This window comes from Synechococcus sp. MU1625 (genome assembly GCF_020514205.1).
GTDB lineage: Bacteria > Cyanobacteriota > Cyanobacteriia > PCC-6307 > Cyanobiaceae > Parasynechococcus.
In genome coordinates this window covers 57,123-153,439 of sequence record NZ_VTLA01000004.1, presented here as the reverse complement: position 1 = coordinate 153,439, position 96,317 = coordinate 57,123, and the positions used below count along the sequence as shown (strand labels likewise).

The window sequence follows — 96,317 nt, the reverse complement described above, 5'->3', positions numbered from 1 at the left end:
TGATCTTGTAAGTCGCCTCAGACACATCAAGGCTTTCGCCTTCAGCGCTTCGGCTTGCGCGCTCGCCTCTCGGCTCCCGCGCAAGACAAAACCATAACACCACAGCTCCACCTCTCGCAACAGGCACGTCGTATTCAGATCTGAAGAGTTGCTTCCACTGGCGAAACCCATTGCCAGAACTACGTTTCAGATGGAGGTCACCGCGATGCCAACGCGCTTCACTGAACAGAGCCAGCGTTTCCGCCCCAATTCGAACGAATACCAGGTGCTGCAAAAAGCACGTGAACACTTCGAGGCCACGCTGATCGGGGTACAAGGGGAACTCGCCGGCAGCGTTGCGGCGATGGAACATCGCCGTTCTGACGAAGCTCTCAACTACGGAGAAATCTTCCTACGGGACAACGTTCCCGTGATGATCTATCTGATGCTGGAAGGCCGCTTCGCCATCGTGAAGCAGTTTCTAAGCGTCAGCCTTCACCTGCAAAGCACCAGTGTTCAAACGCGCGGTGTCTTTCCCACCAGTTTCGTTGAAGAGGAAGGGGAACTCGTTGCGGACTACGGCCAACGCTCAATCGGTCGCATCACCTCAGTGGATGCAAGCCTGTGGTGGCCGATTCTTTGCTGGATCTACGTCAAGCGAAGTGGAGACACGGATTTCGGTCGAAGTCCTGAGGTGCAGCGTGGTTTGCAACTGCTGCTCGATCTCGTTCTTCACCCAAGTTTCGAGGGAACACCGGTGCTGTTCGTTCCGGACTGCGCCTTCATGATTGACCGCCCCATGGACGTATGGGGTGCTCCATTGGAGGTGGAAGTGTTGCTCTTTGCTGCACTCCGCAGCTGCGTGGGACTGATGGAGCTGTGCCAACGCCAGGAGAACAGTGTTCTTTTAGGAGAACGGCTGCGCTTAAGCCGGCAATGGACCCATGACTTGCGGCAGTTCCTGCTGAAGCACTACTGGGTGACCAGTAAAACCATGCAAGTGCTTCGACGACGTCCGACGGAGCAGTACGGAGAAAACCAGCATCAGAACGAGTTCAACGTTCAACCGCAGGTCATCCCGGACTGGTTGCAGGACTGGCTCGAAAACCGAGGCGGTTACATGATCGGGAACATGCGAACCGGACGACCGGATTTCCGCTTCTATTCCCTGGGAAACTCCCTGGCATCCCTGTTCGGGCTGCTGACCGCGCCGCAGCAACGGGCCATGTTCCGATTGGTTCTGCACAACCGGGATCACCTCATGGCCCAGATGCCGATGCGCATCTGTCATCCACCCATGGAAGGGGTGGAGTGGGAGAACAAGACAGGGTCCGATCCCAAAAACTGGCCATGGAGTTATCACAATGGCGGCCACTGGCCGAGCCTGCTCTGGTTTTTCGGAGCGTCCATCCTTCTCCATGAACGCCTGAACCCCCAAGCCGACGTGTTGCTGATGGGGCAAATGAAAACCCTGTTGGACGAGTGCTATTGGAGCCATCTCAACCAACTGCCCCGTCAGCAGTGGGCCGAATACTTCGACGGACCGACAGGGACATGGGTTGGACAGCAGTCACGTACCTATCAGACCTGGACCATCGTTGGTTTTCTGCTGATGCACCACTTCCTCCACGTCAACCCAGACGACGTCTTGATGCTGAATCTGGACGAATCCATGGGTCACTAAACAAGCTCCAATCCATCAGCACAAAAAAACCCCGACTCATGGAGTCGGGGTAAGAAATCTGAAATCTTGCGATTGATCAGAAAAGTCCGAGGGTGAGGGACTTGTCGATAGGGAGTGCAGCGCCGATACCCAGGTAGATCGTGGTGACAGTTCCGAACAGGAACACAGTCATTGCAACGGGACGACGGAACGGATTCTGGAACTTGTTGAAGCTCTCAATGAAAGGAACAAGCATCAGACCGAGGGGAACCAGAGTCTGGAGTGCAATGCCCAGAAGTTTGTTCGGAACAACCCGCAGGATTTGGAAGACCGGATAGAGGTACCACTCGGGAAGAATTTCCAGGGGTGTCGCGAAGGGATCAGCCTTGTCGGCGAGCATCGCGGGATCCAGAACAGCCAGACCCACCACACAAGCGATGGTGCCGAGGATCACCACCGGAAAGATGTAGAGCAGATCGTTGGGCCAGGCGGGCTCGCCGTAATAGTTGTGACCCATACCCTTAGCGAGCTTGGCCCGCATCTTGGGATCGGAGAGATCAGGCTTCTTGAGAATGTGCATCGGTTAGTCCAGGTGTTGAGGGAACAGTAGGAACGCAGATCACAAAGGACCGGAAATGCCCTGCTTCCGAATCATCAGGAAGTGCATGAGCATGAACACAGCCAGCAGCCAAGGCATCACGAAAGTGTGCAGGCTGTAAAAGCGCGTAAGGGTGGCCTGACCAACGCTCTCACCACCGCGAAGCAGTTCAACCATGAAGTCTCCAACCACTGGAATGGCTGCGGGAACTCCGGAGACGATTTTCACAGCCCAATAACCGACCTGATCCCAAGGGAGGGAGTATCCGGTCACTCCGAAGGACACCGTGATGACAGCCATGGTGACGCCAGTGACCCAGGTGAGCTCACGGGGGCGTTTAAAGCCACCGGTGAGATAGACGCGGAACACATGGAGGATCAGCATCAGCACCATCATTGAGGCGCTCCAGCGGTGCACGGAGCGGATCAACCAGCCGAAGCTGACATCGGTCATTAGGTACTCGACCGACTTGTAGGCCTCAGCGACAGTGGGCTTGTAATAGAAGGTCATCGCGAACCCGGTCGCGAACTGGATCAGGAAGCACACCAACGTGATGCCACCCAAGCAATAAAAGATGTTGACGTGGGGAGGCACGTACTTGGAGCCGATGTCGTCTGCAATGTCCTGGATTTCCAGACGTTCCTGGAACCAGTCGTAAACCGGTGATGAGTTCGCCATGCACAAGCGGGCTCGAGTTGCGAAAGTCTACTGAGCACGCTTCTGCCATCGAGGCGAACCCCCCGCGATGTATCCAACTGTTAACGATCTTTCAGACTGGCTGCGGCGCAGAGGGTTTCGAGCGCTGCGCCAACTGATCACAGCTGCTCTTTGCTGCTTTTTGGTGCTGGGGAACGTGTGCACAGCCGTTGCACTCAGCGATACACAACAGCTCGTGGTGGACAGCTGGCGCCTCGTGAACCAGGGATTTTGGAACCCCGAGCAACTCGATGAGGTCCGCTGGCGACGTCAACGCCAGAAGGCCATGGAACGCAGCATCGAGAGTAGTGACGATGCCTACGCGGCCATCGAAACCATGCTCGCTCAGCTGGGAGACCCTTACACCCGGCTGCTCCGTCCGGAGGACTACGCAGCTCTGAAAAACAGCACCAGCGGAAATCTCAGCGGTGTGGGATTGCAACTGGGACCGGACGAAGGCGGCAATGGCGTTGTGGTGATTTCAGCCCTAGAAGGCTCGCCAGCTGGAGAGGCAGACATCACCAGTGGAACCCAGCTGCTGTCCGTTGATGGCAAAGCGGTGGTGGATTTAGGTCTCGAGGGAACGGTGGCAGCGTTGAGGGGAGACGTGGGCTCGCAGGTGGTTCTGACTCTGGGAAACAGCAATGGCGAGTCGAATGAACTGACCCTTGAACGCCGCAGCGTGGATCTCAGGCCGGTGCGTACACGCCGCTTGCGCAACGGCAGCCACACCCTCGGCTACCTGCGAATCACCCAATTCAGTGAAGGCGTACCAGAACAGGTAAAAGAAGCTCTCACCCATCTTGGAAACAAGGACATCGAAGGATTGGTTCTCGATCTACGCAACAACTCAGGTGGCTTGGTGAGTGCTGGATTGGCAGTCGCAGACGAGTTTCTTTCAGGTGGCGCCATCGTCGAAACCCGCAACCGCGACGGAATCAATGACACCATCCAGGCGAGTCTCCAGACGGTCTTCGACGGACCAATGGTCACCCTCGTGAATGGGGGAACTGCCAGCGCCAGTGAAATCCTGGCAGGAGCACTTCAGGACAATGAAAGAGCCACCTTGCTCGGAGGCCAGACGTTTGGGAAAGGTCTGATTCAAACGCTGACCAACCTGAGTGACGGCAGCGGACTTGCAGTGACTGTCGCGGGGTATGTGACACCCAGCGGACGGGATATTCAGGGACAGGGGATCGCACCCGATCGTGCGCTGTCCGATCCGGAGCCGCTGAATCCCGGCGGTGATGGCGACCGCTGGCTCTCCGAAGCGCAGCAATGGATGGAAGCACTGCTTGAACAATCCGCAGACGACATCGAGGCATGAGCCAGCGCACCTATCACGACCCTCTGCATCGGGGCATCGGTCTTGACCGACAAGCCCCAGCAGAAGGGATGGTGATGGACCTTGTGGATACGACACCTTTTCAGCGCCTGCGGCGTATTCGGCAGCTGGGACCGGCGTACCTCACCTTCCACAGCGCCGAATCCAGTCGGTTCACCCACTCGCTGGGCGTCTTTCATCTGGCGCGACGTGCGTTTGAGCGAATGCTGCCGTTGGCGCCGGATCTGGAGCAGCACCGCGGGTTGCTCTATGGCGCTGCTTTGCTCCATGACATCGGCCATGGCCCCTTGAGCCATACCGGCGAGGAAATGTTCGGCCTGCGCCACGAACAATGGTCAGCACGGGTGATCCGGCATCACCCAAAAATCCGTGCATGTCTGGAGAGCCATCAATCCGGTACAGCAGATGCGGTGGCAGATCTTCTTGAGCATGGCCTCAGCCCACACCCATTGGTCAAACACCTGGTCAGCAGCTAACTGGATTGCGACCGTCTGGACTATCTCCTGCGCGACAGCTACAGCACTGGAACCCGCTACGGGCAGCTGGATCTCGACCGAATTCTCGGAGCACTGACCCTTGCCCCTGATGGTGAGATGGCCATTCACCCCAAAGGTCTGATGGCTGTTGAGCACTACTTGGTGGTGAGGAATCTGATGTACAGGAGCGTCTACAACCACCGGCTGAATGTGGTGTGCAATTGGCTGCTGGAAAAACTGATCCTGACCGCACGACAGCTTGGTCCTAAGCAGGTGTGGGCTGATGAAGTGATGGCCAGCTGGCTCTGGCAACCGAACATGATCAGCCTTGAGGACTTCCTCGCCAACGACGACCAACGCACCGGCTACCACCTTCAGCGATGGCAATCTGAAGCCCCAGCGCCCCTCGCTGAACTCAGCGGTCGTTTTTTAGATCGACGCCTACTCAAAGCTACGGCCGTCGAACATCTCCCCCGGGCTGATCAACTGCAACTGCTCGCGACAGCCAGGCGTTTGGCCGATCGTCATGGCCATGACCCGGAACTGTGCTGCGGATTGCGTCATCAACAACTCCGTGGGTACCACCCCTATAGAGGCGGCTTGCGCCTGTGGGATGGACGTCAGCTCCAGGCTCTGGAACAGGCATCGCCACTTGTTGCCAGTTTGGCCACACCTGCGGCGACGTCCTGGTTGATTCACCCCCGTGACATCAGTTCCGAGCTCAGGGAAGAAATGGACGTTGAATGGCCCCGATCAGCAAAGGTGAAGCAGCCATGACACTGAAGCTTCCCGACCAGCGCCTTGATCACTGGAGGGATCGATTGCCTGATCTCTTGAACAGTTGCTCCGAAACGATCGTTGATCTCGATTGCGAAGACTGGATCCTGAGCTGCACCGATCTGACGGACCTATGTGCCTTGGTTGCCGATGCAGGCCATCAACTCGGAAGGATCACAAGCCGAGCGCTGGAAACCGTCGTAAGTGCCTCAGCGCTTGGCCTGGACGCAAGCCCTGAGCACGCATCTTTTAAACATAAAGCCCAGACGAATTCGATCCCAGCGGGCCCTACAGAGCTTTTGTTCCACCAGGGCACACTCCGCTCCGGCGATCATCTCCAGAGTGACCGAAGCATCCTCCTCTGCGGCGATGTGAATCCCGGAGCACGGATCAGCTCAGCTGCTGATGTTCTGATTTGGGGGCGCCTGCGAGGTGTAGCCCACGCTGGATGCGAGGGGTCGACGACCGCGAAAATCGTTGCCCTGCAGCTGCGACCACTGCAACTTCGGATTGCCGACGTGGTAGCGCGAGGCCCCGAGGATCTGCCCCAGGCTGGTTTAGCCGAACAAGCGGAACTCAAGGATGGCGTGATCGCCATTGAACCTGCCGTCATCCAAAGCTTTCAAAAACGCTGACGCCGTTGTCAGAGCGTGAAGCCAGATTATTCTGGCCGCACCAAAGCAGAACCCTGGTGTCGACGACCCGAACCATCCTGATCTGTTCTGGCAAGGGCGGTGTCGGAAAAACAACGACCACAGCGAACCTCGGCATCGCTCTTGCTCGCCAAGGAGCCAAAACCGTGGTTCTTGACGCGGACTTCGGACTGAGAAACCTCGATCTGCTCCTGGGTCTGGAAAACCGCATTGTTTATACCGCTCAGGAGGTGCTGGCAGAGACCTGCCGACTTGAGCAAGCCCTTGTGAAACACAAGCAGGAGCCCAATCTGGCTCTGCTGCCTGCGGGAAACCCCCGGATGCTGGAGTGGCTGACCCCCAAGGACATGCAGGCCATCGTTTCGCTGCTGGAGCGCCAGTTCGACTACGTGCTGATCGACTGTCCGGCCGGGATTGAAGACGGATTCAAGAATGCGGCGGCTGCAGCCCGCGAAGCTGTCGTGATCACAACGCCGGAAGTAGCAGCCGTTCGGGACGCTGATCGCGTGATCGGACTGCTGAATACCCAGGGGGTGCAGCCAGTGCAACTTGTACTCAACAGAGTCCGCCCGAAAATGATGTCGAACCAGGAAATGCTCTCGGTTGATGACGTCACCGACATCCTGGCGCTGCCTCTCCTGGGTCTTGTTTTTGAAGATGAGCAGGTGATTGTGAGCACCAACCGCGGTGAACCCTTGACGCTGACCGACTCGTCATCACCCGCGGCACAGGCTTACAGCAACATCGCCCAACGGCTTCAGGGCGAAGACATTCCCCTGATGGATCCATCCCAGGCCCGCCGCGGCCTACGCGCCAGGATGCGCAAGCTGATGCAAACCCGGATTTTCTGAGGCGATGACACTCAAAGAATTCATCGACAAACTCCTGGGCCGTCAGCCCGCCAGTGCTGAAACAGCAAGGGAGCGTCTCCAGCTGGTGCTCGCCCACGACCGCAGTGACCTCAATCCGGAGCTGCTTGAGCAGATGCGGCGCGAGATCCTGGAAGTGGTTGCCCGCTACGTGGAGATCGACCTTGAGGAAGGAGATGTGAGCCTGGAGACGGAAGACCGCGTCACTGCCCTGGTGGCCAACCTTCCCATCCGTCGCCCGATCACCCAACCATCAAAGGGTGGAACCCTCTGAGCAGCGACCTGTTCAAGCTTGACTCTTAGCCCTTTAAATCACCTCACTCCTGCTGAAAAGCGGGTAGTGCTCTTGTTGCTTGAAGGCCTCGAGAACCGAGCCATCGCCCACCGATTGGTGATTAGTCACCGCACTGTTGAGTGCCACATCAGCCGGGCACTCTCCAAGAGCGGTTGTCGAAACCGACTCGAGCTGGCGCTTTGGCTGATCAGGAATGGAGACCCTGCATTGGATCGCCAACGACGCGAAGGTACGATGCCCCCCATGCCGGCTTAGCTCAGTGGTAGAGCAGCGCTTTTGTAAAGCGAAGGCCATCGGTTCAAATCCGTTAGCCGGCTTGATCTGGATCAGGGAAATGGCCTGCGATCCGTTTCACCCGCAAAGATCCAGATGAGGATCAATCCCAGCAGCCAGGGAAGAAGATTCAGTTGAAGCGTCCAGGTGAAGAGGGCTTCAAGGGGCTCCAACACCCAATGAAGCAATGTCATCACCAGCAGGCAGAGTCCGACCAGTGGGATCACTCGAACACCTCAAGCCCTGAAGGAATCACAGCACCCCGTCGCGCCAAGCGCCAGCGTCCGACCTCAACCCAGACCAACACCGTGCTGGCCTGACCTGAGGGTTGGGACCACGGCTGGGGCCCCAGTTGAGCGACATCAGGGAAATACCGCGACGCATCTGCTGAGGTCATGCTCGCCGGTTCTCCGGAGCGGTTGGCACTGGTGGTGGCCAACGGCCCGCTGATCTGAAGCAACTCACGGGTCTGCTCGCAGGCAGGGATGCGGCAGCCGAGGGTTCTGCCCCCTGGGTTGAGATGACAAGCAGCACCACCATCACAGGCAGGTAGTACCAGCGTGAGCGCTCCAGGCCAATAGTGCTCAGCCAACGCTTCAACCTCCCGATGACACGAGACATCGACCTCCTGGAGCAAATCATCAACCGTTGCCCCCATGAGGATCAGGGGTTTATCAGCAGGTCGACGTTTCAAGTGCCAGAGGGTCTGAGCTTGATCGGGCATCACCGCGAGCCCGGGCAGGGTATCGGTTGGGATGATGGCGGCTTCACCAGCACGAAGACGCTGCACCAATGCGGTGGCTTCAAGGATCGGAGGGGGTTTGAATCGTTCCTTCATCAGGACGCTGCAGCACGGTTTCGGGCAAGAGCGAAGCGACGCGTCCCCTCAAGATCAGCAGCCGCGCTGACCTCCACCAAACCCGCATCACGCATCAGCTGCATGACCAGAGCGCTCTGATCATGGTGGTGCTCGAGCAGAAGCCAACCCCCAGGAGCCAGACCCTTCGGCGCTCCGTCCACCACAGCGCGAATCGCGTCAAGCCCATCCTCTCCTCCACTCAGCGCCAAATGTGGTTCATGGTCTCGAACAACGGACTCGAGACCATGAACAACTGAAATCGGGATGTAGGGAGGGTTGCTGATCACCAGATCCAGGGTTCCCCACCAGTTCTTGAGTGGTATCCACCACGACCCGAGGTGAAGCGAGCAGTTGTGGTTCGGGGCACAACGCTTGAAATTGCGTGCCGCCAAACGCAGAGCATCGCAACTGAGATCGACTGCATGCCCCAATGCCGTCGGCCAGGCGAGGGCCAAACTCACAGCGATGGCCCCCGAGCCGGTGCCGAGGTCAGCCCAGCGGCCGGGAGGGGCCGCCTTCAAGTGGCTCAGGGCAAGATCCACCAGCAGTTCAGTTTCCTGACGGGGAATCAGCGCAGCGGGGGACGACTCGAGCAGAAGGTCCCGCCATGGACAAAGCCCAACCAAATGCTGCAGGGGAACGTTCTCCTGAAGATGGCGCTGCCAAAGTTGAGTGAGCACATCGAGGGACTGCACCATGGCAATGGTGCGTGATGGATCCAGGAGCAGCCTTTGCAAGCTTGCCCAGGGGATACCACCTGCCAGATCAATCAACCAATCGAGATCCGCCGCGGTCCCACCTCGGGCGAGTTGTCTGCGCCGCCACTGCAAAAGTTCAGTGCCAGTCAGCGTGCTGCAGTCTCTCAAGGCCGACGCTTGCGCCAGTGCAGTCCAGACTCACATAGCAATTCGCCCTGGCACTCGAGAGCCAGCAGCTGAGGGGCCAGCTCAGCAGGGGAACACTGCAAGCGATGCACCAGCTGATCCAAAGAAGCCCCGGTTCCGATAGCCCCCAACAGCTTGCGGCTCATGAGGCGAGAATCATCCGACTTCAACGGACCATCACCCAGACACCGCAGGAGATCCTCGGGATGAATCAGAGCTGTCGCTCGATCCCGAAGCAGTGCATTGCTGCCCCGACAGGACCAACGGCGGGCATCACCAGGGACGACCCATAGAGGGCAATCCATCTGACTCGCCCAGCCTGCCGAAATCAAGGCTCCGCTTCGTTGCGGACACTCCACCACCACAAGGGCTTTCGCAAAGGTCACCAGCCAACGATTCCGAGCCGCGAAGTGCCCTGGATGAACCCGACAGCCAGACCGGGTTGTGCTCAGCAGCAGCCCTTGCTCACCGACCTGCTGTTGCAGGGATCGATGGTGGGTCGGATAAACACGATCCAACGGCGTCCCTAAGACAGCGATGGGTACTCCGTTCCTGGCCAGACAGCCGCGGTGCGCTGCAGCATCGATCCCTTCCGCAAGCCCACTAAGCACAGGCCAGCCGGCTTCGGCGAGAGCGCGACCCAGCTCTTCCGCCATTGCAAGGCCATGCTCAGAGGCAGAACGCGTGCCAACCACCGCAATCGCTTCGCGGGCATTCAGATGCCGGAGCAGCGATCGAGCCCCCTGGACAAACAGTCCAGCCGGAGGGGGGTCCGCCTCGTCCAAACAGCTTGGCCAGGCAGGATCACCGGGCAGAAGAACACAGTTGGGGACCTCAAGATCGGGCGCAGCCCCCTGCTCACATCTGTATCGATGGACGTCGCACTGACAGTGCGACGGCCAGCCCAGCGCTTGGCAAAGACGCTCTGTGGGCCAGCCCCAGAGCTGATCTGGCCCAATGGATCGGTCGCGGCAGAACGCGCGCAGATCCGCCATGCGTGAATTCCCCAGGCCCGGACAACAACTCCATCGCCACCACCAACCCCGCACCGGCTCGCCGCAAGTACTTTTGTACTAGCACAATTGCGCTTCGCCCTGGGCCCGGCTCACAAGCCGAGTCTCACAAGCTTTTGCATCACCAACTGCAACTCAGATGGCACGCGCCTCAGCACGCGACCCTGACGCAACATCACCAGCTGCACCTTCGCCTCGGCAACCACCGTGTCTCCACGGATAAAGCAAGAGGCCCATGGCCAACGCACACCCTTTTGTGCTGAACACCGACTTTCCACGCAGACCTCATCTCCGTGCCGGAGGGGATGGCGGTACTCCAGCTGTAGAGACACCACTGGCATGTCAACACCCATCGTGGTCATTGCGGCGTAACCCAGACCAGCAGCCTGCAAGGCCTCAACTCTGGCTTCCTCCAGCCACTGCACATAGGCTCCATGCCACATCACACCGGCGTAATCGGTGTGCTGCGGGAGCACACGCTTGGTCAAGGTCCACATGGTCTGCGTAACGCTGTGCCATCAGCTTGTCGCTACGTAGGAATCCTCCCCATAGGCTTCCGCAGAGACTGCTTCATACCCCTGTGTTCAGGAACCTTCTGATTGCCGACTCGGGCAAGGGTCACGTCGAGGAAATGATCCGCATGCTCCAGGACATTCCAAGCCTGAAGTCCGCGAAAATCAATCTCCTGCATGTGGTCTCTGAGCAGAGCAAATCGCAATCCGATGGCCATCGCGATGAAGCAGAAAACCTGTTGAGCAGTGCAGTGACACGCATGGGGCTCAACGCCTCGAGCGTGAGCACATTGATTCGGGAGGGCGACACCAAGCAGACCGTTCTCAAGGTTGCCGATGAAGTTCAGGCCGACCTGATCGTGATGGGGTCCCGAGGCCTCGGACGCCTTCAATCCATTCTGGCCAACAGCACCAGCCAGTACGTCTTCCAACTCTCAACGCGCCCAATGCTGCTGGTCCGTGACGACCTCTACGTGAAGCATGTCAATCGCGTGATGGTGACGGTCGACGGAACAGGGGTCGGGGACGACGCCCTGCGCACAGCCTGCGAACTGGTTCGAGAAATCCCCGGCGGAACCCTGACCGGCGTTCATGTCGTTCGCCAGGAGTCAGCACCGTCCAGGGGAGGCCGCACCAAAGCAGACGAAGTGCTCGACGCTGCTGTTCAGCGTGCGAGGGGATTCGGTGTTGACATGAAAGCCATTCACACCGAAGGGAAAGACATCGGTCGCAGCGTTTGCATGGCCGCATCTGAGTGCAACGCCGACCTTGTGGTCATCGCATCTCAAGACCGACGACCTCTTGTTGCCAGAGGGCTGGTGGACCTCGACAAGCTGCTGGGCGGATCGGTCAGCGATTACATCCGCGTTCACGCACCAGCGCCTGTGCTGCTGGTGCGTGAACCGGAACAGGGCTGAGCTCAGGCCTCTTTGTTCTGCGTGCCGATGTAGAGCACGATCAGGAAGATCGCCGGAACCAGAATGAACAGGAGGCTGGCGACGAATCCGAGATCGTTGGTTTCCATGGCCGTTGGAGGGATCAAGGCGAAGGTATCACCGACAAGAGGCCTAGGGAGCGTCTCCCTTAGCCCTCGTCACCGGCGGTAGCAGCCCTGGCATCCGTGCCGTCGCCATCGATCGCATCCTGATCCTCGTCATCGAGCTCACTGACCGGTGGCGCAGGCCATGCGGTGGGCCCGGCGGGGAGCGGTGCCTGTCGAGCCGCGGCCAACCTCGAGTCCGCATTAGCGAGCCGCACCTGAGGACGGGTGAGCACCATGACGGATTTCTCCACAAGGGCCTGACAGGCCAAGCGCCACTCCTGGGGACGGCGACGCAGCTTGTTTTCTTCCACTGCAGTTCGAGCTGTCAAGGCATCAACAGAGTTCTCGTCGACGACCGAAACAAAGCAAGTGATGCACTGGCCACAACCACCGCAGTTGCCCAACTGCCCCTTCAATCCGTAGAGCTCGATGCCCTCACGCCGGGCCACCTCCCTCAGGTTTTCACCCGGATAACACTCCACATCACGCCCTTCACGAACAAACCGGATAACGGGCATGAGTCCCCAAGCAACCAACCTCCATCATGGGCTCAAGCATTTCGATTTGTGAACAGCTTCTGCTCAACTTTCATGTCACTGACCGTTGCGAGGACATCCCTTTTCTCCCGCCCGTCGAGCAGAAGCCCTTACGATCGCCCATGTCTGACTGCACTAGCAGTCTTGTCCCCCGAACCTGACCCATGGGATTGCCCTGGTATCGGGTGCACACCGTCGTCATTAATGACCCGGGCCGCCTTCTGGCTGTGCACCTCATGCATACAGCCCTCGTAGCCGGCTGGGCCGGCTCCATGGCTCTCTATGAGCTGGCCATCTTTGACCCGTCCGATCCTGTCCTGAACCCAATGTGGCGTCAGGGCATGTTCGTCATGCCTTTCATGTCCCGCCTGGGCGTGACTGGTAGCTGGGGTGGATGGAGCATCACCGGCGAAACGGGTGTTGATCCCGGTTTCTGGAGTTTCGAGGGCGTCGCTGCCGCTCACATCATTTTTTCTGGCCTGCTGATGCTGGCTGCCATCTGGCATTGGACTTACTGGGATCTCGAGATCTGGCAAGACCCTCGTACAGGTGAACCTGCACTTGACCTGCCGAAGATCTTCGGCATCCACCTGCTTCTGGCTGGTCTTGGTTGCTTCGGATTTGGCGCTTTCCACCTCACTGGTGTCTTTGGACCAGGCATGTGGGTCTCTGACCCGTATGCATTGACCGGTCATCTAGAAGCGGTGCAACCGTCGTGGGGTCCTGAAGGATTCAACCCCTTCAATCCCGGTGGAATCGTTGCCCACCACATCGCCGCTGGAATCGTTGGCATCATTGCCGGCATCTTCCACATCACCACACGTCCGCCAGAGCGTCTTTACAAGGCTCTGCGGATGGGCAACATCGAAACAGTCCTGGCGAGTGCCATTGCGGCAGTGTTCTTCGCCGCATTCATCGTTGCTGGAACGATGTGGTACGGAGCAGCAGCCACCCCTGTTGAGCTGTTTGGCCCCACTCGTTATCAGTGGGATCAGAACTACTTCAAGACAGAGATCAACCGTCGCGTCCAAACCGCCATGGACGATGGCGCGACTCGTGAAGAAGCTTTTGAGGCAGTCCCTGAAAAGCTTGCTTTCTACGACTACGTCGGCAACAGCCCTGCTAAGGGCGGCCTCTTCAGGGTTGGTCCGATGGTCAATGGCGATGGCTTAGCAACCTCCTGGATTGGTCACATCGTCTTTACTGATAAGACCGGCGAAGAGCTGGAAGTAAGGCGACTTCCGAACTTCTTCGAGAACTTCCCGGTTGTTCTCCAAGACGCCCAGGGCAATGTCCGTGCGGACATCCCCTACCGACGAGCCGAAGCCAAGTACTCCTTCGAACAGCAGGGCGTCACTGCTCAAGTCTTCGGTGGAGCGCTTGATGGTCAGACCTTCACTGACCCTGCCGATGTGAAGCGTCTTGCACGCAAAGCACAACTGGGTGAAGCGTTCGACTTCGATCGCGAGACCTACAACTCCGACGGCACGTTCCGCAGTTCACCGCGAGGCTGGTTCACATTCGGCCACGCCACCTTCGCGCTGCTGTTCTTCTTCGGTCACATCTGGCACGGTGCTCGCACCCTCTACCGCGATGTGTTTGCAGGTATTGATCCCGACCTCGGTGATCAGGTTGAGTTTGGCCTCTTTGCCAAGCTGGGTGACAAAACCACCCGTCGCCTGCCCGAGGGCTACGTTCCCCCAGCCGGAACCCCCCTCAACTGATCGCCCTTCAGGAACAACACGATGGAAAGCTTCGCTTACGTCCTCATCCTTACCCTCGCGATTGCCACACTCTTTTTTGCAATCGCATTCCGCGATCCGCCGAAGATCGGTAAGTGATTTAAACCTTCAAAACCCCGCTCCGGCGGGGTTTTTTCATGCCTTGGCACGCCGGTCGTCGCAAGATGGTCTCGCCCACCAGAACAGACCAAAGCAGTCTCAAGTCACTGACAGCCGTCGAACGAATCCGCAAATGAGACTGATGTCCTACAGGCCCTTCTCAAGTCTCAAATCACTGTCTACAGTTGGTGCAACTTATTAACTCCTTCGGGGATGCAGTGCCCCTCCTGCCAAAACACAGATAGTCGCGTTCTTGAATCAAGGGCAGCCGATGGCGGACGCAGCGTTAGACGACGTCGCGAATGCCTGAACTGTGAATTTCGCTTCACCACCTACGAGCGGGTGGAAACCGTGCCGATCACGGTGATCAAACGCAACGGCAACAGGGAAATCTTCAGTCGCAGCAAGTTGCTGCATGGCTTGAATCGAGCTTGCGAGAAAACTGGCCTCGATACAACACGCCTGGAATCCCTGGTTGAAGAACTCGAATTGAAGCTTCAGCAACGCTCCGGCAAGGAAGTCAGCAGCGTTGAGATCGGTGAGTTCGTGCTTCGAGATCTCAAGCAAATCAGCGAGGTGGCCTACATCCGATTCGCATCCGTCTACCGCCAGTTCCGTGGCATTGACGACTTCGTCTCGACGCTGGAGACGCTCAACGCCGATCAGGAACAGAACCATCTGGCCAGCGTGCGCTGAATCGGGAGGCAGATTCAGTCCCTCAGGTCTGTAAAGTCATTGATTCTCCGTGGAACGTCGGCGGGCGTTTTACGAGAATTTTTCGTACTACCCACCTGAGGTAGACCGCCAGCCCCCCATGTCTGCGACTCCGACAGAAGAACAGATCCAGGATCAAGTTCAAGAGGCGAACGCTACGGAAGCCTCACCAGAAGACTCCGCCGTTGAACAGGCGTTTGAGGGTGAGGACTTAAGCATTCCTGAGGACGTCCCCACAGCGGATGATCCCAGCAGCCGAGCCACCAGCCGCAACCTGGACGACGCCGGCTTCACCATTGATGAGTTCGCGGCTCTACTCAGCAAGTACGACTACAACTTCAAGCCAGGCGACATCGTCAATGGCACGGTCTTCGCCTTGGAATCGAAAGGCGCGATGATCGACATCGGCGCCAAGACGGCTGCCTTCATGCCTCTTCAAGAGGTGTCGATCAACCGGGTCGAGGGTCTAAGCGACGTGCTGCAGCCCGGCGAGATCCGTGAGTTCTTCATCATGAGTGAGGAGAACGAGGACGGTCAGCTGGCGCTGTCGATCCGTCGGATCGAATACCAGCGGGCATGGGAGCGGGTTCGCCAGCTCCAGAAGGAAGATGCCACCATCTATTCCGAGGTGTTTGCCACCAACCGTGGTGGTGCCCTGGTGCGCGTGGAAGGCCTGCGGGGATTCATCCCCGGCTCCCACATCAGCACCCGCAAGCCGAAGGAAGAACTGGTCGCCGACTTCCTGCCTCTGAAATTCCTCGAGGTGGACGAAGAGCGCAATCGTCTGGTGCTTAGCCACCGCCGCGCCCTGGTGGAGCGGAAGATGAACCGCCTGGAAGTGGGCGAAGTCGTGGTCGGCACCGTCCGCGGCATCAAGCCCTATGGCGCTTTTATCGACATCGGTGGTGTCAGCGGTCTGCTGCACATTTCCGAGATCAGCCACGAGCACATCGAGACCCCCCACTCGGTGCTGAACGTGAATGATCAGATGAAAGTGATGATCATTGATCTCGATGCCGAGCGCGGCCGGATCTCTCTTTCCACCAAGGCCCTGGAGCCGGAACCCGGTGACATGCTCACCGATCCTCAGAAAGTGTTTGAGAAGGCCGAAGAGATGGCCGCGCGCTACAAGCAAATGCTGCTCGAGCAGGCTGAGGAAGGCGAAGACCCGATCAACTCCATGATGATCTGAGCCTGAATGGCCACACTTCTGCTGAAGGGAACACCCATCAGCTCAATTGACGGGGTGCTGTTCGATAAGGACGGCACCCTTTCCCATAGTGAGCCTCATCTGCTGGCATTGGCAGAGGAACGCATCAACAGAGCTATTGAAATCGGGCAAGACCAGGCCCCACCACTCGAAGCCTTTGCGCTGAGAGACACCTTGCGCAGAGCGTTCGGTGTGAGCAACGGCATGCTCCATCCAGGCGGAACCCTTGCTGTTGCCTCCAGACAGGACAACATCGCCTCAACAGCGACGGTGTTTTGCCTCCTTGGCTGCTCATGGCCCCAGGCCCTGGCCATGGCCCACGCCTGCTTCGACGAGGTTGACCAGAGCGGCCTGATCAAGGCGACCCCCAGCCCCTTGCTCAACGGTGCAGAAGGACTCCTAAGGGCCCTGAATCAGCTGAATGTGACCACTGCTGTCATCAGCAATGACACCCGATCCGGCATTGATGACTTCCTGGATCACCATGAGCTCAGTGCATGCATTGATGGCATCTGGAGTGCTGACGACCATCCGCGAAAACCCGATCCGCAAGCCGTTCTGGAGCTGTGCGACGGCCTGGGCCTTCCACCCCAGCGTTGTGCATTGATCGGGGATGCTGAAACCGACCTTCAAATGGCTCTTCAGGCTGGAATTGGCTGCGTGATCGGATTCACCGGTGGTTGGAGTCGTTCCCCCGAACTGCACTCAGCCCAGCATCTGCTCCACAACTGGCACGACCTCGCCCTCAGCCCAGCCGCGTAAAGTCGCGCCATCTGGAGCCTCGAATGAGCCGTTACGTCTTTACGTCCGAGTCCGTTACGGAAGGGCATCCCGACAAAATCTGCGATCAGGTCAGCGACGCCGTTCTCGATGCTCTGCTGGCCCAGGATCCCTCCAGCCGCGTGGCCTGCGAGACCGTCGTGAACACCGGTCTCTGCATGATCACCGGTGAGGTGACATCAAAAGCACAAGTGGATTTCATCCACTTGGTTCGCAATGTGATCAAGGAGATCGGTTACAGCGGCGCCCGGGCCGGTGGATTCGATGCCAACAGCTGCGCGGTGCTGGTGGCTCTCGACCAGCAATCCCCCGACATCGCCCAGGGAGTCAACGAAGCCGACGACCACGCTGGCGATCCGCTTGATCTGGTGGGAGCAGGCGACCAGGGAATCATGTTCGGCTACGCCTGCAACGAGACACCTGAGCTGATGCCGTTGCCGATCAGCCTCGCCCACCGGCTGTCGCGTCGCCTTGCCGAAGTGCGCCACAACGGGACCCTGGATTACCTGCTTCCTGATGGCAAGACACAGGTGAGCGTTGTCTACGAAAACGACAAGCCCGTTTCGATCGACACGATCCTGATCTCCACCCAGCACACGGCGGAAGTGGATGGGATCAGCGATGAACAGGGCATCCGGGAACGCATCACCGAAGACCTCTGGACCCATGTCGTGGAGCCGGCAACAGCCGACCTGGCGCTCAAGCCCTCCCGTGAAGCAACCAAGTATCTGGTGAACCCAACCGGCAAGTTCGTGGTGGGCGGCCCTCAGGGAGATGCCGGCCTCACCGGCCGCAAGATCATCGTGGACACCTACGGCGGCTATGCCCGCCACGGCGGTGGCGCTTTCTCCGGCAAAGACCCCACCAAGGTGGACCGCTCGGCCGCCTATGCCGCGCGCTACGTGGCCAAGTGCCTTGTGGCCGCAGGGCTCGCCGAACGTGCCGAAGTGCAGCTGAGCTACGCCATCGGCGTCGCCAAGCCTGTGTCGATCCTCGTGGAATCCTTCGGCACCAGCCAACTGGACAACGACGCGCTGACCGCCCTCGTTCAGGAGCATTTCGATCTGCGCCCCGGCGCCATCATCGAGATATTCGGCCTACGCAACCTCCCCCAACAACGCGGCGGTCGCTTCTATCAGGACACAGCCGCCTACGGCCATTTCGGACGTAACGACTTGCAGGCGCCCTGGGAAGACGTCAGTGCAAAAAGCGAGGAACTTCGCCAAGCGAAGGTTGCACAGGGTGTAGCTGCGTAGGTCATGACACAACTACCACTGGTGCTAGGCATCGACCTGGGCACCAGTGGTGTTCGCATTGCTGTGCTGGGCATGGATGGTGTGTTGCACCACACCCAGGCCAGCAACTACCACGGTTCGTTTTGCGACCCCGAGTCTTGGCGTGAGGCCTGTCGCGAGCTGCTTCAAGCCATCCCCAACCGCCTTAAATCTCGGCTCAGGGCGCTTGCAGTTGATGGCACATCAGGCACCCTCCTGGCCTGCGACTCCCATGGTCTCCCCCTCGGGGAAGCCTTGCCTTACTCCCTGGCCTGTCCGGAGGTAGCTCCCCTTCTGCAAGAGCTGGTGGGCACAGGAAACCTTGCGCAAAGCAGCAGCAGCAGCAGCAGCCTGGCGAGGGCACTTCGGCTGATAGCCAGATACGGCAACGAGATCCTGTTGCGTCATCAAGCGGACTGGATCAGCGGATGGCTGCTGAACAACTGGAGCTGGGGGGAAGAAGGCAACAATCTCCGACTGGGCTGGGATCTCATCACCAACAGCTGGCCATCCAGCTTTGCCACACAACCCTGGAAGCAAACACTGCCCGACATCCGTCGCAGCGGCAGCATCCTGGGAACGATCGCCCCAAACCAGGCCAAAGCCTTGGGCTTGGCTGACGATCTGATCATTGTGGCCGGGACAACGGATTCCAATGCCGCTGTGTTGGCCGCCCATCCCCAACCGGGAGACGGGGTCACCGTGCTGGGCACCACGTTGGTGATGAAGTGCTTCACAGAAACGCCCTTGGAAGCCCCCGGCGTCACCAGTCATCGCGTTGGTGAGCGATGGCTCTGTGGAGGCGCCTCCAACGCAGGGGCAGGCGTGCTGCGGCGCTTCTACAGCGACGACCAGCTCGCAGAGCTCAGCCGCCAAATCGACCCTTATACCAATAGCGGCCTCTCACTGCGCCCCCTGCCAGGCCCGGGCGAACGCTTCCCTGTCGATGATCCTGAGCTGCTGCCGGTGCTGGAACCTCGCCCGGTGAGTGATGCCCTCTACCTGCATGGACTGCTCGAAGGCCTCGCCGAGATCGAAGCGCAGGGTTGGCAACGCCTCCAGGCTCTGGGTGCCGCCGCGCCCCAACGGATCATCAGCATCGGCGGAGGAGCGCGCAATCCCCAATGGAGACGGCTTCGGGAACGCCGTCTTGGCTGTCCTGTGACCAGTTGTCAAACACCCCCAGCTGCAGGTGTGGCGCGACTGGCCCAACAGGCCCTAGTCGGGTGAGAATTCGGGCAACAAGCCAGCCAGCCATGCCCTCCAATCTCCGCGAAATTCTGGCGATGGGGCTCTTCGTCGTGTTGGCCTGTTATGTGGGATTCAGCGGCATCCGCCTCGGCCTTCTGCTGATCGAGCGCTTCGCCTGAACCAATCACTGCAAAGATTGCATTCTCCTCGTTTCATACCGATGCCTGCAGACGCCCTCACTGATGCCGTCAGCACACGGATCTGCAAACACATGAACGACGACCATGCGGAAGCGGTGCTGGCCTACGCCAAGCACTACGGCGGCGTCAGCAATCCCGCCGCCGCACGCATGGTGTCTGTCAAAGCAGAGACCATGGAACTAGAGGTGGATGGCGCGAGCATCAGCATCGCTTTCGATCACACCCTCACCGACAGCGAAGACGCCCATCGCACGTTGGTGGCCATGCTTCGGGCGATGCCCAAGGAGAACGGCTAAGCCAGGAACAATCTGATTCAGGAGTGGAACGCTCGATGCACCGAGCTTCCCGCTGTGCATCGAGCGTTCCTGGCCTTCGCCCAGACCCTGCTGATCGAGCCCCGTTGCCCGATCTGTGATGGACCTTGGCAAGAGCCACAGGCACCGACATCTCCCTGCGGACACTGCCGAGACGCACTGCAGCTTCCGCCTGAGGGCATCAAGGGCCTGGAGCCCTTGCGATGGTGCGCTCTTGGGCCCTATGAGGGCGCCCTGCGCCAGCTGCTACTGAAGGTGCGTCAGCCAACCAAACAGAAAGTACTTTCGGTGTTGGTTCAGATGCTGTCTGACAGCTTGAGCTTGCCTTCCGCAGCGGTGTTGGTGCCGATTCCAAGCTGGAAACGGCAGCGCACCAACCCCCTGCCTCAGCGCATTGCCATGGGCTTGGACCGACCAACAGCAGACCTGCTGCAACGACCCCGTGTCGGGCTGAGCCAACACCATCTGAACAGAAGCCAACGCCTGACGAACCTGATCGGCGCGTTCCGGGCCAGGCCCCACAACCCAGCAACCGCCCTCACCTCGGTCTGGCTCGTGGATGACATCCTCACGACAGGGGCAACCGCTTTAGCGGCTGGCCAGGCGCTGGAAGAGGCCGGCCATGGGGTGGCTGGATTGATCTGCCTGGGACGCACACCCGCAAGACAGCGCAGGCGGTGATTTAAGATTCCCAGGTCGCTTAGGCGACGCGCCGGGATAGCTCAGTTGGTAGAGCAGGCGACTGAAAATCGCCGTGTCCCCAGTTCAAATCTGGGTCCTGGCATCACATCGATGCCAAAACTGCCGTGTCATTCATCTCTCCAGATGCAGGCACAGACCGTGTGTTTGACAACGCAGACAGCTTCGCCATGGTGTTCGATCGCACCTGGAAACAACTGCGAGCCAGCAACAGCGGCGAGGTCGGCCAAGAGCAGCACCTGGAAGCCGTGTTTGAGGCGATGGCAGACCACCCGTTTCTGATCAGTTCCCCCGACATGGCACGACAGGTGGCCGCCTTCCGGATTCGTCTGCTTGAGCTGACCTGATCAGGCAGACAGCAGATCGATCTGAGGATCATCCACATATTCCGTGTCAGCGCTGATGGCGTCGTCACTGAGCGCCTCGTCCTCGACACGGTCGACGACCTCCATCTCAACCTCAGGGGTCTCTGAAACCTCTTGATCGTCAGCTGCTGGAGCATCCTCGGCATGAAGAGCCACGACCTCGCCTGGGGTCAGACGATCCCGAAGCATCCGCACTTTCTCTTCGCTGGCCAGGAGCAGTTCGCCGGCGTCATCGCTGACCGCGGCGATTTCCGCATCAGCCACCTGCTGGCCCTCAACGTCGGCCAACCGCATCTCCAGCTCCATCAAACGATCAGCCAGTGTTTCCACCACCTCACTGAGACTGAACAGATGGGTGCACAGCTGTTGCTCGAACGCGGTGCGCGGAGAGGAGGTGGTCACCGGACAGGCCTCGGGTCGAGAGATTTCGCCGATGGTATCGATGCTGAGCTTCGTGTCCACGGCCCTGGGACAAGCCGCGACTGGCCTACATTCCCCAGGGCTTTCGAGCGATTGAGGAGAGGAGATGTCAAGGCTGAAGACAGGGCTGAAGGTCAGCGCCTGGGTCGCCGTCTTCATTGTTGCCGTCGTTTATCTGCAGCGTTACGGCATCGCGCCGCTGCAGAGCGCTGTGAATGACATGGGCATCTGGGCCCCACTCGGTCTTTTTCTGCTGCGGGGGGTGAGCATCATCCTGCCGGCGCTGCCGAGTTCCGTTTATTCCTTACTGGCCGGCTCTCTGCTGGGGTTCAAGGTCGGCTACCTCACGATCATCCTCTCGGACCTGGTGTTCTGCAGTGCGGCGTTTTTCATCGCCCGCCGCTGGGGACGCGGCCCGGTCAGCCGTCTGGTGGGGGCCAGCGCGATGAAACGGATCGATGGCTTCAGCAAAAACCAACTGGAAGGCAACTTCTTTTTGATGACGGGTCTGCTGATGACCGGACTGTTTGATTTCCTTAGCTATGCCATCGGGATCAGCCGCACCCACTGGCGCATCTTTGCCCCTGCTCTGGTGATCAGCGTGCTGATCAGCGATTCGATCCTGGTGGCCGTCGGCGCAGGCGTGGCTCAGGGCGCAAGCCTCACCCTGGGCTTGGCTCTGCTAGCGATGTTTGCCCTGGCCACTGTCACGGGCCTGCTGAAAAAGAACTCCTCAGCGGTGCCCTCAGACGACACCCCCTGACGCGAAACCTCAGGGATCACTGCTGGTGCATGTCGATTCCCACGAACCGATCACCTGCACGGGGAAATTCCAGGACACTGGTTAAATTCATGTTGAGCGGCGTTTCTTGATGAGCGCACTGGCAGATCCGAGAATTGTTGTCCTTCAGGACCAGGCCGGCAGCAGCGGTGAGCTGGATCTACCAGTAGGAGATGGCTGTTTTCGGATCAATCTTCGCGATGAAAACATCGAGCTCTGGCAAGAGACGTTTGATCAACACACCTCGCCAGCCAATCTTCTGCTGGCTTGCGAAGAAAGCAGCGGCGATCTGAAAGACACGCGACTGACGTGGGTGGTCGGATCAGCCATCCGCACAGCGACGGCCTCCAATCCAGACGCCGTGGCTGTGCTGTTGTCGCAATTGGGCATACCGGCAGAACTCAGCGAAGCTGCAATCACCCGTTGCCCTGGGCTTGGCCAAGACTTGGTGTGGGCCTTTTACTTGGAACGCCACGGCTGGCTCATCGCCACACCAGTGGCCACCGTCAACGATTGAACCTCCAGAACATCGATTTCAAGACCCTGGTGCAGGGTGCGCAAGTTCAGGGCCTGAGCAAAAGCGAGGCACTGCCCCAGGCCACGCGCGCCATCCTCGAGCGTGCCGACCAGGGGCAAAGACTGCTCACACCCGATGAACTGGCCAGCATCTGCCAGTCGTCAGGAGTGGATTGCACGCTCCCCGACAACCTGACGAACAGGACAAATGACTTGGTGAATCAGGCGAGGGGCCACCTGCTTGAAACCCAGCCAGAGCTCGTGGAGCCGGGCGGGGCTCTCCACCCGCAGGACAGAGCAGAGGCCTGCTGGCGCGACTGCTGGAACTTTCTGCGCGTCATCATCTATGCGGTGGCATGCAACCAAAGCCGCTTTACAAATCCCAACGGGATGGCGGCCCTGCGGGAGCTCTACAGGCGGATGAATGTCCCCATCGAGGGGATGAATATCGCCCTCGACCAGCTGAGACAGCAGGCCTTGAAAGAGATCTCGCGACCAAGCGACCGGCAGTTGATCAACGACTGCTTCCAGCACCTCAGTGCGGAGCTCAACAAATCTGCAGTTAAGAGCTGATAAGCCCAGCCACCTCACACCCAATTATCAAGAGAAGATCACACCCAAGTATTTCTACTCACGGGGCACGCCATGGCCATCCCGCTTCTTGGGTATCCGCTCAACACACAGAACGGTCGCGTCAGCAATCTTGCCGGTGACAGCAGCACCATCAAGCCTCAGATGTATGCCTCCTGTGCTGCAGGCGATGACACATCCAGAGTCGAGATCGACAGTTTGATTGAGCAGGCCTACCGGCAGGTGTTCTTCCATGCGATGCGCAGTGATCGCGAACCGTTCCTTGAATCACAGCTGCGCAGCGGAAACATCACGGTTCGGGATTTCATCCGTGGCCTGCTCCTGTCAGAACGCTTCCAGCAGGGTTACTACCAGTGCAGCTCGAACTACCGCATGGTGGACCAGGTCGTCGGCCGAGTACTCGGCCGCCCGACCCATGGCGACGCTGAACGCCGTGCCTGGTCCATCGTGATCGGCGAAAAGGGTTTCACATCCTTTGTCGACGCCCTGCTGGACAGCCCCGAATACATGAACTGCTTCGGGTATGACCTTGTTCCGCAGCAAAGGTCCCGCGTTTTGCCCGGACGGGGTCTCGGAGAAATCCCCATCTACCAACAATTCCCGCGCTACGGAACCGACTGGCGCGACGCGCTTCAAGATCGAGCGCCCAGCCAGCAAGGCGCCGAGGCACAACGACTGAACGTCGCCGCCACATGGGTGAACGACGAACCGCCTGCCTTCGCACTGAAGCTCTGGCTCGGTCTGTTTGCCGTCGGTGGATTCGAGATCGTGCGGGTGCTCCTTACGATCGTTGTTGCCATGCTCCGCAACTGAGATGTCGATGCCCAAATCTGGGGCTCTTAATCTGCGTGAATGGGCGGCACCGGAACAGTGCGGAGCAACCAGCTCCGCTAACAGTCCAGTCGATGCTCGAGGAGCCGACTGGAGTGGTCAAGACTTAGGACAACTCGACCTGAGAGACGCCAAACTCTGTCGATGTGATCTACGCGGCACGAATCTCAGCAAGTGCCAACTCGAAGGAGCTGACTTACGCCTAGCCCGTTACGACCAGACAACTTTGGTACCGGAAGACTTCGCACTCAACACGAGCGGAGCCGTTGGCCCAGGGGCCAAGCTGAATGGGGCTTTTCTCAACAGCACAGATTTGCGGGGAATGGACCTCAGAGGCAGCGTGCTGATGGGTGCCTATTTGAGTGGCTCAGACTTGAGTGGAGCTCTGCTGGATGGAGTTTCCTTAGCTGGCGCGGACCTGCGATCAGCCACATTTCGCGGAGCCATGTGCCGGGGGACCCGATTCGGAACCTGCGAGATGGACATGGCCGATCTGCGCGGCGCCAACCTTGAGGGGGCGGCTCTCGACACGGTCACGTCGATTCGCGGAGCAGACTTTTCCCTGTGCACCGGGCTGGAGGATCAAATTGCCACGCTTTTGAGCCGATCAGTCGAAGAACTCGACTGCTGGAATCCGATCACCCGCTCCACGACAAGAGGAAGCCTTGAATCCCTGATCAATGGGAAAGACGCCTAAGGCGAACGTTCCGAATCAAAACTTTTCCTGCGAAAACCGCCGAGATCGCAGTCACGGGCCAGGAATCACTGTGTGACGCAACAGTTGGACACAATGGATTGAGGTTTATAAAGAATCCTCTTCACACGAAGGCTTCTGGACGACTATTAGTCGAAGCCATGCGAGTAATTCATGCCTTTCGGTCCAGCCTCGCTTCTCGGGGTCGAACGCTTCTCTGAGGAGAGCGAAGCCCCCCTCGAGCTGATCCCAGGCGATGAGGACGCCAAGAAAGAACAGATCATCCGAGCCGTTTACAAGCAAGTGCTTGGCAACGCTTACGTGATGGACAGCGAGCGGCAGATCGTCGAAGAATCCCAGTTCAAGCTTGGTGAAATCAGCGTCAGAGAGCTGGTGGGTCGCATTGCCAAAAGCGACCTGTATCGCAGCCGCTTCTTTGATAACTGCGCGCGTTACCGTTACATCGAGCTTGCGTTCCGCCACCTTCTAGGCCGCGCACCTGCTGACTACGCGGAAATGCGTGAGCACGCCGATCGCCTGGATAGCAAGGGATATGAAGCTGATATCGACAGCTTTCTGAATAGTGAGGACTATCAGAACGCCTTCGGCGAATGGACGGTCCCGTATCAGCGGGGCTGGAAGACCGAAAGCTGCGCCACCTTGCAGGAATTCACCTGGAGCTTCCAGTTGCTGCGCGGCAACAGCAGCAGCAGTCTTAAAGGTGATCTTGCAGGCAACAGCAGCAAGCTAGGAGGTTCGGCTTATCTGAACCGAGCCATCGCAGTGGTTCCCCCTTCCTCGAAAGACACCGCTGGCTGGAGTTTCCGTCCGTCCCCCAACCTTCAGGACGCACCAACGCGCCTCGGAGCTGGCGCAAGCGATCAAGGCCTCACGTATCGGGTCGAGGTCACGGCCTACAAAGCCAACAATGTCAGGCGGATTTCCCGCTACACCCGCGGCAACCGGGTCTTCTACGTGCCGTTTGACAAGCTCTCCGAGCAGTTCAAACGCATCCATAACGAAGGCGGCAAAATTGCCAGCATTACGCCGGTGACCTAAACGCTTCATCCGCACTCATCTCGACGCACACGACCCCATCTCCCCTCACAAAACAATGGCCAGCACACAATCTTCTCTTGGCTTCGGCACAACCACCAAGTGGAGTGATCCCGTTCGCTTCCAGCGCAAGGGAGTAGCCCAAACCGCTGCCCTCACCATTGGTGAGTTCCTGAAGCAGTCGTGTGATCAGATGGCGATTGGGGTTGGTCCACGCACTCACGAGGACTGCCCCCATCGCGTCACGAGCGAGTGCTACAGCCCAGAAGATGTGGCGTCACTGGCAACGGTGATCAGTGCTTCATATCGACAGGTTTTTGGCAACGCCCATGTGATGGATTTCGAGCGTTGCTCGGAATTGGAAGCTCAGCTTCGGGACGGTCGTTTGACCGTGCGTGAATTCGTTCGTGGTCTGGCCAAGTCCAGCTTCTACAAGGACCGTTTCTTCAGAAGCGTTGCCCCACAGCGGGGTGTCGAGCTGACGTTCAAGCACCTGTTGGGTCGCGCACCTGAAACACAGGCCGAGATCTCAGCGAAAATCGCCCTACAGGCAGAACACGGTCACGACGGCTTTGTCGACAGCATCGTTGACTCCGCGGAGTACCTCGAAGTCTTCGGTAGCGACGTTGTGCCCTATGCCCGCTCATGGAGTTCACCCGCTGATCTGTCAACAGCAGCCTTCCCACTGCTGGCTGCTCTTCAAAAGAGCTTTGCTGGCAGTGATAGTGCCCGCGGTGGAAGTCCTGCGCTGACCCGCAGCCTCGCCAACGGCGTTGCGCCACGGATCAGTCTCCCAAGTCAGCCTGTCGGCCTGCGTCCATCGTCCGGAAGCTACACCTCCACCCAATTCAGCAGCAAGTCACCTGGCATTACCTCAGGCAAAGACTCCGGACCAATGCGGGGCGATGCATACGTCACCTTCGGTCTTGGCCAGCGGGAGCAAGAAACCTATCAACGTTGCCCTGGTGACGGCCCGGATCAACTTGCTTCATTGATTCGCTCCACCTACAAGCAAGTGATGGGCAATCCCCATCTGATGGAGTTCGAACGCGTGATTTCCGCGGAGAGCAAATTCATCGAGGGCATCCTCAGTACGCGTGAATTCGTCCGCGCTGTTGGTCTTTCGGCCGAATACAAGCGTCGTTTTTTCGAAACCAGCGCCCCGTATCGGTTCATCGAACTGAACTTCAAACATTTCTTGGGAAGAGCTCCTCAATCCCAGGCTGAAATCAGCGAACACACCAAGATCCTTGCCGAAGGCGGCTACGAAGCTGAAATCGCTAGCTACGTCGACAGTGAGGAATACCAAAGCACCTTTGGTGAAGACACTGTTCCCTTCGCCCGGATCCTTACAGAAAGCGGCCGCTCTCAGGTTGCTTTCAACCGTCATCTGAGCCTGGCAGAAGGTTTCGCTGCAAGTGACACCGTTGTGAGCAGCTCTGCCTTGGTGGGTTCTGTCGCCACGGGGATGGTTCCCAGTGGATGGAGCAACACCACCAGCCGGGCGAACCGCACCGGTACACAGTCCGGTGCGCCCGATCCCACCAAGAAGCGTTTCCGGATTGTGGTTTCTGCTCAGACCGCGCGTTCTCGTCAACGCACGGCTGGCAACACCTACGTGGTGTCCGGCAAAGACATGAGCAGCCAGATGAAATACATCCATGCCCGCGGAGGCAAGATCACGTCCATCACTGAGGTGATGTAAAGGCAAATCAATTGCCGCTACTGGGAGCTACTTCATGAAGCAGCTCCCTCAAATCACCTTCTAATCACATCATCATGACTGAGCCAACAACTCTTTCCTCGGCTGCCAACGTCGACACAACACATGCTTCGGATGTGATTCGACAAGCGTACCGCCAGGTTTTTGGGAATCGACACCTGATGGAACTCGACGTGAACGCCTCGATCGAGGCATTGTTCATGAATGGAGATCTGACAGTCCAAGGATTGGTAACGGCTCTCGCGCAGTCAGAAACATACAAAAAGCTGTTTTTAGAAACCAACAGCCCATACCGCTTTGTTGAACTGAACTTCAAGCATCTCCTTGGCCGTCCACCCCGTGACCAAGCAGAATTGATGAGTCATGTCCGCCTCCTGCAAGAAGAAGGATATGAAGCAGAGATCGCTAGTTACACCTACAGCGATGAATATCTTGCGGCCTTTGGCATCGACCAAGTCCCTTACAACCGGGCCACACAGAGCGTCGTTGGCGGAAGCACGCTCTTTTTCACACGGGCAAGAGCTTTGGATGCCGGTTATGCCGGATACGACAACGCGGAAACAGATTCAAAACTCTTGAACAGTCTCTGCACTGACAGTTCACCAGAGGCACAAGATCGTAGAGGTGTTGGCAATGCCGGCACATTGACCATCAACTGGACATCCCCCCGACAGGTTGGTGCCAATCGCAGAGCGGTGCAGAAATCAGTGGTGAACCAAACGTCCATGTCGGCAACCATCAAAACAATCTTGTCTCAGGGAGGCAAGATCCTTTCTATTGCGAAGGTTAACTCCTTTTGATTTTCGTAGAATTATCGCCGGCTCATCAGTGATGATGGCAAGATAATCAAAGATCAGTCAAAGCAGCCGTCCGGCCGCCAACTACAGGAGCAACAACCTTTCTAAACATGCCTATTCTGCGCCCACCATCAAGTGAACACCCAAGCAGGAACACAACATTCCTGCAATCTGTAGCGTCGACCCCCATGGCCATGTCCATGATGGTCGATTCAATGGTTAACATGATGCAGATAAACCGTCCTTCACTGGATGAGCTCAACCCAGAAAGCAACACAACCTCGCATGACGATTGAGCAATTTGTTGCTCAAAGTTCAGGCAAGTGGCGCTCAATGCGATCAGGACACTCTCTAGCTTTTCAACAGTTTGAAGAAGTTCTTAGCGAAGTCACAATAGAAGAGATCGATAAAGAAAACACCGCGGTACAACAGCTACTTGAATCATCAATTATCACAAACCAAGATGACCACTTGGTTACATCTCCATTCAGAATGGAGTGGTGCGCAGAAAGCGATTGGGAACCCGAAGATCCGTCAGAAGTGTCATCAGGATCTTGCATTATTGTTCCTCTAACAAAAGACAATTGCTCAGGAAAATTAATCAGAAGCGTTGGATACGCAGAATCTGAGGCCGCAATATCTGAATATCACTTTTTGGATGATGGTACGTTTACCCTAACAACTCAATATGAGCAATCAATTGCGGAAGAAAGAATCTGGTTTGTTTCAGAAAATGTTCGCTGTAGATCCTCCGTCTTGAGAACATCTGCCGGATCAGGGATACTACAAACTTCGTTTGCATCCGAAGTCAGACGCATTAACGCGTAGAGACACAAGATGAAGATGAATTTAGCCATTGCCGAATTCGCGAAGACTCTCGCTGGTGTTTACGACAACATCGAGCAGTCACAACAGAATCCAAAGGATTTTGCTCGAATCAATATCTTTTTTCGACCCTTACCGTGGCACGTCTTCCAAGGGCCTGGCTTTTATTCTGAACAATGTTACGACTATGCACCATGGGATCCCTATAGACAGGGAATTCATCGTTTAACTGCAAGCAAAGAATCATTCATAGTAGAGAACTACGGATTCTCTAACCCGAGAAGATTGGCTGGAGCAGGTCGTGATGCCGAACTCATGAAAGACATCAACACTGCGACCTTAAAAAAACGCTGTGGATGTGCAATGCATTTCCAACAAGAAAAAGCAGGTCATTACATCGGAAAAGTTGAACCGGGAAAAAACTGCTTAGTTCCACGAGACGGAAAACTAACTTATCTTGTTAGCGAAGTTGAAGTGGATCAAGAAAATTGGATCAGCCGTGATCGAGGATTTGACCCCAAGACAGATGAACAGATCTGGGGATCCGAGCATGGCCTTCTAAAATTCAAGAGAATTAAAAGTTTCTCCGAAGAAATCACTGATAAGTGGCTAAATAGCAAAGCCTGAGATGCAGGATACACAAAAACAAATGAAAGCATGGATACGTTCTCAGCATCTAATATGCGTTGGAACAGACTTTATCTTCGAAACTGTTGATCAAACACAGCTAGAAAAGTTTGATAGTTGCATACAAGCAATTGGCGGAAGAATTAGAAGAGTTAAAGCTATCGGGAATTGGCCAATGGGACCAAGGCGATCATTCAAAATACTACAAGCTACCGCAAGTGTACCTAGACCAGGAGGAGAAGAACTTGTCACGTATTGGGCCAAAAAAGGCAGCAAATCAACAAGATATTCAGAAATCAATTCTTGAGGGAATTCTTACTCTTCAAACCATCCCATCCACGTATCCTGAGTAAAGTCAGTATGTTTGCTCCACTTTCTCAAAATTGCAGAAGAATCGATTTCAAAACCATTAGCGGCAGCGATATCGATAACTTGATCTTGATTAAGAGCGGCTTTAATTTGAGCTTTTAGGTCAGGATTTTGGCGAACCAAAGCAATAAAAGCTTCTAAAGTACTGTCTTGATTTGCGCTAAGGGCAGAATTGGGCATTTAGAGCCTCTGAAATGATAGGAATGAGTCTAGACGGAACGACTGCAAACAGACAGTACAACTAGGCACCATCCATCAACATGGCTCTCCAAGGAGCAACCCTACGGAAAGCCCATGACCAATGATCGTTCGTAATGGTTTGAATGGCTAAGACTTCAGATTCAGACAAGACAACTGCATCTGATTCGACATACTGAAGCCAAGCTGAAATTGAAAACACATAATCACGGGAGGCTGCATAATCAACAATATCCTGATCAGTCTCGCAGGCCTTCAATCCAGTGGCCATGGCATGGTCGTACACAACCAGGTTAATAAACTGCTCAATAACAGAATTCGACATCGTTAACAGCTTTCAATCCAAAGCGCAAAATTAACCTTTTCACAAATCATCTGCAGAACCAAAGGACCTCCAGGGCATCGCAACAAACGCCAAGGAATATTTTTCTCCAACACACCAGAATCAATAGTAATTTTAGGGGGACTCGTTGCCTGCTCGTAAGGAATCAGTGCTGCACCAGTGAGTGTTGGTTCAACCTGTTTAACAATGTCTGTCAATTGAGCCAACTCAACAACCAAGTTAAGTTGATTTTGAACCTCTATAGAACTCTGAACAGCTTGCACGAACCTTGGAAGTGCTTGCTCAAGCTCAGGCGAAACAGGCATGGTGTCAAACTTCTCTTCACTACAATAACAGAAGGGAAGGATGCGTTAAAGCTGAAACCAGAAGAACGGCGATATACATTAATCATGAATCAATTACCTCTAAGCCGGATATATCGATGCTATGGTCAAAAGGACAATGGAACTCCTAAGCCGCTGCAGACTCAGACATGATCAAGCTCAATTTGGAGCTCCACTAGCAGCTGGCAACGAAATCCAGGTTTTTCTTTAACGACCCCTGAGACATGGCCGAAAGATTCGACAACTTGGTTGAAGGCTTGACAGAGGAGCAGGCTATGGCTGTCATCTTGGCTGATCCAGACACACTTGAGAGGCCGGTTGATAAATACATGGCCGCGACAAGACTCGGCGCGAGCAACACTGAAGAATCCCTCGAAGTGCTGATTAAAGCTTCAGAGTTAGATCCGGAACATCTCTATAATCGCATCACCCGACGCAAGGCAATCGACGCCCTTGGCAGAAGAAAAAGCACAAAAGCTCTGCCCTCTCTTTTTCGCGCATTGACCTGTAGTGACGAAGCAGCAGTCATCAATTCAGTAGAGGCGATTACAAAAATAGGAGCCCCACTAACTGAAACAGACCAAGAACAATTACTGGGTGCACTCGAAGGAGAAGATATTCAGAAAAGAGCTGTCATTCAGGCCTTCTGTCGATTGGGTGTCTCCGGAGTCATCGACAGCATCAGACCACTTGCTGAAGACTGCAATCCACTGGTGGCTGGTGCAGCAAGAGCATACTTATCAAAAGTTACCCTGCAATCCAAAGGGCTGGATGTACTCATTCCTCAATTGGTCGATCCAATCGCAGGGAGAAGGCGTTCTGCCGTTATCGATCTCGGTGATGCTGGCGATGTATCAAGACTAGAGGCTCTCGTAACCGCACCTGTCTCGATGTCGTTGCGCGCTAGGAGTGCATTTCAGTTGGTCGACCCAGACAAGAAATGTCAAATTCCCGATAGGTATACCGAGTTGATCACACAACTCCTACAAGACAACCCCCAACAACTGAAACTTAGGCAGGAGTGGATTTGCGCCGTCGAACCGACGGAGATCGAAAACAACCTCCAGCATCGCGATGAAGCACGTCAGTACGGAGGAGCCTCAAGCTTGATGGCCATGGCCATGCCAGAAAGACTGGTCTTGATTGACGACATCAAAGAAAAACTATGGAGCGATTATGTAACGCACTATTACCTAACAGCCGTTGTAAGCCTTCAGGGTTTGGGAGAGCGAAGCGAACTCATCAGGCTTGCCTTGGCTGAAACGATTCCTCAATACACAAAATCGCGAATTGCGGCGGCCTGGGGATGCCTCCGCTTGGGCCTTGTGGACCAGAAGCCTCTGCTGGAGGAGCTTTCGGCGAATGCCTTCTGGCTACCACTGAAATGGAGCTGCCAACAAGTCCTTAAACAGATGTCATAAAGCGGGGCACAAAGAGATGAATAGTCAAAGGATGGTTGGCGGAAAAACTTCACTAATTTTTCCTTTGTCAACTTGTGTGTCCTGACGACGGTGTTCAGGAAGTCGGTCTGGAAAGCAGGGGTATGTTCATTCGTGATGCGGAATGCATCTCCCCAAACAACGTATTCCACAACCCCATGCTCGACGCATTCTCCCGGGCTGCTGTCTCGGCCGATTCCAGCGGCTCCTTCATTGGTGGCGGCGAACTTGCCTCTCTGAAGTCGTTCATTGCTGATGGCAACAAGCGCCTTGACGCTGTGAACGCCATCACTTCCAACGCCAGCTGCATCGTGTCAGACGCCGTCGCCGGCATCTGCTGCGAGAACACCGGCCTGACAGCCCCTAACGGTGGTGTTTACACCAACCGCAAAATGGCTGCTTGCCTGCGCGACGGCGAGATCGTTCTGCGCTACGTCTCCTACGCACTGCTCGCCGGTGACGCTTCTGTGCTGCAGGACCGCTGCCTGAACGGTCTCCGCGAGACCTATGCAGCTCTGGGCGTTCCTACCGGATCCGCCGCTCGCGCTGTTGCCATCATGAAGGCAGCCGCCAGTGCTCTGATCACCAACACCAACAGCCAGCCCAAGAAGATGGCTCTGACTTCTGGTGATTGCGCCAGCCTGTCTGGTGAAGCTGCTAGCTACTTCGACATGGTGATCAGCGCCATCAGCTGAGCCAGAGATTGATTTTCTGCACACCTGAACAACCTTCTTCTTAATCATGAAGTCCGTCATCACCACCGTCGTCGGCGCAGCCGACAGCGCTTCCCGCTTCCCCACCGCCTCCGACATGGAGTCCGTCCAGGGCTCCATCCAGCGTGCTTCTGCTCGTCTGGAAGCTGCTGAGAAACTCGCCAGCAACTACGACCAGGTCGCTCAGGAAGCTGTCGACGCTGTCTACAGCCAGTACCCCAACGGTGCCACCGGCCGTCAGCCCCGTAAGTGCGCCACCGAAGGCAAAGAGAAGTGCAAGCGTGACTTCGTTCACTACCTGCGTCTGATCAACTACTGCCTGGTCACCGGCGGCACCGGCCCTCTGGATGAGCTGGCCATCAATGGTCAGAAAGAGGTCTACAAGGCTCTCAGCATCGATGCTGGTACCTACGTGGCTGGTTTCTCCCACATCCGTTCCCGTGGTTGCGCCCCTCGCGACATGAGCGCTCAGGCTCTGACCGCTTACAACCAGCTGCTCGACTACGTGATCAACTCCCTGGGCTGATCATCAGTTCAAGCTGAGTGATTTTTTGATCTGACTGAGGGGGTGGGCCAAAAGCCCACCCCTTTTTATTTTCAAGATCAAAAATCTGACATTAACAAGTCAGAAATACTCAGTCAATAACACCAAAAGGCCACAAAAGCCAAGATACTAATAGCCAATCAGGCAGTAGTGAGAACATTCATCGACGAAATGATTACTCAAGGTGACCTCAAGTGAAAGGTCTTCATTTAATCCTAGATGAAACATCACTGAATTTAAGTTTCCAGCTCGCTTGCAAGTAACGACAAATTCGTGAGCTTCTAAGCACGTTGGAAAAGGTCACTGTTATTAATCTATTCACTATTTTCCCCCATGCTAAGCACACAAACTAGTCCAGCAGGTATGGCTGCAGCAAGCCGCACCAAACCAGCGTCTTACTCCATGCCCAGCAAGGCTGGAAAAAACACAGTTCATCGGACTGTTGCTGGAGCCATTGCTGAGTTCAAACGCAACACCTGTTCCCAGATGGGCCTTGGCATTGGTCCTCGGCTTCATAGCGAATGTCCCTTTGCGGTGACTTTCGACGAGTATCACCCAAGCAGCAATGAAGCACTCGAGCGCACGATCATTGCAGCCTACAGGCAGGTATACGGAAACCTGCCTCCCACTGAAAACGAGCGTTGCACTTCCCTTGAGGTGCGCTTGATGAACGGAGAAATTACAGTCCGCGACTTTGTTAACGGCCTGGCAAAATCTCCTTTCTACAAGGAAAATTATTTCCATAGTGTCGCCCCCCAACGTGGGATTGAACTGAACTTCAAACACCTGCTAGGACGGGCACCCCTCACTCAAGAGGAAGTTCAAAACAGCATCAAACTTCAAGCAGAAGAGGGATTTGATGCTCTGATTGACAGCCTCACAGATTGCGCAGAATATGCCGAGGTGTTTGGATCAGACATCGTTCCTTACATGCGAGCAGGCGATTCCTACGCAGGAATGATGACCAGCTCCTTCAGCATGATGCGCGAGCTTGCCGGCACAAAGGTTGCCGTTAGTGACAACGCACAAGGACGTCGGAGTCGCACCACGACGCAACTGGCTGCGGCTGCGATCAGCATGATGAAGCCGATCTTTAAGGGCGCACCAACGCTGCCCCAACAAAAGTACGGCGGACATCAGCCTCCCAGGAGAACCGGCGCTGCCCCCTTCCGTCCCTTCGGCGTTAAGCCATTGCCATATTGATGAACATGAATTAGGCACCGAAATGCCATCACTTCTGCCCCCTTTCCAGGAAGGGGGCATTTTTGTGCCCACGCGGCGACACTGCAAAGCCCCACAAGCCGGTAGGTGCCTGATCAGAGTCGCTTAGATTGCGACTCAACGAAGTTGGACGTCCACCGTGCTCCAGGATTTCAGCGATATCTCATCAATCAGCGAAAGCCAACTCACGGAAGAAGAAGCACAGCAGCTTGCTGATGAGCTCAGCACACAGTTAGGTGAAGGTGAAATCCCTCAATCAGATTCAGAGTCACTCGAGCGAATGGTCGCCGGTCTCGGAGATGCGAGAGGAGCTCTGCGACTCACCTTTGCAAAAAGTCTTGGCGCAGTAGGAGACAAAGCTCTACCCATTCTCTGTAAAGCACTTCGAAGTCACCAGAATGTCATCGTCAGGAGAGCATCAGCAAAAACGCTCAATTTAATTGGCAACAAGGAAGCGTTACCTTATCTGCTTGAAGCCTTTTTAGAAGATAGTGATCCAGTTGTACTCGGATCTTCTGCTGGAGCAATGGCCACCATTGGCCCCGACGCCATGGATTCCTTACTAGGAATCCTGAAAAATCCAGACTGCACACCATTTCAGGTTGGCTTGATCAACCTGGCGCTAAGTTTCATCGGTGCCAAAGCACCCGAGGCATTGCTAGAGGCTGCAGATTCAGACGTGGCTGAAGTTCGAGTTGCTGCAATTTCAGCTTTAGGAGATCAAATACAAAAGAGTGATGATCCTCGGGCGCAAATCAGAGTGTTCAAAGCACTAGATGACATCTCACCGGAGGTGAGAGCAGAAGCAGTTACACTGATTGGAAAATCATGCGATGCAGAAGATGTTGAACATATACTGTGCAAAAAGTTGATCGACGAAGACAATCAGGTACGCAAGAACACTGCGATGGCACTGATGAAATTAGAAGCATATAATTCAGTCGAAAGAATAGAAACAGCAAAGTCAGCAGAAACAGATGAGTCAGTACAAGCAGTATTCAATGTCGCAATCAACATACTAAGTAGAGATTCATAAGAACACAGGAGTAAATACGAATAAGAGGGCTAAAGCATTAAAAAGATGCCCTAAGCAGCTCAACCTCCACTCCGCCTAACACAAACAGAAGGAATTCAAGCAAATCTGATAAGAATCGGATAGCAGAAAGTGAAAATTTAATCTTCAAGAAAAACATCAAGCTTCGTACAAATGAGCCCCAAAAACCATAGAGTAGAAAAATTAAGCTGAAAGGTCTTGCGAAGAAAACGATCGCGAAATTATGTTTTTTGCGATACGCTCGAAATGGAAGAGTTTTGCAAGGCACATTTTGAGGAATATCATTCAACCTCCAGCTTCGGCTGCAATGTAACTCAGTTAAGCACCGGAATTCTAGAAACGCAGACCACTTGCTCACCAATTCAAGATGTCCATCTTGAAATTTTCAAATCCAACCAAACACTTCTCTACGAGGAAGAAGCCAATACAAAATCAGTATCGTTCTGCTGGCTAGATAGTTTAGCGACAAAAAATAAGGAGGTACTTACAACGATAAGCGGCCACCAGATGACGAGAAATAGTATTGCCGGATTCAATCGGATCAACAAAACAGGAGGAAATATCTGGGACATTGTGGGAGCAAATGAAGAGCTTTGCTGCATGAGTTTAAAATGGAATAAATTACAAGAAAGAATAAATAAATTGAATGCCTTTAATGCCTATGCAAGGCTTGAAGAATGCATTGGAATTGACTCGGATGATCATGCCAGCACTCAACTCAAAAAATTATTCCATGATCATTTCAATGGCCAGCCATCAAAGAAACCAAATTCCTTTTACGATCTAGCAATCATATTTCTTGACAACGAAGATAATGAATCAACATTTGATGCACATCGGTGTGAGTCAACAGACCTCATAGAAGACATGGTCAAACTGATTCACGAAGATCGTGCAGGAATGCCGCCAATCACACTCGAAGAAATTACTGAATACCTCAATTCAAACAGAGACTCTCTAAATACTACATGTCGAAGAATTTTCAATATGGATGTAATTGAGCTTGTCAGAAGAATACGTTTGGAGCAGACGCGCAAGGCATTTTTAACTCCCCATTCCTCAACCGGACTCAAAGAATTTACAAAGAAAAGAACAGCACTTTACTATGGTTTCAAAAACTGGAAAAAGTTTGAGCACTCCTACTCTTCGTATTATGGAGAAACTCCCAGTCAAACGATAGATCGATCAAACAGGAATATATATTCATTCAGTGCTTGGAAGGGAGAATAAAACATGAAAACAACTTTTGAATTTCGAGATCCACTAGAGATTTCTGAAGAGCTTGCAAAACTTGGTCAACTTACAAAAATAACGCAGCTAGATGGTGGCAATGGTATCTATACGATGCAAGCAGCAACTGCCAATAAAGTATCACTTGCAGAAATATCTGCCAACAAAACCTTGCTGTACGAGGGATGGGGCAATGGTGTTACCATCGACTTCAATTGGATTACTCCAAAAACAGACATTCAAGATGCCTTTGGATATTGTGATGGATTTAAAATGGCCAAAAATAGCCTAGCTGGGTTTGGAACCATCAACTCAGTACCAGGGAATGCATGGGGAAAATATTCCAGTGAATGCTCTAGTACTGGTTGCATGATTGATAAAAAACTACTCCTTGAATTGCTTAAAAACTGCAAAGCATACGATGGACTCGAAAGACTCACGAGTGATCAGGGAGTTTATTCCAATAATAATGCCCTAGGCCAACTCAAAAGATTAGCGAGAAAAGAGGTATCGTCAGGAATTCAGACGCCAGAAAAATACTTTGACCTAGTAATAGCATGCCTCGAAGAACCAATGAGTGAACAAAATAGTCAAGGACAAAAGAACATCGGTCAATTAAGAGAAATCATCAACCTTGCCCACAGCCAAAAGTCTATGGAATCTCCTCTATCGTTGCTTGAAGTGTGCAAACATATCAACACAAGCCAGGCATCATTATATCGTGTCTGTCAGGAATTCTTTGGCATGGGAATCATTGAGCTGATGACACATATTAGGCTAGAAGAATCCAGAAGAATGATGCTCAACAAGGAAGCTCGTCAGAAATTAAAACTATACTCAATTCGCGATATTGCGATTAAATATGGGTTTAAACATCAAGGAAGATATGCGCGACGTTACTACACTGCCTTTGGTGAACTTCCAAGTCAAACCATAGAAAAGTCGAGGCGGTACAAGTTGCCTTTCTAAACAACTAATCAAAACAATAAAAGATCAACCCTCTACAACTTGCGTAAAACCTCTGCACATGTCCATCGAAGAGGTTCCCAACTAGACATCATAAATAGATTTTCAATCTCACTGCGACATTCGGATAAACCTAAGTTTAAACATCCCCAAGTGGCTGCAATTTTTGATTTTGCATACTGTGGAGCTGGCTCTGATAATGATTCCTTGGTAATGAAAGATAATTCTGTTAATCCAAGTTGAGAGATCAAACAGTTGACTTGATAGTGAACGCCATAGTCAGAGCCATGATTCTCCCAAATAGAGTTGATTGCCTCCGCTAGACCAGCAACCGGCCAAGTAAACAAGGTTTTTGCACCCGAATACTGGCGTTCTTCGTCTCTATGCCTAAGTAAGTCGCAGACTTCTTTTAAATCAACAGGTACATCAACACTTTGCGTGAAACAGAGATGACGAGAATCATCCTGCAACATTTGATTGATCAGGCTTCTTTGGGATTCAGTTTTAATCTTCGGAGTTATCTTGAACGCACTTTTAGCTCTTAAGGGCATTGAAACGGCTACTTTTGCAATATTCGACAAAAGAGACGGCTCACCAGCATCACCAATATCAATAACCGACGATCTCCGATAAATAACATTGGTATTTTCGAGGTGATCTGTAAGAGTCTGCAACTTGCTCTTATCACCTTCAACTCTTATTGAATAAGCGATAGATGCGCCATTAACCAATATATTTGGATTGCTCTGTTGCTTAGAGATTATCCCATTACTGTCATGCATCTCCAAACGACTAAAGCACTGAATTGCAACACGCTTAAGTACATCTGAGCCATCTTGAATGATCTTTAAAAGAGATGATTTAAACTGAGAATCAAGTGGAACGCCAAAATTAATCAACGTATCAACCGCATTAACAATCGTCTGCTCATCGCTACTAGACATAGCATCATAAATGGTAGGCAATGTACTGAGATCACGTCGACGTCCTAGTGCTTCAATAGATTTGCGGCGTGTAATAGAGTCAAAAATATTTTCTCTGTCCCCAGTGGCAGCTAAAACTAACGCGTCAAGAGAGTCTCGCGAAGAACAAGCTCCCAGCCTTGTCGCTGCAATATACTTAATGCCAGGATTATCGAGAGTACTAATATTTTGTGAAAGCAATCCAATGGCCTGCTGTTCATCCATCCACGAAAATAAAGTATCAAATCTCTGCGAGTTAGGCACGATGCGAAACGCGTATATTTATTTCTAACAGCGGAATTTATCTATAACGATGAATTGGTAAGAATTGACCCATGCACCTGCAAAATTGATAATTAATGGATATCTAGCTTAAGAAGAATCAAGCGAAGCAAGTGATTAGAGCGCGATGAGGATTTCATCCATTGCATAGGCACCAAGCAGCAACAAGCCAATCTCAAAATCAAGCTTGATTAAATACTTTGCTTTTTGCACAGAAGCCTGAAAACGCGGACGGGGCCCTTACATCCAAGGAGAATGAAAAGCCCACTGGACCCTCCATAAGCAAAACAACTCTGATAAGAAGCGGATACATGCTGGTAAAATATGGATAAGCAACTAGATTCTCTATGTCGCGTGCTGAATTCATACGCTTTCTTGAAGTTCTAGAAGAAGATTTGCCATTCAGAGCTCTTTTCCAGGAAGCTGAGCCCGAGGAAATCCTCAAGCTCGCAGATCAACATGGATTTATCTTTTCGGATGAAATAAAGGGTCGTTTCCTGAATCGATGGGCAGGTGTGTATTTCTGCCCATTTGCCAATGATGTAGGCAGGTTATGTCCAAAAATGGTACCCGAAGGATTTAGCACACTCCTACATTATTCACAGACAACATGTGCCAAAGAGGATAAAGTAGAACGTTTCGATTTTCGTGCGGGAGGCTATTATGAAGGAGTAAAAACAGTAACTGGATAAAGGAAAAGATATTAACTTCTGGAATTTAATAGGTTCTGAAGTCGTGCCAATGCAGACTGAGCTGCTTCCTGAATCAATGGATCATCATTATTTTCTTGAAGTTTATGTAAAGCATCTTCAGCCATAGGATTCGGGATATCGGCAAGAGCCTGAGATGCACTAAAGATCAAAGCCACATTTTCACTGCTGAGAGACCTTGCCAGAAGTCTTATTGCCTCTTCAGACTTAAATTGTTGCTTACCAATCTGACCGAGACACATCAAGGCACCTTGTACGACCACCATATCTGTATCATCAATCCCTTGTTCCAGCATCTCCATCACTGAATCAGGAAAAGGCTGATCAGGAAAGTTCTTGAACAATTGTACGAATGCCTTAGGACAACAACGCCTTGCAGTTTGATTCTCAGTTGTTGCATAAAGTTCGATCAAAGGATCGAATGCAGAACTCCCAAAGAAACCAATTCCTTTAACAGCCGCTCTATATACTTTGGGATCATGATGACAGAAAAGTTCTAATAATTTTGGCATCGCCTCTTTCTGATAGTGCTCAGAAAGAATCAAACAGGCTTCTTCCTGAATCCTAGGATTGGGATGCATTAGATCCTCAAATAATGCCTCAATTGAAGGAATAATCGAATCGTCGCTCACTTAATAGACTAATCATTGAGTTTTCCATATTAGCATTGGATGTCTCGGGTCATAAGAAATTGGAATTTGGTTCTCAACTAACCAATAACTGCCTGTGCTTTCAGACGCAGCAAACTGTCGACATCAGATTCGACAAGCTGTTGTAGCTGACGTTGATATCGAATTTGCAGACGATCTGTCTGATCAGCTTGGATTAAGAGGAGGCCTGCATAACACATGTCCCAACCAGGCTTATTTTCTAGAGAAAAACAATTGTCCAGAATACAATCGTATTGACCAGGAAACAATTTAGCGAATGATAACAAAGCCGCTGATGGTGATTTTCTAAATTGTGGGCGCTTATCTATAATCGCATCCGAGAGGATTTTATATATTCGAACAAGGGCTTCATCACTCCAACCTGCCTTCAGTCCAAACAAACGCATCAAAAAATAGTGCGCACCGTAGTCATTATGGGCTTTTTCTCGCCAGCAATTGTCAACAGCAATCCAAGTCTCTTTAGCATCGCAGTTTAAGAGCGCCTGCATCGCAAGATAACAACGACTGAAATCTGGGTGAAACAAGCCCTCTACCAAAAGCTGTGTAGGCATAGATTCAGCATAATGATGAAGAACAGTTATCAACCGAGGATCATCAAAAAAAAGTTGATCAACTGCTGTTATTGCGTGATCGTTTGAGAGTTTTTTTACAGGGTTATCAAATAAAGCTCGAACAGCTCGCATCCGAAATGCAGGGGAAATTGGTGCCTGGAGTAAATCAGATAAAAGCTCAACAGCATTCGCGTCGATCACATCTTGTACAGCCGACTGTCGATCCATTTGATTGGAACTGTACAAATGATCTGAAAGATCAGCCAGATGTGAATGATCTCCAGATAGCTGAATCATGGCGGCGATGGCTGCACCGCGCACCGAAGGCTTTTCATGAGCTGTAAGAGCCGAAATCGTTGAAATTGCTGATTTAACAGAAAGCTTCGATAAACTTTGAATTAAGACTCTTTGATTTTGACAAGTGTCATCCACCAAATGAATCATGCGTTGATGCACTTCAGGGTCTTGACAATTCAGACGAGCCAAAGCCCAAGCAGCATTCTCAACCATATAAATATCAGAGCTATCTAAAAAATTCGCAATTTTAGGTTTGGCCTCTGTCACCCCTAATCGCGCAAGAACTTCTACAGCTTTTCGTTGTGCAAGACCTATAGGTGTAACTGTAGACGGCCTATCGAGAAAAATTAATAATGCTTGGCTTGTTATTGGGTCAGGAAAATTGATCAGGTGGGAAACGGCCATATAATAATCACTTTCACTCTCTAAATCATCAACTCTTTTAGATAAGATATTAACGGCCTCGCTTTGATCAAGACCGGCATGAATATTATCAAAAACACCGGACATCAGAAATGACCAACTTCTCAATGATTCTACATGCTGTAGATGATTGAATGCTTCACGTCAAGATAAGAAAGTATTAGCAAGCTTGCCAATAGACGACACAAGGGGCAAAATTTCCTTTATCCACTTTAAAAAATCATGGGACCGTTTCCAGGACGATTGATTCAGGTTTCGACAGGAGTGATGGACGGCTGTAGGCCCTCAACGCCACACACAGTTGGTGTTGACACCCGATTCATGGCGCAATGGATGCAAGCTTTTAGAAGTTGCAAAACATCGATCACATGTGTCGGGTGGAGCAAAGCTGAGCATCGTCCATTGATAGCAACACCTAAAACAAAAGAATCGACTTCAAAGGTACGGCAACTAGTTGAGAAATTGACATCGACGTCAGAGTCTTCTTCTAGCAAGAAAAATTCAGACAAGATAGAAGAAAGTAAAGAGACCAAAAAAAGCTCTGGTCGTCGCAAAAATCGCCGAAAGCAGTCTTAAGGACTGCTTATAGCGATGCTGAGGAAACCTGAAAAATGGAATCTTCTGGACGCCCAGATTTAAGAACATCCCAATTGATCGCCTGAAGAAAAGCAACTTCATCGGTTGTTTCAACTAAGTCAACACCCCAATATCCCTCCTGGAGTGGAGCTCCAGGAGAAGCTTGGGAATCCTTCCTTCCACCGAGTGCCAAGACAACGTGGTTCATCTCATGCCCAAGTTGTCGACGGTATTGAGACCAAGTCTGAACTAGGTCAGCAGCCAGTTCTTGCGGCGACAAATCAGATGATATTGAGAGTTTCCAATGAGGATGATCGAGAACTGCAGTTGATGAAATATTTTCTGAAAGAGATTTAAGTGATTGTGCAAGCTCCTCAAAATTTAATGCAGGCACGTGGTCTGATTGAACTTGTAAGTTATGAGATAGAACAAATGTTGTCATCAAAAAACAGTTTCTTTGAGAAATCTAATGGAATTTAAGCTTGTCTGTGATGGGTGATTCAAGGTCTTCCATCTGACGGACACAAAAAAGGGGGGAGCAAAGTGCCCCCCCTCCAGCTAGAACCTTGAGCGGATCAAGAAAGAGCGTTGATCGCGTAATCAAGGTAGCTCTTGAACTCGTTCAGAGCCTGGGGGCTCATATCACGAGGTGCACAACCGCGGTTGCGGGTGTAGGTGAGAGCTTCAATGTATGCATTGGTGGGAAGACCCAAGGTGCGATACACCTCACGTGCTCCAGCAATGCCCCACTCATCGAGAGGGCCGGTACCACCAACGATGAGGCAGTAGTTGATCAAGCGCAGGTAGTGGCCGAGATCGCGGTAGCACTTGTCGACCTTCACCTGGCTATCACCGGCTTCACCGGGTTGCCGCAGGTAGGCGTACTTGTTGAAGCAAGCATCACCAGCTTCGCGGGTGACGTTGTCCAGACCGGCGGCCAGCTTTTCAGCAGCCTCCAGACGAGCAGCAGCTCGCTGAATATTGCCCTGAACAGCCTCAAGGTCGTTCTGAGAGGGGAAGCGACCGGCTGCATCAGCAGCGGTCACAACAGTGGTGACGACGGATTTCATTTGAGATCCTTAGGTAAAAGGTGCTGAGAAGGTAAAAAGAGAAGACTTGTTCGTCCGCAGATCAGCTGATAGCGCCAATCACACGATCGAAGTAGGAACCTGCTTCAGACACCAGTGCAGAGCAGTCGCCCTGAGTGGTTTCCATCTTGCGGTACTTAGCACCACCGCTTGCAGGGGTATTGGTCTGACCAATCAGAGCCGTAGCAGCGGATTTCATGATCGCAACTGCGCGGGCGGCAGACTGAGTAGGAACACCTAAAGCGATGTAGGTTTCCTTGAGGCCGTTAAGGCAACGGTCGTCCAGCACGGAAGCGTCACCAGCCAGCAAGGCATAGCTGATGTAGCGAAGCACGATCTCACCATCGCGAAGGCAAGCAGCCATGCGACGCGTGGGGTAGCAGTTGCCGCCGGCCTGGATGAGACCTGTGTTTTCGCAGATCATTCCGGTTACCGCATCGGAGACGATGCAATAAGCGTTGGAGGTAATGGCATTGACAGCGTCCAGACGCTTGTTGCCATCTTGCACATAGGAGCGGAGGCTAGCGAGGTCGCTACCACCAACAGGTGCAGTTTTGGCGTCAGCGCTGACGACTGTGCGGGAGAATGCGTCGAGCATTGGGGGCCAGACAGTTTGGGGGATGCAGTGCTTCGGGGACCGAAGGGTGAGCAGGCCTTAAAGACCTGGTAGCCCAAGGGTGGTGGAAGCGCTGACCAAGGCTAAACTCAGTTGTCAGCTGGCTTTGCAAACAGACCCCTTTACGCAAAAGTTTGTCACCTTGCGGCAATAGCAAGGAGTTCCTCCAGCTGAACAGGGCTCTTTCAACAGCACTCTTTCCTTTGTTTGAGCAATGCTGAGCGAAGGTTCACAAAAGCCTTAAGCAGGCGAGTTGGAGGCTTAGTATCGCTGGGGTCAACATGTGAAATGCATGGACAACGCAGCGTCCGATTTACCCAGCCTCAAAGAATTGCAAGAGTCTATTGAGGAATTAGCTGCCTACCGAGAAAGACTTTTTCAAGATGTAATTGGTCTAGGCAAAAAACTGCGCCTTTCACAGAAAAAAATCGACGCCACGGTAGCGGCACATCCAGAGCTACGACGGCTCGACGAAGTCATGTCACAACTCGTCGCCCAGAAGAATGCGCAGCAGGCACAATCTTGATCCGCTTAGGCAATAATTCGTTCGTCGACTTGAATTAATTTATTCCACAGGTTCAAGCCAATGGTCCAAACACTTTCCCCGCCGATGACGATGGCGGATTTTTTTCAAGCCAGCCGCGGAACTTGGTTGAACAGACGCGCTGTTCATCACCTCGACCACCAAGATGATGAAGCGGCAGACTCGAATCTAATCATTGAACCTTTCAACTCAGATGACCCAGTCGTATCCAAAATCTGCGATTCTTTGAACATTAAGACCGAAGACAGTTCTGGTGGAGCTCGGTTTTGGTGGGAAAGCAACATCAAGAAGGGCGTCCGCAACGATGACTATGCGGCAGTCGTGATCGACGTCCCCTCCCACGATGATTCCCGCAAGGGTTTTCTTCTGAGAGATGTAGGCTACGTCGAGAAACAATCCGTACTGAGCACATACACCTTTGCGGACGACGGAGTGGTAACAATCACGACGCGATACGACACCAATGTTGGTATTGAACGGTGTTGGTTTGTGACAGATCAGATCAGAATGAGAGTAAGTTCTGTTCAGTGTTTAGACGGCGTTGCAATGACCACATATTGCACTGAGTTTCGATGCCCTACCGATGCTGAAATCGCCGGCATTTGCGAGCGTTCACAGAACCTGGCCATGGCGACCTCTACCAGCAAAGACTGAACATCATGTTTGATCCATTTCTTGATGAATTGCATTCAGGGATCAAAGCCCGGGGCGCAGTGCCAATTGAGGTTCCCCCTGGTCTGGAGCACAATCAATCATCCAAGCGCTCCAGCACGATCCAAAGCTGGCTTTGGGACGTTCCTGGATTTCGTCGTTGGCGCGTTACAAGATTGGATGCTGGCGACAGCCTCCAGGTGCTGAATTCAGTTGCCTATCCGGATTACGCCTACGACCATCCTCTGATGGGAGTTGATCTTCTCTGGTTCGGAGCCAAGCAGAAGTTAGTGGCAGTTCTAGATTTCCAGCCCCTCGTTCAAGACAAGGATTACTTAGAACGGTACTTCGATGGTCTGAAGTCTCTCAATGCTCAATTCCCGGATCTCAACGGAGAAGAGACAATGCGGTCTTTCGACCCAAATCAGTATTTCTCCTCCTGGTTGCTTTTCTGCCGTGGCGGCTCGGAACAGGCCACAACATCACTGCCTCCTGCCTTTAGCGCTTTCCTAAAAGCTTATTGGAACTTGCACGACGAAGCAGTTAAAAACTCATCGTTCATCAATCCCGAAAAAGTAGAGCAGCTTCAAAAAAACTACGATATCTACAGCGCCGAGAGAGATCCTGCGCACGGCCTTTTCAGCAGTCATTTTGGCAGTGATTGGTCTGATCGTTTCCTGCACGAATTTCTTTTCCCTGAATCTGCTCAACCATGACTCTCCCGCGCGCTAACAGCTCTGATCCGCTCGCAATACCGGGCTGGGCATGGCAGCCTTTTCTTGATGATGCGGTTGCGGCACTCCAGACATTTGAGCCGCAGCCCTACCCAATTGAACAAGATTTTTTATTCAAGCAGGGACACATTGGCTCACGGGCGAAGCCAGTCACCGTGACCACAGCCACATGGGCTTGCCGCACTGAAAAATTTCGGCAAGTTCGTGCCGCTTGTGTCAACGGGGGTGACGCAGCATCAGTGCTTAATTTCGTCATCAATCCATCCTCCAAGTACGACTTGCCCTTTTTTGGAGGTGATCTCGTCACCCTGCCCGGCGGTCATCTGCTTGCACTCGACCTTCAGCCCGCCGATAAAAGCGATGAGCAACACACGCGACCGGTTTGGGATCAGTTGATGCCAATTTTTGAGCGGTGGCGCGAAAAATTACCCGACGGTGGGCCGATCCCCGAAGAAGCCCAGCCATTCTTTTCTCCTGGCTTTCTCTGGACCCGTCTTCCTCTCGGGGAAGAAGGGGAGCACTTAATCGAAACCGTGGTGCGACCTGCTTTCAATGAGTACTTGTCTCTTTATCTGCGGCTTGCGGCCACGGCTGAACCTGTCTCTGACCAGCGCTCTGAGGTTCTCTTCGCTGGTCAACGTCGTTACACCGACTATCGCGCCGAAAAAGACCCGGCCCGAGGAATGTTGACCCGCTTTCACGGCAGTGAGTGGACAGAGGCATACATCCACGAGGTACTTTTCGATCTTTGAGAAAAGCCTCACCACTTCCTTGTTATAGCAAGGGAGTTAAGCATTATGAACAGCTTTCGGGAGGCTCCCGAGCTGTTGGTCAGAATCGCAGGCGACGGGATGGAGGCAATAGCCTCAGTTCATCCCTTTCATGTCTGAGATTCCCCCTCCAGACGTAGTTCACAGGAACAACAACCATGTTCGACGCCTTCACCAAGGTTGTCGCCCAGGCCGATGCCCGGGGACAATTCATCAGCACCAGCGAGATCGATGCTCTCGCAGCCATGGTTTCCGACAGCAACAAGCGTCTGGATGCCGTTAACCGCATTTCCAGCAACGCTTCCAGCATTGTTGCTTCGGCTGCACGCCAGCTGTTTGCTCAGCAGCCCTCTTTGATTTCACCAGGCGGTAACGCTTACACCTCCCGTCGCATGGCAGCTTGCCTGCGTGACATGGAGATCATCCTGCGTTATGTCACCTACTCCGCTTTCACCGGCGACGCTTCCGTGATGGAAGACCGCTGCCTGAATGGCCTGCGTGAGACCTATCTGGCCCTTGGTACCCCTGGTGCTTCGGTTGCAGCCGGCGTCAACCTGATGAAGGAGGCTGCCCTCTCCATCGTCAACGACAAGGCAGGTATTTCCAATGGCGACTGCGCCTCGTTGAGTAGCGAGATCGGCACCTACTTCGATAAGGCCGCAGCATCCGTCGCCTGATCGACGCGTTAATCCGACGTCTTTCACTTCTCCCATCAACCAATGAAAACCCCTCTTACCGAAGCTGTTGCAGCAGCTGATTCCCAGGGTCGTTTCCTGAGCAACACCGAAGTTCAGGCTGCCTCCGGCCGTTTCAATCGCGCCAAAGCCAGTCTCGAAGCGGCCAAAGCCCTCACGAGTAAGGCCGATTCCTTGGTGAACGGCGCAGCTCAAGCTGTGTACACCAAGTTCCCCTACACCACTCAGATGGCGGGGCCCAATTACTCAGCAACTCCCGAAGGCAAGGCCAAGTGTTCCCGTGACGTGGGCTACTACCTGCGCATGATCACCTACTGCCTGGTCGCTGGTGGTACTGGCCCCATGGACGACTACCTGATTGCCGGTCTGGCCGAAATCAACCGTACTTTTGAGCTCTCCCCTTCCTGGTACGTGGAAGCTCTGAAGCACATCAAGTCCAACCACGGCCTCTCTGGCGACGCCGCCACTGAAGCCAACAGCTACATCGACTACGCCATCAATGCTCTGACCTGATCGGTTAGACCACAGATGTGACAGCCCTCCTCGTGGAGGGCTTTTTTTTGTTCAAACAGCTTGGGCCAGGATTCTAAAAATGACCCCAACAGAGCAGAACTTTCTCAGCTTGCTTTGCGGCGAATACAGCAATCAGCAACAAGCATTGGATAACCCTCCTTTCTTTGCACATATTTTCCTGAGATACCGACCTTTAGAGCATCTCCAACCAGGGTCTATTTTGTTAGAGCAAAGCTATGCAGTTGACCCAAAGAATCCTTACCGATTACGCATGATCAGAGCTGAGGAACAATCACCTGGAATTATTAAGTTGTGGAACCATACCTTCCGCGAGCCATCAAGATTTGCCAAAGCAACCTTTGACAAAGAATGTCGGCAGACCATTCAAGACAGCGACCTGATCTGCCTTGACCAATGTCACTACCAAGTTGAACACAAGAGCGACGGATATCATGGATCGATCGAACCAGGCTGTCGGTGTATGGTTACCCGAAATGGGCAAGAGACAGTACTGGTAAGCACTTTTCACCTCAAAGAGGACTCATTAAAAACTCTTGACCGTGGTCATGACCCAAAAACGAATGCAAGACTTTGGGGTGCCATTGCAGGTGAATTTCAATTCAAACGAACAAAATCATGGGAAGCAAAGTGGGAACAAGACATTCATTCATGAGCATGGATACAAAGACCATTTTTTAAGCACATGAGACAGTGGGGCAAGCCTATAGAATGCAAAGCAAGTTTTGTTAAACAAAACTACCTTGATTCCAATTGACTCAGTCACAGCCGCTCTTGAAGCCCTCGACCACCAAGATGCGGGTGTTCGGTATCACGGTGCTTGGTGGCTCGGGAAAAACAGGTCGATTGAGGGAGTACCACGATTGGTGGAATGCCTTCTAGACGAAAGGGACAAAACATGTACAGGTGGATACCCCCTAAGAAGGCAAGCAGCAAGATCACTGGGAATGATCAAAGACTCACGCTGTTTACCAGAGCTTCTTAAAACACTAGAAACAGATGACGTGCAATTGCATGAAGCAACACTTAGAGCCCTAATTGAAATCAAGAGTGATCAATGCTCAAGCTCACTCATTAACTACCTTGACCGAGATATTCCCAACAAACCAATAGAAGCACTTATAGAAGCTTTAACAGAGCAAAGACTGTGGGATATTTCAGAAAAGATACAACCCTTTCTTAACGACAAATCAGAAAGGATCGCCGGCTCTGCAGCAGCTTTTTTCTACAGCTACACAGGTGAGATGACCTATTTAAACAAAGTCATCTCACTTCTTGATCACCAGAATCGCTTCATCAGGCAATCCGCTGCATTCGACCTAGCCCGTATCGGAACAATCAAAGCAACAGATCCAATCCTGACTGCCAAGATCCCCAACAACGTCAAGATGTTTGCCATAAAAGCCATACTCAATAAATCACTCAGCCGAAGCTATCAAGCAGATTCTATTCCAGATACCGACCTCGCATCAATCCATTCCTCTCTCTTCAAAGCACTTGACAATCTCGCCAGAGACAACTTTTCGGGGAACCTATTGATTGAGCAAGACAACCAAATTCCAGAAACCCATCCAGGAGACGAATCAACAGAAAGCGATCTACTTTCAGATGCATTCGACAACCTAAGGTCACCATCCTTGACGAGCAGAAAATCAGGCATAAAACAACTCGTCCGTGGTGCTGATCATTTCAAAATCGATCTTCTTGATCTGTACTTCTCAGAATCAGACCAAGACATCACAATGGGGCTGATCAAGGCCATGGCTGAACTCAAAAATCCCCATTACGCAAACGCACTTATTGATGCTATTGGGGTCGAAATTGGCAATCATTGCCAAGGAAACATTCGACGCGTCGCAGCGTGCGCCCTTGGTGACATCAATTGGAACGCAAAGATTTCGTCGCAATCCCTGCATGCCGTTTTCAACAAACTTGAATGGACACTTCATTCACCTGAAGACTGGGGTTTGCGCTACAGCGCATGCTTGGCGCTGGAAGGAATTGGCAATGCCAATTCAATTGAACTCTTAAATGAAGCCAAAGCAAAAGAAACAGACCCAGTCCTCTCTGCACGCCTTGACAAGGCAATACTAAAATCAAAAAACAAGACTTCTATCCATCACATCGAAAACAAAAAAGTTCCCTAAACCTAATGATAAAAGTATTGTTCGTCTGCCTTGGCAATATCTGCCGCTCTCCAGCAGCCGAAGGCGTGTTTCTGCATCTGCTGCAGGAACGTGGTCTCAGCGATCAGTTCGTGGTGGATTCCGCCGGAACAGGCGGATGGCATGTGGGCAATCCGGCGGACCGACGGATGCAGGGAGCGGCCAACCGCCGCGGCATTCAGCTGCCCAGCCGCGCACGACAGATCAGCCTCGACGATTTCTCGAGTTTCGATCTGGTGCTGACCATGGACGACGACAATCTCACCGCCGTGCAAGGACTGGCCAGGGAAGCTGGCCCAAGGGCGACAGCCACCATCAAACCGATGCTCAGCTACGCCCGCAGCTTCTCTGAAACAGAGGTCCCCGATCCCTATTACGGAGGCGACGCGGGCTTCGAGCATGTGCTCGACCTTCTCGAGGATGCCTGTTCCAACCTGCTCGACGAGCTCAGCCCGCCGGCGTAGGCCAGGCTTCTTCGGCCACTCGAGACCGGAACTCCGTCACCAGGGCGTCGATCACAGCCGCAATGCTCATGCCATCGGTGACGAGCTCCACGGCATCCTCTGCCTGCACCAAGGGGGCTTCCTCGCGGGTGCTATCGAGATGGTCCCGTTCGGCGATCTGTGCCTCGAGCTCAGATCGCTCAGGCACCGGGAAACCCCGCTGCTCGAGATCAAGGGCTCGACGCCTGGCGCGCTCGCCCACCGTGGCCGTCAGAAACACCTTCAGATCAGCATCCGGGAAAACAGCCGTGCCGATGTCGCGACCTTCCGCCACCAAGCCACCCTTGGCACCCATTGCCTTCTGCTGTGCCGTCAGCGCTTGCCTCACGCAGCGGTGAGCCGCCACCGCCGAGACCGACGCTGTGACTTCAGGGGAGCGAATCGCGTCGCTCACGTCCTGCCCGTTCACCAAGACCTGCTGGCCGCCACCGTGCAGCGACCGCAGCTGAAGATCCAAGGCGTTCAAGAGAGCCTCAATGGACGTCGCATCCTGGGGGTCCACACCGTTTTGTTGCACCAACCAGGTGACCGACCGGTACATGGCGCCGGTATCGAGATAGACCAGCCCCAACCGCTCAGCAAAAGCCCGGGTAACGGTGCTTTTCCCGGCACCGGCCGGGCCATCAATGGCAACGAGAGGCTGGCGAGTCATCAGGAAGACATGATCGATCAAACGGGTCGTCCCGCAGCGCACCGCCGCGGCCAGCAGCGAGATGGCGGTTTCAGACCCACAGGGCTGAAGACTGAGGGGATCGACCCTCTCTACATACTCCACCTCAAGCCCCGCATCACACAGGCTCCTGCGGACTGAATCCTTGGGATCGTTCTGATCAGCACGGCGCAAAGCTGCTGGCAGAGCAGCAGCCCGCTCACGATCCGCAGCAGAGAGGTACTGGTTGCGGGAACTCAATGCCAGGCCATCCGCTTCACGAAGCGTGGGAACCCCCTGCACCGCCAGGTTCAAATCCAGATCAGCGACCAGCCGGCGCAGGATCACGAGCTGCTGCCAATCCTTTTCACCCAGCCAAAGACATGAGGGCTTCACCAGCTGCAGGAGACGGGCCACGACTGTGACCACACCATCAAAGTGACCTGGACGGGATGCGCCGCAGAGATGGGACTGGAGGGCGGCCGGCGCTGACCGGGACACAACTGAATTGAGTCCACCGGGGTAGACCGTGTCGACAGTCGGAGCCCAGAGGGCGTTGGCGCCACTGCCTTGGGCTAAAACCCGATCCGCCTCGAGCGTGCGGGGGTAGCGGTCAAAATCTTCGGTAGGACCGAATTGGAGTGGGTTGACGAACACACTCACAAGAACAGGGCCTTGTTGGGCAGCTCGGCGAATCAGCTGGCCGTGACCTTCATGCAAACCACCCATGGTGGGCACGAATTGAAGCGGTCCACGGAGGCCAGTCCGGAAGATCTCCAGCTCGGCTTGCGTGGAGAGAACAACAAGGCTCAGCGCAGCACCTCAAGCTTGACTTGGGCAATTCCAGAGGCGGTCAGCCCAAGATCGGAGGCGGCGCCGTGGCCAAGGTCGATCACACGGTGATAAACGAAGGGCCCACGATCATTGATGCGAATGACAGCGCTTCGCCCGTTCCAAAGATTGGTCACACGAACCTTGGTGCCGAAGGGAAGCGTGCGATGGGCCGCCGTCATCGTGCCGGGCTGATAGACCTCGCCATTCGCTGTTCGGTTGCCATAAAAACCGGGGCCGTACCAACTGGCTTCTCCGGTGATGACTTTGACGACGTCAGGGACGACCCTCAGCTTGGGCTTAGGGAGCTCCGCTGCAGGGGGTGCATCGACTTGCTTGACCTCTGCAGGAGAGAGCGTTGCCTGCAACTCAGACACCTGTGGCTCGACGACCAGATCGAGGGGATCCAGGCGTTCTGCACCATCAACAGCAAGAAAATCGCTTGCCACCACGGGCAAGAGTGCAGCACTACCTGAAATCGCTCCGGAGAGCGTGGCCACCGTCAGAAGGACTCGCATGCAGAGCGGCTTGACCAACGAAGCGGAACTGAAGTCGCAGTTCTCGAGCGTTGACTGGCCTAATCAAACAGTTGCTTGAGAACCTAAAAAAACCGCTCCCGAAAGAAAATGGGGCCCCATCGCCATGACCGTCACAACAACCCAAGCCCGACTGCACCGGCAATCCCTGCACTGACTGGCAGATCAACGCCCAAAAGCAAGCCCCCACGCATAAGCCGGGAACAAAGGGACGATAAGCAGATCGAATCAGAAGCTGTGCCGGCAGCTCAAGCCGCACAGGTGCCCCGGCATTGCAGGATCATTGCAACGGATTCATTCCATGGATTACAAGAGCGCTGGAGTTGACGTTGAAGCCGGACGTGCGTTCGTGCAGCGCATCAAGGCGTCTGTGGAAGCCACCCACCGACCCGAGGTCATCGGAGGCCTTGGGGGATTTGGGGGGCTGATGCGCCTCCCCAGCGGCCTGCGAAAGCCCCTGCTGGTGTCGGGCACCGATGGCGTCGGAACCAAATTGGAGCTTGCCCAAGAGCATGGCAGCCATCACGGCGTGGGCATCGACCTGGTGGCGATGTGCGTCAACGATGTGATCACCTCAGGAGCAGCGCCTCTCTTTTTTCTGGATTACATGGCCACTGGCGCGCTGGCGCCGTCGGCGATGGCTGAGGTCGTGGAGGGAATCGCCGATGGATGCAGGCAAAGCGGCTGTGCCTTGCTCGGTGGAGAAACCGCGGAGATGCCGGGGTTCTATCCCAAGGGGCGCTACGACCTCGCCGGCTTTTGCGTGGCCGTCGTCGAAGAAGACCAACTCATTGACGGCCAGCGCATCCAGCCTGGCGACAGCGTGATCGGTGTGGCCAGCAGCGGCGTGCACAGCAATGGCTTCAGCCTGGTGCGCAAGGTGCTGCAACGCGCCAATGCTGATGCGAGCACCGTTTATGGCGATGACCAGCGGCCTCTGATCAGCGACCTACTGGCAGCCACAACCCTGTATGCCGACCTCGTGCAACATCTGCTGCAGGGCGGATGTGAGCTGCACGGAATGGCCCACATCACAGGCGGGGGACTACCGGAAAACCTGCCGCGGTGCCTGCCAGAAGGCTTATCTGCTCGCATCGACGCCACCAGCTGGACCAGGCCTCCACTCTTCCGCTGGCTTCAGGACGCAGGAGACATTCCCGAACGGGACCTCTGGCACACGTTCAACCTCGGCATCGGTTTCTGTCTGGTTGTGCCGGCAGGGAGCGAAGGCACTGTCATCGATTACTGCCGCGTCAAACAACATCAGGCCTGGGTGATTGGCGACGTGTCGTCCAAGTCCAACGCCCCGGGCAACACAACGGCTCTGGAGGGGGTGCCCGCCTGATTGCGTCAATTTCAGACGGGTTCAATGCAGCTGAGCACCAGAACGGAAAGGATCGAATAGGGTGCTGCCAAGCACATCGGAATCTTTTCCGATAGCAACGTCAATACATTTATTTGTCAATGCCTTTTGATAAGCCCCAGCGCATCACGCGACGTCGATCGTCTGCAGGACCGGTTCCACCAAGACGCCCATTAGCTTCCGGACAAGACAGGCAACAGGGCTACAGGCAGGGTGCAAGGCCTACATTTCTCACACTGCGAGATCACGGCAAGGTCTTCGTGGCCGACATGCCATACCTCTCAGATGGGCAGTTAGCCCACATCGGGAAAGAAGCCGAAGAGGTTTTGGAAAGCCTTGAAAGGCGGATTCAAGACATGGAGCAGGAGCTCAGTCACGGCCCTCAGGAGCGCGACACCCTGATCAAGGCGTGCACCAAACGCGACGTCACCCGACGATTCATCCGCGCCATTCAGGACGAGCAGGAGAACCGTCAGAACAACCCTGCTTTAAAGAGCGCTGCAAGCGAATCCCTACCTCGCACATTTCTGGAGGTCGCCCGACATCGACTGCCCGGGGCAACCTTCGATTCACTCCTGCAAGAAGCGCTAACCGCCTGCGCTCAACAGCAGGAGGCCTCCCCCGCTCCCACTCCCCGGGAACCCTCCGAAGACAAGGTCATTCCGATTCGCACCAACGGAGACAGCCTCCCAGTCGTGGTGAGTCCAGCCCCCGAATCCGCCTCGGAGGCCTGAGCATCTCGCTTAGCGACTCTGGAATGGATTAGCGGGCATCCGCTCGCTGCAACTGCAGCGGGCAGCATCCAAACGCTGGCATTCCTGCGTCGACAAGGACCACTGCAGTGCACCGGCAACATCCCTTGCTTGGTTCGGAGTTCGTAGCCCAGGAATCGGCGTCGTACCCATTGCTCTGCACCAGTTCAAGGCGACTTGCACCATCGTTGCCCCATGCTCGATCGCGATGGCATGCATCACCCTGCGCAGCTCAAAACTTGCGGGGAGGAGTCGCCGGAACAGACGACGTCTCAACCAGGTTGCGGGAAGCGTCTGCTCAGCCCCGGGAGGACATCCAAGGACGCCGAAGGCCAGAGGGCTGTAAGCCAAAACCTCCACATCCCTGTCCCTGCTGACGGCGATCAACTCGAGCAGCTGATCATCCCCAGGCGCCAGGAGTGAACACTGAACCTGAACACTGCGCAGGGAAACACCGCGTTCCAACAGACGGTTGTGGATCAACGCCAAGCGCTGGGGGCCCAAATTGGACAGCCCCAGCTCGGAGACCCGGCCACAAAGCACGAGCTCAGCCAAGCCATCGAGAAGGCCTGCCTCTTGCCAAGGCGCATAGCGAGCGGTGCTCCAGTGCAACTGCACCCGCTGGAGCTGCCCTTTGAGACGCTTTCGGCTGGCCTCAAAGGCGGCATCGAATCCTCGACGGCCCCATCTCCAGGGGAAGGGTGCCAACTTTGTCGCGACCGTCAGCTGGGATCGACGAAGGGCTGGCAACTCAGCAATGAATTCGCCAAGAAGCTCTTCACTGCGCCCAGTCAGCCTCCCCGTGCCATAGGAATCCGCTGTATCCACCAGGTTGAGCCCAGAACTAAGGGCCTGTCGAAACGTGTCGCGCAGTCGGCCATCGTCCCGCTCGGGGTCGTATCCCCAAACCGCCTTGTTACCCCAGGCCCAGGTGCCAAAACCGATGCCGTTCAACGGGGCGACGCTGCTGCCAGCCATGATCGCCTTCATCTCGTCCAGCTGCGTCATGACCGCATCCCCCGCACAGGAGCCTGCGACATCGCCCGATCAGGCTGTGGAGGGATCGTCTGCAGACGAGGAACGCATCCTCTGCAACCACTGCCGAAGAACCGCCAGCAACGGCATTCGCTGCCTGGGCATGTGCGTCGCCGACAGCGATTACTGATGATCCGCCTGTGGCTGGCTTCCCTGCTGCTCGCCGTTCCTGCAACGGCCAATCCAATGCTGACCTTTGGCCGCTTGGAGCACACGCCTTCAAAATGCCGCATCGTTGTCGACGGGCGTCCCTTGGATTGCAAGCGCCTCCAGATCAGTGCGAACGGAAGTAGTGGCCTGCGGCTTCGCTTCATCGGAGACGATGAGGCGACGGGGGGCAGTTTTCAATTGAGCTTCGTGAGCCTTGATGGAGACCAGGGCAGTCCGCTTCTCTGCGACCGCTCCGGCTGCCGCTTGGATCAGCGCAGCTGGAGCGCGAGCCTGCTCAGCACCGCATGGGCCCGCTTTGACGCCAGAGGACTTCCCACGGGCCTGCCAGTGGCACGCACAGCCACTGGAAGCTGTTGGATTGATGCCGAAACCGTCAACTGCGAGAGTCACTCACGCAACATTCCCGCAATGAGCGCGGAGGCTCAACTGTGACGAGGATTCAAAGGCGGCACCCAGATTCGAACTGGGGATAAAGGATTTGCAATCCTCTGCCTTACCACTTGGCCATGCCGCCGCTGGGGAACAGCCGCTCCCATCAGGGGATCGTATCAGCCATGCCCCTGGCTCTCTGCTGTTTCTCTGCAACGGCCACGGAGAAGACCTGATCACCCTGCGGATCATCCAGGCCGTCCATCGACGTGCTCCCCGACTTTCCCTAGCCGTGCTTCCTCTGGTGGGAACGGGCCGTGTTTTTGATGCTGCGGTTGAGCAGGGATGGTTAACGCGCATGGGGCCGAAAGCGGCTCTACCAAGCGGTGGATTCAGCAACCAAAGCCTGCGGGGACTGCTGGCGGACCTCAGCGCTGGTCTTCCAACCCTGAGCTGGAGCCAGTGGCGCCTGGTGCGCCGCATGGGTCATCACCACCAACCCATCGTTGCTGTCGGCGATCTGCTGCCGCTGCTGATGGCCTGGAGCAGTGGCTCCCCTTTTGGTTTCATCGGCACCCCCAAGAGCGACTACACCTGGCGCAGCGGGCCCGGACGGGCAAGAAGCGACTGCTACCACCTGCTCAAAGGCAGTGAATGGGATCCCTGGGAATGGAGCTTGATGCGCTCGCGGCGCTGTCGAGTTGTGGCCATGCGTGATCGCCTCACGGCCCGTGGCCTGCGCCGCAAAGGAGTGGATGCTCTGTCTCCGGGCAATCCGATGATGGATGGCCTACGGATTCATCCGTTGCCGTCGGCCCTAGAACGCTGCCGACGGGTGCTCCTGCTTTGCGGCAGTCGCATGCCGGAGGCCCAGCGCAACCTGCAGCGGTTGGTGCGTAGCGCCATGGCGCTGTCCGGCCGTGTGCCGATGGCACTGCTCGTGGCCGTCGGCGCCCAACCCGATGCAGAGGCCCTGAGCGACAGTCTTGAACAACTGGGTTTTCGACGCAGCCTGCCGCCTTCGGACCAACTGGGTGCCGAAGCGTGCTGGGTGAAAGGAGCCTGCCTGGTGCTGATCGGGCGAGGTTGCTTTGACCAATGGGCCGGCTGGGCGGAAGCCGGCATCGCCACCGCCGGAACGGCGACGGAACAATTGGTGGGGCTAGGCATTCCTGCCCTGTCCCTGCCGGGACGAGGACCACAGTTCAAGCCAGGCTTCGCCCGCCGTCAGAGCCGCCTGTTGGGGGGAGCGGTTCGTCCGTGCTCTGACGAATCCGAGCTCACCAGACGGCTCGAATACCTCCTGGATGACCCGGCACTCCGCTCCCACTTGGGACGAATCGGTGCTCAGCGGATGGGACCTGCAGGAGGGAGCGATCAGCTGGCACGCCTCATCCTGGATCGCTTCAACGGATACTGAAGACCCCCGGTTGGATGCGATGGCTGCGATTCAAGACCCCACCCTCGTCAAACTTTGCGCTCAGCTGGCGAGTCGATTGAGCATCAGCCTCGCCAGCGCCCGTCGCCAGGTCGAGCAAGCCGCGGCCCGTGAAGGTCATCGCGATGTGCAGGGGCGACGGGCGACGGCTGAATCCATGCTGGCCGCCCTCGACAACGACAACGGTGAGCACGCCCGTCAGCTGAACACGTTGTTGGAGCACAGCGAAGGAGATGGCAATTTCATGCTTGAAGACTGACTTCAGTGCTCAAAGATCTGGTGAAAACGCTGCCGGTCCAACTCGGCAACCACCGGAACGCATTGAAAACAGCGCTGAGCCAAATCCCAGCGCCCTTCCCGTCGCAGCATCTGTTCCAAACGCTCCCGGGCCGGCAAGAGATATCGGACGTCGTTAGCGGCATAGGCCAGCTGAGCATCCGTGAGTTCGTCCACACGGCCCCAATCACTGCTCTGGGCGCCCTTATCAAGCTCAACACCCACCAATTCCATCACCAGATCCTTGAGGCCGTGGCGGGGGGTGTAGGTCCGCCCGAGCCGACTCCCGACCTTGGTGCAAAAGACAGGATCCACCGCAATCCCCAAACCGGCGGCGAGAGCTGCCACATCAAACCGTGCGAAGTGAAACACCTTCTCCACAGTGGAGGCCTCAAAAAGGCGCTTCAGGTTGGGCGCCTCGGTCTGGCCCAAGCCAATGCGGACGCAGGCGACACGGTCTTCTGCGTCCGCAATTTGAACCAGACAAAGCCGGTCACGGCCATGGATCAATCCCATCGCTTCGGTATCGACCGCAAGCCGCGGGCACTGCAAATAGCGCTCCGTCCAAGCTGCATCTAGATCGCGATCAAAGACGGCGAATTCCGCAGGGGACGAGGACTGCTCAGCCATGGCTTCAAGGATGGATATGGCCAGTGTGGCCAACCGCCTCTACAGCAAGTCTCAAGACTCTCCTCTTGAATCTCGAAATGAGATCGCATTTGATTGGGGGAGTTACCCCTCGCCTGTGTTCTCCCGCAGAAAGCCATCGCGCACCTGCCTGGCAGACATCGAGCAGTACTTCCACCAGCCACCGCCACAATTTCTCGACCTGGAACTGGCTGTCTGCTGGATCCTTGAGTGCCTGCTCAAAGACGACAACTATCCCTCCGCGCTCCTGCAGAAGTTGATCCAGGAAGAGCCACAACTGCGGCTCTCTGAAACCGTGCTGCAGCAGGCTCTGGATTTTCTCGAGCAACAGGGCTCAATTAGCAGCTACACCCAACGCTGCCCGAGTCGTGGACGACCACGGCGCATGCTGCATCTTCAATCGGATGCCCGCAATGAAGCCGAGCGACTCATGGCCCCCTGGCGCAGCTGGCTGGACGCACACCGATTCGCGTTGAACTAAGCGATTCAGCCTGCGAAAGGCTTAAAAAGGTTCATCACGATCGGGATGCCATGCCTGCAGGATTCCAATCCACTCTCCTGCTGACCGTTCTGCTGGCGATTGGCCTGGTGTTCTTCCTGCGGGCAGCAAGCAAAGACAGAACCACTGTTGTGGACGTGATGTCTCCCCAACCGCCCTTGACCGTTCTCGACGGGCTCAGCGCTTGGCTGGAGGCTCGCGGTTGGAGCCGAGATGGCGGAGATGCAGAGCGGCAGGTGCTCCGCTTTAAGGGGAAGGTGGCATCCAGCCAACCCCTGGCCGTCCTGCTGTCTCTACTGGCTGCCATCGGCTCCGCTTGCTTCGCCCTGGTTCTGCGTCAGCTGTCACCACAACTGCACTGGTGGCCCCTGCTGTTGATTGGTTTCGGACCTATGGCAGGAGCTCTTTACACAAGGCGAGCCTCACGCACAGAAGCCTTAGAACTGCAGTTGCTACCTCCTCCAGAGGGAGAAGGCAGCGCCATTCGCTTGCGGGCCCATCGCGACGAATTGATCGCGATCGAACTGGAACTGGCCGAGACCCTTGAACTCGCCAGTGATGGATCCCTGCTCTCCTCCCCCATCTGAACCATGCGTCTGCCGGCCTGGATTCAACGGCGTCGCTTTGCCACAGGCCTTGCCATCACAGGGCTGTCCCTGGTGACGCTCGCCATGACCAAGGCTGCTGAACAGCGCAATTGGCTGAGCGCACCAGGGTCGAAAGAGCAACCACCAGAGCAACTAGCGCCGGCACCGCCAGAGCCAAAACCCTGTCCCGCGCCCGCCACGCCAGACCCGCTGCTGGGCCCGCGCACGAAGGAATCCGGGAGCTGGATCGGTAGCAGCCCTGTTCAAACCAACTTGCCGATCGTCGTCATGGCAGGACACGCCGACTCCCAGGGCACCGCCAGTCCCGGAACACCGGGTTATGCCGTGGATCAGCAAAACCGTCCGCCGATGCAACCGGGCATTCGGGATGAGCTGTTCTGGAACCGCGAGGTTCAGGCTGCTGTTGTCAGCCAAGGCAAAGCACGTGGCTTGAACATCCGGTCTTACACCCCTCCCTCAATCACCATCGCCAACGACAACCACCCTTCCACCAACTGGTCGAAAGCCAAAGTGTTTTCCGAACGCGGGGAATATGTACTAGAAATCCATTTCGACGCCTACCGGCCCCATGGCTTCGGCTCAGGCCTGATTCCCGTGCTCGCGAACGTGCGTGCACTCAATGTCGTCGATGAAAGCTTGGCCAAGGCCTTTGGACGATTCCCAAGGAATTTTCGAGGAGGCCTTGGAGGTCCAAGGCGCGGCATCGGGATTCTTGAAATCGCCATGCTTGAACCCCCGCTTGAAACGAAGCTCAGGGATCCGAGCACAAGGGAGCAAACCGTGAACTGCCTGGCCGAGCGCGTGGTGAACGCGCTCGTTCAGGGCGTCAGTTAGTTGATCGCTCCATGGGGGCGGCAGCGGTCGTCGAGGGTGGAATCCCCAAACCAATCCTGAGGCTTGGTGAACAGCTCGGTCAGCAGGGCCTCCCTTGATCCGGCCTCTGCGGTGTAGCCATACTCCCAGCGCACGAGCGGAGGCAGAGACATCAGGATCGACTCCGTACGCCCATTGGTCTGCAATCCGAAAATCGTGCCGCGATCCCAGACCAGGTTGAATTCCACGTACCTGCCACGGCGATAGAGCTGGAACTCTCTCTCGCGGTCGCCATAAGCCATCGGGTGACGCTTCTCAACGATGGGTGCATAGGAGGGCAAGAAGGCTCTGCCGTTGGCCTGGCCGAGCGAGAACAGCTGCTCCCAGCTCAACGGCCTTGCCCCCAAACGTGCAGACACCTGAGCGGCTGGGCCCGCCGGGTCCTGTCCCTTGTAAAGCGTGCCGTTGGCATCTTGATAGTCGTAAAAAATGCCGCCGACGCCGCGGGTCTCACCACGGTGCTTCAAAAAGAAGTACTCATCGCACCAGGGCTTGAAGACCTTGTGCAGATCCGGATGGACCGAATCACAGGCCGCCTGATGGGTGCGATGAAAATGGCGTGCATCGTCGAGGAAGGGGTAATAGGGGGTCAGGTCGGCGCCCCCTCCAAACCACCACACCGGGCCAGCTTCGAAATAGCGGTAATTGAGGTGAACCGTTGGGATGTAGGGGTTACGCGGATGCAGCACCATCGACGTTCCCGTGGCGAACCAGGGATGACCCTTCGCCTCCGGACGCTGCTTGAGGATGGATGGGGGCAGTTCTTCCCCTTGAACCTCTGAGAAATTCACGCCGCCTTGTTCAAAGACACGACCCTCACGCATCACCCTGGAGCGGCCACCACCCCCTTCAGGCCGCACCCAACTTTCCTCTGCAAAGCGACCTTCACCATCGAGAGCTTCCAGACCAGAGCAGATCTCGTCTTGAATCCCCATCACCATTGCCCGAGCCCGATCTCTGGAGTCGCTGGGAGGAAGCTCGAGGGTGGAGTTGCTGACACCCACGTCCTGGCGTCCGAGGACGCGGCGAATCAGGGAGCGGACCATGTGTCAGAGACTGAAGACATCGAAACCTAACCAAGTCACCCCAGGCCTGGACAAGCATCCGTGAGGGACTGTCACGGGCGACGCCCCTAGGATCCGGCTTGCCCTAATGAAACTGATGAACCCGGTCGAGCAGGCCACCCACGCCCTCCAGCAAGTCAAAGATGCCGGCAGTGGCAAATCGGCACTGGAACTCGGCTGGATCGAACAAATCCGCATCAGCCCGCCGCGGGCCGTGTTTCGCCTCAGCCTTCCCGGCTTCGCCCAAGGTCAGAGAGACCGAATCGTGACCGAGGCACGGGACACTCTGCTGAGCATCGACGGCATCGACGACGTCCAGATTGAGATCGGCCAACCACCAAGCCAGGGGGGAATTGGGCAAGCAGGCCACGGACAGCCGGCTGAACGGCAGTCGATCCCAGGAGTGCGCCAAGTGATTGCTGTGAGCAGCGGCAAGGGAGGCGTCGGCAAGAGCACTGTGGCGGTCAATCTGGCCTGCGCACTCGCCCAGACCGGCCTGCGGGTTGGGCTCCTGGACGCCGATATCTACGGACCCAACGCACCAACCATGCTGGGTGTGGCTGATCAAACGCCGGAGGTGCAGGGAAGCGGAGATCAGCAGCGGATTGTTCCGATCGAAACCTGCGGAATCGCCATGGTGTCCATGGGTCTGCTGATCGATGATCACCAGCCCGTGATCTGGCGTGGCCCGATGCTGAACGGCATTATTCGTCAGTTTCTCTACCAGGCCGAATGGGGTGAAAGGGACGTTCTTGTCGTCGACCTGCCACCGGGCACCGGTGATGCGCAGTTGTCCCTGGCCCAGGCAGTTCCGATGGCAGGAGTTGTGATCGTGACCACCCCGCAGCAGGTATCCCTGCAAGATGCGCGAAGGGGACTTGCCATGTTCCGGCAGATGGGCATTCCCGTCCTCGGCGTGGTGGAGAACATGAGCGCCTTCATTCCTCCGGATCGTCCCGACTGCCGTTATGCCCTCTTCGGCAGTGGCGGCGGAGCCCAACTCGCCTCCGACTACGACGTTCCTCTTCTGGCCCAAATTCCGATGGAAATGCCTGTGCAGGAAGGTGGAGACACAGGACGGCCGATCGTGATCAATCGCAGCGAATCAGCCAGCGCCGCAGAGTTCAAGGGGCTCGCAGATGCAGTGCTGAAGGCCGTCACCCAGCCCGCCTGACGATGTTCAGCCGACGTGACCGCCGCAGACCGCACCGGGAGTGGGTGCTCTGGGGTGTTCCGATCGGGATGATCGCCATCGCCGGGGTGCTGATCGCCAGCACACAACGCCAGGCGGACTACGCCGACTGGTATCACCACTGGATCACCGCGGCCTTTGGGGTGCTGCTGGCGCTGGGACTGGAACGCCTGCCACTTCAGCGGCTCCGACCGCTGCTACTTCCCGTCTATAGCTTGACCGTGATCAGTCTGGTAGCGGTACGGGTCATTGGAACCACGGCGCTGGGGGCCCAACGCTGGATCAGCATCGGCGGGGTTCATGTTCAGCCGTCGGAATTCGCCAAGATCGCCGCGATCCTTCTTGTGGCAGCGGTGTTGTCACGACACCCGGTGGAACGACCGATCGATCTCATGCGTCCGCTGGGCGTGATCGCCGTGCCATGGCTCCTGGTGTTCATCCAGCCTGATCTGGGCACATCCCTTGTGTTCGGCGCCCTGATGCTCACGATGCTCTATTGGTCGGGAATGCCAATTGAGTGGGTGATTCTTTTGCTGTCACCGCTGGTGACTGCCCTTCTCTCAGGGCTTCTCCCCTGGGCCATGGGGATCTGGATCCCACTAATGGTCGTTGTCGCCTACCGCTCCCTGCCCTGGAAGCGCCTGGCGGCAACAGCAACCTTGGCCATCCACAGCGCCATGGCTGCAGTGACGCCATGGCTTTGGATGCATGGCCTGAAGGACTACCAACGGGATCGTTTGGTGCTGTTCCTTGACCCCAGCAAGGATCCCCTCGGCGGGGGGTATCACCTCCTTCAGAGCACCGTGGGCATCGGTTCAGGCGGCGTCTTGGGGACGGGCCTTCTTCAGGGGCAACTGACCAAACTGCGGTTCATTCCCGAACAGCACACCGATTTCATCTTCAGCGCTCTAGGGGAGGAGACGGGGTTTGTTGGATGTCTCCTCGTGGTTCTTGGCTTTGCTGCATTGATGGCGCGGTTGCTTCAAGTCGCGCGCAATGCCCGCACCGACTTCGAATCGCTTGTGGTGATCGGAATCGGCACGATGCTGATGTTTCAAGTGGTGGTGAACATCTTCATGACCATTGGCCTGGGCCCTGTCACTGGAATCCCCCTGCCCTTCCTGAGCTATGGGCGCTCAGCGATGGTTGTGAATTTCATCGCCCTCGGCCTCTGCATGTCTGTGGTTCGGCAGAGCCGTCGCTCCTTGGCACAACTCCGTTGACCGGACCAACCTTTACCGACCTGCGGCAACGACTGGCGCAGGATGTGCCCCAGGGTCGCTGCGATGAGATCGGTGTCCGACGGCTTTGGTGGGCAGCTCTGGAGACCCTGCAACAGGACCTGCTTGAGCGCGGCATTGAACGTGGAATCTGGCTAGCGGCGCCCCTGCCAGCTCTCTACGAACCGGAGTTGCTGAAACATCTGCAGGGATGGGTCTGGGCTCCAGAGCGCCTGGATCAATTGAGTCCTCATCCAACGGCCCTACCTGGACGGTCAAGCAGCGATGAGCCAGGCACACTGCAGGGATGCCAACGCTTGTCCCTGCGCCGCGATGACGGAGATGATCCCCTGCTGCTGGTAATCACGCCCGAGGTCCAAGTCGCCCTGGCCCTGCACGGCCCCGCCCAGAAACGCCAGTTGCTGATGCGTTCTGACCCGGAAACACTCAGTGATGTTCTGCTGCAGCTCGGGCGTCGGCTGGAGCATCAGTCACCGGCAGAGGCCGATCAGCTGCGCAAAGCACTCGAATCCATCGGCACCCTTCAGGGCAATGGATCCTGGTCAGAACAGTTCTGGCCCCGCCTAACTGAACGGCTCACCGGAACAGCCCCGGGGCTGATGCTGCAACCCATCCAGGCCGAGCGCCCACCAGAAGACCCCAGCCATGGCGATCTGAATTTGCTGGAAGCCATCACCCATGAGGTGAGAACCCCTCTAGCAACGATCAGAACATTGATCCGGTCTCTGCTGCGGCGGAAGGATCTGCCCGAAGTCGTCGTGAATCGCTTGCGTCAGATCGATGTTGAATGCAGCGAACAGATCGACCGATTTGGCCTGATCTTCCATGCCGCCGAGCTTCAACGGGAGCCCAACGAAGCCAATTTGGCCCGCACGGATTTACACGCCATCCTCACCGCCCTTGCACCCAGCTGGACGGAACAACTGGATCGGAGAGGAATCAGCCTTGAGCTGGACCTCACCGCTGACCTGCCGGCCATTCTCAGTGACTCCCGACGGCTGGAACCGATGTTGGGAGGTCTGATCGACCGCTGCACCAGAGGGCTAGCCCCCTGCAGTCAGCTGACACTTCATCTCCAAGCGGCGGGCCCGCGAGTGAAGCTTCAACTCCATGTGGAGCATCCCAACAGAACCTCAGCCACCGAGCCCGGCACAGCTCCCCAACGCGAGGAAGTAGGGACAGTCCTGAGCTGGGATCCCAGCACTGGAAGCCTGCAGTTGAGTCAGGATGCAACCCGCCAAATGATGGCCAGCCTGGGGGGGCGCTATCAGTCCAGACGTGATCGCGACATCACCGTTTTCTTCCCCGTACACACCCCAGGAAACTGATCAATATGTTGTCGGGTGTGAAGCTTGCTTTCGGAGAGCAAAAGAGCAACCGATGACGGTGCTACTTTCCAGTCGTAACGGCTCTTGTGGATTCCTTCAGCCATGGCAGCAACGGCGTTGAATGGTCAACTTCCTCATCACATCGCCAGCACTGGCGGACTTCTGAACTCAGCAGAGACTGAAGAGAAATACGCGATCACCTGGACCAGCAAGACAGAACAGGCTTTCGAGCTCCCCACCGGTGGGGCTGCCTTGATGAACTCAGGCGAAAACCTGATGTATTTCGCCCGCAAAGAGCAGTGCCTCGCCCTCGGCACCCAGCTGCGCACCAAATTCAAGCCCCGGATTGAGGACTACAAGATCTACCGGATCTACCCCGGTGGTGACACCGAGTTCCTGCATCCCAAGGATGGTGTTTTCCCCGAAAAGGTGAACGAAGGGCGTTCCATGGTCGGGCACAACGCCCGTCGCATCGGCGAAAACGTCAACCCTGCCAACATCAAGTTCAGCGGACGCAACACATTCGATTCCTGAACGATCAATCTCCAAGCCCGGAGGTCGTGATCTTCGGGTCTTGGCTGCGATGATCAGGAGATGTTCAGTCCCGATCGCGACGCCTTTCATCAGGCGGTTTGCAGTGGCGCCAACCTGATCCCTCTGGCTCAGAGTTGGCCCGCAGATCTAGAAACACCCCTCACCACCTGGATCAAGGTGGGAGAGGGTAGGCCTCCTGGTGTTTTGCTGGAGTCTGTCGAAGGAGGTGAAACCCTCGGACGCTGGAGTGTGATCGCCTGCGATCCCCTCTGGACAGCATCAGCCAGGAATGACCGTCTGACACGCACCTGGCGCGATGGTCGTAAAGACGAGTTCACGGGCAACCCGTTTGAATCACTCCGCGACTGCTTAGCTCCTTACGCCTGCGTCAACCTGCCGGGGTTGCCCCCTCTGGGACAGCTCTATGGCGTTTGGGGCTACGAACTGATCCAATGGATTGAACCAACTGTTGCGGTGCATCCCCGAGCCGCGGCCGATCCCCCGGACGGGATCTGGATGCTGATGGACGCACTCCTGATCTTTGATCAGGTGAAACGGCAGATCACGGCCGTCGCCTTCGGCGACTTGTCCGATGGCGCGGATGAGGAACAGGCCTGGCGGTCCGCCATCGGACGGATTGAAGACCTGCGCCAACGGATGGATGCACCTCTTCCGGCCGTCCAACCGCTGACCTGGGATGCCAGAAGCAAAGAACTTCCCGCCGTGCGCTCCAACCGCAGCCGCGATGAATTCGAAGCCGCCGTCGACACTGCCAAAGAACACATCGCGGCCGGCGATGTCTTTCAACTGGTGATCAGTCAGCGCCTTGAGACCGACGTTCCTCAGTCGCCCCTGGAGCTGTATCGCAGTTTGCGGATGGTGAATCCATCTCCCTACATGGCGTTCTTCGACTTTGGGGACTGGCAACTGATCGGCTCAAGCCCGGAGGTGATGGTTCAAGCCGAGCCTGCAGCAGATGGCATCCATGCCAGCCTGCGGCCCATAGCGGGCACCCGACCTCGGGGAGCCACGCCACTAGAGGATCGAGAGCTGGAAGCTGATCTGCTGGCCGACCCCAAAGAGCGCGCTGAGCACGTGATGCTGGTTGACCTGGGACGCAATGACCTCGGCAGGGTCTGCCAACCCGGAAGCGTGGCAGTGCAAGACCTCATGGTGATCGAGCGCTACTCACACGTCATGCACATCGTCAGCCAAGTCGAAGGACGCCTGGCCCCGACGCACGATGTGTGGGATTTGCTGATGGCGGCCTTTCCCGCCGGCACCGTCAGCGGCGCACCGAAGATCCGTGCCATGCAACTCATCCATACGCTTGAGCCCGATGCGCGCGGCCCCTATTCCGGGGTCTATGGATCCGTCGATCTGGCCGGAGCCCTCAACACGGCCATTACGATCCGAACCATGGTGGTGCAACCACGAGACGGCGGTGGATGCCGGGTCAAAGTTCAGGCCGGGGCCGGCATCGTTGCCGATTCACAACCGACGGCTGAATTCGAGGAAACCCTGAACAAAGCACGGGGAATGCTGACAGCACTGGCTTGCCTGAACCCGCCGGGATGACAGCTCAAAACCTTCTACTGAAAGGCTTCGAGGTCGAACTGTTCACCGGTCAGCCCAACGGAGCCAACGTCGGCGTCGCCACCGACGTTGCCAGGGAACTGCCTGGCTTCGTAACAGAACCGGACAGTCGCAATCTCGAATACATCACCGAACCGATCAGGGATTACGCCGAACTCCCCGAGGCACTGCTCGCGCCCCGACGGGAATTAAGGCAGTGGCTGCACGAGCGGGAGCTCACGCTTCTACCAGGCAGCACCATGAGTTTGGGAGACAGCAGCCGGTTCGAACGCTCGGACCCCGGCAATGCGTATCACGCTCTCATCGAGCGGCTTTACGGCACCAGGGTCGTGACGGCCAGCATTCACATCAACCTCGGCATCACAGATCTGAACTGGTTGTTTGCGGCGGTCCGGCTCGTGCGCTGCGAGGCGGCTCTCCTGCTCGCCATGAGCGCCAGTTCCCCCTTTCTGGATGGGCGCAGCACAAGCCACCACTCCCAGAGATGGCATCAATTCCCCCTAACGCCGCAATCGGTTCCCCTATTTCGGGATCACGACCACTACATCCAGTGGGTGGAGGAGCAACTGGCCACGGGGGCCATGCGCAACGAACGTCACCTATGGACGTCCGTTCGTCCCAATGGTCCGCGACGCCCGTACGACCTCAACCGACTGGAATTACGCATCTGCGATCTCATCACCAATCCCCATGAGCTGCTGGCGATCACCTGCCTGCTTGAGCTGCGGCTTCTGGCCCTCAGACAGGACATGACTCGCCTCGATCCCCTTTGCAACAGCGTCCTATCCGCGGATGAGCTGGCCCAGCTGGCTGACAGCAATGATGCAGCCGTCGCTCAATCAAGCCTGAAGGCTGAACTCAAGCATTGGCGGGATGGCCGTGCGATCACCTGCAAGGACTGGCTTGAGGAGCTGCTTGATGAGCTCGCTCCCCTCGCCGAATCCCTCCAGCTCAGTGCTTATTTGAAGCCGTTGGATGCACTGCTGACCCACGGCAATCAGGCCATGCGCTGGGAAGCGGCTCATGCCCGGGGCCAATCCATCGATGACTTGCTTCAGGAGGGGATCCAGCTGATGCAGCAGGAAGAACAACAGATAACCACCGGGGAACCCTGTTTGGGATGATCATGTTGAGTCCGTCGCAGCGTGGAGACTTCATGCCCGAGTCCACCACCCATGTCTCCGACAACGAGACAACACGCTTGAACGGTGGTGCATCCGGTGCCGGGCAGCTTCTTCAGCACCGTCTGGATCTGATTGAAGACCTGTGGAAAACGGTGCTGCGCAGTGAGTGCCCACCGGAGCAGAGCGAACGTCTGCTGCGACTCAAACAACTCAGTGACCCTGTCTCCTTAGAGGGACGGGACGGCGACAGCACGAGCGAAGCGATCGTCGAGCTGATCCGAGCCATGGATCTTTCAGAAGCCATCTCGGCGGCCCGCGCCTTTTCGCTCTATTTCCAGCTCATCAACATCCTTGAGCAGCGGATCGAGGAAGACAGCTATCTCGACAGCCTGCGGCCCAATCTCAGTGCTGAATCGGCTCAACGGGACGCTTTTGATCCTTTTGCGCCCCCTCTCGCCAATCAGACTGATCCAGCCACCTTTGGAGAAGTCTTCGAGCGGCTGCGTCGGATGAACGTCCCCCCCGCGCAGGTGGAGCACCTGCTGCGGGAGCTGGATATCCGTCTGGTGTTCACCGCCCATCCCACGGAGATCGTTCGGCACACCGTGCGTCACAAGCAGCGACGTGTGGCCAACTTGCTCCAGCAACTTCAATCAGACAACCCTCTCGCGAATCAGCTGCGCGAGGACTGTCGCGACCAACTGGAAGAGGAAATCCGACTGTGGTGGCGGACCGATGAACTCCACCAGTTCAAACCCACCGTGATCGATGAGGTGGATTCGACCCTGCACTACTTCCAGCAGGTGTTGTTTGACGCGATGCCGAAACTGCGGAAGAGGCTGATCACTGCTTTGCATCGGCATTACCCCGATGTCCAGGTCCCCCAGGCATCCTTCTGCACATTTGGCTCCTGGGTGGGTTCCGATCGGGACGGCAATCCCTCGGTGACACCCGACATCACCTGGCGAACAGCCTGTTACCAGCGTCAGCTGATGCTGGAGCTGTACATCTACTCCGTCCAGTCGCTACGCCAGCAGCTGAGCATCTCCATGCAGTGGAGTCAGGTGGCGCCATCACTGCTGGAGTCCCTGGAGATGGACCGGCTCCGGTTCCCGGAGATCTACGAGCGCAGAGCAGCTCGATACCGACTGGAGCCCTACCGGCTGAAGCTCTGCTACGTGCTCGAAAAACTTGAGCGCACGCTCGCCCGCAACAATCAGCTGTCGGAGGCGGGCTGGCAGATGCCCTGTGAAGCCCTGACCGATCCCAAGGACGGACTCGGCGGAGCGGATGTCCTCCACTACACCTCGGTGGATCAGTTCCGCAGTGACCTGGAGTTGGTCCGCAACAGCCTCGTCAGCACCGAATTGAGCTGCGAACAGCTCGACACGCTGCTGCACCAGGTGCACATCTTTGGGTTTTCGCTGGCCAGCCTTGATATCCGTCAGGAGAGCACCCGCCACAGCGATGCGATCGATGAACTCACCCGCAACCTGGAACTGCCCCAGGCCTACGGGGACATGGATGAAACGCAGCGGATGGCATGGCTCCTCCAGGAACTGCAGACCCGCCGGCCCCTGATTCCGCCAGCCACCAGTTGGTCAGCGCCGACATCAGAGACGTTGGCGGTGTTCCGAATGCTGCAGCGCCTCCAGGAAGAATTCGGCCAGCGGATCTGCAACTCCTATGTGATTTCGATGAGCCACACGGCATCGGATCTCTTGGAGGTTCTGCTGCTGGCGAAAGAGGCGGGTCTGGTGGACCCGCCGAACAAACGGGCCTCCCTACTGGTGGTGCCGCTGTTCGAAACCGTGGAGGATCTCCAACGGGCCCCCGCGGTGATGGAGGGGTTGTTTAAAACGCCGCTGTACCGCGAACTCCTACCGGTTGCAGGCCAACAGAAACAGCCGCTGCAGGAGCTCATGCTGGGCTACTCAGACAGCAACAAGGATTCCGGCTTTCTCTCCAGCAACTGGGAGATTCACCAGGCTCAGATCGCACTTCAGGAACTCGCCAGCCGCCAGGATGTGGCGCTTCGCCTCTTTCACGGCCGCGGTGGGTCTGTCAGTCGTGGAGGCGGGCCGGCTTACCAGGCGATCTTGGCCCAACCCAGCGGCACGCTGCAGGGCCGAATCAAAATCACCGAACAGGGTGAGGTACTGAACTCCAAGTACAGCCTGCCCGAGTTGGCGCTGTACAACCTGGAGACCGTGACCACGGCCGTGGTTCAAAACAGCCTGGTAACCAACCAGCTGGATGCGACGCCAAGCTGGAATCAGCTGATGAGTCGCCTCGCCACCCGTTCAAGGGAGCATTACCGGGCTTTGGTTCACGACAATCCCGATCTGGTGGCGTTCTTCCAGCAAGTCACTCCGATCGAGGAAATCAGCAAACTGCAGATCTCCAGCAGACCGGCCCGACGCAAAACAGGCGCAAAAGACCTGTCCAGTCTGCGGGCGATCCCCTGGGTCTTCGGTTGGACCCAGAGCCGTTTTCTTCTGCCGAGCTGGTTTGGCTTCGGCACAGCTCTGTCGGAAGAAGTGGGCAGCGACTCCGAACAACTCGATCTGCTGCGCCGCCTCCATCAACGCTGGCCGTTCTTCCGGATGCTCATTTCAAAGGTAGAAATGACCCTCTCCAAGGTGGATCTCGACCTGGCTCATCACTACATGAACAGCCTGGGGCACCCCGAACAGCGAGAGGCCTTTGAAGCGATCTTCCAGGTGATCGCCAAGGAATACGAACTCACCCGCAAGCTGGTGCTGGAAATCACGGGACAAAACCGACTGCTGGGAGCTGATCAAGGGCTGCAGTTGTCCGTTGATCTGCGCAATCGCACCATCGTTCCCCTGGGCTTTCTCCAGGTTGCGCTGCTGAAGCGACTGCGTGATCAGAACCGGCAACCGCCCATGAGCGAAACCCCGGGAGCGCCCGAAGACACACGCACCTACAGCCGCAGTGAGCTGCTGCGAGGTGCACTGCTCACCCTCAATGGCATTGCAGCCGGCATGCGCAACACCGGTTGAGCCACTGTGCTGTCGTTCCTTCAACAACCCTCGATTCCACCGTTGCCCCAGGGCACGCGACTTGAGACATCGACCCCTCCAACGTCTGAACAGCTCAACACCCTGCTGATGTCCTGTGGGGAATCAACCCACCCGGAAGAACGCTGGGAGCTCGCGCTTCAGCGCAGTCTGTGGCAAATCAGCATCCTGGATGAGTCGAATGGGGAACTGATTGGATTTGTGCGGGCCACCAGTGATCTAGCCCTCAACGCCAATCTTTGGAATTTGGCAGCGAAACCGGGGCCAAACCAAGCGATCCTCTTCGCTGTTCTGGTGCATCGTGCCCTGCAAATCCTGCGTCGGGATCTACCAGGCTGCAGTCTTTCGATCTCGGCACCAGCAAATGCCCTCCAGGCTCTCAAAGAGCAAGGTTTTCTGATTGATCCCAATGGCATCCGAGCCATGGGACTCAGCCTGAGCTGAGACATTGAGGTCAAACACGAGCATGGAGGGACTCGAACCCCCGACCCTCAGAACCGGAATCTGATGCTCTATCCAACTGAGCTACATGCCCACTGATCGGCGGTAAGCCGCAGTGATATCGAGCGGCAACCGACCCGATACAGGTACCTTACTCACTGTTCGCCCCTGCACCCATCCGGCTACACAGGCTCCAGCTGCAGGGCTTCCGGAACCACACCGTTCTGCAGCTTGAACTGACGCAGCCGCGCTTGCTGGTGATCGGACCCAACGGAATTGGCAAGTCCAACCTGCTCGAGGCGGTTGAGTTACTGGGCAGCCTGCGCTCCCATCGCTGCAGCAATGATCGGGACCTCATCCAGTGGGACAGACCCCAGGCCCTGATCCGTGCCGACGTGGGGGATGGTGATCGTCTGGAACTGGAACTTCGTCGCCAGGGAGGGCGTCAGGCCAAGCGGAACGGAAAGTTGCTGGATCGGCAGCTGGACCTGATTGGTCCGCTGCGCTGCATCGGCTTCAGCGCCCTGGATCTTGATTTGGTGCGAGGCGAACCCGGTCTGCGCCGGCAGTGGCTTGACCGCGTCGTGCTGCAGCTCGAACCGGTCTATGCCGATCTGATGGCACGGCTCAACCGGTTGTTGCGACAGCGCAGCCAGCTTTGGCGCCAGAGACAGACCCCCAGCGCCGAACGCCATGCGCTGCTCGACGCTTTTGACGTCCAGATGGCGCTGGTCAGCACCAGAATTCACCGGCGGCGTCAACGGGCCCTGCAACGGCTGGAACCAATTGCCCAGCGCTGGCAGGCCCACCTCAGCGGTGGGACAGAAGCTCTGGAATTGCAATACAAACCAGGCAGCCGACTCGACGGAGAAGACGCCGAAGAACCATGGCGACTCGCCATTGAGGAGCAACTGCGCGACCAGCGGGAAGACGAGGAACGCCTCGGCAACTGCCGCGTGGGGCCACACCGGGATGAAATCGCCCTGCTCCTGGGCGGCAGCCCAGCACGACGGTTTGGATCCGCTGGACAGCAGCGGTCGCTGGTGCTGGGGCTGAAGCTGGCTGAACTGGAGTTGGTGACCCAGTTGTGCGGAGAGCCACCGCTGCTGCTTCTCGATGATGTGCTCGCCGAACTGGATCCAACCCGACAGCAACTCTTGCTCGAAGCCGTGGGCGAATCGCATCAATGCCTGGTGAGCGCCACCCACCTCGAAGGCTTTGGCGGCGGGTGGCAGCAGCAGGCCCAAATTCTCGGAGCAAGAGACCTGAGACCAGACCTGGACATCAGATAGTCTGGCGGCCTTGTTTTTCTCTCATCGCCTGATGGAGCAGACCCTCTCTGAACTGCATCCCAACCCGGGATGGGGTGCAACTGAGATTCATGCCACCGACATGGTCGGTAAACACTGCATTCTCGAGCTCTACGACTGCGATCCAAACCGGCTCGACGACGAAGCCTTTATCCGCACAACGATCACCTCAGCAGCCAAAGGCGCTGGTGCAACGCTGCTGAACCTGATCACCCATCAATTCCAGCCCCAGGGGGTCACAGGTCTGGCCCTGCTGGCGGAATCCCACATTTCCATCCACACCTGGCCGGAATCCGGCTACGCAGCCGTTGATGTGTTCACCTGTGGTGACCACACCATGCCGGAGCAGGCCTGCGCGATTCTCTGCACGGAGCTTCAAGCGAAACGCCATGCGCTGAAAAGCTTTCTGCGCGAAACGCCTGCAGCTATTGCCACTGGGGTGAGAGAACCCGTGGAGACACCGACCCAGCTCCCCAGCTGAACAGACCGGCAAGCGTTCAGCGGCGGTTCAACTTGCCGCTGACCAGACCTTCGAGATCCAGGTTGACGGAGGTGAACCCAAGCGAGCGAAAGGTTTCGACCAGAGGTTCGCTCTCCGCGAGCGCGAACACAGCGCGAATCTGTTCACTGGGCACCTCAATGCGCGCAGCGAGACCATGGGATCGCACACGGACTGTGCTGAAGCCCCTGGCGATCAACCAGGCTTCCGCCTGGCCAACCCGCTTCAGCCGTTCAGCACTGATGCTTTCGCCGTAGGGGAAGCGAGACGCCAAGCAAGGCTGCGCTGGTTTGTCCCACCAGGGGAAACCGAGGGCCCGCGACAGCAGACGGATCGCTGCTTTGTCGATCGACAATTCAGCCAGGGGGGAGCGAACCCCAGCCTGTTGGGCGGCCTCGATACCAGGGCGATGATCACCCAGGTCATCGAGATTGACCCCATCAATCACCAACGCATCGCCCGCCTCCTCGGCAATGGGCTGGAGATGGTGATGCAATTCGCGCTTGCAGGCAAAGCATCGATCGACGGGGTTACTGCTGTAGTCAGGGTCGCTCAACTCGGCCGTAGGACACTCCCGATGCTGAATGCCGATCCAGGCAGCCTGGTCACGCGCCTCCCGCAACAGATGAGGAGCCAATGCCGGAGATACGCCCGTTACCGCCAAGGCTGAACTGCCCTTGGCTTCATAGGCGATTGCCGCCACCAGGGTGCTGTCGACCCCACCGGAATAGGCCACACAAAGTGCGGACTGCGCATCCATCCATTGCCGCAATTCAGCCAGCTGTTGCTGCTCACGATCCGCCAAAGGCTCCTGCAACCGAAACATCAGCGGGGAAAATCGTTTGATCTCTGTAGGCTCCAACGGTAAGAGCCGCCCCCATGCCTCAAAGCATCGGCATCGTCACCGCAGCGGACAGTCGCGAGCGCAGCCATGGACAGCTGCACATTTATGACGGCGAGGGCAAGGGCAAAAGCCAAGCCGCCCTTGGGGTTGTGCTGCGCACCATCGGACTCGGCATCTGCGAGCAGCGGCAGACCCGTGTGCTGCTGCTGCGCTTCCTCAAGGGTCCCGGCCGTGCCTACGACGAGGATGCGGCCATTGAGGCCTTGCAGCAGGGCTTCCCACACCTGATCGACCACCTACGCACCGGAAGGGCCGACCACTTCACGGCAGAGGAAGCCACCCGCTTCGACCGAGAGGAAGCGCAGCGGGGGTGGGTGATCGCCAAAGGCGCGATCGCTAGTGCCCTCTACTCGGTGGTGGTGCTTGACGAACTCAATCCTGTGCTGGACCTCGGTCTGCTGGATCTTGAGGATGTGGTCCGCACCCTCAGCAACCGGCCGGAGGGGATGGAAATCATCGTCACCGGTCGGGCCGCACCTGCCCCATTGGTGCGTGAAGCCGACCTCCACTCCGAGATGCGGGCCCATCGCCGTCCGGGCATGAACGACAACCGGGTCGTGCCTCTCAATGTGAGCAGCGGCATCGAGATCTACACCGGGGAAGGCAAAGGCAAATCGACCAGTGCGCTCGGGAAGGGCCTGCAGGCCATCGGTCGGGGCATCAGCCAAGACAAGAGCCATCGGGTCTTGATCCTGCAGTGGCTGAAAGGCGGCAGCGGCTACACCGAAGACGCGGCGATCGCCGCCCTTCGCGAGAGTTATCCCCATCTGGTGGACCACCTCCGCTCCGGCCGTGATGCGATCGTCTGGCGGGGCCAGCAGGAACCGATTGACTACGTGGAAGCCGAGCGGGCCTGGGAGATCGCAAGGGCAGCTATCTCAAGTGGCCTATACAAGACCGTGATCCTCGATGAGTTGAACCCCACGGTGGACTTAGAGCTGCTGCCGGTCGAACCGATCCTGCAGACACTGCTCCGCAAACCGGCGGAAACCGAAGTGATCATCACGGGGCGCTGCAAAAACCCTCCCGCCTATTTCGATCTAGCGAGCATCCATTCGGAGATGGTGTGCCACAAGCACTACGCCGAACAGGGTGTCGATCTCAAGCGAGGGGTGGATTACTAACCCTGGGGTTCAGTAGCGGGGAACCGCAGGATCCACCTGCTGCGACCAGGCATCAATTCCACCGGTCACATTCGTGGCCGCGATGCCCTGCTGCCCCAGCAGCTCAACGGCACGCGCAGAACGCCCCCCGAGTTTGCAGTGCACCAAAAGGCGCCGTCCCTCCGAAAGGGAGCGGATTCGATCGATCGCCTCTCCACTTTCCAATGAGGCCAACGGGACTAAATGGCTGCCATCAATCGACGCCACCTCTGCCTCAGCAGGATTGCGCACATCGACAAGCACAATCTCGCCTGGGGCGGAGTCGAGCAAGGCCTTCAGCTCCATGACATTGATGGATTCCATCTCCGATGTCGCCGGACGGCAGAACTCGCGATAGTCAACCAGGCTTTCAATCTTCGGGCGATCGGGATCAACGCGGAGGGTGAGTTCCCGAAAGCGCATCGCCAGGGCATCCACCACCAGCAGCCGACCATCCAGGCATTCACCGATCTCGGTGATCAGCTTGATCGCTTCCGTGGCCTGAAGCAGACCGATCAGCCCCGGCATCACGCCCATCACCCCAGCCTCTGAACAAGACGGAACAGACTCAGGCGGGGGAGGTTCTGGGAGCAAATCGCGGTAGTTAGGGCTCATCGGCGTGCGATTGAACACGCTGACCTGGCCGTCAAAGCGCTGCACGGATCCATAAACAAGTGGCTTGCCAAGCAACACGCAGGCGTCGTTGATCAGATAGCGACTGGGGAAGTTATCCGTGCCGTCACACACCAGGTCATAGGCACCGATGAGATCCAAGGCGTTGTCCAGATCAAGCATGTGTTCGTGCACATCGACCTGGCAGTGAGGGTTGAGCTCATGGATTCGAGCTGCTGCCGACCGAGCCTTGGAACGACCAACCCCACTTGAGATGTGGATCACCTGACGCTGAAGATTGGAGAGCTCCACTACATCACCATCCACGATTCCGATGCGGCCAACGCCTGCCGCAGCCAGATAAAGCAGCAGAGGAGATCCCAGCCCACCGCTGCCAACACACAGCACAGACGCAGATTTCAGCCGGAGCTGGCCTGACGGGCCAACCTCGGGAAGGATCAGATGGCGGGCATAGCGACCCCGCTCATCAGCACTCAGCATCGATCGGTCCTGCATGGTTGTGAGTGTCCCAAAGCTGGATGGGAATTTCATCCACGGTGCGGTCGCCATGCAGCCACCAGGCACGCAACCCAACCGAAGCCGAAAGAATCAGCATCAGACCTTCAGTCTCTCCCCAAAGCCGATCGTGATGCGATGGCACTGCTGGGGAAGCCGGATGGGAGTGGGCCACGCCAAGACAACATTGATGGCGTGCACGAGCCCAACGCTGCGCTGCAAGCTGTTCTCTGGGGTCCACCAGAAATCTGCGGCGGCGGCCGATGACAGGCTGCTGCTCTGATCCTCCTCGCCCCCAAACATTGCAACAGGGCCAGGCCGTTTGAAGTCTCAAGAGCCCTGGCGAGACCCGTTCGCCAAGCAGCAATGCACAACCCTCCTCGGGGTGAGGTGCCAGCAGCGTGCAGCACAGATCCGTGTGGCATCGGTAATCAATTTGCAGCACGGATGGCGTATATCGCGTCTCACCGATACCCTCAGCTGAAATAGCGAATGACATGGTCGTTTCCATGAGTGACGCCCCCACTGAAGTCAAGGATGCCGACACAACCGTGACGACACCCGTCGACGCTCCTGCTCAGGAAGACACCACCTCCTTTGCTGAGCGCTACAGCGACGTTCTGGGCAAGGTGAACGACACCCTTGACCAGGTCGACTGGAGTCAGATGGGACGCATCGGCAAGATCGTTGGCATTTTTGCCGCTGTCATCATTGCCCAGATTCTGATCAAGGGCATCCTGGACACGATCAATCTCCTACCGATCGTTCCAGGGCTGCTTGAACTGCTCGGCGTGGTCGTGGTCGGCCAATGGAGTTGGCAGAACCTGACCACCAGCGACAAGCGCAACGCCCTGGTTCAGCGTGTTCAAACACTCCGACAGGAATACCTGGGCTGATCCTCAAAGCCGTCGAGCCAGATCGCCAAGACTGGCTCGACATTGGTTGATGTAAGCGCCCCCAAATAAATTGGCGTGGTTGAGCAGGTGGTACAGGTTGTAGATCTCAACCCGACCGTCAGCGCCTGGAACCTCAGGAAGGACTGTCCGATAGGCAGATCGGAAATTTTCCCCGAAGCCGCCGAACAGTTGGGTCATGGCCAGATCGACTTCCCGATCAGCCCACCAACTGGCGGGATCAAAAATGCTTCCCCGTCCATCCGCGAGGCTGGCGGCATTCCCACCCCATAGATCGCCATGCACCAACGCAGGACGCGGTTGATGTTCATTCAGGTGCTCTGCAAGGCGATACAACAACGGGTCCAAGTCGATTGAAGCTTGATTCAACCCATCAAGGGCCTCGAGCTGCGGGCGCAGCCTCAACTCCACGAAGGCCGATCCCCAGTCATCGCGCCACCCCCCCGGTTGAGGTCCAGCGCCGATGAAGCCGTCACGGTGCCAGCCGAAACGAGCTGGGCTAGAAGCCATCGACGACTGATGAAGCAGTGCCAAACCCCGGCCGAGGGCTGTTTGGTCGTTGCCACCGCAATCCAACCAGGGCAACAGCAGCACCGCACCATGGGGCAGTGCCGCCAGAGCGATGGGCTGGGGCACAACCAAGAACGAGGCATCGGCTTGGGCATGCAAGGCCTCAAGGGCCTCCGCCTCCACTTCAAACAGGGGCAGCGCGCTAGCGCCACCGCTTTTGGCAAACAACACCTGACCATCACGGAGGCACAGTTTCCAGGCCTGATGAATGCAACCACCCCCGACGGGGGAGACATCCGTGATGACAGCCCCCGCCAACGGGCCATCTTCCGCGGTGAGATCCCGGCGCAGTTCGCTGTTCATCCTCAGCAAGCTCCCTGTCTTGCCAGCATGGCCTGATTCTTCAGGGCGTCGTGAGCGATTCCAGCGTGATCGTGGTGGGTGGTGGAATCGCTGGCTTAACGGCAGCGGCACTGCTGGCCCGCGATGGCGTCGACGTCACGTTGCTGGAAGCGCATCACCAAACAGGGGGATGTGCAGGAACATTCCGTCGCCGTGGATGGGTGTTTGATGTTGGGGCGACCCAGGTCGCTGGGCTAGAGCCCGGGGGCAGTCATGCACGACTGCTGAAGCATCTGGACATGCCTCTGCCCACGGCAGAGCTTCTGGACCCAGGTTGTGTGGTCGACCTGGGTGATGGCTCGCCCCCCATTCCCCTTTGGCATGACCCGGAAGCGTGGGCCGCTGAACGGGAGCATCAGTTTCCTGGCAGCAAACCTTTCTGGAGCCTTTGCCATCAGTTGCATCGCAGCAACTGGCAGTTCGCCAATCAGGACCCCGTGGTGACTCCACGATCCCTCTGGGATCTCGGCACCATGCTACGGGCCCTGCGGCCCGCAACGCTGGCATCGGGACTGTTCACAGGTCTGACCATCGCCGATCTGTTGCAGCTGTGTGGATGCGGTGACGATCCACGGCTGCGGCGCTTTCTCGACCTCCAGCTGAAGCTGTACTCCCAGGAGCCGGCCAATCGCACCGCCGCTCTCTACGGCGCCACAGTCCTACAGATGGCTCAAGCGCCACTGGGTCTCTGGCATCTGGAGGGATCGATGCAGGTGCTGAGCGACCAGCTGGTGGCCGCCATTAAGCGCGACGGCGGGAACGTGCTTTTGAAGCATCGGGTTACCAAACTGCAGCCCTGCTCATCCGGTTGGCAAGTGCATGTCACCACGGCCGGAGACGAGCACAAACAACTCAACAGTCGCGATGTGGTCTGCAGCCTTCCCCCCCAGTGCCTGCTGAAACTGATCGATCTGAATCAGCTGCCCAAGGGATATCGAAGGCGACTAGAAAACCTGCATGAACCGAGTGGTGCACTGGTTCTCTACGGAGCGGTATCTCGTGATGCCCTGCCCGATCCCTGCCCAGGCCATCTCCAGCGCGGCTGCGCATCCCCGGGATCCCTATTTGTCTCTGTCAGCCGCGACGGCGACGGGCGCGCGCCCCGGGGACAGGCCACCTTGATCGCCAGCGTGTTCACTCCAACGGGTGACTGGTGCCGCTTGCCGGAGCCGGACTATCAGCAGCGAAAGCAAGAAATGATGACCCTGATCCAAGCAGAACTGAACAGCTGGCTCAACCTTCGGGAGGATGCCTGGTTGCACGCTGAGCTGGCAACGCCGCGGGGCTTCGCCGGCTGGACGGGTCGTCCCAATGGAATGGTGGGGGGACTCGGGCAGCATCCCAGCCGGTTTGGCCCCTTTGGCCTGGCAGGACGAACGCCCATGCCCGGTTTTTGGCTCTGCGGCGACAGCCTTTACCCAGGCGAGGGAACAGCAGGGGTCAGCCTGTCTGCCCTGAATGCCTGCCGTCAGCTCATGGCGGAACGGGGACAGCCCCTCAGCTTTCGGAGCTGACCTCACCAGGTGCCCTCAAAAAATCTGGGCGCAGGGTTTGCGTTCGGAGCAATTCCAACTCCAATTGAGACCAGTTTTGCTGGAGAACGGCATCTTCAAGCTGCTCAAGGCTCCAGCGGTAGGCTGCCAATCCGCGCAACACCGCATCTCGATTGGTGGAGGCCATCGCCACCCCCAACTGCGGATTCCCTCCACCCACGCGACTGGTGTCGGCAAAGCCGCTGGAGGCCAGCACCATCGCCAGCTGCCGGATTTCCGGATCCCGCTCATCGCCCACCGCACGCAGCAGTGCGGCACTGACCAGCACCGGCATATGCGAAATCAAAGCAACGGCCTGGTCGTGTTGAGAGGCGGTGGACGTCAGCCAATGTCCACCCACGCTGAGGGCAAGATCACGAACCTGGTCCAAGGCGATGGGGTCCGTTTGAGCATCCGGAGTTGCGATCCAGGGGCGACCTCGGAACAGATTCAGCACACCGGCATCGACGCCCGCCTGGGCCGTACCCGCCATGGGGTGACTCGCCACAAAGCGGGGATGCCGGTGGCGCCAAGCCGCCAAAACGGGCTGCTTAACCGAACCGACATCGGTCACCACGGCTGATTTAGGCAGTGCGGCCACCAACTCTTCAGGTGGGTTCAGCAATAAGGGAATCGGCAAGGCCAGGATCACCACATCGCAATCCGCGAGGCAGCGCGGATCCGTCGACACCGTTCCCACCAGCCTCCGGGCCATGGCACGATCCGCCGTGATCTGACGATGCACGAGACCCTGCACCGTCCAACCTTGCGCCTGGAGATCGAGACCGAGGGATCCCCCAATCAATCCAAGGCCAACGATCCCCACCCTTCCCGGTTGCACCGCCATCACTCCTGCAGGGTCGTAAAGCCATGTTGATGGATGGATTGCCATGAACCAATCACAGGGGGAGCCCTGCTTAGGGTTTGACGATGTTGGAAGCCCAGGCCCACCATCAGATCAAAACCCTGCTCCGCCAGGAGGAATCGGATTGGCCCCACCACCTGACCCTGAGCCGGTTGGTGGCCAGAAGCCTGAGGCGTCGCGATACAACGCTCGTCCAACTCCCCCCCAGCAGCATCGAACGTTGGTGGCTCGGTCTTCTTGTACCGCTTTGTCTGGCTCCCGAAGCTGGGGCTCTTGTGTTGACGGCCCCCCAGCGTCGGCGCCTGCTCCAGTTGGAATTGCCCCGTTTACGGAACCAGGGCCTACGCCTTCCCTGTTGGCAAGGGAGAACCCCACCTGAGGGGCCACAGCTCTGGTTGATGGATGTTGCAGAGCTGATTCAGGCCCATCGGGACGGGCACTTGGGCACGCGACAACTGCTGATCCCGGAGATGGATCAGTTGAGCCGTCGAATGCGCAACGCCCTCACGTTTGAGATCACTCCCCATCACTGGGACGAGCTTCGCCAAGCCTGCCCACAGGCTGAAGCCGGGTTGATGGAGCTGCATGACCGGATGAGCCGACAGCTGTTCGCTGGAGCCACGCGACCAGGGGGCGCGGTGCGACTCGAGGGATCAGCAGGGCAAGCGCTGCGTGACCTCCTCCAGCTGATGCCATCGAGCCCTGAGCCCTGGGACAAGCTCCGCAAGATCAACCCGGCGGACTGGACGGAGTGGGCTGAACTCGATCACCGGTTGCTCCAATGGCGCTGGCAGCTGGCCCCCTTGGAACCCCTTCAACTTCTGCGGGGGGTTCTGCATGATCACCCCTGCCTGATGTTTAGCAGCAATGGAGATAACGCAAGGCTGGATCTGGAGTTTGAGCAGGCGGGGGTGGTCCCCGACGTTCGCGCAACACTGCGCGAACGGGAGCTCAATGAACCCCTCCCTCTCTATGCCCCCCGCCGCCAGCCGCTGCCGAACACACGGATCTATTCCCAACATCTCCTTGAGGAGAGCAGACGGCTCATCCTTGGTCAGGCGGGAATGACCATCCTTCTGATCAATGACGACCAACTACGGCGCCAGCTCACCAGCTCCCTGGCTGCCGAATTCGGACGCCGTGTAGACCATGAATCGACTGCACCCGAAAGCAATGGTGTGGTGACCTGCAGCTGGGACTGGTGGCTTGAGCATCAGGAGCATCTCCCCTCTCCAGCGCAGCTGATTATCGGCATGCTTCCCCTCGCCAGCCTGGACAATCCACTCACCTCAGCAAGGGTGGAACGCATGAAACAACAGGGCGAAGACTGGTTCCGCACCCTGCTTTTGCCGGAAGCATTGAGCTTGATCCCAGCAGCCATTGCACCACTGCGACGCAGCGGTGGACGCCTAGCCATCCTTGATGGTCGTCTCCGAGGGCGCAGTTGGGGTGATCAGGTGCTGCATCGGCTTGAGCCCTGGATTCCACTGCAGCGACTGCTGCCGGACTGAACAACGCCTAACCTCCGTTCAACGCGCAGAAGTGCATGGGAGAAGCACGCCGCCGAGCTGCACAGGGCCTGCCCCCTCGTCAGCCCAAGACCAACACAAAAGCACCGGATACATCGCCGCGAGTGGTGTCCTGGCTTCCTCTGACGCGCAATCAGACACAGCAGTTCATGGCGGTGACCACACGCGGCGCCTGGATCGGCATCGGAGCCATGGTGGTCCTATGGATCACAGTGCGATTCATCGGACCCGCCGCAGGTTGGTGGACGCTCTCGGATACCCCCTGATCGGCCAGCCGGACCAAACACGCGAAAACGAAAGAAAACTTTTAGGATTGGTCTCATTGGAGACTCAATCATGTTTCCGCGTTTAGCCGAGCACTACAGGTCTGTCGTCGAAGACTTGGTGATGAGCCTGCAGGCCCTCGCCGGCAGCCTCGAAACTGCCGGCGTCACAGCCACCTGTTACTCCTGCGGCGACGGCCGCGATGGCCATGGCGCGTCTTTTGTGGCTGACATCGGCGATGGCCACATTGTGCGCTTTCTTGTCTCCGATTTCGGCATCAGCTGGGTGGAATCCCGCAATGGCCGAGAACTCGTGAAATTGGAGGGAGCTGAAGCCATCCAGGAACTACACCGAATGGCTGAACTGGCTCAGCAGGGCCAGGTCTGCGGCAAGCAGTCACTGACCCAAGCCGGCTGAGATCAAGCAGCCGCTTCCGGGGCCTTACCCGGAGTCGACTTATCGACAGTCGCCTTCGCAGCAGCCGCCAGGGGCCGCATGGAATTCGACTTCACTTCCGAACCTTCCGTCAGCTTTTGACGCACGAGCGTCTCAATCGTGGCCGTCGATTCCGGGTTCTCCTCCATCCAGGTGATGGTGTTGTCGCGACCCTGCCCGATGTTGTCTCCCTCGTAGCTGTACCAAGCGCCCTTGCGCACAACCACGCCTGTCTCTTCGGCGAGATCGAGCAGACAGCCCAGTGTGCTGATGCCGCGGCCAAAAAGAATGTCGAATTCAGCAATGCGGAAGGGTGGCGCCACCTTGTTTTTCGCCACTTTCACTTTGGCCCTGATCCCGAATTCCTCCGTCCCCTTCTTGAGCGTCTGAATCCGACGGATGTCGAGGCGAACCGAGGCATAGAACTTGAGCGCATTGCCTCCAGTGGTCGTCTCTGGATTGCCGTAGGTCACACCAATCTTGAGACGCAGCTGGTTGAGGAAGATGACGGTGCAACCCGACTTGCCGATGTTGCCGGTGATCTTGCGCATGGCCTGACTCATCAGACGCGCCTGACTGCCAACCGCCAGGTCTCCCATTTCTCCCTCGATCTCGGCGCGGGGCGTGAGAGCGGCCACCGAGTCGATCACGACAAGATCAACCGCCGCCGATCGCACCAGTTGATCGACGATCTCCAGAGCCATCTCACCGGTATCGGGCTGAGAGACCAGAAGGTTCTCAACATCCACACCCAACGAAGCGGCATAAACGGGGTCCAGAGCATGCTCCGCATCCACGAAGGCCGCCACACCACCACGCTTCTGCACTTCAGCAATCGCATGCAGGGTGAGAGTGGTTTTACCGGAACTTTCTGGGCCATAAATCTCCACCACCCGGCCCTTCGGGTAACCACCACCCAGGGCAAGATCAAGGGTCAGAGCACCGGTGGAGATCGTCTCCACCCTCATGCGGGAGGCATCGCCGAGCCGCATGATCGACCCTTTACCGAAGTTGCGCTCGATCTGACCAAGGACCAGATTTAGCGCCTTGTCTTTCTCGCCGGAGGAGCGGGGGTCGGAAGCACTGGATTTCATATCTGCAGGCATGGAAGAGACCTGAAACTAAGGAACGAGAGATCCAATGCCACAGAAGCGCCGAATCGTCTCAGGTAGTACAAGCGTACCGTAGCGAATCAGGGCCATTGCGCCAGGGGGGCCCGGAAACGATCCGGATGGAGCAACGCAATCCCGGGAGGAAGATTGCTCTGATCCTGGGGGCGAAGATAGCCCCAACTCACCAGGAAGCAGGGCAGTCGTTCCAACCCTGGCGTGGACCGCACAGCCTCCAGCGTCGCCCGACGGTCTTCAACGAAGCCACACAACGTTCGCTGCTGCTGAAGCTGAAGCAAAACCTGGGGCTTCGCTCCAGCTTCGCGACCGTCCAAACGCCAGGGATGCAGGCCAAGACTGTTCAGCAGCTCAGCGGTAAAGGCCTGGGTCTTGGTGGTCAAGACAGCCCAGTCCACGCCCTCAGCCTCAAGCTGGCGGAGCCTTGCCACCAACCCTGGGAAGGGCCGATGCAACGCCAACCAAGCGGAGCGGTTCTGCCGAACAGATTCATCACGGGACGCATCCAGGGCGGCTTGCAGCTGCTCCGGCTCCCATCCGTGACGCTGTAAAGCGAGCGCCTGGGCTTCGTCGTAGGACTGCATCCAAACCTGGGGGTCCAGAACAGGCAGCTCAGCAGCCAGCAACACCATCTCCCAACCGTGATGCACCCATGGGCGCAGCCGACGGAACGCATCAGGCACCCGGTCGGGAGTCAATCCTGTCGGAGAGGCATCAAGGCGAAGACACGCATGCCAAGCACTCCACCAGTACTCGGCCATGCCATCGACGATGACCCCGTCGAAATCGAACACCAGCAAGGGTCGATGGTTCATGGACAAAAACTGGGCCGCTAGGATTCGAACCTAGGAATGGCGAGACCAAAACCCGCTGCCTTACCGCTTGGCGACGGCCCACTGAACCGGAAAAGACCACAACCTGCGGCTCACCGGATCACTAATAGTTACTCATAGCAGCCAACCCTTCGTCAATCCACCGGGCGAATCAAGCGAAGGGCGATCAGGGAGGGAAGACCCGCAAACGCGACTGTTCGGCTTGACCGAAAACATCACTACGCAGTTGGTAACGACTGACAAGATCCGCCTGCATGCGAAGCACGCGTTCCGTTCGCGGCAACAACTCCACGGGCCTGCCTTGCGGCATCACCACTTGTTCCACTGCAAGCCGGCATTCCTCAAGAGCAGCAAATTCATCGTCCTTTGACGCCCGATCGGGAGCGATGGCATCCGCAGCCGTTTCACTTGCCCGACGACTCAAGAGGCGAGCCATAGCACGGGTCACCTGGGGCAGGGTGTCGGACTTGATCACCAGGATTGGAATCCCAAGATCCCTAGCCTGACGCCTCAGAGACGGTTGGCGGCTGAGTCCCAGCCGAATGCTCAACACAACATCCGCCTCACTTAAGTCGTCCACCACCCGCGCAGTCCAGCCGTGAGAACGAATGGTTTCGTCCACAAGCCGGGGGGTGATCCCACAACAGAGAACCTGCAAAACGTCGGTGTTCTCAGGAGGGGCAGGAGGAGAAGCTTCTGCTGCACTGGTCTGAGGCACAGACACAGGAACAGAGACAGGCCGTCCAGCTGCCGGTCGAGGAGAAGGAGGGCTTAGCAAACCCGACGACTGCGGGGGATCGACAAGCTGAACACCACCCTCAGCAGTCAGCTCGCGCTCCTGAACTCTGGGCTGCAGGCCCCTGAGCAACTGGTCCACCGTGGCAGCAACGTCGGTATGCACGGCCCAGCGGTGTCGACTGTGCATTTCAACCGCAACTGGAAAAGTTGGGTCAGCCGCGCGCTCGAGCACCGTCTTCTGACTGCGCCGCCGCCGGGCCTCCTCATCCCCAAGGGTGACCGCCTGAATTCCACCCACCAGATCACTGAGGGTGGGGTTCTTGATCAGGTTCGCCAGGGCATTGCCATGAGCGGTGGCGACCAGCACCACGCCACGCTCAGCGATGGTGCGCGCCGCCTGCGCCTCCAGCTCGGTGCCGATCTCATCGATCACGATGACTTCAGGCATGTGGTTTTCCACCGCCTCGATCATGGTTTGGTGCTGCAGTTCAGGCCTGGCCACCTGCATGCGACGGGCCCTGCCAATCGCGGGATGCGGGATGTCGCCATCACCCGCGATCTCATTGCTCGTGTCAATCACCACAACGCGCCGCTCCAACTCATCAGCGAGCACCCGGGCGATCTCCCGCAATGCCGTTGTCTTGCCGACACCCGGGCGCCCCATCAACAGCAGGGACTGCCCTCCATCCAAAAGATCCCGCACCATGGCAACGGTGCCGAACACGGCACGCCCCACCCTGCAGGTCAGACCAACCACCTCACCCTGGCGGTTGCGGATCGCGCTGATCCGGTGAAGGGTCCTTTCAATTCCTGCCCGGTTATCGCCTCCGAACTGACCAATCCTGGCCACCACCGCCGCAAGGTCCTCCCGAGACAAGGGCGTGGAGCCCAGTGCCAAGGCACGACCTGGATAACGCGCTTCCGGGAGTCGACCGAGATCGAGCACCACCTCAAGCAGCTGCTGTCGAGCCTCCTCCGCCCGCAACTGCTCCTGCACGGCATCCGGCAGAAGTTCGAGAAGGCGATCCAGATCGTCGGTGACCCGTTGCGTGCCCATGGGATCTGCGCGTTTCAGCCTTCTAGCAAGAGCGGCGCAGCCATGGAGTAACCAATGGACGCGCAAGGGAGAGGGCACGCTCCCAACCCTCGGGCCATTGCCACAGGGCAGATCCACGGGTTTGCGCCTCATTGAGCACGGGCATCAGCAAGCGACGCGCCACACCACCAAAGGCAATGCCAGCCGGCCGTTCCGTCGAATGCAAAAGATCCACCGTTGCGGCATTGGTTCCACCGGCAAGCTGCAGCGGACCAGGTGGTGCCAGAAGACGCATGGCACGCCAGAGCTGAACCGCAGCCCGCGCTGTTCCAGCCCCCACATCACCACTCATCGGCCGCCCATCCAATTGCCAGAGGGGCCTGTAACCGGCTTGCCGCAAACAGGAATGGCGATGCCACAGCAACCGAGCCAACTGATCAGCATTCACGCCATGACCCTCCAACCCGCAGCTCACGGCCAAGCGCTGCAAGGGAACGTTGTGGTGCTGAAGGCTTTGGATCAGCATCGTGGAGCCCTCCTCATGCCCAGACCCCGTGTGAATCTCCACCGCATCGGGATGAATGGATTTCAGCAGCGTGATCACCTGCTCTGGAGCCAGTCGATGGTCGCGTTCCTCGATTAGCCCATGGGGGCAGGCCGGCAAGCAGCGACCACAGCCATAGCAACGCTGCTGGTCGATCCCAGCACCGGGAGGGATTGCTGCAGCGGGGCAAATCCTTTCGCAAGGACGCGGACAGTCCGCGGGACAGCGGTCGGCGTCGAACCAAGCCTTGCGGAAGTGAGCATCCATGCCATCGCTGAGGCTGACCATGAGCCAGGGACGATGGCCCGTGTGGGCTTCAGCCCAGTCGAGGCCACGACGGGCTGCAAGCGCGACCGCTGGATCGGCAGCCACATCAATGCAATGAACACCGACAGCCGCAAAAACAGCGGTCAGATCGGCAATGGCAGGCAAATCCTGATTGCTGGCCCCACAGATGAGCTTGACCCAGCGGCCCTGATCGAGGGCTTCGTCAGGTGTCAGGCGTTCAAATGTGTGGTCATCGGTTCCCACTTCAGGCTTCGGGCACCACCCATCTCCACGATGATGCGTAATCGGGGTTCGCGCTTGCAGAGGTCGCAAAGCGAGAGAAGTTCCGAACGCGACAGCACCTGACCCTCAAGAAGCCAGAGAGCCACAGGGGCATCACCCTCAAACAGGTCTCCGAGCTGGGGAGCCACCTCCTGCACTTCTCCCACAGCAGCACCACGACCCACGCTTTGATGACCGAGATGGGGAGGACGGATGCCGTGCTTCTGGGTGAGGAACACCTCCGGATCACCGAGTCCCCGGGCTGATGTCATGCGGGTGCGGTATCCAGCGCCTCGCAAACGACGCAGCAAGCGCGTTTCTGCACCACCCTCGAGCGGGGCCTGAACAGCCAGACAGCCATTGGCTTCGAGATCGCGGCGAAATGCCTGACCGGTGAGAAGCAGAGGCATGGCATCTACAGGGATTGGAGTGATTCTGGCAGCAGGCAGAGGGATCAGGGGAGCTACAAGGGCGGTGGTGTAGGTTCGTTGTTTGTTCTGTGTTTCTGTGCCCGTCCGCTAGCCGGGCCTCCAGTCGACAGAACAGATTCGACGATTGCGTCGGATCTCTAGGCCAGTACGGGAGCTTTCTTCGGAAATCCCCGTCGGGAAACTGCAACAGCACACCGTGCAGATGCAAGTCCCAGCCTCGCTGCATCGTTCGCTAGCCCATTCGAATCGACTCCCTCGGGAGTTCAGCTTCGAACCACGTCTGCGTCCAATCGATCAGCACCTGACCCCATGCGGATCTCCGCCTGGTGGTTGTCCACGCTGGCGCTTCCTCCCCACCCATGTCCATCGGCATTCTCGGGAAGAAGCTGGGTATGTCCCAGTTCTTCGACGAGCAGGGCAGAGCTGTTCCGGTCACCTTGATCGAAGCCGGCCCCTGCCGCATCACCCAACTCAAAAACAACGACACTGACGGTTATTCCGCAGTGCAGATCGGCTTTGGCGAATCCCGCGAAAAGCTGATCAACAAACCCGCCCAGGGTCACCTGACCAAATCCGGTGAGGGTCTTCTTCGTCATCTGCGCGAATACCGCATCGACAGCATTGAAGGGCTCGAACTCGGTGGATCCATCACCGTCGGCGATTTCGAAGCCGGTCAGAAGGTGGACGTCAGCGGTGACACCGTGGGCCGAGGCTTCGCTGGCTACCAAAAGCGCCACGGTTTCAGCCGGGGTCCGATGACCCACGGCTCCAAGAACCACCGTGAACCGGGTTCAACCGGTGCCGGTACAACCCCGGGCCGCATCTACCCCGGCAAGCGGATGGCCGGTCGCTACGGCGGCAAGAAAATCACCACCCGCGGGCTGACCATCCTCAAGGTGGACAGCGAGCACAATTTGCTGGTGGTGAAGGGATCCGTGCCCGGCAAACCCGGTGCGCTGCTCAACATCCGCCCGGCCGTGCGCGTGGGCGCCAAGCCCGCCAAAGGAGGTAAGTGATGGCCAGTTGTGTCGTTCGTGATTGGCAGGGCAAGGAAGCCGGCAAGGCAACCCTGGACCTGAAGGTGGCCAAGGAGACCACCGCGGTTGATCTCATGCACCGGGCTGTTCTGCGTCAGCAGGCCCATGCACGCCAAGGAACCGCCAGCACCCTCACCCGTTCAGAAGTACGTGGTGGCGGTCGCAAGCCTTACAAGCAGAAAGGAACTGGACGGGCCCGCCAGGGATCCATCCGGACTCCCCTGAAACCGGGCGGCGGCATCATCTTCGGACCCAAGCCCCGCACGTACAACCTTGCGATGAACCGCAAGGAGCGTCGTCTGGCCCTGCGCACAGCGCTGATGGCCCGCATTGACGACGTGACTGTCGTGAAGGACTTCGCTGCTTCGCTGGAAGCCCCCAAAACCCGTGAGATCACGGATGCTTTGGGACGCCTCGGTGTCGCTGCCGGTTCCAAGGTGCTCATCGTTCTAACGAACCCCTCCGATGTTGTTCGCCGCTCCGTGCGCAACCTGGAGAAAGTCAAGTTGATCTCCGCGGATCAGCTGAACGTCTTCGACCTGCTCCATGCCAATGCTTTGGTGCTTGGCGAGGAAGCTCTCGCAACCATCCAGGAGGTCTACGGCGATGACTGAACGTTTCCAAGGCCGCCTGGCGGATGTGATCCGCCGTCCCTTGATTACCGAGAAGGCCACACGAGCCCTCGAAATCAACCAGTACACCTTCGAGGTGGACCACCGCGCCGCAAAACCCGACATCAAGGCCGCCGTTGAGCAGCTCTTCGATGTGAAGGTCACCGGCATCAGCACCATGAATCCCCCTCGACGCTCGCGTCGGATGGGGCGCTTCGCTGGCAAACGTGCCCAAGTGAAGAAAGCCGTGGTGCGCCTTGCGGAGGGCAACTCGATCCAACTCTTCCCTGAGTCCTGAGGGGTCTGAATCGTCATGGCAATCCGTAATTTCCGCCCCTACACCCCCGGTACCCGCACCCGGGTGGTCACTGATTTCAGTGAGATCACCAGCCGCAAACCGGAGCGGACCCTGGTGGTGGCTAAACACCGCCGCAAGGGCCGCAACAATCGCGGTGTGATCACCTGCCGCCACCGCGGTGGCGGTCACAAACGCCTCTACCGCGTGGTGGATTTCCGTCGCAACAAGCACGGTGTCTCCGCCAAGGTTGCGGCAATCCACTACGACCCGCACCGCAACGCACGCCTGGCGCTGCTCTTCTATGCCGATGGCGAGAAGCGCTACATCCTGGCTCCCGCAGGAGTGCAGGTCGGCCAGACCGTGGTCTCCGGCCCTGATGTTCCGATTGAGAACGGCAACGCCATGCCGCTTTCAGCGGTGCCTCTTGGTTCCAGCGTCCACTGCGTCGAGCTCTACGCCGGCCGCGGTGGCCAGATGGTCCGTACCGCTGGTGCCAGCGCCCAGGTGATGGCGAAGGAAGGCGACTACGTCGCTCTCAAACTTCCCTCCACCGAAGTTCGGCTGGTGCGCCGCGAGTGCTACGCCACCCTCGGCGAGGTCGGCAACTCCGAGATGCGCAACACCAGCCTGGGCAAGGCTGGACGTCGCCGCTGGTTGGGTCGTCGTCCTCAGGTTCGAGGCAGTGTGATGAACCCCTGCGATCACCCCCACGGTGGTGGTGAGGGTCGTGCACCAATCGGCCGTTCCGGTCCGGTGACTCCCTGGGGCAAACCCGCCCTCGGTCTCAAGACCCGCAAGCGGAACAAACCCAGCAACCAATACGTGCTCCGGAAGCGTCGCAAGACCTCCAAGCGGAGCCGTGGCGGACGCGATTCCTGATGCAAACCATCACTTTGCCGCTTGCTTAAACCGTTATGGGACGTTCACTCAAAAAAGGTCCGTTTATTGCCGACAGCCTGCTTCGCAAGGTTGAAAAGCAGAACGACAACGACGACAAGTCCGTGATCAAGACCTGGTCACGGGCCTCCACGATCCTGCCGATGATGATTGGCCACACGATCGCGGTACACAACGGCCGCACCCACGTGCCGGTGTTCATCACCGAGCAAATGGTCGGTCACAAGCTGGGGGAGTTTGCTCCCACCCGCACCTTCAAGGGCCACATCAGAGACAAGAAAGGAGGCCGCTAATCCATGACATCGTCTACCCCAACGGCACCCATTGCCCAAGCTCACGGACGCTTCATCCGAGGCTCCGTATCGAAGGTGCGCCGTGTGCTTGACCAGATCCGTGGCCGCACTTACCGCGACGCACTGATCATGCTCGAGTTCATGCCTTACCGCTCCACCGGACCCATCACCAAGGTGCTCCGGTCTGCAGTGGCCAACGCTGAGCACAATCTCGGTCTCGATCCCTCATCTCTGGTGATCGCGAGCGCGAGCGCTGACATGGGCCCCTCCATGAAGCGCTATCGCCCCCGCGCCCAGGGCCGGGCCTTCCAGATCAAGAAACAGACCTGCCACATCAGCATTGCTGTGGCGGCTCAGACCGATTCCTGACCCCCGAGGACTCTGACCCAATGGGACACAAAATCCACCCAACCGGTCTGCGCCTGGGGATCACCCAGGAACACCGGTCACGCTGGTACGCCTCCAGCAAGAGTTATCCGGCCCTCCTTCAAGAGGACGATCGGATTCGCAAGTTCATCCATAAGAAGTACGGCTCGGCAGGCATCAGCGATGTGCTGATCGCCCGCAAGGCCGATCAATTGGAAGTTGAACTCAAGACCGCACGCCCCGGTGTGCTGGTCGGCCGTCAAGGCAGCGGTATCGAAGAACTTCGCTCCGGCATTCAGAAGACCGTCGGCGACTCCAGTCGTCAGGTGCGGATCAATGTTGTCGAGGTCGAACGCGTCGACGGTGATGCCTTCCTCCTGGCCGAGTACATCGCCCAGCAGCTGGAAAAGCGTGTGGCCTTCCGCCGCACCATCCGCATGGCTGTGCAGCGCGCCCAGCGTGCCGGTGTACTGGGTCTCAAGATCCAGGTCTCCGGTCGCCTGAACGGTGCTGAGATTGCTCGGACGGAGTGGACCCGTGAGGGTCGAGTTCCCCTGCACACCCTGCGTGCCGACATCGACTACGCCACCAAAGTGGCTAGCACGACCTACGGCGTGCTTGGCATCAAGGTGTGGGTGTTCAAGGGCGAGGTGCTGAGCGAACAGGCTCAGCCCATGCCGGTGGGTGCCGCCCCCCGGCGCCGGGCCAGCCGTCGGCCCCAACAGTTCGAAGACCGCTCCAACGAGGGTTGAACAGGAGGCCTGAACCATGCTGAGTCCAAAACGCGTCAAATTCCGTAAGCAGCAGCGAGGCCGCATGCGCGGCGTCGCCACCCGGGGCAACACCATTGCCTTCGGACAGTTCGCGCTGCAGGCACAGGAATGTGGCTGGATCACCTCGCGCCAGATCGAGGCCAGCCGTCGTGCCATGACCCGCTACGTCAAGCGTGGCGGAAAAATCTGGATCCGGATCTTCCCCGACAAGCCAGTCACCATGCGCGCTGCCGAAACCCGGATGGGTTCCGGTAAGGGCAACCCAGAATTCTGGGTGGCGGTGATCAAGCCCGGCCGGATCTTGTTCGAGATGGGCGGTGATGAAATCACCCCCGAAATCGCCAAGGAAGCCATGCGCCTCGCGCAATACAAGCTTCCCGTGAAGACCAAGTTCATCCAGCTGGATGAGCAGGAGAAGCCAGCTGGTGCCAAGGCCCCGGCAGCTTCTGAAGCCGTCACCGTGGAGTCCTGACCATGGCCCGTCCCAACGCCGCAGATGTGCGCAGCCTCTCCGATTCGGACATCACCGAACAGATCGACGGCCTCCGCCGCGAACTGTTCGAACTCCGTTTCCAGCAGGCCACGCGCCAGCTCGCCAACACGCACCGTTTCAAAGAGGTCCGCATCAAGCTGGCCCAGCTGCTGACGGTGCAGTCGGAGCGCCAGCGCTCCACCGCCTCCTGATCCCCCCTCCGTAACCATGGCAGTCAAGGAAAGGGTCGGCACCGTCGTCAGCGACAAGATGGAGAAAACGGTGGTGGTCGCGGTGGAAAGCCGCTTCCCTCACCCCATCTATCAAAAGACGGTCAGCCGTACCACCCGTTACAAGGCTCACGACGAAGACAACACCTGTCGCGTCGGAGACCGCGTTCGTATCACTGAAACCCGTCCCATGAGCCGCCAAAAGCGGTGGGCCATTGCCGAGGTTCTCAGCCACAGCCCCAAGGCTGCAGCTGAGGAAGCCAGCAAGGCTGAAGCTCAGGAGGTGAAGCAGTGATCCAGCAGGAGTCCTATCTCACCGTTGCCGACAACAGTGGCGCCAAGCGCATCCAGTGCATTCGCGTCCTCGGCACCAACCGTCGCTATGCCCACGTGGGCGACGTGATCGTTGCCGCGGTAAAGGATGCCGCCCCCAACATGGGCGTCAAGAAATCCGACGTCGTCAAGGCTGTCGTGGTGCGCACCAAAGCCACCATGCGCCGTGAAACCGGCAACTCGATCCGGTTTGACGACAACGCCGCCGTGCTCATCAACGACGACAAGAACCCAAAAGGCACCCGCGTCTTCGGACCGGTGGCCCGTGAGCTGCGCGAGCGCAGCTTCACCAAAATCGTGTCCCTCGCTCCGGAGGTGATCTGACCATGGCGACTGCAACCACCAAGGCCAAGGCCACCGAGCGCATCAAAATGCGCATCCGCAAGGGCGACACCGTCCAGGTGATCGCCGGCAAGGACAAGGGCAAGACCGGTGCCGTTCTGCGCACCCTGCCCAACGAGAACCGTGTCGTCGTGGAAGGGGTGAACATGCGCACCCGCCACGAAAAGCCCACCCAGGAGGGCGAGACCGGCCGCATCGTGACCGAGGAAGCATCACTGCATGCCTCCAACGTGATGCTTTATTCCACCGCCAAAAAGGTGGCAAGCCGCGTTGAAATCGTCGTCGAGAAGGACGGCACCAAAAAGCGCCGGCTGAAGAAAACCGGTGAAGTCCTCGACTGATCCCGACTTCTGACCACGTCCAGAAGCACCCCAACCCGTTATGTCACTCAAGAAGCGCTACAGGGAGACCATTCAGCCCAAGCTGAAGAAGGATCTCTCCCTCAACAACATCCATGAAGTCCCCAAGGTGGTGAAAGTCACCGTGAACCGGGGTCTCGGCGAAGCCGCCGCCAACGCCAAGTCCCTCGAGGCTTCGGTCAATGAGCTGGCGCAGATCACCGGCCAGAAGGTCCTGGTAACCCGTGCAAAGAAGGCCATCGCCGGCTTCAAGATTCGGCAGGGCATGCCGATCGGCTGTGCCGTCACCCTCCGTGGTGATCGGATGTACGCCTTCCTCGAGCGCCTGATCAACCTGGCGCTGCCTCGCATCCGCGACTTCCGCGGGGTCAGCCCCAAGAGTTTCGATGGGCGCGGCAACTACACCCTTGGGGTGCGCGAACAGATCATTTTCCCTGAGATCTCCTTCGACAAGATCGATGCAATCCGGGGCATGGACATCACCATCGTGACCACCGCCCGTTCGGACGAAGAGGGCCGGGCCCTCCTCCGCGAGATGGGAATGCCGTTCCAGAGCAACTGAGCCCTCCCCGTCGACACCTATGGCCAACCACGACCCCATTTCCGACATGCTCACCCGCATTCGCAATGCGAGTGAGAAACGTCACGAAACCACCAAGATCCCCGCTTCGCGGATGACTCGCAGCATCGCCAAGGTGCTGCAGCAGGAGGGCTTCATCTCCGAAATCAGCGAGCAGGGTGAAGGCGTTCGCACCGAACTGGTGCTCGCCCTCAAATACAGCGGCAAGCACAGGCTGCCCACCATCCGCTCGATGCAGCGGGTCAGCAAGCCCGGTCTCCGCATCTACAAAAACACTCGCGGCCTGCCCAAAGTCCTCGGAGGACTGGGCGTGGCGATCATCTCCACCTCCAAG

The 96,317-nt window shown here is 57.0% G+C and carries 118 protein-coding genes, 5 tRNA genes and 1 pseudogene (1 of these 124 only partly in view); 87 read left to right on the top strand and 37 right to left on the bottom strand.

Features of this window, described 5'->3' with window-relative positions; all coding sequences use genetic code 11:
* The first annotated feature begins 205 nt into the window (after positions 1 to 205).
* On the top strand, positions 206 to 1,663 hold the full coding sequence (locus FZX13_RS09125) for a glycoside hydrolase 100 family protein (RefSeq protein WP_226398251.1): 1,458 nt from the start codon (positions 206 to 208) through the stop codon (positions 1,661 to 1,663).
* A 76-nt stretch (positions 1,664 to 1,739) separates the two neighbouring features.
* On the opposite strand, the gene petD is transcribed toward FZX13_RS09125, so the two are convergent.
* Positions 1,740 to 2,222: a cytochrome b6-f complex subunit IV gene (petD, locus tag FZX13_RS09120; protein WP_115022998.1), complete on the bottom strand. Its 483-nt coding sequence runs from the start codon at positions 2,220 to 2,222 to the stop codon at positions 1,740 to 1,742.
* 39 nt (positions 2,223 to 2,261) lie between these two features.
* On the bottom strand, positions 2,262 to 2,918 hold the full coding sequence (gene petB / locus FZX13_RS09115) for a cytochrome b6 (protein ID WP_011363493.1): 657 nt from the start codon (positions 2,916 to 2,918) through the stop codon (positions 2,262 to 2,264).
* Between the two features lie 67 nt (positions 2,919 to 2,985).
* Here petB and ctpZ point away from each other — a divergent pair, with 67 nt between their 5' ends.
* The 7 genes and pseudogenes from ctpZ (at position 2,986) to FZX13_RS09080 (ending at position 7,668) form a co-directional block, all read left to right on the top strand.
* Positions 2,986 to 4,263: a carboxyl-terminal processing protease CtpZ gene (ctpZ, locus tag FZX13_RS09110; protein WP_226409298.1), complete on the top strand. Its 1,278-nt coding sequence runs from the start codon at positions 2,986 to 2,988 to the stop codon at positions 4,261 to 4,263.
* Positions 4,260 to 5,534: pseudogene (locus FZX13_RS09105) on the top strand (HD domain-containing protein). Before ctpZ ends, FZX13_RS09105 begins: the two are co-directional and overlap by 4 nt.
* Positions 5,501 to 6,169, top strand: coding sequence for a septum site-determining protein MinC (minC, locus tag FZX13_RS09100; protein ID WP_226409296.1), 669 nt, complete (start codon positions 5,501 to 5,503; stop codon positions 6,167 to 6,169). The pseudogene FZX13_RS09105 and the gene minC overlap by 34 nt, the downstream one beginning before the upstream one ends.
* A 56-nt stretch (positions 6,170 to 6,225) precedes the next feature.
* Positions 6,226 to 7,038 carry a septum site-determining protein MinD gene (gene minD, locus FZX13_RS09095; RefSeq protein WP_226398247.1) on the top strand — a complete coding sequence of 271 codons (813 nt, stop codon included), beginning with the start codon at positions 6,226 to 6,228 and terminating at the stop codon, positions 7,036 to 7,038.
* 4 nt (positions 7,039 to 7,042) lie between these two features.
* Complete coding sequence (minE, locus tag FZX13_RS09090) at positions 7,043 to 7,330, top strand: cell division topological specificity factor MinE (protein WP_115022992.1); 288 nt, start codon at positions 7,043 to 7,045, stop codon at positions 7,328 to 7,330.
* An 18-nt stretch (positions 7,331 to 7,348) separates the two neighbouring features.
* Positions 7,349 to 7,606 carry a response regulator transcription factor gene (locus FZX13_RS09085; RefSeq protein ID WP_226409294.1) on the top strand — a complete coding sequence of 86 codons (258 nt, stop codon included), beginning with the start codon at positions 7,349 to 7,351 and terminating at the stop codon, positions 7,604 to 7,606.
* Positions 7,597 to 7,668 (top strand) — tRNA-Thr (locus FZX13_RS09080). Before FZX13_RS09085 ends, FZX13_RS09080 begins: the two co-directional genes overlap by 10 nt.
* Before the next feature lie 9 nt (positions 7,669 to 7,677).
* Here FZX13_RS09080 and FZX13_RS09075 read toward each other — a convergent pair.
* From FZX13_RS09075 to FZX13_RS09055, 5 genes are all read right to left on the bottom strand, one after another.
* Positions 7,678 to 7,851: a hypothetical protein gene (locus FZX13_RS09075; RefSeq protein ID WP_170951120.1), complete on the bottom strand. Its 174-nt coding sequence runs from the start codon at positions 7,849 to 7,851 to the stop codon at positions 7,678 to 7,680.
* Entirely contained in the window at positions 7,848 to 8,462 is a 615-nt protein-coding gene (locus FZX13_RS09070) for an L-threonylcarbamoyladenylate synthase (protein WP_226409292.1), read from the bottom strand. Before FZX13_RS09070 ends, FZX13_RS09075 begins: the two co-directional genes overlap by 4 nt.
* Positions 8,462 to 9,349 carry a peptide chain release factor N(5)-glutamine methyltransferase gene (prmC, locus tag FZX13_RS09065; RefSeq protein ID WP_226409290.1) on the bottom strand — a complete coding sequence of 296 codons (888 nt, stop codon included), beginning with the start codon at positions 9,347 to 9,349 and terminating at the stop codon, positions 8,462 to 8,464. Before prmC ends, FZX13_RS09070 begins: the two co-directional genes overlap by 1 nt.
* Positions 9,346 to 10,362 carry a DNA-processing protein DprA gene (locus FZX13_RS09060; RefSeq protein WP_226409288.1) on the bottom strand — a complete coding sequence of 339 codons (1,017 nt, stop codon included), beginning with the start codon at positions 10,360 to 10,362 and terminating at the stop codon, positions 9,346 to 9,348. Before FZX13_RS09060 ends, prmC begins: the two co-directional genes overlap by 4 nt.
* A gap of 110 nt (positions 10,363 to 10,472) precedes the next feature.
* A complete protein-coding gene (locus FZX13_RS09055; protein ID WP_226409286.1) occupies positions 10,473 to 10,877 on the bottom strand; it encodes an acyl-CoA thioesterase in 405 nt (134 codons plus the stop codon).
* Between the two features lie 83 nt (positions 10,878 to 10,960).
* Here FZX13_RS09055 and FZX13_RS09050 point away from each other — a divergent pair, with 83 nt between their 5' ends.
* A complete protein-coding gene (locus FZX13_RS09050; protein WP_115022978.1) occupies positions 10,961 to 11,809 on the top strand; it encodes a universal stress protein in 849 nt (282 codons plus the stop codon).
* Between the two features lie 2 nt (positions 11,810 to 11,811).
* On the opposite strand, the gene psbM is transcribed toward FZX13_RS09050, so the two are convergent.
* Positions 11,812 to 11,916, bottom strand: coding sequence for a photosystem II reaction center protein PsbM (gene psbM / locus FZX13_RS09045; protein WP_115022976.1), 105 nt, complete (start codon positions 11,914 to 11,916; stop codon positions 11,812 to 11,814).
* Positions 11,917 to 11,975: 59 nt separating this feature from the next.
* Positions 11,976 to 12,452 (bottom strand): 2Fe-2S iron-sulfur cluster-binding protein, encoded by a 477-nt coding sequence (locus FZX13_RS09040; protein WP_115093431.1) that lies wholly within the window; start codon positions 12,450 to 12,452, stop codon positions 11,976 to 11,978.
* A gap of 182 nt (positions 12,453 to 12,634) precedes the next feature.
* Here FZX13_RS09040 and psbB point away from each other — a divergent pair, with 182 nt between their 5' ends.
* From psbB to FZX13_RS08985, 11 genes are all read left to right on the top strand, one after another.
* Positions 12,635 to 14,194 carry a photosystem II chlorophyll-binding protein CP47 gene (gene psbB, locus FZX13_RS09035; protein WP_115022971.1) on the top strand — a complete coding sequence of 520 codons (1,560 nt, stop codon included), beginning with the start codon at positions 12,635 to 12,637 and terminating at the stop codon, positions 14,192 to 14,194.
* Between the two features lie 21 nt (positions 14,195 to 14,215).
* Positions 14,216 to 14,311, top strand: coding sequence for a photosystem II reaction center protein T (locus FZX13_RS09030; RefSeq protein WP_011128841.1), 96 nt, complete (start codon positions 14,216 to 14,218; stop codon positions 14,309 to 14,311).
* 213 nt (positions 14,312 to 14,524) lie between these two features.
* On the top strand, positions 14,525 to 15,007 hold the full coding sequence (gene nrdR, locus FZX13_RS09025) for a transcriptional regulator NrdR (protein WP_115022969.1): 483 nt from the start codon (positions 14,525 to 14,527) through the stop codon (positions 15,005 to 15,007).
* 118 nt (positions 15,008 to 15,125) lie between these two features.
* Positions 15,126 to 16,217, top strand: a complete 1,092-nt coding sequence (locus FZX13_RS09020) for a 30S ribosomal protein S1 (RefSeq protein WP_115022967.1) — start codon at positions 15,126 to 15,128, stop codon at positions 16,215 to 16,217.
* A 6-nt stretch (positions 16,218 to 16,223) separates the two neighbouring features.
* Entirely contained in the window at positions 16,224 to 16,997 is a 774-nt protein-coding gene (locus FZX13_RS09015) for an HAD family hydrolase (protein ID WP_226409284.1), read from the top strand.
* Positions 16,998 to 17,020: 23 nt separating this feature from the next.
* Positions 17,021 to 18,271: a methionine adenosyltransferase gene (gene metK / locus FZX13_RS09010; protein ID WP_115093428.1), complete on the top strand. Its 1,251-nt coding sequence runs from the start codon at positions 17,021 to 17,023 to the stop codon at positions 18,269 to 18,271.
* Between the two features lie 3 nt (positions 18,272 to 18,274).
* The gene (locus tag FZX13_RS09005) at positions 18,275 to 19,519 is read left to right on the top strand and encodes an FGGY-family carbohydrate kinase (RefSeq protein ID WP_226409282.1); all 1,245 of its coding nucleotides are present in this window, start codon (positions 18,275 to 18,277) and stop codon (positions 19,517 to 19,519) included.
* A 181-nt stretch (positions 19,520 to 19,700) separates the two neighbouring features.
* Entirely contained in the window at positions 19,701 to 19,976 is a 276-nt protein-coding gene (locus tag FZX13_RS09000) for a DUF2470 domain-containing protein (protein WP_115022958.1), read from the top strand.
* A gap of 54 nt (positions 19,977 to 20,030) precedes the next feature.
* On the top strand, positions 20,031 to 20,675 hold the full coding sequence (locus tag FZX13_RS08995; protein ID WP_226409280.1) for a ComF family protein: 645 nt from the start codon (positions 20,031 to 20,033) through the stop codon (positions 20,673 to 20,675).
* A gap of 30 nt (positions 20,676 to 20,705) precedes the next feature.
* Positions 20,706 to 20,778 (top strand) — tRNA-Phe (locus tag FZX13_RS08990).
* A gap of 22 nt (positions 20,779 to 20,800) precedes the next feature.
* Entirely contained in the window at positions 20,801 to 21,040 is a 240-nt protein-coding gene (locus FZX13_RS08985; RefSeq protein ID WP_226409278.1) for a hypothetical protein, read from the top strand.
* Here FZX13_RS08985 and FZX13_RS08980 read toward each other — a convergent pair whose 3' ends face one another.
* Positions 21,041 to 21,520 carry a hypothetical protein gene (locus FZX13_RS08980; protein ID WP_166017589.1) on the bottom strand — a complete coding sequence of 160 codons (480 nt, stop codon included), beginning with the start codon at positions 21,518 to 21,520 and terminating at the stop codon, positions 21,041 to 21,043. It lies immediately after the preceding gene.
* Between the two features lie 64 nt (positions 21,521 to 21,584).
* Between FZX13_RS08980 and FZX13_RS08975 the strand changes: the two genes are divergently transcribed.
* The 11 genes from FZX13_RS08975 (at position 21,585) to FZX13_RS08925 (ending at position 30,226) form a co-directional block, all read left to right on the top strand.
* Positions 21,585 to 22,241 carry a TVP38/TMEM64 family protein gene (locus FZX13_RS08975; protein ID WP_115022950.1) on the top strand — a complete coding sequence of 219 codons (657 nt, stop codon included), beginning with the start codon at positions 21,585 to 21,587 and terminating at the stop codon, positions 22,239 to 22,241.
* 109 nt (positions 22,242 to 22,350) lie between these two features.
* On the top strand, positions 22,351 to 22,776 hold the full coding sequence (locus tag FZX13_RS08970; RefSeq protein ID WP_226409276.1) for a hypothetical protein: 426 nt from the start codon (positions 22,351 to 22,353) through the stop codon (positions 22,774 to 22,776).
* Positions 22,773 to 23,348 (top strand): phycobilisome polypeptide, encoded by a 576-nt coding sequence (locus FZX13_RS08965; protein ID WP_226409274.1) that lies wholly within the window; start codon positions 22,773 to 22,775, stop codon positions 23,346 to 23,348. The genes FZX13_RS08970 and FZX13_RS08965 overlap by 4 nt, the downstream gene beginning before the upstream one ends.
* 72 nt (positions 23,349 to 23,420) lie before the next feature.
* Positions 23,421 to 24,179 carry a phycobilisome rod-core linker polypeptide gene (locus FZX13_RS08960; protein WP_115022947.1) on the top strand — a complete coding sequence of 253 codons (759 nt, stop codon included), beginning with the start codon at positions 23,421 to 23,423 and terminating at the stop codon, positions 24,177 to 24,179.
* Position 24,180: 1 nt separating this feature from the next.
* On the top strand, positions 24,181 to 24,894 hold the full coding sequence (locus FZX13_RS08955; RefSeq protein ID WP_226409272.1) for a pentapeptide repeat-containing protein: 714 nt from the start codon (positions 24,181 to 24,183) through the stop codon (positions 24,892 to 24,894).
* Between the two features lie 171 nt (positions 24,895 to 25,065).
* The gene (locus tag FZX13_RS08950) at positions 25,066 to 25,950 is read left to right on the top strand and encodes a phycobilisome linker polypeptide (protein WP_115022945.1); all 885 of its coding nucleotides are present in this window, start codon (positions 25,066 to 25,068) and stop codon (positions 25,948 to 25,950) included.
* A 55-nt stretch (positions 25,951 to 26,005) separates the two neighbouring features.
* Positions 26,006 to 27,652, top strand: coding sequence for a phycobilisome rod-core linker polypeptide (locus FZX13_RS08945; protein WP_115022944.1), 1,647 nt, complete (start codon positions 26,006 to 26,008; stop codon positions 27,650 to 27,652).
* Between the two features lie 74 nt (positions 27,653 to 27,726).
* Positions 27,727 to 28,470, top strand: a complete 744-nt coding sequence (locus FZX13_RS08940) for a phycobilisome rod-core linker polypeptide (protein WP_115022943.1) — start codon at positions 27,727 to 27,729, stop codon at positions 28,468 to 28,470.
* Between the two features lie 282 nt (positions 28,471 to 28,752).
* Positions 28,753 to 29,295: a phycobiliprotein lyase gene (locus tag FZX13_RS08935; protein ID WP_226409270.1), complete on the top strand. Its 543-nt coding sequence runs from the start codon at positions 28,753 to 28,755 to the stop codon at positions 29,293 to 29,295.
* A gap of 9 nt (positions 29,296 to 29,304) precedes the next feature.
* Positions 29,305 to 29,919 (top strand): chromophore lyase CpcT/CpeT, encoded by a 615-nt coding sequence (locus FZX13_RS08930; RefSeq protein ID WP_226409268.1) that lies wholly within the window; start codon positions 29,305 to 29,307, stop codon positions 29,917 to 29,919.
* Position 29,920: 1 nt separating this feature from the next.
* Entirely contained in the window at positions 29,921 to 30,226 is a 306-nt protein-coding gene (locus FZX13_RS08925; protein WP_115022937.1) for a CpeR family transcriptional regulator, read from the top strand.
* An 8-nt stretch (positions 30,227 to 30,234) separates the two neighbouring features.
* Here FZX13_RS08925 and FZX13_RS08920 read toward each other — a convergent pair whose 3' ends face one another.
* From FZX13_RS08920 to FZX13_RS08910, 3 genes are all read right to left on the bottom strand, one after another.
* Complete coding sequence (locus tag FZX13_RS08920; RefSeq protein ID WP_226409266.1) at positions 30,235 to 30,468, bottom strand: Nif11-like leader peptide family natural product precursor; 234 nt, start codon at positions 30,466 to 30,468, stop codon at positions 30,235 to 30,237.
* Positions 30,469 to 30,529: 61 nt separating this feature from the next.
* Positions 30,530 to 30,811, bottom strand: a complete 282-nt coding sequence (locus tag FZX13_RS08915; protein ID WP_115022933.1) for a Nif11-like leader peptide family natural product precursor — start codon at positions 30,809 to 30,811, stop codon at positions 30,530 to 30,532.
* A 2-nt stretch (positions 30,812 to 30,813) separates the two neighbouring features.
* Positions 30,814 to 31,134: a hypothetical protein gene (locus tag FZX13_RS08910; protein ID WP_115022931.1), complete on the bottom strand. Its 321-nt coding sequence runs from the start codon at positions 31,132 to 31,134 to the stop codon at positions 30,814 to 30,816.
* A gap of 242 nt (positions 31,135 to 31,376) precedes the next feature.
* On the opposite strand from FZX13_RS08910, the gene FZX13_RS08905 reads away from it, so the two are divergent.
* From FZX13_RS08905 to FZX13_RS08875, 7 genes are all read left to right on the top strand, one after another.
* Entirely contained in the window at positions 31,377 to 32,573 is a 1,197-nt protein-coding gene (locus FZX13_RS08905; RefSeq protein ID WP_166017579.1) for a HEAT repeat domain-containing protein, read from the top strand.
* Between the two features lie 176 nt (positions 32,574 to 32,749).
* On the top strand, positions 32,750 to 33,286 hold the full coding sequence (locus tag FZX13_RS08900; RefSeq protein ID WP_006850273.1) for a bleomycin hydrolase: 537 nt from the start codon (positions 32,750 to 32,752) through the stop codon (positions 33,284 to 33,286).
* Between the two features lie 46 nt (positions 33,287 to 33,332).
* Positions 33,333 to 33,830 carry a class 2 C-phycoerythrin subunit alpha gene (gene mpeA, locus FZX13_RS08895; RefSeq protein WP_115022927.1) on the top strand — a complete coding sequence of 166 codons (498 nt, stop codon included), beginning with the start codon at positions 33,333 to 33,335 and terminating at the stop codon, positions 33,828 to 33,830.
* A gap of 351 nt (positions 33,831 to 34,181) precedes the next feature.
* Positions 34,182 to 35,051 carry a phycobilisome rod-core linker polypeptide gene (locus tag FZX13_RS08890; protein WP_226398227.1) on the top strand — a complete coding sequence of 290 codons (870 nt, stop codon included), beginning with the start codon at positions 34,182 to 34,184 and terminating at the stop codon, positions 35,049 to 35,051.
* Positions 35,052 to 35,208: 157 nt separating this feature from the next.
* Entirely contained in the window at positions 35,209 to 36,105 is an 897-nt protein-coding gene (locus tag FZX13_RS08885; RefSeq protein WP_226409264.1) for a HEAT repeat domain-containing protein, read from the top strand.
* 264 nt (positions 36,106 to 36,369) lie between these two features.
* Positions 36,370 to 37,353, top strand: coding sequence for a helix-turn-helix domain-containing protein (locus tag FZX13_RS08880; RefSeq protein ID WP_226409262.1), 984 nt, complete (start codon positions 36,370 to 36,372; stop codon positions 37,351 to 37,353).
* Positions 37,354 to 37,356: 3 nt separating this feature from the next.
* Positions 37,357 to 38,322, top strand: a complete 966-nt coding sequence (locus FZX13_RS08875) for a helix-turn-helix transcriptional regulator (RefSeq protein ID WP_226409260.1) — start codon at positions 37,357 to 37,359, stop codon at positions 38,320 to 38,322.
* Between the two features lie 32 nt (positions 38,323 to 38,354).
* Here FZX13_RS08875 and FZX13_RS08870 read toward each other — a convergent pair whose 3' ends face one another.
* On the bottom strand, positions 38,355 to 39,545 hold the full coding sequence (locus FZX13_RS08870; RefSeq protein ID WP_226409258.1) for a HEAT repeat domain-containing protein: 1,191 nt from the start codon (positions 39,543 to 39,545) through the stop codon (positions 38,355 to 38,357).
* 365 nt (positions 39,546 to 39,910) lie between these two features.
* Here FZX13_RS08870 and FZX13_RS08865 point away from each other — a divergent pair, with 365 nt between their 5' ends.
* Positions 39,911 to 40,255 carry a Nif11-like leader peptide family natural product precursor gene (locus FZX13_RS08865; protein ID WP_115022916.1) on the top strand — a complete coding sequence of 115 codons (345 nt, stop codon included), beginning with the start codon at positions 39,911 to 39,913 and terminating at the stop codon, positions 40,253 to 40,255.
* A gap of 11 nt (positions 40,256 to 40,266) precedes the next feature.
* On the opposite strand, the gene FZX13_RS08860 is transcribed toward FZX13_RS08865, so the two are convergent.
* The 5 genes from FZX13_RS08860 to cpeB all read right to left on the bottom strand — a co-directional run bounded on the left by FZX13_RS08860 (position 40,267) and on the right by cpeB (position 44,477).
* Positions 40,267 to 40,905: a HEAT repeat domain-containing protein gene (locus FZX13_RS08860; protein ID WP_226398222.1), complete on the bottom strand. Its 639-nt coding sequence runs from the start codon at positions 40,903 to 40,905 to the stop codon at positions 40,267 to 40,269.
* 77 nt (positions 40,906 to 40,982) lie between these two features.
* Complete coding sequence (locus tag FZX13_RS08855; protein WP_226409257.1) at positions 40,983 to 42,302, bottom strand: HEAT repeat domain-containing protein; 1,320 nt, start codon at positions 42,300 to 42,302, stop codon at positions 40,983 to 40,985.
* 496 nt (positions 42,303 to 42,798) lie between these two features.
* A complete protein-coding gene (locus FZX13_RS08850) occupies positions 42,799 to 43,233 on the bottom strand; it encodes a DUF2656 family protein (RefSeq protein WP_226409255.1) in 435 nt (144 codons plus the stop codon).
* Between the two features lie 133 nt (positions 43,234 to 43,366).
* Entirely contained in the window at positions 43,367 to 43,861 is a 495-nt protein-coding gene (gene cpeA, locus FZX13_RS08845; protein ID WP_115022908.1) for a class 1 C-phycoerythrin subunit alpha, read from the bottom strand.
* Positions 43,862 to 43,922: 61 nt separating this feature from the next.
* Positions 43,923 to 44,477: a class 1 C-phycoerythrin subunit beta gene (cpeB, locus tag FZX13_RS08840; protein ID WP_115022906.1), complete on the bottom strand. Its 555-nt coding sequence runs from the start codon at positions 44,475 to 44,477 to the stop codon at positions 43,923 to 43,925.
* A 310-nt stretch (positions 44,478 to 44,787) separates the two neighbouring features.
* On the opposite strand from cpeB, the gene FZX13_RS08835 reads away from it, so the two are divergent.
* The 9 genes from FZX13_RS08835 (at position 44,788) to FZX13_RS08795 (ending at position 51,049) form a co-directional block, all read left to right on the top strand.
* Positions 44,788 to 45,021: a hypothetical protein gene (locus FZX13_RS08835; protein ID WP_166017568.1), complete on the top strand. Its 234-nt coding sequence runs from the start codon at positions 44,788 to 44,790 to the stop codon at positions 45,019 to 45,021.
* 60 nt (positions 45,022 to 45,081) lie between these two features.
* Positions 45,082 to 45,693, top strand: a complete 612-nt coding sequence (locus FZX13_RS08830) for a phycobiliprotein lyase (RefSeq protein ID WP_226409253.1) — start codon at positions 45,082 to 45,084, stop codon at positions 45,691 to 45,693.
* A 5-nt stretch (positions 45,694 to 45,698) separates the two neighbouring features.
* Complete coding sequence (locus FZX13_RS08825) at positions 45,699 to 46,406, top strand: 15,16-dihydrobiliverdin:ferredoxin oxidoreductase (protein WP_186571383.1); 708 nt, start codon at positions 45,699 to 45,701, stop codon at positions 46,404 to 46,406.
* A complete protein-coding gene (locus FZX13_RS08820; protein ID WP_226409251.1) occupies positions 46,403 to 47,176 on the top strand; it encodes a phycoerythrobilin:ferredoxin oxidoreductase in 774 nt (257 codons plus the stop codon). Before FZX13_RS08825 ends, FZX13_RS08820 begins: the two co-directional genes overlap by 4 nt.
* A 176-nt stretch (positions 47,177 to 47,352) precedes the next feature.
* Positions 47,353 to 47,871, top strand: coding sequence for a phycocyanin subunit beta (locus tag FZX13_RS08815; RefSeq protein WP_226409249.1), 519 nt, complete (start codon positions 47,353 to 47,355; stop codon positions 47,869 to 47,871).
* 42 nt (positions 47,872 to 47,913) lie between these two features.
* Positions 47,914 to 48,402 carry a phycocyanin subunit alpha gene (gene cpcA / locus FZX13_RS08810; RefSeq protein ID WP_226409248.1) on the top strand — a complete coding sequence of 163 codons (489 nt, stop codon included), beginning with the start codon at positions 47,914 to 47,916 and terminating at the stop codon, positions 48,400 to 48,402.
* Positions 48,403 to 48,481: 79 nt separating this feature from the next.
* A complete protein-coding gene (locus FZX13_RS08805) occupies positions 48,482 to 49,075 on the top strand; it encodes a chromophore lyase CpcT/CpeT (RefSeq protein ID WP_226409246.1) in 594 nt (197 codons plus the stop codon).
* Between the two features lie 70 nt (positions 49,076 to 49,145).
* Positions 49,146 to 50,567 carry a HEAT repeat domain-containing protein gene (locus tag FZX13_RS08800; protein ID WP_370630803.1) on the top strand — a complete coding sequence of 474 codons (1,422 nt, stop codon included), beginning with the start codon at positions 49,146 to 49,148 and terminating at the stop codon, positions 50,565 to 50,567.
* 5 nt (positions 50,568 to 50,572) lie between these two features.
* Positions 50,573 to 51,049 carry a low molecular weight protein-tyrosine-phosphatase gene (locus tag FZX13_RS08795; protein WP_226409243.1) on the top strand — a complete coding sequence of 159 codons (477 nt, stop codon included), beginning with the start codon at positions 50,573 to 50,575 and terminating at the stop codon, positions 51,047 to 51,049.
* On the opposite strand, the gene FZX13_RS08790 is transcribed toward FZX13_RS08795, so the two are convergent.
* The gene (locus tag FZX13_RS08790; RefSeq protein WP_226409307.1) at positions 51,033 to 52,550 is read right to left on the bottom strand and encodes a bifunctional pantoate--beta-alanine ligase/(d)CMP kinase; all 1,518 of its coding nucleotides are present in this window, start codon (positions 52,548 to 52,550) and stop codon (positions 51,033 to 51,035) included. The two genes, FZX13_RS08795 and FZX13_RS08790, sit on opposite strands and share 17 nt — an antisense overlap.
* Entirely contained in the window at positions 52,547 to 53,086 is a 540-nt protein-coding gene (locus FZX13_RS08785) for a septal ring lytic transglycosylase RlpA family protein (protein ID WP_226398211.1), read from the bottom strand. The genes FZX13_RS08790 and FZX13_RS08785 overlap by 4 nt, the downstream gene beginning before the upstream one ends.
* A gap of 319 nt (positions 53,087 to 53,405) precedes the next feature.
* Between FZX13_RS08785 and purM the strand changes: the two genes are divergently transcribed.
* Together purM and FZX13_RS08775 are read left to right on the top strand one after the other, a co-directional pair.
* Positions 53,406 to 54,449, top strand: coding sequence for a phosphoribosylformylglycinamidine cyclo-ligase (gene purM, locus FZX13_RS08780; protein ID WP_226409241.1), 1,044 nt, complete (start codon positions 53,406 to 53,408; stop codon positions 54,447 to 54,449).
* Positions 54,450 to 54,568: 119 nt separating this feature from the next.
* On the top strand, positions 54,569 to 55,201 hold the full coding sequence (locus FZX13_RS08775; protein WP_115022881.1) for a histidine phosphotransferase: 633 nt from the start codon (positions 54,569 to 54,571) through the stop codon (positions 55,199 to 55,201).
* A gap of 9 nt (positions 55,202 to 55,210) precedes the next feature.
* Here the strand turns inward: FZX13_RS08775 and FZX13_RS08770 are convergent, their stop codons facing one another.
* Positions 55,211 to 56,227, bottom strand: coding sequence for an aldo/keto reductase (locus FZX13_RS08770; protein ID WP_226409239.1), 1,017 nt, complete (start codon positions 56,225 to 56,227; stop codon positions 55,211 to 55,213).
* On the opposite strand from FZX13_RS08770, the gene FZX13_RS08765 reads away from it, so the two are divergent.
* Positions 56,226 to 56,384 carry a hypothetical protein gene (locus tag FZX13_RS08765; RefSeq protein ID WP_166017559.1) on the top strand — a complete coding sequence of 53 codons (159 nt, stop codon included), beginning with the start codon at positions 56,226 to 56,228 and terminating at the stop codon, positions 56,382 to 56,384. The genes FZX13_RS08770 and FZX13_RS08765 overlap by 2 nt on opposite strands.
* The gene (locus FZX13_RS08760; protein ID WP_226409237.1) at positions 56,384 to 56,857 is read left to right on the top strand and encodes a hypothetical protein; all 474 of its coding nucleotides are present in this window, start codon (positions 56,384 to 56,386) and stop codon (positions 56,855 to 56,857) included. The genes FZX13_RS08765 and FZX13_RS08760 overlap by 1 nt, the downstream gene beginning before the upstream one ends.
* Before the next feature lie 11 nt (positions 56,858 to 56,868).
* On the opposite strand, the gene FZX13_RS08755 is transcribed toward FZX13_RS08760, so the two are convergent.
* Positions 56,869 to 56,939: transfer RNA gene (locus tag FZX13_RS08755), tRNA-Cys, on the bottom strand.
* A gap of 54 nt (positions 56,940 to 56,993) precedes the next feature.
* Here FZX13_RS08755 and FZX13_RS08750 point away from each other — a divergent pair.
* Complete coding sequence (locus FZX13_RS08750; RefSeq protein WP_226409306.1) at positions 56,994 to 58,214, top strand: lipid-A-disaccharide synthase-related protein; 1,221 nt, start codon at positions 56,994 to 56,996, stop codon at positions 58,212 to 58,214.
* Positions 58,215 to 58,233: 19 nt separating this feature from the next.
* Positions 58,234 to 58,491: a hypothetical protein gene (locus FZX13_RS08745; protein ID WP_115023012.1), complete on the top strand. Its 258-nt coding sequence runs from the start codon at positions 58,234 to 58,236 to the stop codon at positions 58,489 to 58,491.
* A 2-nt stretch (positions 58,492 to 58,493) separates the two neighbouring features.
* On the opposite strand, the gene FZX13_RS08740 is transcribed toward FZX13_RS08745, so the two are convergent.
* Positions 58,494 to 59,138, bottom strand: coding sequence for a ribonuclease D (locus FZX13_RS08740; protein ID WP_115022859.1), 645 nt, complete (start codon positions 59,136 to 59,138; stop codon positions 58,494 to 58,496).
* 115 nt (positions 59,139 to 59,253) lie between these two features.
* Here FZX13_RS08740 and FZX13_RS08735 point away from each other — a divergent pair, with 115 nt between their 5' ends.
* Genes FZX13_RS08735 through FZX13_RS08725 form a run of 3 tightly spaced genes read left to right on the top strand, consistent with a single transcriptional unit; the run spans position 59,254 to position 61,097 of the window.
* Positions 59,254 to 59,637: a helix-turn-helix transcriptional regulator gene (locus FZX13_RS08735; RefSeq protein WP_115023011.1), complete on the top strand. Its 384-nt coding sequence runs from the start codon at positions 59,254 to 59,256 to the stop codon at positions 59,635 to 59,637.
* Between the two features lie 50 nt (positions 59,638 to 59,687).
* Positions 59,688 to 60,242: a cofactor assembly of complex C subunit B gene (locus FZX13_RS08730; RefSeq protein WP_166017557.1), complete on the top strand. Its 555-nt coding sequence runs from the start codon at positions 59,688 to 59,690 to the stop codon at positions 60,240 to 60,242.
* A 3-nt stretch (positions 60,243 to 60,245) separates the two neighbouring features.
* The gene (locus FZX13_RS08725) at positions 60,246 to 61,097 is read left to right on the top strand and encodes an N-acetylmuramoyl-L-alanine amidase (protein WP_226409236.1); all 852 of its coding nucleotides are present in this window, start codon (positions 60,246 to 60,248) and stop codon (positions 61,095 to 61,097) included.
* Here the strand turns inward: FZX13_RS08725 and hemF are convergent.
* Positions 61,094 to 62,182: an oxygen-dependent coproporphyrinogen oxidase gene (gene hemF, locus FZX13_RS08720; RefSeq protein WP_226409234.1), complete on the bottom strand. Its 1,089-nt coding sequence runs from the start codon at positions 62,180 to 62,182 to the stop codon at positions 61,094 to 61,096. The genes FZX13_RS08725 and hemF overlap by 4 nt on opposite strands.
* A 115-nt stretch (positions 62,183 to 62,297) precedes the next feature.
* Here hemF and FZX13_RS08715 point away from each other — a divergent pair, with 115 nt between their 5' ends.
* From FZX13_RS08715 to FZX13_RS08680, 8 genes are all read left to right on the top strand, one after another.
* Positions 62,298 to 63,374, top strand: a complete 1,077-nt coding sequence (locus FZX13_RS08715) for an Mrp/NBP35 family ATP-binding protein (RefSeq protein WP_226409232.1) — start codon at positions 62,298 to 62,300, stop codon at positions 63,372 to 63,374.
* Positions 63,375 to 63,376: 2 nt separating this feature from the next.
* Entirely contained in the window at positions 63,377 to 64,615 is a 1,239-nt protein-coding gene (rodA, locus tag FZX13_RS08710; RefSeq protein ID WP_226409230.1) for a rod shape-determining protein RodA, read from the top strand.
* On the top strand, positions 64,612 to 65,961 hold the full coding sequence (locus tag FZX13_RS08705; protein ID WP_115022848.1) for a sensor histidine kinase KdpD: 1,350 nt from the start codon (positions 64,612 to 64,614) through the stop codon (positions 65,959 to 65,961). The genes rodA and FZX13_RS08705 overlap by 4 nt, the downstream gene beginning before the upstream one ends.
* A gap of 102 nt (positions 65,962 to 66,063) precedes the next feature.
* Positions 66,064 to 66,495 (top strand): photosystem I reaction center subunit II PsaD, encoded by a 432-nt coding sequence (locus FZX13_RS08700; protein ID WP_226409228.1) that lies wholly within the window; start codon positions 66,064 to 66,066, stop codon positions 66,493 to 66,495.
* Positions 66,496 to 66,555: 60 nt separating this feature from the next.
* Entirely contained in the window at positions 66,556 to 68,073 is a 1,518-nt protein-coding gene (locus FZX13_RS08695) for an anthranilate synthase component I family protein (RefSeq protein WP_226409226.1), read from the top strand.
* Complete coding sequence (gshA, locus tag FZX13_RS08690) at positions 68,070 to 69,215, top strand: glutamate--cysteine ligase (RefSeq protein WP_226409224.1); 1,146 nt, start codon at positions 68,070 to 68,072, stop codon at positions 69,213 to 69,215. The genes FZX13_RS08695 and gshA overlap by 4 nt, the downstream gene beginning before the upstream one ends.
* Before the next feature lie 32 nt (positions 69,216 to 69,247).
* On the top strand, positions 69,248 to 72,241 hold the full coding sequence (gene ppc, locus FZX13_RS08685; protein ID WP_226409223.1) for a phosphoenolpyruvate carboxylase: 2,994 nt from the start codon (positions 69,248 to 69,250) through the stop codon (positions 72,239 to 72,241).
* A gap of 6 nt (positions 72,242 to 72,247) precedes the next feature.
* Positions 72,248 to 72,703 carry an N-acetyltransferase gene (locus tag FZX13_RS08680; protein WP_226409221.1) on the top strand — a complete coding sequence of 152 codons (456 nt, stop codon included), beginning with the start codon at positions 72,248 to 72,250 and terminating at the stop codon, positions 72,701 to 72,703.
* A gap of 17 nt (positions 72,704 to 72,720) precedes the next feature.
* Here FZX13_RS08680 and FZX13_RS08675 read toward each other — a convergent pair.
* Positions 72,721 to 72,794, bottom strand: a tRNA-Arg gene (locus tag FZX13_RS08675).
* A 103-nt stretch (positions 72,795 to 72,897) separates the two neighbouring features.
* Between FZX13_RS08675 and recF the strand changes: the two genes are divergently transcribed.
* Both recF and speD read left to right on the top strand, forming a co-directional pair.
* Positions 72,898 to 73,992 carry a DNA replication/repair protein RecF gene (gene recF / locus FZX13_RS08670; RefSeq protein WP_255618110.1) on the top strand — a complete coding sequence of 365 codons (1,095 nt, stop codon included), beginning with the start codon at positions 72,898 to 72,900 and terminating at the stop codon, positions 73,990 to 73,992.
* 31 nt (positions 73,993 to 74,023) lie between these two features.
* Positions 74,024 to 74,491 carry an adenosylmethionine decarboxylase gene (speD, locus tag FZX13_RS08665; protein ID WP_115022841.1) on the top strand — a complete coding sequence of 156 codons (468 nt, stop codon included), beginning with the start codon at positions 74,024 to 74,026 and terminating at the stop codon, positions 74,489 to 74,491.
* Positions 74,492 to 74,507: 16 nt separating this feature from the next.
* On the opposite strand, the gene larE is transcribed toward speD, so the two are convergent.
* Positions 74,508 to 75,335, bottom strand: coding sequence for an ATP-dependent sacrificial sulfur transferase LarE (gene larE / locus FZX13_RS08660; RefSeq protein WP_226409219.1), 828 nt, complete (start codon positions 75,333 to 75,335; stop codon positions 74,508 to 74,510).
* Between the two features lie 53 nt (positions 75,336 to 75,388).
* On the opposite strand from larE, the gene FZX13_RS08655 reads away from it, so the two are divergent.
* A complete protein-coding gene (locus FZX13_RS08655; protein WP_115022838.1) occupies positions 75,389 to 76,537 on the top strand; it encodes a cob(I)yrinic acid a,c-diamide adenosyltransferase in 1,149 nt (382 codons plus the stop codon).
* 9 nt (positions 76,538 to 76,546) lie between these two features.
* On the opposite strand, the gene moeB is transcribed toward FZX13_RS08655, so the two are convergent.
* The gene (moeB, locus tag FZX13_RS08650; protein ID WP_226409217.1) at positions 76,547 to 77,683 is read right to left on the bottom strand and encodes a molybdopterin-synthase adenylyltransferase MoeB; all 1,137 of its coding nucleotides are present in this window, start codon (positions 77,681 to 77,683) and stop codon (positions 76,547 to 76,549) included.
* Positions 77,655 to 78,182, bottom strand: a complete 528-nt coding sequence (locus FZX13_RS08645) for a M67 family metallopeptidase (RefSeq protein ID WP_226409215.1) — start codon at positions 78,180 to 78,182, stop codon at positions 77,655 to 77,657. Before FZX13_RS08645 ends, moeB begins: the two co-directional genes overlap by 29 nt.
* Before the next feature lie 10 nt (positions 78,183 to 78,192).
* Between FZX13_RS08645 and FZX13_RS08640 the strand changes: the two genes are divergently transcribed.
* Positions 78,193 to 78,579, top strand: coding sequence for a CAAD domain-containing protein (locus FZX13_RS08640; RefSeq protein ID WP_226409213.1), 387 nt, complete (start codon positions 78,193 to 78,195; stop codon positions 78,577 to 78,579).
* A 3-nt stretch (positions 78,580 to 78,582) separates the two neighbouring features.
* Here FZX13_RS08640 and FZX13_RS08635 read toward each other — a convergent pair whose 3' ends face one another.
* Entirely contained in the window at positions 78,583 to 79,470 is an 888-nt protein-coding gene (locus FZX13_RS08635; protein WP_226409211.1) for a fructosamine kinase family protein, read from the bottom strand.
* 50 nt (positions 79,471 to 79,520) lie between these two features.
* Here FZX13_RS08635 and crtD point away from each other — a divergent pair, with 50 nt between their 5' ends.
* The gene (gene crtD, locus FZX13_RS08630) at positions 79,521 to 81,023 is read left to right on the top strand and encodes a C-3',4' desaturase CrtD (RefSeq protein ID WP_226409210.1); all 1,503 of its coding nucleotides are present in this window, start codon (positions 79,521 to 79,523) and stop codon (positions 81,021 to 81,023) included.
* Here the strand turns inward: crtD and FZX13_RS08625 are convergent.
* Positions 81,007 to 81,888 carry a prephenate/arogenate dehydrogenase gene (locus tag FZX13_RS08625; protein ID WP_115022828.1) on the bottom strand — a complete coding sequence of 294 codons (882 nt, stop codon included), beginning with the start codon at positions 81,886 to 81,888 and terminating at the stop codon, positions 81,007 to 81,009. The genes crtD and FZX13_RS08625 overlap by 17 nt on opposite strands.
* A gap of 83 nt (positions 81,889 to 81,971) precedes the next feature.
* Here FZX13_RS08625 and FZX13_RS08620 point away from each other — a divergent pair, with 83 nt between their 5' ends.
* From FZX13_RS08620 to FZX13_RS08610, 3 genes are all read left to right on the top strand, one after another.
* Entirely contained in the window at positions 81,972 to 83,417 is a 1,446-nt protein-coding gene (locus FZX13_RS08620) for a helicase (protein WP_226409302.1), read from the top strand.
* A 35-nt stretch (positions 83,418 to 83,452) separates the two neighbouring features.
* On the top strand, positions 83,453 to 83,701 hold the full coding sequence (locus FZX13_RS08615; RefSeq protein ID WP_226409208.1) for a DUF2839 domain-containing protein: 249 nt from the start codon (positions 83,453 to 83,455) through the stop codon (positions 83,699 to 83,701).
* A 70-nt stretch (positions 83,702 to 83,771) separates the two neighbouring features.
* Positions 83,772 to 84,116 (top strand): DUF1815 family protein, encoded by a 345-nt coding sequence (locus FZX13_RS08610; RefSeq protein WP_226398191.1) that lies wholly within the window; start codon positions 83,772 to 83,774, stop codon positions 84,114 to 84,116.
* A 2-nt stretch (positions 84,117 to 84,118) separates the two neighbouring features.
* Here FZX13_RS08610 and recA read toward each other — a convergent pair whose 3' ends face one another.
* The 6 genes from recA to FZX13_RS08580 form a co-directional block, all read right to left on the bottom strand.
* Positions 84,119 to 85,240, bottom strand: a complete 1,122-nt coding sequence (gene recA / locus FZX13_RS08605; protein ID WP_115022820.1) for a recombinase RecA — start codon at positions 85,238 to 85,240, stop codon at positions 84,119 to 84,121.
* Positions 85,241 to 85,326: 86 nt separating this feature from the next.
* The gene (locus tag FZX13_RS08600; RefSeq protein WP_226409206.1) at positions 85,327 to 86,076 is read right to left on the bottom strand and encodes an HAD family hydrolase; all 750 of its coding nucleotides are present in this window, start codon (positions 86,074 to 86,076) and stop codon (positions 85,327 to 85,329) included.
* A gap of 9 nt (positions 86,077 to 86,085) precedes the next feature.
* Positions 86,086 to 86,157 (bottom strand) — tRNA-Gln (locus FZX13_RS08595).
* 103 nt (positions 86,158 to 86,260) lie between these two features.
* Positions 86,261 to 87,889, bottom strand: coding sequence for an AAA family ATPase (locus FZX13_RS08590; protein ID WP_226409205.1), 1,629 nt, complete (start codon positions 87,887 to 87,889; stop codon positions 86,261 to 86,263).
* 22 nt (positions 87,890 to 87,911) lie between these two features.
* Positions 87,912 to 88,943, bottom strand: coding sequence for an LdpA C-terminal domain-containing domain (locus FZX13_RS08585; protein ID WP_226409203.1), 1,032 nt, complete (start codon positions 88,941 to 88,943; stop codon positions 87,912 to 87,914).
* The gene (locus FZX13_RS08580) at positions 88,910 to 89,371 is read right to left on the bottom strand and encodes an NAD(P)H-quinone oxidoreductase subunit N (RefSeq protein WP_115022813.1); all 462 of its coding nucleotides are present in this window, start codon (positions 89,369 to 89,371) and stop codon (positions 88,910 to 88,912) included. The genes FZX13_RS08585 and FZX13_RS08580 overlap by 34 nt, the downstream gene beginning before the upstream one ends.
* Before the next feature lie 380 nt (positions 89,372 to 89,751).
* Here FZX13_RS08580 and rplC point away from each other — a divergent pair, with 380 nt between their 5' ends.
* The 14 genes in view from rplC to rpsH are tightly spaced (at most 40 nt apart) and all read left to right on the top strand, a layout consistent with a single transcriptional unit that may run on beyond the window.
* On the top strand, positions 89,752 to 90,408 hold the full coding sequence (gene rplC, locus FZX13_RS08575; RefSeq protein ID WP_226409201.1) for a 50S ribosomal protein L3: 657 nt from the start codon (positions 89,752 to 89,754) through the stop codon (positions 90,406 to 90,408).
* Positions 90,408 to 91,043: a 50S ribosomal protein L4 gene (rplD, locus tag FZX13_RS08570; protein WP_115022810.1), complete on the top strand. Its 636-nt coding sequence runs from the start codon at positions 90,408 to 90,410 to the stop codon at positions 91,041 to 91,043. The genes rplC and rplD overlap by 1 nt, the downstream gene beginning before the upstream one ends.
* Positions 91,036 to 91,338 carry a 50S ribosomal protein L23 gene (locus FZX13_RS08565; RefSeq protein WP_115022808.1) on the top strand — a complete coding sequence of 101 codons (303 nt, stop codon included), beginning with the start codon at positions 91,036 to 91,038 and terminating at the stop codon, positions 91,336 to 91,338. Before rplD ends, FZX13_RS08565 begins: the two co-directional genes overlap by 8 nt.
* A 15-nt stretch (positions 91,339 to 91,353) precedes the next feature.
* Complete coding sequence (gene rplB / locus FZX13_RS08560; protein ID WP_115022806.1) at positions 91,354 to 92,217, top strand: 50S ribosomal protein L2; 864 nt, start codon at positions 91,354 to 91,356, stop codon at positions 92,215 to 92,217.
* A gap of 35 nt (positions 92,218 to 92,252) precedes the next feature.
* Positions 92,253 to 92,528 carry a 30S ribosomal protein S19 gene (rpsS, locus tag FZX13_RS08555; RefSeq protein ID WP_006849645.1) on the top strand — a complete coding sequence of 92 codons (276 nt, stop codon included), beginning with the start codon at positions 92,253 to 92,255 and terminating at the stop codon, positions 92,526 to 92,528.
* A gap of 3 nt (positions 92,529 to 92,531) precedes the next feature.
* Positions 92,532 to 92,897, top strand: coding sequence for a 50S ribosomal protein L22 (rplV, locus tag FZX13_RS08550; protein WP_115022804.1), 366 nt, complete (start codon positions 92,532 to 92,534; stop codon positions 92,895 to 92,897).
* Positions 92,898 to 92,917: 20 nt separating this feature from the next.
* Entirely contained in the window at positions 92,918 to 93,646 is a 729-nt protein-coding gene (gene rpsC / locus FZX13_RS08545) for a 30S ribosomal protein S3 (protein ID WP_115022801.1), read from the top strand.
* A gap of 16 nt (positions 93,647 to 93,662) precedes the next feature.
* Positions 93,663 to 94,139, top strand: a complete 477-nt coding sequence (rplP, locus tag FZX13_RS08540; protein ID WP_115022799.1) for a 50S ribosomal protein L16 — start codon at positions 93,663 to 93,665, stop codon at positions 94,137 to 94,139.
* A 2-nt stretch (positions 94,140 to 94,141) separates the two neighbouring features.
* Entirely contained in the window at positions 94,142 to 94,351 is a 210-nt protein-coding gene (gene rpmC / locus FZX13_RS08535; RefSeq protein WP_226409199.1) for a 50S ribosomal protein L29, read from the top strand.
* Positions 94,352 to 94,367: 16 nt separating this feature from the next.
* Complete coding sequence (gene rpsQ, locus FZX13_RS08530) at positions 94,368 to 94,664, top strand: 30S ribosomal protein S17 (protein WP_115022797.1); 297 nt, start codon at positions 94,368 to 94,370, stop codon at positions 94,662 to 94,664.
* Complete coding sequence (gene rplN / locus FZX13_RS08525; protein WP_115022795.1) at positions 94,661 to 95,026, top strand: 50S ribosomal protein L14; 366 nt, start codon at positions 94,661 to 94,663, stop codon at positions 95,024 to 95,026. Before rpsQ ends, rplN begins: the two co-directional genes overlap by 4 nt.
* Positions 95,027 to 95,028: 2 nt before the next feature.
* Positions 95,029 to 95,385 carry a 50S ribosomal protein L24 gene (gene rplX / locus FZX13_RS08520; protein WP_115022793.1) on the top strand — a complete coding sequence of 119 codons (357 nt, stop codon included), beginning with the start codon at positions 95,029 to 95,031 and terminating at the stop codon, positions 95,383 to 95,385.
* A 40-nt stretch (positions 95,386 to 95,425) separates the two neighbouring features.
* Positions 95,426 to 95,965 (top strand): 50S ribosomal protein L5, encoded by a 540-nt coding sequence (gene rplE / locus FZX13_RS08515; protein ID WP_115022791.1) that lies wholly within the window; start codon positions 95,426 to 95,428, stop codon positions 95,963 to 95,965.
* Between the two features lie 19 nt (positions 95,966 to 95,984).
* Positions 95,985 to 96,317, top strand: partial view of a 30S ribosomal protein S8 gene (gene rpsH / locus FZX13_RS08510; RefSeq protein ID WP_006850769.1) — the 5' portion only. It continues 69 nt past the right edge of the window; only the first 333 of its 402 coding nucleotides appear in the window; it begins with the start codon at positions 95,985 to 95,987; the stop codon falls past the right edge of the window.

Bases quoted from the DNA above. Each gene is read 5' to 3' on its own strand.
- FZX13_RS09125 (WP_226398251.1), top strand. From the start codon at position 206: ATGCCAACGCGCTTCACTGAACAGAGCCAGCGTTTCCGCCCCAATTCG.
- FZX13_RS08635 (WP_226409211.1), bottom strand. From the start codon at position 79,470: ATGAACAGCGAACTGCGCCGGGATCTCACCGCGGAAGATGGCCCGTTG.
- rplE (WP_115022791.1), top strand. From the start codon at position 95,426: ATGTCACTCAAGAAGCGCTACAGGGAGACCATTCAGCCCAAGCTGAAG.
- FZX13_RS08970 (WP_226409276.1), top strand. From the start codon at position 22,351: ATGAGCGCACTGGCAGATCCGAGAATTGTTGTCCTTCAGGACCAGGCC.
- petB (WP_011363493.1), bottom strand. From the start codon at position 2,918: ATGGCGAACTCATCACCGGTTTACGACTGGTTCCAGGAACGTCTGGAA.
- rpsS (WP_006849645.1), top strand. From the start codon at position 92,253: ATGGGACGTTCACTCAAAAAAGGTCCGTTTATTGCCGACAGCCTGCTT.
- FZX13_RS08815 (WP_226409249.1), top strand. From the start codon at position 47,353: ATGTTCGACGCCTTCACCAAGGTTGTCGCCCAGGCCGATGCCCGGGGA.
- rplV (WP_115022804.1), top strand. From the start codon at position 92,532: ATGACATCGTCTACCCCAACGGCACCCATTGCCCAAGCTCACGGACGC.
- speD (WP_115022841.1), top strand. From the start codon at position 74,024: ATGGAGCAGACCCTCTCTGAACTGCATCCCAACCCGGGATGGGGTGCA.
- recA (WP_115022820.1), bottom strand. From the start codon at position 85,240: ATGCCTGCAGATATGAAATCCAGTGCTTCCGACCCCCGCTCCTCCGGC.
- nrdR (WP_115022969.1), top strand. From the start codon at position 14,525: ATGCAGTGCCCCTCCTGCCAAAACACAGATAGTCGCGTTCTTGAATCA.
- FZX13_RS08930 (WP_226409268.1), top strand. From the start codon at position 29,305: ATGAAGATGAATTTAGCCATTGCCGAATTCGCGAAGACTCTCGCTGGT.
- FZX13_RS08910 (WP_115022931.1), bottom strand. From the start codon at position 31,134: ATGCCTGTTTCGCCTGAGCTTGAGCAAGCACTTCCAAGGTTCGTGCAA.
- FZX13_RS09070 (WP_226409292.1), bottom strand. From the start codon at position 8,462: ATGAAGGAACGATTCAAACCCCCTCCGATCCTTGAAGCCACCGCATTG.
- FZX13_RS08825 (WP_186571383.1), top strand. From the start codon at position 45,699: ATGTTTGATCCATTTCTTGATGAATTGCATTCAGGGATCAAAGCCCGG.
- FZX13_RS08600 (WP_226409206.1), bottom strand. From the start codon at position 86,076: ATGAACCATCGACCCTTGCTGGTGTTCGATTTCGACGGGGTCATCGTC.
- FZX13_RS08700 (WP_226409228.1), top strand. From the start codon at position 66,064: ATGGCAGCAACGGCGTTGAATGGTCAACTTCCTCATCACATCGCCAGC.
- ctpZ (WP_226409298.1), top strand. From the start codon at position 2,986: ATGTATCCAACTGTTAACGATCTTTCAGACTGGCTGCGGCGCAGAGGG.
- FZX13_RS09000 (WP_115022958.1), top strand. From the start codon at position 19,701: ATGCCTGCAGACGCCCTCACTGATGCCGTCAGCACACGGATCTGCAAA.
- mpeA (WP_115022927.1), top strand. From the start codon at position 33,333: ATGAAGTCCGTCATCACCACCGTCGTCGGCGCAGCCGACAGCGCTTCC.
- FZX13_RS08975 (WP_115022950.1), top strand. From the start codon at position 21,585: ATGTCAAGGCTGAAGACAGGGCTGAAGGTCAGCGCCTGGGTCGCCGTC.
- FZX13_RS09055 (WP_226409286.1), bottom strand. From the start codon at position 10,877: ATGTGGACCTTGACCAAGCGTGTGCTCCCGCAGCACACCGATTACGCC.
- FZX13_RS08645 (WP_226409215.1), bottom strand. From the start codon at position 78,182: ATGTCATTCGCTATTTCAGCTGAGGGTATCGGTGAGACGCGATATACG.
- rodA (WP_226409230.1), top strand. From the start codon at position 63,377: ATGTTCAGCCGACGTGACCGCCGCAGACCGCACCGGGAGTGGGTGCTC.
- FZX13_RS09015 (WP_226409284.1), top strand. From the start codon at position 16,224: ATGGCCACACTTCTGCTGAAGGGAACACCCATCAGCTCAATTGACGGG.
- FZX13_RS08725 (WP_226409236.1), top strand. From the start codon at position 60,246: ATGCGTCTGCCGGCCTGGATTCAACGGCGTCGCTTTGCCACAGGCCTT.
- psbM (WP_115022976.1), bottom strand. From the start codon at position 11,916: ATGGAAACCAACGATCTCGGATTCGTCGCCAGCCTCCTGTTCATTCTG.
- FZX13_RS08835 (WP_166017568.1), top strand. From the start codon at position 44,788: ATGGACAACGCAGCGTCCGATTTACCCAGCCTCAAAGAATTGCAAGAG.
- rpsQ (WP_115022797.1), top strand. From the start codon at position 94,368: ATGGCAGTCAAGGAAAGGGTCGGCACCGTCGTCAGCGACAAGATGGAG.
- FZX13_RS08715 (WP_226409232.1), top strand. From the start codon at position 62,298: ATGAACCCGGTCGAGCAGGCCACCCACGCCCTCCAGCAAGTCAAAGAT.
- FZX13_RS08785 (WP_226398211.1), bottom strand. From the start codon at position 53,086: ATGCGAGTCCTTCTGACGGTGGCCACGCTCTCCGGAGCGATTTCAGGT.
- FZX13_RS08940 (WP_115022943.1), top strand. From the start codon at position 27,727: ATGACTGAGCCAACAACTCTTTCCTCGGCTGCCAACGTCGACACAACA.
- FZX13_RS08625 (WP_115022828.1), bottom strand. From the start codon at position 81,888: ATGGCGGTGCAACCGGGAAGGGTGGGGATCGTTGGCCTTGGATTGATT.
- cpeB (WP_115022906.1), bottom strand. From the start codon at position 44,477: ATGCTCGACGCATTCTCCCGCACAGTCGTCAGCGCTGACGCCAAAACT.
- FZX13_RS08795 (WP_226409243.1), top strand. From the start codon at position 50,573: ATGATAAAAGTATTGTTCGTCTGCCTTGGCAATATCTGCCGCTCTCCA.
- cpcA (WP_226409248.1), top strand. From the start codon at position 47,914: ATGAAAACCCCTCTTACCGAAGCTGTTGCAGCAGCTGATTCCCAGGGT.
- rplX (WP_115022793.1), top strand. From the start codon at position 95,029: ATGGCGACTGCAACCACCAAGGCCAAGGCCACCGAGCGCATCAAAATG.
- FZX13_RS08915 (WP_115022933.1), bottom strand. From the start codon at position 30,811: ATGTCGAATTCTGTTATTGAGCAGTTTATTAACCTGGTTGTGTACGAC.
- minC (WP_226409296.1), top strand. From the start codon at position 5,501: ATGGCCCCGATCAGCAAAGGTGAAGCAGCCATGACACTGAAGCTTCCC.
- FZX13_RS08655 (WP_115022838.1), top strand. From the start codon at position 75,389: ATGCCTCAAAGCATCGGCATCGTCACCGCAGCGGACAGTCGCGAGCGC.
- FZX13_RS09030 (WP_011128841.1), top strand. From the start codon at position 14,216: ATGGAAAGCTTCGCTTACGTCCTCATCCTTACCCTCGCGATTGCCACA.
- FZX13_RS08920 (WP_226409266.1), bottom strand. From the start codon at position 30,468: ATGCCCAATTCTGCCCTTAGCGCAAATCAAGACAGTACTTTAGAAGCT.
- FZX13_RS09040 (WP_115093431.1), bottom strand. From the start codon at position 12,452: ATGCCCGTTATCCGGTTTGTTCGTGAAGGGCGTGATGTGGAGTGTTAT.
- FZX13_RS08850 (WP_226409255.1), bottom strand. From the start codon at position 43,233: ATGACAACATTTGTTCTATCTCATAACTTACAAGTTCAATCAGACCAC.
- FZX13_RS08905 (WP_166017579.1), top strand. From the start codon at position 31,377: ATGGCCGAAAGATTCGACAACTTGGTTGAAGGCTTGACAGAGGAGCAG.
- FZX13_RS08830 (WP_226409253.1), top strand. From the start codon at position 45,082: ATGGTCCAAACACTTTCCCCGCCGATGACGATGGCGGATTTTTTTCAA.
- FZX13_RS08730 (WP_166017557.1), top strand. From the start codon at position 59,688: ATGCCTGCAGGATTCCAATCCACTCTCCTGCTGACCGTTCTGCTGGCG.
- FZX13_RS08615 (WP_226409208.1), top strand. From the start codon at position 83,453: ATGGGAGAAGCACGCCGCCGAGCTGCACAGGGCCTGCCCCCTCGTCAG.
- FZX13_RS08960 (WP_115022947.1), top strand. From the start codon at position 23,421: ATGGCCATCCCGCTTCTTGGGTATCCGCTCAACACACAGAACGGTCGC.
- larE (WP_226409219.1), bottom strand. From the start codon at position 75,335: ATGTTTCGGTTGCAGGAGCCTTTGGCGGATCGTGAGCAGCAACAGCTG.
- FZX13_RS08955 (WP_226409272.1), top strand. From the start codon at position 24,181: ATGTCGATGCCCAAATCTGGGGCTCTTAATCTGCGTGAATGGGCGGCA.
- FZX13_RS08640 (WP_226409213.1), top strand. From the start codon at position 78,193: ATGAGTGACGCCCCCACTGAAGTCAAGGATGCCGACACAACCGTGACG.
- FZX13_RS09060 (WP_226409288.1), bottom strand. From the start codon at position 10,362: ATGGCGGATCTGCGCGCGTTCTGCCGCGACCGATCCATTGGGCCAGAT.
- FZX13_RS08590 (WP_226409205.1), bottom strand. From the start codon at position 87,889: ATGGGCACGCAACGGGTCACCGACGATCTGGATCGCCTTCTCGAACTT.
- FZX13_RS08890 (WP_226398227.1), top strand. From the start codon at position 34,182: ATGCTAAGCACACAAACTAGTCCAGCAGGTATGGCTGCAGCAAGCCGC.
- FZX13_RS08740 (WP_115022859.1), bottom strand. From the start codon at position 59,138: ATGGCTGAGCAGTCCTCGTCCCCTGCGGAATTCGCCGTCTTTGATCGC.
- FZX13_RS08880 (WP_226409262.1), top strand. From the start codon at position 36,370: ATGGAAGAGTTTTGCAAGGCACATTTTGAGGAATATCATTCAACCTCC.
- petD (WP_115022998.1), bottom strand. From the start codon at position 2,222: ATGCACATTCTCAAGAAGCCTGATCTCTCCGATCCCAAGATGCGGGCC.
- rpsC (WP_115022801.1), top strand. From the start codon at position 92,918: ATGGGACACAAAATCCACCCAACCGGTCTGCGCCTGGGGATCACCCAG.
- rplC (WP_226409201.1), top strand. From the start codon at position 89,752: ATGTCCATCGGCATTCTCGGGAAGAAGCTGGGTATGTCCCAGTTCTTC.
- FZX13_RS08695 (WP_226409226.1), top strand. From the start codon at position 66,556: ATGTTCAGTCCCGATCGCGACGCCTTTCATCAGGCGGTTTGCAGTGGC.
- FZX13_RS08610 (WP_226398191.1), top strand. From the start codon at position 83,772: ATGTTTCCGCGTTTAGCCGAGCACTACAGGTCTGTCGTCGAAGACTTG.
- FZX13_RS09005 (WP_226409282.1), top strand. From the start codon at position 18,275: ATGACACAACTACCACTGGTGCTAGGCATCGACCTGGGCACCAGTGGT.
- hemF (WP_226409234.1), bottom strand. From the start codon at position 62,182: ATGGTCCGCTCCCTGATTCGCCGCGTCCTCGGACGCCAGGACGTGGGT.
- FZX13_RS08620 (WP_226409302.1), top strand. From the start codon at position 81,972: ATGTTGGAAGCCCAGGCCCACCATCAGATCAAAACCCTGCTCCGCCAG.
- FZX13_RS08900 (WP_006850273.1), top strand. From the start codon at position 32,750: ATGCTCGACGCATTCTCCCGGGCTGCTGTCTCGGCCGATTCCAGCGGC.
- rpmC (WP_226409199.1), top strand. From the start codon at position 94,142: ATGGCCCGTCCCAACGCCGCAGATGTGCGCAGCCTCTCCGATTCGGAC.
- FZX13_RS08925 (WP_115022937.1), top strand. From the start codon at position 29,921: ATGCAGGATACACAAAAACAAATGAAAGCATGGATACGTTCTCAGCAT.
- rplD (WP_115022810.1), top strand. From the start codon at position 90,408: ATGGCCAGTTGTGTCGTTCGTGATTGGCAGGGCAAGGAAGCCGGCAAG.
- moeB (WP_226409217.1), bottom strand. From the start codon at position 77,683: ATGCAGGACCGATCGATGCTGAGTGCTGATGAGCGGGGTCGCTATGCC.
- FZX13_RS08865 (WP_115022916.1), top strand. From the start codon at position 39,911: ATGTCGCGTGCTGAATTCATACGCTTTCTTGAAGTTCTAGAAGAAGAT.
- FZX13_RS08760 (WP_226409237.1), top strand. From the start codon at position 56,384: ATGATCCGCCTGTGGCTGGCTTCCCTGCTGCTCGCCGTTCCTGCAACG.
- FZX13_RS09020 (WP_115022967.1), top strand. From the start codon at position 15,126: ATGTCTGCGACTCCGACAGAAGAACAGATCCAGGATCAAGTTCAAGAG.
- FZX13_RS08820 (WP_226409251.1), top strand. From the start codon at position 46,403: ATGACTCTCCCGCGCGCTAACAGCTCTGATCCGCTCGCAATACCGGGC.
- FZX13_RS08745 (WP_115023012.1), top strand. From the start codon at position 58,234: ATGGCTGCGATTCAAGACCCCACCCTCGTCAAACTTTGCGCTCAGCTG.
- FZX13_RS08935 (WP_226409270.1), top strand. From the start codon at position 28,753: ATGACGATTGAGCAATTTGTTGCTCAAAGTTCAGGCAAGTGGCGCTCA.
- FZX13_RS08580 (WP_115022813.1), bottom strand. From the start codon at position 89,371: ATGCCTCTGCTTCTCACCGGTCAGGCATTTCGCCGCGATCTCGAAGCC.
- rplP (WP_115022799.1), top strand. From the start codon at position 93,663: ATGCTGAGTCCAAAACGCGTCAAATTCCGTAAGCAGCAGCGAGGCCGC.
- FZX13_RS08875 (WP_226409260.1), top strand. From the start codon at position 37,357: ATGAAAACAACTTTTGAATTTCGAGATCCACTAGAGATTTCTGAAGAG.
- FZX13_RS08950 (WP_115022945.1), top strand. From the start codon at position 25,066: ATGCCTTTCGGTCCAGCCTCGCTTCTCGGGGTCGAACGCTTCTCTGAG.
- FZX13_RS08565 (WP_115022808.1), top strand. From the start codon at position 91,036: ATGACTGAACGTTTCCAAGGCCGCCTGGCGGATGTGATCCGCCGTCCC.
- FZX13_RS08805 (WP_226409246.1), top strand. From the start codon at position 48,482: ATGACCCCAACAGAGCAGAACTTTCTCAGCTTGCTTTGCGGCGAATAC.
- psbB (WP_115022971.1), top strand. From the start codon at position 12,635: ATGGGATTGCCCTGGTATCGGGTGCACACCGTCGTCATTAATGACCCG.
- cpeA (WP_115022908.1), bottom strand. From the start codon at position 43,861: ATGAAATCCGTCGTCACCACTGTTGTGACCGCTGCTGATGCAGCCGGT.
- FZX13_RS08765 (WP_166017559.1), top strand. From the start codon at position 56,226: ATGACCGCATCCCCCGCACAGGAGCCTGCGACATCGCCCGATCAGGCT.
- FZX13_RS08775 (WP_115022881.1), top strand. From the start codon at position 54,569: ATGCCTTTTGATAAGCCCCAGCGCATCACGCGACGTCGATCGTCTGCA.
- rplB (WP_115022806.1), top strand. From the start codon at position 91,354: ATGGCAATCCGTAATTTCCGCCCCTACACCCCCGGTACCCGCACCCGG.
- ppc (WP_226409223.1), top strand. From the start codon at position 69,248: ATGCCCGAGTCCACCACCCATGTCTCCGACAACGAGACAACACGCTTG.
- FZX13_RS08770 (WP_226409239.1), bottom strand. From the start codon at position 56,227: ATGACGCAGCTGGACGAGATGAAGGCGATCATGGCTGGCAGCAGCGTC.
- purM (WP_226409241.1), top strand. From the start codon at position 53,406: ATGGATTACAAGAGCGCTGGAGTTGACGTTGAAGCCGGACGTGCGTTC.
- metK (WP_115093428.1), top strand. From the start codon at position 17,021: ATGAGCCGTTACGTCTTTACGTCCGAGTCCGTTACGGAAGGGCATCCC.
- FZX13_RS08855 (WP_226409257.1), bottom strand. From the start codon at position 42,302: ATGTCCGGTGTTTTTGATAATATTCATGCCGGTCTTGATCAAAGCGAG.
- minE (WP_115022992.1), top strand. From the start codon at position 7,043: ATGACACTCAAAGAATTCATCGACAAACTCCTGGGCCGTCAGCCCGCC.
- gshA (WP_226409224.1), top strand. From the start codon at position 68,070: ATGACAGCTCAAAACCTTCTACTGAAAGGCTTCGAGGTCGAACTGTTC.
- FZX13_RS08945 (WP_115022944.1), top strand. From the start codon at position 26,006: ATGGCCAGCACACAATCTTCTCTTGGCTTCGGCACAACCACCAAGTGG.